General features: G+C 49.8%; 111 protein-coding genes, 2 pseudogenes and 1 other annotated feature (1 of these 114 running past the window's edge). Of the genes and pseudogenes, 57 read left to right on the top strand and 56 right to left on the bottom strand.

Annotated features, from left to right (window positions below; all coding sequences use genetic code 11):
• Positions 1-2550, bottom strand: a 2550-nt coding sequence (gene adhE / locus ABVN44_RS13235; RefSeq protein WP_393942354.1) for a bifunctional acetaldehyde-CoA/alcohol dehydrogenase, incomplete at its 3' end; no start/stop codon positions are given.
• A gap of 476 nt (positions 2551-3026) precedes the next feature.
• Between adhE and ABVN44_RS13230 the strand changes: the two genes are divergently transcribed.
• The 7 genes from ABVN44_RS13230 to ABVN44_RS13200 all read left to right on the top strand — a co-directional run bounded on the left by ABVN44_RS13230 (position 3027) and on the right by ABVN44_RS13200 (position 10939).
• Positions 3027-3674, top strand: a complete 648-nt coding sequence (locus ABVN44_RS13230; protein ID WP_000615840.1) for a YchE family NAAT transporter — start codon at positions 3027-3029, stop codon at positions 3672-3674.
• Between the two features lie 763 nt (positions 3675-4437).
• Positions 4438-6069 carry an oligopeptide ABC transporter substrate-binding protein OppA gene (oppA, locus tag ABVN44_RS13225; protein WP_001748232.1) on the top strand — a complete coding sequence of 544 codons (1632 nt, stop codon included), beginning with the start codon at positions 4438-4440 and terminating at the stop codon, positions 6067-6069.
• A gap of 122 nt (positions 6070-6191) precedes the next feature.
• On the top strand, positions 6192-7112 hold the full coding sequence (gene oppB / locus ABVN44_RS13220) for an oligopeptide ABC transporter permease OppB (protein ID WP_000911097.1): 921 nt from the start codon (positions 6192-6194) through the stop codon (positions 7110-7112).
• 14 nt (positions 7113-7126) lie between these two features.
• On the top strand, positions 7127-8035 hold the full coding sequence (gene oppC / locus ABVN44_RS13215) for an oligopeptide ABC transporter permease OppC (RefSeq protein WP_000979653.1): 909 nt from the start codon (positions 7127-7129) through the stop codon (positions 8033-8035).
• A gap of 11 nt (positions 8036-8046) precedes the next feature.
• On the top strand, positions 8047-9054 hold the full coding sequence (locus ABVN44_RS13210; protein WP_000058857.1) for an ABC transporter ATP-binding protein: 1008 nt from the start codon (positions 8047-8049) through the stop codon (positions 9052-9054).
• Positions 9051-10055 carry a murein tripeptide/oligopeptide ABC transporter ATP-binding protein OppF gene (gene oppF, locus ABVN44_RS13205; protein WP_000994698.1) on the top strand — a complete coding sequence of 335 codons (1005 nt, stop codon included), beginning with the start codon at positions 9051-9053 and terminating at the stop codon, positions 10053-10055. Before ABVN44_RS13210 ends, oppF begins: the two co-directional genes overlap by 4 nt.
• A 47-nt stretch (positions 10056-10102) precedes the next feature.
• A complete protein-coding gene (locus ABVN44_RS13200; RefSeq protein ID WP_000059074.1) occupies positions 10103-10939 on the top strand; it encodes an ion transporter in 837 nt (278 codons plus the stop codon).
• Positions 10940-10986: 47 nt separating this feature from the next.
• Here the strand turns inward: ABVN44_RS13200 and ABVN44_RS13195 are convergent, their stop codons facing one another.
• Positions 10987-11316 (bottom strand): HI1450 family dsDNA-mimic protein, encoded by a 330-nt coding sequence (locus ABVN44_RS13195; RefSeq protein WP_000425070.1) that lies wholly within the window; start codon positions 11314-11316, stop codon positions 10987-10989.
• A gap of 33 nt (positions 11317-11349) precedes the next feature.
• A complete protein-coding gene (gene cls / locus ABVN44_RS13190) occupies positions 11350-12810 on the bottom strand; it encodes a cardiolipin synthase (protein WP_000206886.1) in 1461 nt (486 codons plus the stop codon).
• A gap of 142 nt (positions 12811-12952) precedes the next feature.
• Here cls and ABVN44_RS13185 point away from each other — a divergent pair, with 142 nt between their 5' ends.
• On the top strand, positions 12953-13126 hold the full coding sequence (locus ABVN44_RS13185; RefSeq protein ID WP_001531561.1) for a YciY family protein: 174 nt from the start codon (positions 12953-12955) through the stop codon (positions 13124-13126).
• A 43-nt stretch (positions 13127-13169) separates the two neighbouring features.
• On the opposite strand, the gene ABVN44_RS13180 is transcribed toward ABVN44_RS13185, so the two are convergent.
• On the bottom strand, positions 13170-13466 hold the full coding sequence (locus ABVN44_RS13180; protein WP_000967605.1) for a YciI family protein: 297 nt from the start codon (positions 13464-13466) through the stop codon (positions 13170-13172).
• 223 nt (positions 13467-13689) lie between these two features.
• Here ABVN44_RS13180 and tonB point away from each other — a divergent pair, with 223 nt between their 5' ends.
• Positions 13690-14418: a TonB system transport protein TonB gene (gene tonB, locus ABVN44_RS13175; protein WP_023231906.1), complete on the top strand. Its 729-nt coding sequence runs from the start codon at positions 13690-13692 to the stop codon at positions 14416-14418.
• A gap of 59 nt (positions 14419-14477) precedes the next feature.
• Here the strand turns inward: tonB and yciA are convergent, their stop codons facing one another.
• The 4 genes from yciA to ABVN44_RS13155 form a co-directional block, all read right to left on the bottom strand.
• Positions 14478-14879 carry an acyl-CoA thioester hydrolase YciA gene (gene yciA, locus ABVN44_RS13170; protein ID WP_000210317.1) on the bottom strand — a complete coding sequence of 134 codons (402 nt, stop codon included), beginning with the start codon at positions 14877-14879 and terminating at the stop codon, positions 14478-14480.
• Positions 14880-15039: 160 nt separating this feature from the next.
• The gene (locus ABVN44_RS13165; RefSeq protein WP_000808682.1) at positions 15040-15579 is read right to left on the bottom strand and encodes a septation protein A; all 540 of its coding nucleotides are present in this window, start codon (positions 15577-15579) and stop codon (positions 15040-15042) included.
• A gap of 56 nt (positions 15580-15635) precedes the next feature.
• Positions 15636-16379: a YciC family protein gene (locus ABVN44_RS13160; protein WP_000028507.1), complete on the bottom strand. Its 744-nt coding sequence runs from the start codon at positions 16377-16379 to the stop codon at positions 15636-15638.
• Positions 16380-16404: 25 nt separating this feature from the next.
• Positions 16405-16809, bottom strand: a complete 405-nt coding sequence (locus ABVN44_RS13155) for a YkgJ family cysteine cluster protein (protein WP_000114955.1) — start codon at positions 16807-16809, stop codon at positions 16405-16407.
• A 337-nt stretch (positions 16810-17146) separates the two neighbouring features.
• Here ABVN44_RS13155 and ompW point away from each other — a divergent pair, with 337 nt between their 5' ends.
• A complete protein-coding gene (ompW, locus tag ABVN44_RS13150; protein WP_000714798.1) occupies positions 17147-17785 on the top strand; it encodes an outer membrane protein OmpW in 639 nt (212 codons plus the stop codon).
• Positions 17786-17866: 81 nt separating this feature from the next.
• Here the strand turns inward: ompW and ABVN44_RS13145 are convergent, their stop codons facing one another.
• From ABVN44_RS13145 to trpL, 10 genes are all read right to left on the bottom strand, one after another.
• Positions 17867-18745 (bottom strand): manganese catalase family protein, encoded by an 879-nt coding sequence (locus ABVN44_RS13145; protein WP_000488353.1) that lies wholly within the window; start codon positions 18743-18745, stop codon positions 17867-17869.
• 19 nt (positions 18746-18764) lie between these two features.
• Positions 18765-19271, bottom strand: a complete 507-nt coding sequence (locus tag ABVN44_RS13140) for a ferritin-like domain-containing protein (RefSeq protein WP_001109977.1) — start codon at positions 19269-19271, stop codon at positions 18765-18767.
• 73 nt (positions 19272-19344) lie between these two features.
• Positions 19345-19848: a ferritin-like domain-containing protein gene (locus ABVN44_RS13135; protein ID WP_052908364.1), complete on the bottom strand. Its 504-nt coding sequence runs from the start codon at positions 19846-19848 to the stop codon at positions 19345-19347.
• A gap of 89 nt (positions 19849-19937) precedes the next feature.
• Positions 19938-20120 carry a general stress protein gene (locus ABVN44_RS13130; RefSeq protein ID WP_000807657.1) on the bottom strand — a complete coding sequence of 61 codons (183 nt, stop codon included), beginning with the start codon at positions 20118-20120 and terminating at the stop codon, positions 19938-19940.
• Between the two features lie 479 nt (positions 20121-20599).
• Positions 20600-21406 (bottom strand): tryptophan synthase subunit alpha, encoded by an 807-nt coding sequence (gene trpA / locus ABVN44_RS13125; RefSeq protein ID WP_048348821.1) that lies wholly within the window; start codon positions 21404-21406, stop codon positions 20600-20602.
• A complete protein-coding gene (gene trpB, locus ABVN44_RS13120) occupies positions 21406-22599 on the bottom strand; it encodes a tryptophan synthase subunit beta (RefSeq protein ID WP_023232123.1) in 1194 nt (397 codons plus the stop codon). Before trpB ends, trpA begins: the two co-directional genes overlap by 1 nt.
• Before the next feature lie 9 nt (positions 22600-22608).
• Positions 22609-23967: a bifunctional indole-3-glycerol-phosphate synthase TrpC/phosphoribosylanthranilate isomerase TrpF gene (gene trpCF, locus ABVN44_RS13115; RefSeq protein ID WP_023232124.1), complete on the bottom strand. Its 1359-nt coding sequence runs from the start codon at positions 23965-23967 to the stop codon at positions 22609-22611.
• Between the two features lie 3 nt (positions 23968-23970).
• Complete coding sequence (trpD, locus tag ABVN44_RS13110; protein ID WP_039589657.1) at positions 23971-25566, bottom strand: bifunctional anthranilate synthase glutamate amidotransferase component TrpG/anthranilate phosphoribosyltransferase TrpD; 1596 nt, start codon at positions 25564-25566, stop codon at positions 23971-23973.
• Positions 25566-27128: an anthranilate synthase component I gene (trpE, locus tag ABVN44_RS13105; protein WP_048348822.1), complete on the bottom strand. Its 1563-nt coding sequence runs from the start codon at positions 27126-27128 to the stop codon at positions 25566-25568. Before trpE ends, trpD begins: the two co-directional genes overlap by 1 nt.
• Before the next feature lie 22 nt (positions 27129-27150).
• Positions 27151-27246: a sequence feature (Trp leader region), on the bottom strand.
• A complete protein-coding gene (gene trpL / locus ABVN44_RS13100) occupies positions 27223-27267 on the bottom strand; it encodes a trp operon leader peptide (RefSeq protein WP_010989026.1) in 45 nt (14 codons plus the stop codon). Its footprint overlaps the feature before it by 24 nt.
• Positions 27268-27388: 121 nt before the next feature.
• On the opposite strand from trpL, the gene rnm reads away from it, so the two are divergent.
• The 3 genes from rnm to rluB all read left to right on the top strand — a co-directional run bounded on the left by rnm (position 27389) and on the right by rluB (position 29874).
• The gene (rnm, locus tag ABVN44_RS13095; protein ID WP_000500450.1) at positions 27389-28270 is read left to right on the top strand and encodes an RNase AM; all 882 of its coding nucleotides are present in this window, start codon (positions 27389-27391) and stop codon (positions 28268-28270) included.
• Positions 28271-28277: 7 nt separating this feature from the next.
• The gene (locus ABVN44_RS13090; RefSeq protein WP_000077250.1) at positions 28278-28898 is read left to right on the top strand and encodes an L-threonylcarbamoyladenylate synthase; all 621 of its coding nucleotides are present in this window, start codon (positions 28278-28280) and stop codon (positions 28896-28898) included.
• A gap of 100 nt (positions 28899-28998) precedes the next feature.
• Entirely contained in the window at positions 28999-29874 is an 876-nt protein-coding gene (rluB, locus tag ABVN44_RS13085) for a 23S rRNA pseudouridine(2605) synthase RluB (protein WP_001291233.1), read from the top strand.
• A gap of 86 nt (positions 29875-29960) precedes the next feature.
• Here the strand turns inward: rluB and cobO are convergent, their stop codons facing one another.
• Both cobO and ABVN44_RS13075 read right to left on the bottom strand, forming a co-directional pair.
• On the bottom strand, positions 29961-30551 hold the full coding sequence (gene cobO, locus ABVN44_RS13080; RefSeq protein WP_001278865.1) for a cob(I)yrinic acid a,c-diamide adenosyltransferase: 591 nt from the start codon (positions 30549-30551) through the stop codon (positions 29961-29963).
• Positions 30548-31309, bottom strand: coding sequence for a YciK family oxidoreductase (locus tag ABVN44_RS13075; RefSeq protein WP_052908365.1), 762 nt, complete (start codon positions 31307-31309; stop codon positions 30548-30550). The genes cobO and ABVN44_RS13075 overlap by 4 nt, the downstream gene beginning before the upstream one ends.
• Positions 31310-31546: 237 nt before the next feature.
• Here ABVN44_RS13075 and sohB point away from each other — a divergent pair, with 237 nt between their 5' ends.
• Entirely contained in the window at positions 31547-32593 is a 1047-nt protein-coding gene (sohB, locus tag ABVN44_RS13070; RefSeq protein ID WP_000422082.1) for a protease SohB, read from the top strand.
• A gap of 41 nt (positions 32594-32634) precedes the next feature.
• On the opposite strand, the gene ABVN44_RS13065 is transcribed toward sohB, so the two are convergent.
• Positions 32635-32886: a YciN family protein gene (locus ABVN44_RS13065; protein WP_000548616.1), complete on the bottom strand. Its 252-nt coding sequence runs from the start codon at positions 32884-32886 to the stop codon at positions 32635-32637.
• A gap of 402 nt (positions 32887-33288) precedes the next feature.
• Between ABVN44_RS13065 and topA the strand changes: the two genes are divergently transcribed.
• From topA to acnA, 6 genes are all read left to right on the top strand, one after another.
• Positions 33289-35886 (top strand): type I DNA topoisomerase, encoded by a 2598-nt coding sequence (gene topA / locus ABVN44_RS13060; RefSeq protein ID WP_198870399.1) that lies wholly within the window; start codon positions 33289-33291, stop codon positions 35884-35886.
• Positions 35887-36297: 411 nt separating this feature from the next.
• Positions 36298-37272, top strand: coding sequence for an HTH-type transcriptional regulator CysB (gene cysB / locus ABVN44_RS13055; protein ID WP_023232099.1), 975 nt, complete (start codon positions 36298-36300; stop codon positions 37270-37272).
• A 280-nt stretch (positions 37273-37552) separates the two neighbouring features.
• A complete protein-coding gene (locus tag ABVN44_RS13050) occupies positions 37553-37693 on the top strand; it encodes a YmiA family putative membrane protein (RefSeq protein ID WP_213083417.1) in 141 nt (46 codons plus the stop codon).
• Entirely contained in the window at positions 37694-37864 is a 171-nt protein-coding gene (locus tag ABVN44_RS13045; RefSeq protein ID WP_000029025.1) for a hypothetical protein, read from the top strand.
• A gap of 109 nt (positions 37865-37973) precedes the next feature.
• Positions 37974-38066: a small membrane protein YmiC gene (ymiC, locus tag ABVN44_RS13040; protein ID WP_223156441.1), complete on the top strand. Its 93-nt coding sequence runs from the start codon at positions 37974-37976 to the stop codon at positions 38064-38066.
• Between the two features lie 182 nt (positions 38067-38248).
• Positions 38249-40924: an aconitate hydratase AcnA gene (acnA, locus tag ABVN44_RS13035; protein WP_047607604.1), complete on the top strand. Its 2676-nt coding sequence runs from the start codon at positions 38249-38251 to the stop codon at positions 40922-40924.
• Between the two features lie 55 nt (positions 40925-40979).
• On the opposite strand, the gene ribA is transcribed toward acnA, so the two are convergent.
• Positions 40980-41570 carry a GTP cyclohydrolase II gene (gene ribA, locus ABVN44_RS13030; RefSeq protein ID WP_001176284.1) on the bottom strand — a complete coding sequence of 197 codons (591 nt, stop codon included), beginning with the start codon at positions 41568-41570 and terminating at the stop codon, positions 40980-40982.
• 195 nt (positions 41571-41765) lie between these two features.
• On the opposite strand from ribA, the gene pgpB reads away from it, so the two are divergent.
• The 5 genes from pgpB (at position 41766) to yciH (ending at position 45418) form a co-directional block, all read left to right on the top strand.
• Positions 41766-42530, top strand: coding sequence for a phosphatidylglycerophosphatase B (pgpB, locus tag ABVN44_RS13025; protein WP_000948651.1), 765 nt, complete (start codon positions 41766-41768; stop codon positions 42528-42530).
• Positions 42531-42679: 149 nt separating this feature from the next.
• Complete coding sequence (locus tag ABVN44_RS13020) at positions 42680-42988, top strand: LapA family protein (RefSeq protein WP_000876301.1); 309 nt, start codon at positions 42680-42682, stop codon at positions 42986-42988.
• Positions 42989-42994: 6 nt separating this feature from the next.
• A complete protein-coding gene (lapB, locus tag ABVN44_RS13015) occupies positions 42995-44164 on the top strand; it encodes a lipopolysaccharide assembly protein LapB (RefSeq protein ID WP_000891378.1) in 1170 nt (389 codons plus the stop codon).
• 190 nt (positions 44165-44354) lie between these two features.
• Positions 44355-45092, top strand: coding sequence for an orotidine-5'-phosphate decarboxylase (gene pyrF / locus ABVN44_RS13010; protein WP_001542125.1), 738 nt, complete (start codon positions 44355-44357; stop codon positions 45090-45092).
• Positions 45092-45418 (top strand): stress response translation initiation inhibitor YciH, encoded by a 327-nt coding sequence (gene yciH, locus ABVN44_RS13005; protein ID WP_001285199.1) that lies wholly within the window; start codon positions 45092-45094, stop codon positions 45416-45418. Before pyrF ends, yciH begins: the two co-directional genes overlap by 1 nt.
• Positions 45419-45537: 119 nt before the next feature.
• Here yciH and osmB read toward each other — a convergent pair whose 3' ends face one another.
• The 9 genes and pseudogenes from osmB to ABVN44_RS12960 all read right to left on the bottom strand — a co-directional run bounded on the left by osmB (position 45538) and on the right by ABVN44_RS12960 (position 54114).
• On the bottom strand, positions 45538-45756 hold the full coding sequence (gene osmB, locus ABVN44_RS13000) for an osmotically-inducible lipoprotein OsmB (protein WP_000481166.1): 219 nt from the start codon (positions 45754-45756) through the stop codon (positions 45538-45540).
• Between the two features lie 258 nt (positions 45757-46014).
• Positions 46015-46767, bottom strand: coding sequence for a DNA-binding transcriptional regulator YciT (locus ABVN44_RS12995; RefSeq protein WP_001088593.1), 753 nt, complete (start codon positions 46765-46767; stop codon positions 46015-46017).
• Positions 46768-46853: 86 nt separating this feature from the next.
• On the bottom strand, positions 46854-47033 hold the full coding sequence (locus ABVN44_RS12990; protein WP_001279854.1) for a hypothetical protein: 180 nt from the start codon (positions 47031-47033) through the stop codon (positions 46854-46856).
• A 121-nt stretch (positions 47034-47154) separates the two neighbouring features.
• Positions 47155-49137: a cyclic di-GMP phosphodiesterase gene (gene pdeR / locus ABVN44_RS12985; protein ID WP_023231909.1), complete on the bottom strand. Its 1983-nt coding sequence runs from the start codon at positions 49135-49137 to the stop codon at positions 47155-47157.
• Between the two features lie 261 nt (positions 49138-49398).
• Positions 49399-51333: an exoribonuclease II gene (locus ABVN44_RS12980; protein WP_000485040.1), complete on the bottom strand. Its 1935-nt coding sequence runs from the start codon at positions 51331-51333 to the stop codon at positions 49399-49401.
• 244 nt (positions 51334-51577) lie between these two features.
• A pseudogene (locus ABVN44_RS12975) lies at positions 51578-52555 on the bottom strand (CMD domain-containing protein); the annotation flags it as partial.
• Between the two features lie 199 nt (positions 52556-52754).
• Positions 52755-53543: an enoyl-ACP reductase FabI gene (gene fabI, locus ABVN44_RS12970; protein ID WP_000506501.1), complete on the bottom strand. Its 789-nt coding sequence runs from the start codon at positions 53541-53543 to the stop codon at positions 52755-52757.
• Between the two features lie 117 nt (positions 53544-53660).
• A complete protein-coding gene (locus tag ABVN44_RS12965; RefSeq protein ID WP_031619405.1) occupies positions 53661-53960 on the bottom strand; it encodes a hypothetical protein in 300 nt (99 codons plus the stop codon).
• Positions 53935-54114: a hypothetical protein gene (locus ABVN44_RS12960; RefSeq protein WP_001532376.1), complete on the bottom strand. Its 180-nt coding sequence runs from the start codon at positions 54112-54114 to the stop codon at positions 53935-53937. The genes ABVN44_RS12965 and ABVN44_RS12960 overlap by 26 nt, the downstream gene beginning before the upstream one ends.
• A 34-nt stretch (positions 54115-54148) precedes the next feature.
• On the opposite strand from ABVN44_RS12960, the gene steC reads away from it, so the two are divergent.
• Together steC and ABVN44_RS12950 are read left to right on the top strand one after the other, a co-directional pair.
• Complete coding sequence (gene steC, locus ABVN44_RS12955; RefSeq protein WP_063047990.1) at positions 54149-55522, top strand: SPI-2 type III secretion system effector kinase SteC; 1374 nt, start codon at positions 54149-54151, stop codon at positions 55520-55522.
• Between the two features lie 464 nt (positions 55523-55986).
• On the top strand, positions 55987-56694 hold the full coding sequence (locus tag ABVN44_RS12950; protein ID WP_048348825.1) for a diguanylate phosphodiesterase: 708 nt from the start codon (positions 55987-55989) through the stop codon (positions 56692-56694).
• A 15-nt stretch (positions 56695-56709) separates the two neighbouring features.
• Here the strand turns inward: ABVN44_RS12950 and sapF are convergent, their stop codons facing one another.
• From sapF to pspF, 6 genes are all read right to left on the bottom strand, one after another.
• Positions 56710-57516, bottom strand: a complete 807-nt coding sequence (gene sapF, locus ABVN44_RS12945) for a peptide ABC transporter ATP-binding protein SapF (RefSeq protein ID WP_000230462.1) — start codon at positions 57514-57516, stop codon at positions 56710-56712.
• A gap of 1 nt (position 57517) precedes the next feature.
• A complete protein-coding gene (sapD, locus tag ABVN44_RS12940; protein WP_001128869.1) occupies positions 57518-58510 on the bottom strand; it encodes a peptide ABC transporter ATP-binding protein SapD in 993 nt (330 codons plus the stop codon).
• Positions 58510-59400: a peptide ABC transporter permease SapC gene (sapC, locus tag ABVN44_RS12935; RefSeq protein WP_001146150.1), complete on the bottom strand. Its 891-nt coding sequence runs from the start codon at positions 59398-59400 to the stop codon at positions 58510-58512. Before sapC ends, sapD begins: the two co-directional genes overlap by 1 nt.
• The gene (gene sapB, locus ABVN44_RS12930; protein WP_000583298.1) at positions 59387-60352 is read right to left on the bottom strand and encodes a peptide ABC transporter permease SapB; all 966 of its coding nucleotides are present in this window, start codon (positions 60350-60352) and stop codon (positions 59387-59389) included. The genes sapC and sapB overlap by 14 nt, the downstream gene beginning before the upstream one ends.
• Positions 60349-61998: a peptide ABC transporter substrate-binding protein SapA gene (gene sapA / locus ABVN44_RS12925; RefSeq protein ID WP_023231239.1), complete on the bottom strand. Its 1650-nt coding sequence runs from the start codon at positions 61996-61998 to the stop codon at positions 60349-60351. The genes sapB and sapA overlap by 4 nt, the downstream gene beginning before the upstream one ends.
• A gap of 111 nt (positions 61999-62109) precedes the next feature.
• Positions 62110-63090: a phage shock protein operon transcriptional activator gene (gene pspF / locus ABVN44_RS12920; RefSeq protein ID WP_023231240.1), complete on the bottom strand. Its 981-nt coding sequence runs from the start codon at positions 63088-63090 to the stop codon at positions 62110-62112.
• A 170-nt stretch (positions 63091-63260) separates the two neighbouring features.
• Here pspF and pspA point away from each other — a divergent pair, with 170 nt between their 5' ends.
• From pspA to tyrR, 8 genes are all read left to right on the top strand, one after another.
• Positions 63261-63929: a phage shock protein PspA gene (gene pspA, locus ABVN44_RS12915; RefSeq protein ID WP_000511006.1), complete on the top strand. Its 669-nt coding sequence runs from the start codon at positions 63261-63263 to the stop codon at positions 63927-63929.
• Positions 63930-63988: 59 nt separating this feature from the next.
• Positions 63989-64213: an envelope stress response membrane protein PspB gene (pspB, locus tag ABVN44_RS12910; protein WP_001274953.1), complete on the top strand. Its 225-nt coding sequence runs from the start codon at positions 63989-63991 to the stop codon at positions 64211-64213.
• Positions 64213-64572, top strand: a complete 360-nt coding sequence (gene pspC / locus ABVN44_RS12905; RefSeq protein WP_000508938.1) for an envelope stress response membrane protein PspC — start codon at positions 64213-64215, stop codon at positions 64570-64572. The genes pspB and pspC overlap by 1 nt, the downstream gene beginning before the upstream one ends.
• 22 nt (positions 64573-64594) lie before the next feature.
• Positions 64595-64813: a phage shock protein PspD gene (gene pspD / locus ABVN44_RS12900; protein ID WP_001097607.1), complete on the top strand. Its 219-nt coding sequence runs from the start codon at positions 64595-64597 to the stop codon at positions 64811-64813.
• 75 nt (positions 64814-64888) lie between these two features.
• Positions 64889-65203: a thiosulfate sulfurtransferase PspE gene (gene pspE / locus ABVN44_RS12895; protein WP_000913428.1), complete on the top strand. Its 315-nt coding sequence runs from the start codon at positions 64889-64891 to the stop codon at positions 65201-65203.
• Between the two features lie 147 nt (positions 65204-65350).
• Positions 65351-66748, top strand: coding sequence for a YcjX family protein (locus tag ABVN44_RS12890; RefSeq protein WP_000825858.1), 1398 nt, complete (start codon positions 65351-65353; stop codon positions 66746-66748).
• Entirely contained in the window at positions 66745-67806 is a 1062-nt protein-coding gene (locus tag ABVN44_RS12885; RefSeq protein ID WP_023231241.1) for a YcjF family protein, read from the top strand. The genes ABVN44_RS12890 and ABVN44_RS12885 overlap by 4 nt, the downstream gene beginning before the upstream one ends.
• A 147-nt stretch (positions 67807-67953) precedes the next feature.
• Positions 67954-69495 carry a transcriptional regulator TyrR gene (gene tyrR / locus ABVN44_RS12880; RefSeq protein WP_001235484.1) on the top strand — a complete coding sequence of 514 codons (1542 nt, stop codon included), beginning with the start codon at positions 67954-67956 and terminating at the stop codon, positions 69493-69495.
• A gap of 89 nt (positions 69496-69584) precedes the next feature.
• Here the strand turns inward: tyrR and tpx are convergent, their stop codons facing one another.
• Complete coding sequence (gene tpx, locus ABVN44_RS12875; RefSeq protein WP_023231242.1) at positions 69585-70091, bottom strand: thiol peroxidase; 507 nt, start codon at positions 70089-70091, stop codon at positions 69585-69587.
• A gap of 115 nt (positions 70092-70206) precedes the next feature.
• Between tpx and ycjG the strand changes: the two genes are divergently transcribed.
• Complete coding sequence (ycjG, locus tag ABVN44_RS12870) at positions 70207-71172, top strand: L-Ala-D/L-Glu epimerase (RefSeq protein ID WP_001258076.1); 966 nt, start codon at positions 70207-70209, stop codon at positions 71170-71172.
• Here the strand turns inward: ycjG and mpaA are convergent.
• Positions 71147-71875, bottom strand: a complete 729-nt coding sequence (mpaA, locus tag ABVN44_RS12865) for a murein tripeptide amidase MpaA (protein ID WP_000219107.1) — start codon at positions 71873-71875, stop codon at positions 71147-71149. The genes ycjG and mpaA overlap by 26 nt on opposite strands.
• Positions 71876-72064: 189 nt before the next feature.
• Here mpaA and ABVN44_RS12860 point away from each other — a divergent pair, with 189 nt between their 5' ends.
• Positions 72065-73678 carry an ABC transporter substrate-binding protein gene (locus ABVN44_RS12860; protein ID WP_001216563.1) on the top strand — a complete coding sequence of 538 codons (1614 nt, stop codon included), beginning with the start codon at positions 72065-72067 and terminating at the stop codon, positions 73676-73678.
• Positions 73679-73897: 219 nt separating this feature from the next.
• Here ABVN44_RS12860 and ABVN44_RS12855 read toward each other — a convergent pair whose 3' ends face one another.
• The 3 genes from ABVN44_RS12855 to ABVN44_RS12845 all read right to left on the bottom strand — a co-directional run bounded on the left by ABVN44_RS12855 (position 73898) and on the right by ABVN44_RS12845 (position 75834).
• On the bottom strand, positions 73898-74242 hold the full coding sequence (locus tag ABVN44_RS12855; RefSeq protein ID WP_000950635.1) for a carboxymuconolactone decarboxylase family protein: 345 nt from the start codon (positions 74240-74242) through the stop codon (positions 73898-73900).
• A 34-nt stretch (positions 74243-74276) separates the two neighbouring features.
• A complete protein-coding gene (locus ABVN44_RS12850) occupies positions 74277-74558 on the bottom strand; it encodes a hypothetical protein (protein WP_000323820.1) in 282 nt (93 codons plus the stop codon).
• A 352-nt stretch (positions 74559-74910) separates the two neighbouring features.
• On the bottom strand, positions 74911-75834 hold the full coding sequence (locus ABVN44_RS12845; RefSeq protein WP_001257182.1) for a LysR substrate-binding domain-containing protein: 924 nt from the start codon (positions 75832-75834) through the stop codon (positions 74911-74913).
• Positions 75835-76085: 251 nt separating this feature from the next.
• Between ABVN44_RS12845 and ABVN44_RS12840 the strand changes: the two genes are divergently transcribed.
• The 4 genes from ABVN44_RS12840 to metC all read left to right on the top strand — a co-directional run bounded on the left by ABVN44_RS12840 (position 76086) and on the right by metC (position 80298).
• On the top strand, positions 76086-77027 hold the full coding sequence (locus ABVN44_RS12840; protein WP_001537910.1) for a LysR family transcriptional regulator: 942 nt from the start codon (positions 76086-76088) through the stop codon (positions 77025-77027).
• Positions 77028-77344: 317 nt separating this feature from the next.
• Positions 77345-77731, top strand: a complete 387-nt coding sequence (locus ABVN44_RS12835; RefSeq protein WP_000864437.1) for a RidA family protein — start codon at positions 77345-77347, stop codon at positions 77729-77731.
• Between the two features lie 84 nt (positions 77732-77815).
• Positions 77816-79090: an amino acid permease gene (locus tag ABVN44_RS12830; RefSeq protein WP_001287671.1), complete on the top strand. Its 1275-nt coding sequence runs from the start codon at positions 77816-77818 to the stop codon at positions 79088-79090.
• A 26-nt stretch (positions 79091-79116) separates the two neighbouring features.
• Positions 79117-80298: a cystathionine beta-lyase gene (gene metC / locus ABVN44_RS12825; RefSeq protein ID WP_048348826.1), complete on the top strand. Its 1182-nt coding sequence runs from the start codon at positions 79117-79119 to the stop codon at positions 80296-80298.
• A 487-nt stretch (positions 80299-80785) separates the two neighbouring features.
• Here the strand turns inward: metC and ABVN44_RS12820 are convergent, their stop codons facing one another.
• The gene (locus ABVN44_RS12820; protein ID WP_023231243.1) at positions 80786-81715 is read right to left on the bottom strand and encodes an aromatic alcohol reductase; all 930 of its coding nucleotides are present in this window, start codon (positions 81713-81715) and stop codon (positions 80786-80788) included.
• 118 nt (positions 81716-81833) lie between these two features.
• Here ABVN44_RS12820 and ABVN44_RS12815 point away from each other — a divergent pair, with 118 nt between their 5' ends.
• Both ABVN44_RS12815 and ABVN44_RS12810 read left to right on the top strand, forming a co-directional pair.
• Positions 81834-82739: a LysR family transcriptional regulator gene (locus tag ABVN44_RS12815; RefSeq protein ID WP_023231244.1), complete on the top strand. Its 906-nt coding sequence runs from the start codon at positions 81834-81836 to the stop codon at positions 82737-82739.
• A 275-nt stretch (positions 82740-83014) separates the two neighbouring features.
• Positions 83015-83884: an aldo/keto reductase gene (locus ABVN44_RS12810; protein WP_023231245.1), complete on the top strand. Its 870-nt coding sequence runs from the start codon at positions 83015-83017 to the stop codon at positions 83882-83884.
• A 90-nt stretch (positions 83885-83974) separates the two neighbouring features.
• Here the strand turns inward: ABVN44_RS12810 and bdcA are convergent, their stop codons facing one another.
• Entirely contained in the window at positions 83975-84688 is a 714-nt protein-coding gene (gene bdcA / locus ABVN44_RS12805) for an SDR family oxidoreductase (protein WP_023231246.1), read from the bottom strand.
• A gap of 77 nt (positions 84689-84765) precedes the next feature.
• Here bdcA and ABVN44_RS12800 point away from each other — a divergent pair, with 77 nt between their 5' ends.
• Positions 84766-85356, top strand: a complete 591-nt coding sequence (locus ABVN44_RS12800) for a TetR/AcrR family transcriptional regulator (protein WP_000208474.1) — start codon at positions 84766-84768, stop codon at positions 85354-85356.
• A 128-nt stretch (positions 85357-85484) separates the two neighbouring features.
• Entirely contained in the window at positions 85485-85721 is a 237-nt protein-coding gene (locus tag ABVN44_RS12795) for a YgdI/YgdR family lipoprotein (protein WP_001168016.1), read from the top strand.
• Between the two features lie 213 nt (positions 85722-85934).
• On the opposite strand, the gene ABVN44_RS12790 is transcribed toward ABVN44_RS12795, so the two are convergent.
• Positions 85935-87044: a hypothetical protein gene (locus tag ABVN44_RS12790; RefSeq protein WP_023223624.1), complete on the bottom strand. Its 1110-nt coding sequence runs from the start codon at positions 87042-87044 to the stop codon at positions 85935-85937.
• Between the two features lie 391 nt (positions 87045-87435).
• A complete protein-coding gene (locus tag ABVN44_RS12785) occupies positions 87436-88293 on the bottom strand; it encodes a GyrI-like domain-containing protein (RefSeq protein WP_077248414.1) in 858 nt (285 codons plus the stop codon).
• Between the two features lie 292 nt (positions 88294-88585).
• Between ABVN44_RS12785 and zirU the strand changes: the two genes are divergently transcribed.
• From zirU to ABVN44_RS12765, 4 genes are all read left to right on the top strand, one after another.
• Complete coding sequence (zirU, locus tag ABVN44_RS12780) at positions 88586-89431, top strand: two-partner-like secretion system exoprotein ZirU (protein ID WP_023231247.1); 846 nt, start codon at positions 88586-88588, stop codon at positions 89429-89431.
• A gap of 74 nt (positions 89432-89505) precedes the next feature.
• On the top strand, positions 89506-91488 hold the full coding sequence (gene zirT / locus ABVN44_RS12775; protein WP_023231248.1) for a two-partner secretion translocator ZirT: 1983 nt from the start codon (positions 89506-89508) through the stop codon (positions 91486-91488).
• Positions 91489-91514: 26 nt separating this feature from the next.
• The gene (locus ABVN44_RS12770; protein WP_023231249.1) at positions 91515-92345 is read left to right on the top strand and encodes a ZirS family two-partner secretion-like system exoprotein; all 831 of its coding nucleotides are present in this window, start codon (positions 91515-91517) and stop codon (positions 92343-92345) included.
• A 2-nt stretch (positions 92346-92347) separates the two neighbouring features.
• Entirely contained in the window at positions 92348-92866 is a 519-nt protein-coding gene (locus ABVN44_RS12765; RefSeq protein ID WP_023231250.1) for a redoxin family protein, read from the top strand.
• Positions 92867-92972: 106 nt separating this feature from the next.
• Here the strand turns inward: ABVN44_RS12765 and ABVN44_RS12760 are convergent, their stop codons facing one another.
• Together ABVN44_RS12760 and ABVN44_RS12755 are read right to left on the bottom strand one after the other, a co-directional pair.
• Positions 92973-93311: an antibiotic biosynthesis monooxygenase gene (locus ABVN44_RS12760; protein ID WP_000051812.1), complete on the bottom strand. Its 339-nt coding sequence runs from the start codon at positions 93309-93311 to the stop codon at positions 92973-92975.
• Positions 93312-93338: 27 nt separating this feature from the next.
• Positions 93339-94025, bottom strand: coding sequence for a B3/4 domain-containing protein (locus ABVN44_RS12755; protein WP_023231251.1), 687 nt, complete (start codon positions 94023-94025; stop codon positions 93339-93341).
• A gap of 43 nt (positions 94026-94068) precedes the next feature.
• Here ABVN44_RS12755 and ABVN44_RS12750 point away from each other — a divergent pair, with 43 nt between their 5' ends.
• Positions 94069-94671: a helix-turn-helix domain-containing protein gene (locus tag ABVN44_RS12750; RefSeq protein ID WP_000163371.1), complete on the top strand. Its 603-nt coding sequence runs from the start codon at positions 94069-94071 to the stop codon at positions 94669-94671.
• A gap of 85 nt (positions 94672-94756) precedes the next feature.
• On the opposite strand, the gene ABVN44_RS12745 is transcribed toward ABVN44_RS12750, so the two are convergent.
• Positions 94757-95788: a mechanosensitive ion channel family protein gene (locus ABVN44_RS12745; RefSeq protein WP_000493670.1), complete on the bottom strand. Its 1032-nt coding sequence runs from the start codon at positions 95786-95788 to the stop codon at positions 94757-94759.
• Positions 95789-96026: 238 nt separating this feature from the next.
• On the opposite strand from ABVN44_RS12745, the gene ABVN44_RS12740 reads away from it, so the two are divergent.
• A complete protein-coding gene (locus tag ABVN44_RS12740; protein WP_000605645.1) occupies positions 96027-96281 on the top strand; it encodes a DUF2534 family protein in 255 nt (84 codons plus the stop codon).
• A 54-nt stretch (positions 96282-96335) separates the two neighbouring features.
• Here the strand turns inward: ABVN44_RS12740 and uspE are convergent, their stop codons facing one another.
• The 3 genes from uspE to ogt form a co-directional block, all read right to left on the bottom strand.
• Complete coding sequence (uspE, locus tag ABVN44_RS12735) at positions 96336-97283, bottom strand: universal stress protein UspE (RefSeq protein ID WP_001262138.1); 948 nt, start codon at positions 97281-97283, stop codon at positions 96336-96338.
• A 150-nt stretch (positions 97284-97433) separates the two neighbouring features.
• Positions 97434-98186, bottom strand: coding sequence for a fumarate/nitrate reduction transcriptional regulator Fnr (fnr, locus tag ABVN44_RS12730; protein WP_000611914.1), 753 nt, complete (start codon positions 98184-98186; stop codon positions 97434-97436).
• Positions 98187-98381: 195 nt separating this feature from the next.
• Complete coding sequence (gene ogt, locus ABVN44_RS12725; RefSeq protein ID WP_000945037.1) at positions 98382-98897, bottom strand: methylated-DNA--[protein]-cysteine S-methyltransferase; 516 nt, start codon at positions 98895-98897, stop codon at positions 98382-98384.
• 257 nt (positions 98898-99154) lie between these two features.
• Between ogt and smrA the strand changes: the two genes are divergently transcribed.
• From smrA to dbpA, 4 genes are all read left to right on the top strand, one after another.
• A complete protein-coding gene (smrA, locus tag ABVN44_RS12720) occupies positions 99155-99718 on the top strand; it encodes a DNA endonuclease SmrA (RefSeq protein WP_001046799.1) in 564 nt (187 codons plus the stop codon).
• Positions 99719-100129: 411 nt separating this feature from the next.
• On the top strand, positions 100130-101284 hold the full coding sequence (locus ABVN44_RS12715) for a methyl-accepting chemotaxis protein (RefSeq protein ID WP_023231252.1): 1155 nt from the start codon (positions 100130-100132) through the stop codon (positions 101282-101284).
• A gap of 145 nt (positions 101285-101429) precedes the next feature.
• Positions 101430-102413, top strand: a complete 984-nt coding sequence (gene zntB, locus ABVN44_RS12710) for a zinc transporter ZntB (protein ID WP_000387373.1) — start codon at positions 101430-101432, stop codon at positions 102411-102413.
• Between the two features lie 486 nt (positions 102414-102899).
• Positions 102900-104273 carry an ATP-dependent RNA helicase DbpA gene (gene dbpA / locus ABVN44_RS12705; RefSeq protein WP_000123688.1) on the top strand — a complete coding sequence of 458 codons (1374 nt, stop codon included), beginning with the start codon at positions 102900-102902 and terminating at the stop codon, positions 104271-104273.
• A 43-nt stretch (positions 104274-104316) separates the two neighbouring features.
• Here dbpA and ttcA read toward each other — a convergent pair whose 3' ends face one another.
• Positions 104317-105252, bottom strand: a complete 936-nt coding sequence (ttcA, locus tag ABVN44_RS12700) for a tRNA 2-thiocytidine(32) synthetase TtcA (RefSeq protein ID WP_001156215.1) — start codon at positions 105250-105252, stop codon at positions 104317-104319.
• A 105-nt stretch (positions 105253-105357) separates the two neighbouring features.
• Positions 105358-105510: pseudogene (locus tag ABVN44_RS12695) on the bottom strand (tyrosine-type recombinase/integrase); the annotation flags it as partial.
• A gap of 428 nt (positions 105511-105938) precedes the next feature.
• Between ABVN44_RS12695 and ABVN44_RS12690 the strand changes: the two are divergent.
• Positions 105939-109361, top strand: a complete 3423-nt coding sequence (locus ABVN44_RS12690) for a DUF4765 family protein (protein ID WP_023231253.1) — start codon at positions 105939-105941, stop codon at positions 109359-109361.
• Positions 109362-109635: 274 nt separating this feature from the next.
• Complete coding sequence (locus ABVN44_RS12685) at positions 109636-109974, top strand: SMR family transporter (RefSeq protein WP_000159242.1); 339 nt, start codon at positions 109636-109638, stop codon at positions 109972-109974.
• A gap of 52 nt (positions 109975-110026) precedes the next feature.
• Here ABVN44_RS12685 and uspF read toward each other — a convergent pair whose 3' ends face one another.
• The gene (uspF, locus tag ABVN44_RS12680) at positions 110027-110461 is read right to left on the bottom strand and encodes a universal stress protein UspF (protein ID WP_023231254.1); all 435 of its coding nucleotides are present in this window, start codon (positions 110459-110461) and stop codon (positions 110027-110029) included.
• A 481-nt stretch (positions 110462-110942) separates the two neighbouring features.
• A protein-coding gene (gene nifJ, locus ABVN44_RS12675; RefSeq protein WP_023231255.1) for a pyruvate:ferredoxin (flavodoxin) oxidoreductase crosses the window boundary here: on the bottom strand, positions 110943-111292 show its final stretch. The gene runs 3175 nt beyond the window's last position; 350 of the gene's 3525 nt are visible here — the last part of the coding sequence; its start codon lies beyond the right edge, outside the window — the gene reads right to left on this strand; it ends in the stop codon at positions 110943-110945.

The raw sequence follows: 111292 nt of genomic DNA, 5'->3' as shown, positions 1-111292 counted from the left end.
CAGCGGATAACGCGGGTTAGCGCCGGTGCACTGGTCATCGAAGGCATCTTCAGACAGTTTGTCAACGTGTGCCAGGAAGTCAGCTTCCTGTACGCCTGCTTCACGGATAGACTTAGGAATGCCCAGCTCAGCTTTAATGCTTTCCAGCCATGCCAGCAGTTTTTCAATCTTAGCGGCGGTACGGTCGCCCGGCGCGCTCAGGCCCAGGTGGTCAGCAATTTCAGCGTAACGACGGCGTGCCTGCGGACGATCGTACTGGCTGAAAGCGGTCTGCTTGGTCGGGTTGTCATTCGCGTTGTAGCGGATAACGTTACAAATCAGCAGGGCGTTCGCCAGACCGTGCGGAATGTGGAACTGAGAGCCCAGTTTGTGCGCCATGGAGTGACATACACCGAGGAAGGCGTTGGCAAACGCGATACCGGCGATAGTCGCTGCACTGTGAACACGTTCACGCGCAACCGGGTTTCTAGACCCTTCGTGGTAAGACGTCGGCAGGTTTTCTTTCAGCAGTTTCAGGGCCTGCAGAGCCTGACCGTCAGAGAACTCAGAAGCCAGTACGGAAACGTAAGCTTCCAGGGCGTGAGTTACCGCATCCAGACCACCGAACGCACACAGGGACTTCGGCATATCCATCACCAGGTTGGCATCGACAATCGCCATATCCGGGGTCAGGGCATAGTCAGCCAGCGGATATTTCTGACCGGTTGCATCGTCGGTCACAACCGCAAACGGTGTGACTTCAGAACCGGTACCGGAAGTGGTGGTGACGGCGATCATTTTCGCTTTCACGCCCATTTTCGGGAACTTGTAGATACGTTTACGGATGTCCATAAAGCGCAGCGCCAGTTCTTCGAAGTGAGTTTCCGGGTGTTCGTACATGACCCACATGATTTTCGCGGCGTCCATCGGGGAACCGCCGCCCAGCGCGATGATCACGTCTGGTTTGAAGGAGTTAGCCAGCTCAGCGCCTTTGCGAACAACGGAAAGCGTCGGGTCGGCTTCAACTTCGAAGAAGACTTCAGTTTCAACGCCAGCCGCTTTCAGCACAGAGGTGATCTGGTCTGCGTAGCCGTTGTTGAACAGGAAGCGGTCAGTCACGATGAGCGCACGTTTGTGGCCATCAGTAATCACTTCATCCAGCGCGATGGGCAGAGAGCCACGGCGGAAGTAGATAGATTTCGGAAGTTTGTGCCACAACATGTTTTCAGCTCGCTTAGCAACGGTTTTCTTGTTGATCAGGTGTTTCGGACCAACGTTTTCAGAGATGGAGTTACCACCCCAGGAACCACAACCCAACGTCAGGGAAGGTGCGAGTTTGAAGTTGTACAGGTCACCGATACCACCCTGAGAGGCCGGGGTGTTGATCAGGATACGCGCGGTTTTCATCATCTGACCGAAGTAAGCAACGCGTTCTGGCTGGTTATCCTGGTCAGTGTACAGGCAGGAGGTGTGACCGATACCGCCCATAGCGACCAGTTTTTCTGCTTTTTCTACCGCTTCTTCGAAATCTTTCGCACGATACATCGCCAGAGTCGGAGACAGTTTTTCGTGTGCGAACGGTTCGCTTTCGTCAACGACCGTAACTTCACCGATCAGAATCTTGGTGGTTTCTGGTACGGAGAAGCCTGCCAGTTCAGCAATTTTGTAGGCTGGCTGACCGACGATAGCTGCGTTCAGAGCGCCATTTTTCAGGATAACGTTTTGAACCGCTTTCAGCTCCTGGCCCTGCAGCATGTAGCCGCCGTGGCTGGCGAAACGTTCGCGAACGGCATCATAGACGGAATCAACAACGACAACAGACTGTTCAGAAGCACAGATTACGCCGTTATCAAAGGTTTTAGACATCAGAACAGACGCCACAGCGCGTTTGATATCAGCGGTTTCATCAATGACAACCGGGGTGTTACCTGCGCCTACGCCGATTGCCGGTTTACCGGAGCTGTATGCAGCTTTAACCATGCCTGGACCGCCAGTGGCGAGGATCAGGTTAATATCCGGGTGGTGCATCAGCGCATTAGACAGTTCTACGGAAGGTTGATCGATCCAGCCAATCAGATCTTTCGGCGCGCCGGCAGCGATAGCCGCTTGCAGAACGATGTCTGCCGCTTTGTTGGTTGCCTCTTTAGCGCGCGGATGCGGAGAAAAGATGATGGCGTTACGGGTCTTCAGGCTAATCAGCGATTTGAAGATCGCGGTAGAGGTCGGGTTAGTGGTTGGAACGATACCGCAAATAATGCCGATAGGTTCAGCAATGGTGATGGTCCCGAAGGTGTCGTCTTCAGACAGCACGCCGCAGGTTTTTTCATCTTTATAGGCATTGTAAATATATTCAGAAGCGAAGTGGTTTTTAATCACTTTGTCTTCCACGATACCCATACCGGATTCGGCGACGGCCATTTTGGCCAGCGGAATGCGGGCATCAGCGGCAGCCAGAGCGGCGGCGCGGAAGATTTTGTCGACCTGTTCTTGAGTGAAACTGGCATATTCACGCTGGGCTTTTTTTACACGCTCTACGAGTGCGTTAAGTTCAGCGACATTAGTAACAGCCATAATGCTCTCCTGATAATGTTAAACTTTTTTAGTAAATCATCTGCGCGATACGTGAGTATAGACAGATCGACGATACTTTGTATAAATGCCTGAAATTCAGGTGGTTACTTAACGTCCGTTTCGCTCTGATTTACTAAAAGAGCTTCTGCGTTAGTATCATTTAACTCTAACGCGTTACGTCCAGGTGGCGTAAGCAAGATTACTCACTTCTGAGTAGCGATTGTGTGATCTAAATCAAGATTACGCAAAGCTGACACCTTTCAGCAGGCCATTTTAGCCTTTTATGTAAATTGTTAAGAAATCGTTGTCATGAAGAGTAAGTGGATTAGCATAACGAGTACATATAAATAACAGCGATGAATGGATGAAATTAGGTGTAGATAAGAGGTGAACTATGCGAATAAAAGGCGTATCTTCTGCGCGTTTTGATCATTAACGAACATTGACTTCATCCGGCTAACGCTTCGGAGCTAACCGTGATTCAACCGCTTTTTGATTTTCCTGTTTACTTTAAGTTCTTTATCGGGCTCTTTGCGCTGGTTAACCCGGTGGGGATTATTCCCGTTTTCATCAGCATGACCAGCTACCAGACGGCCACGGCGCGTAATAAAACTAACCTCACCGCGAATCTGTCGGTCGCGATTATCTTGTGGAGTTCCTTATTCCTCGGCGATGGCATCCTGCAGCTGTTTGGTATTTCTATTGATTCGTTCAGAATTGCGGGCGGTATCCTGGTTGTCACCATTGCAATGTCGATGATCAGCGGGAAGCTGGGGGAAGATAAACAAAACAAGCAAGAAAAGTCAGAGACGGCCATACGCGAGAGCATTGGCGTTGTGCCGTTAGCGCTGCCGTTAATGGCGGGGCCAGGGGCGATCAGCTCCACTATCGTCTGGGGGACGCGTTATCACAGCATCGCGCATTTGCTTGGTTTTTCAGTTGCCATTGCGCTTTTTGCGCTTTGCTGCTGGGGCGTGTTCCGTATGGCGCCGTGGCTGGTTCGTTTGCTGGGGCAAACCGGTATCAACGTTATTACCCGAATCATGGGGTTGTTGTTAATGGCGCTCGGCATCGAATTTATTGTCACAGGAATAAAAGGCATTTTCCCCGGCTTGCTCAACTAAACTCCCACCTGCTGATTTACAGGCGGCGCCCTAAGGGGCCGCCTTGTGACATTCCCACGTAACACTTCTTACTTTGATAAGCATTCAGCGTTTAAATGATAAAAAATACTAATATAATCTAACGCTATTTATTTTTATTAATCAAACTATTATCAACATTACTGAGACCGTGAGAAGCGGTAGGTCTGTTATTTTATTCACACCATACTCTGGGGCTTGATGAAGGATTATTGAAATGTTATTAGTTGTTTCAGCTCCATCGTAGATGAATGTGCTAAATAATGAGCATTTGTTAAATTTGTGTGTGTTTTCTGGCGCAGGCATAACCTACGATGCGACAGAGAGATATTTTTCTTTCAACTTATTGATTATAAAGAATAAATCAAAGATTTTTAACATTGTTTAACTGTTTTTTTGGGCAGGGATTTTTCCATAAAAGAGAATTGGTTAACAAAATTGTAAAATGAATTGGCGGTTCAGAAACGCATTTGATACTTTTCGGCCAAACATTTTGCAGAAGATTTCACATTGTTGATAACTATTTTCATTTAGATGGTTGTCAGAAATAACATGCGACGTGGGTGGGTACGTCGTATACCGAATCGACGAAAGGCGATCGAACGAATCGTCAGAATAAATAAAGTCGGTGATAGCAAAAGCAGTGACAGACCTGGCAGTACACCACCAGTGCTGTACAGGAACCCTGACGGGATTAAACAGGCTGGTAAAAACCAGTAATTATAATGAGTGGAGTACAAACACAATGTCTAACATCACGAAAAAAAGTTTGATTGCAGCGGGAATACTCACTGCGCTCATCGCCGCCAGCGCCGCGACTGCGGCAGACGTGCCCGCCGGCGTTCAGTTAGCCGACAAGCAAACGTTGGTACGTAATAACGGATCAGAAGTGCAGTCTCTCGACCCGCATAAAATTGAAGGCGTGCCGGAATCGAACGTCAGCCGTGACCTCTTCGAAGGCTTATTAATTAGTGATGTCGAGGGGCATCCTTCACCGGGCGTCGCGGAAAAATGGGAAAATAAAGATTTTAAAGTCTGGACATTCCATCTACGTGAAAATGCGAAATGGTCAGATGGTACGCCCGTCACCGCCCATGATTTCGTTTATAGCTGGCAACGCCTGGCCGATCCTAATACGGCATCGCCGTACGCCAGCTATCTGCAATACGGTCATATCGCTAATATCGATGACATTATCGCCGGTAAAAAAACCGCCACCGATCTGGGGGTAAAAGCGCTTGATGATCACACCTTTGAAGTGACCTTAAGTGAGCCGGTGCCTTATTTCTACAAATTGTTGGTCCACCCTTCAGTGTCGCCTGTACCGAAATCGGCGGTCGAAAAATTTGGCGATAAATGGACGCAACCGGCCAATATTGTCACTAACGGCGCTTATAAGTTAAAAAACTGGGTGGTGAACGAACGTATCGTGCTGGAGCGTAACCCGCAATACTGGGATAACGCCAAAACCGTCATCAATCAGGTAACTTATTTGCCTATCTCTTCGGAGGTGACGGATGTGAACCGCTACCGCAGCGGCGAGATCGATATGACTTATAACAATATGCCGATCGAATTATTCCAGAAACTGAAGAAAGAGATCCCGAATGAAGTCCGCGTAGACCCTTATTTGTGTACCTATTATTACGAAATTAATAATCAAAAAGCGCCGTTTAACGATGTCCGCGTGCGTACCGCGCTGAAACTGGCGTTAGATCGCGACATTATTGTTAATAAGGTTAAAAATCAGGGCGATTTACCCGCTTATAGCTACACGCCGCCGTATACCGATGGCGCAAAACTGGTGGAGCCTGAGTGGTTCAAATGGTCCCAGCAAAAGCGTAATGAAGAAGCGAAGAAATTGTTGGCTGAAGCCGGCTTTACGGCGGATAAGCCCTTAACATTCGACCTGCTGTATAACACCTCCGATCTACATAAAAAACTGGCCATTGCCGTGGCGTCTATCTGGAAGAAAAATCTGGGCGTCAATGTGAATCTGGAGAATCAGGAATGGAAAACCTTCCTGGATACCCGTCATCAGGGCACCTTTGATGTCGCCAGAGCCGGGTGGTGCGCAGATTATAATGAACCGACCTCGTTCCTGAATACCATGTTGTCCGACAGTTCAAATAACACCGCGCATTATAAGAGCCCGGCGTTTGATAAGCTGATTGCCGACACGCTGAAAGTGGCGGACGATACGCAGCGCAGCGAACTCTATGCTAAAGCGGAGCAGCAGTTAGATAAAGACTCGGCTATTGTGCCGGTGTATTACTACGTTAACGCGCGCCTGGTGAAACCCTGGGTGGGCGGGTATACCGGTAAAGACCCGCTGGATAATATTTATGTGAAAAACTTATATATTATCAAACATTAATGGCAAGACATGGGACAACTGCGGTTGTCCCATGGTGTCTTTTTTCATCGCACTATAACTTTCCCTGGCGGATCTGTTTGTCATGTCCGGGAAGTAAAGGCACAGGCCAGAAGGTACGGGCAATGTTGAAATTTATTTTACGCCGCTGTCTGGAAGCGATTCCGACGCTGTTTATTCTTATTACCATCTCTTTCTTTATGATGCGCCTCGCGCCGGGTAGCCCTTTTACCGGCGAGCGCGCATTGCCGCCGGAAGTGCTGGCCAATATTGAAGCAAAATATCATCTGAACGATCCCATCATGACGCAATACTTCAGCTACCTGAAGCAGCTGGCGCATGGCGATTTTGGACCATCGTTTAAATACAAAGATTACACGGTCAACGATCTGGTTGCCGCCAGCTTCCCCGTTTCGGCGAAACTTGGCGCCGCCGCTTTTTTGCTGGCGGTCATTATTGGTGTCAGCGCTGGCGTGATTGCCGCGCTAAAGCAAAATACGCGATGGGATTATACGGTGATGGGATTTGCCATGACCGGCGTCGTTATCCCCAGTTTTGTGGTAGCGCCGCTACTGGTGATGGTCTTTGCGATAACCTTGCAATGGTTGCCTGGCGGCGGCTGGAACGGCGGGGCGTTAAAATTTATGATCCTGCCGATGGTCGCGCTTTCACTGGCCTATATTGCCAGCATCGCTCGTATTACGCGCGGCTCAATGATTGAAGTTCTGCATTCGAACTTTATTCGTACCGCGCGGGCAAAAGGATTACCGATGCGCAGAATCATCTTCCGCCATGCGTTAAAACCTGCGCTGCTGCCGGTTTTATCCTATATGGGGCCAGCCTTTGTCGGCATTATTACCGGCTCAATGGTGATTGAAACTATTTATGGCTTACCGGGCATTGGGCAGCTTTTCGTTAATGGCGCGCTCAACCGCGATTACTCGCTGGTGTTAAGTTTGACCATTTTAGTCGGGGCGCTGACCATATTGTTTAACGCCATTGTCGATGTGCTCTATGCCGTTATCGACCCGAAAATTCGCTATTGATACTGGAGCTCGCGATGATGTTAAGTAAGAAAAACAGCGAGACGCTGGAAAATTTCAGTGAAAAGCTGGAGGTGGAAGGTCGCAGCCTTTGGCAAGATGCCCGTCGGCGCTTTATGCATAACCGTGCGGCGGTGGCCAGTCTTATTGTCCTGTTTCTGATAGCCCTATTCGTGACAGTAGCGCCTATGCTGTCGCAATTTACCTATTTCGATACCGACTGGGGCATGATGTCCAGCGCGCCGGATATGGCGTCCGGCCACTATTTCGGCACTGACTCTTCCGGGCGCGATCTGTTGGTGCGCGTTGCCATCGGCGGGCGTATCTCATTAATGGTCGGGATTGCCGCCGCGCTGGTGGCGGTCATTGTCGGAACGCTGTATGGCTCGCTGTCCGGCTATCTGGGCGGCAAAATTGATTCTGTGATGATGCGGTTGTTGGAGATCCTCAACTCATTCCCGTTTATGTTCTTTGTGATTTTGCTGGTGACGTTTTTTGGGCAGAACATTCTGTTGATTTTCGTCGCCATCGGCATGGTCTCCTGGCTTGATATGGCGCGTATCGTGCGTGGCCAAACCCTAAGTCTTAAACGTAAAGAGTTCATCGAAGCCGCGCAGGTGGGAGGTGTGTCGACCGCCAGCATTGTGATCCGCCATATTGTGCCTAACGTCCTGGGCGTAGTGGTAGTGTATGCATCGTTGCTGGTGCCCAGCATGATTCTGTTTGAGTCTTTCCTCAGTTTCCTGGGGCTTGGGACGCAGGAACCGTTAAGCAGTTGGGGAGCGTTGTTGAGCGATGGCGCAAATTCAATGGAAGTCTCACCGTGGCTGCTGCTGTTTCCGGCTGGCTTTCTCGTGGTGACGTTATTCTGTTTTAACTTTATTGGCGATGGCCTGCGTGATGCCCTCGACCCGAAAGATCGTTAAGGAGTACAGCCATGAGCTTATCAGAAACCGCAACTCAGGCGCCGCAACCGGCGAATGTACTGCTGGAGGTAAACGATCTTCGTGTTACGTTCGCTACGCCTGATGGCGATGTGACGGCGGTCAACGATCTGAACTTTACGCTTCGCGCTGGAGAAACGTTAGGTATTGTTGGTGAGTCTGGATCGGGGAAATCGCAAACGGCGTTCGCATTAATGGGACTGCTGGCGACGAATGGTCGAATCGGCGGTTCTGCGACCTTCAACGGACGTGAAATTCTTAATCTACCTGAGCGCGAACTGAATACGCTGCGCGCAGAACAGATTTCGATGATTTTTCAGGACCCGATGACCTCGCTAAATCCTTATATGCGCGTTGGGGAGCAGTTAATGGAAGTCCTGATGCTGCATAAAGGGATGAGCAAAGCGGAAGCTTTTGAAGAGTCCGTCAGAATGCTGGATGCCGTAAAAATGCCGGAAGCGCGCAAACGGATGAAAATGTACCCGCACGAATTTTCCGGCGGAATGCGTCAACGTGTGATGATTGCGATGGCGCTGTTGTGCAGGCCGAAACTGCTTATTGCCGATGAGCCTACCACCGCGCTTGATGTTACCGTGCAGGCGCAGATTATGACCTTGCTTAATGAGCTAAAGCGCGAATTTAATACCGCCATTATCATGATTACCCACGATCTGGGCGTGGTCGCGGGTATTTGCGATAAGGTCCTGGTAATGTATGCCGGGCGTACCATGGAATACGGTAAGGCGCGCGATGTTTTTTATCAGCCCGTCCATCCGTATTCGATAGGCCTGCTTAATGCGGTGCCGCGTCTGGATAGCGAGGGGGCGGAAATGCTGACGATTCCGGGCAATCCTCCCAATTTATTGCGTTTGCCTAAAGGGTGTCCGTTCCAGCCGCGTTGTCCTCATGCGATGGAGATCTGCAATAATGCGCCGCCACTTGAAGCGTTCAGTCCTGGTCGCTTGCGCGCCTGTTTTAAACCGGTGGAGGAACTGCTATGAATGCTGTGATTGAACAACGTAAAGTTCTCCTCGAAATCGCCGATCTGAAAGTACATTTTGATATCAAAGAAGGGAAGCAGTGGTTCTGGCAACCGCCGAAAACTCTGAAAGCGGTGGACGGCGTTACGCTACGCCTGTATGAAGGCGAAACGCTGGGCGTGGTGGGCGAATCCGGCTGCGGCAAGTCGACGTTTGCGCGCGCCATTATTGGTCTGGTGAAGGCGACAGACGGTAAAGTCGCCTGGCTGGGAAAAGATCTGTTGGGCATGAAAGCGGATGAGTGGCGCGAGGTGCGCAGCGATATCCAGATGATTTTCCAGGACCCGCTGGCGTCACTCAACCCGCGAATGACGATTGGCGAAATTATCGCGGAACCGCTGCGCACTTATCATCCTAAACTTTCGCGCCAGGACGTGCGTGACCGCGTGAAAGCCATGATGCTGAAAGTGGGGCTGCTGCCGAATCTCATCAACCGTTATCCCCATGAATTTTCCGGGGGGCAGTGCCAGCGCATCGGTATCGCCCGGGCATTGATCCTGGAACCTAAGCTCATTATTTGCGATGAGCCGGTGTCGGCGCTGGACGTTTCTATTCAGGCGCAGGTGGTGAATTTGCTCCAGCAGTTACAGCGAGAGATGGGGCTGTCGTTGATTTTTATTGCGCACGACCTGGCGGTCGTAAAGCACATATCCGATCGTGTCCTGGTGATGTATCTCGGTCATGCAGTAGAATTGGGCACCTATGATGAGGTGTACCATAATCCACTGCATCCTTATACCAAAGCGCTGATGTCGGCGGTACCGATTCCCGATCCCGATCTGGAGCGAAATAAGAAGATACAATTGCTGGAGGGCGAATTACCTTCGCCCATTAACCCGCCTTCCGGCTGCGTGTTCCGTACACGCTGTCCGCTAGCCGGGCCAGAATGCGCGCAAACGCGACCGGTGCTGGAAGGAAGTTTTCGCCATGCCGTTTCCTGCCTTAAAGTAGACCCGTTATAATCGCAAGGGCTGACAATTCGTCAGCCCTTCTTTTAGGTGAGGTTACCGTGTCACTTTCTTTGTCGTCGGTTCGCCGTCGTCTTTATCATAATCTGTTCGATTTGACTACGCGCTCAGGTCGCCGTTTTGAAGGGTTATGCGCGCTGTTTGCGCTGCTTAGCGTACTGGTCATTTTTGTTGAATCAGGCGTAGGAACGGAATATCACCTGACATTTGATGAATGGCATATTTTTGTCTGGCTGGAGCTCTGCGTTACCCTGATATTTACCGGTGAATACTTGCTCAGACTGTTTAGCTGGCCCGAACCGGCAAAATACGTTTTTAGTTTCTGGGGATTTATTGATCTGGTGACGATTTTGCCGCTGTACGTCATGTGGCTGTGGCCGGAAATTAGCCTGAACTATATGTTTGCCTGGCGTGCTATGCGAGCGATTCGCGTGCTGCGTATTCTTAAACTGCTACGCTTTATGCCATCCCTGCGCGTATTCTGGAGCGCCATTATTAGCGCGCGTCATCAGCTTATTCTGTTCTATTCATTTATTGCGATCGTGATGATTATTTTCGGTGCCCTGATGTATCTTATTGAAGGACCGAAATATGGCTTCACGACGCTTAATGCCTCGGTGTATTGGGCGATAGTGACAGTCACAACCGTGGGGTACGGTGATATTACGCCGCATACGCCGCTGGGACGTATTGTCGCGTCGGTGCTTATTTTGATTGGCTATTCGGTGATTGCGATTCCTACAGGACTGATTACCACGCACATGAGCAGCGCGTTTCAAAAACGTCACTGGCAGCGAAAATGTCCGCAGTGCCAGCAAAGCCAGCATGAACATAGCGCGCAATATTGTAACCGATGCGGCAGTAAGCTACCGGATTAAACAGGCTTGCCGGAGGGCGCAATCAGACGCCATCCGGCCTGAACCGCTTATTCGCGCCAGAGAATATGGCACAGCTTGTGGTCCTTTTCCCGGCACAGCAGAACGCGGGCGAAAATGTCGTTAATTTCGCCGTCTTCGGTATCCGCCAGGCCAATTACCACCTCGGCAAAAAAGTCTGGATTCAGGTCAAAATCGACGTGCTCTTGCCAGTCTTCAGCGGGATCAAACAACTCCGCGCCGCCGCGCTCCTCGAATTGCAAATTGAACAGAATGATATCAGCCGGATCAAGATTATCCGCCGCCAGCTCAAGAAAAATATCGTAAGCCTGCTCAAGCGTTTCGTCTTCAGTCAGGCGATTGTTCAGATCCATTTCCATAGTGACTACCTGTTTACTCATGTTGGTCACGTTTTACAGCAATGGACTAAAGAAGTAAAACAATCGCTCGGTAATACGCTGCCATAACGGACGTTTTACCCACAAACGCGCATCTAACAGGCGGGAGCGCGAAATATAATCGTCCTGTACCGCAGCCAGATCGGCGCCGAAACCCGTATCATCAATGACCAGCGTAATCTCGAAATTAAGCCACAGGCTACGCATGTCGAGATTCACGGTACCGACCAGGCTCAGTTCGCCATCGACCAGCACGCTTTTGGTATGTAACAGCCCGCCTTCGAACTGATAGATTTTCACGCCCGCCGCCAGTAACTCGCTGAAAAAGGCGCGACTGGCCCAGCCGACGAGCAGTGAATCATTTTTACGGGGCAGGATAATACTGACATCCACGCCGCGCTGCGCAGCGGTACAAATGGCGTGCAGCAGATCGTCGCTGGGGACGAAATATGGCGTGGTCATAATTAAATATTCGCGCGCAGCATAGGTGGCGGTTAATAGTGCCTGGTGAATGAGATCTTCCGGAAAACCAGGACCGGAAGCAATGGTATGAATGGTATGCCCGCTGGCCTGCTCAAACGGCATAATATTCACGTCCGGCGGGGGAGGCAGAATGCGTTTACCCGTCTCGATTTCCCAATCGCAGGAGTAAACAATCCCCATTGCTGTCGCCACGGGGCCCTCCATCCGCGCCATCAAATCGACCCATTGCCCAACGCCGGCATCCTGTTTGAAAAAACGCGGGTCCACCATATTCATACTGCCGGTATAGGCAATGTAATTGTCAATCATCACCATTTTACGGTGCTGGCGAAGATCCATACGGCGTAAAAAGACGCGCATCAGATTCACCTTCAGCGCCTCTACGACTTCAATGCCAGCGTTACGCATCATGGCCGCCCAGGGGCTGCGGAAGAAAGCGACGCTACCCGCGGAGTCCAGCATAAGCCGGCAATGGATGCCGCGGCGGGCGGCGGCCATTAGCGATTCAGCGACCTGATCCGCCATGCCGCCTGGCTGCCAGATGTAAAACACCATTTCGATATTATGCCGCGCCAGTTGGATATCGCGAATAAGCGCCTGCATGACATCATCGGAGTCGGTAAGCAATTGCAACTGGTTGCCTTTGACGCCCGCAATCCCCTGACGTCGTTCGCACAGCTTAAACAAGGACGATGCGACGCTACTGTTTTCTTGCGCGAAAATGTGTTTGCAGGCTTTGAGGTCATTCAACCATTTGGCGGTAGACGGCCACATGGCGCGGGCACGCTCGGCGCGACGTTTGCCTAAATGCAATTCGCCCACGGACAAATAGGCGATGATCCCGACCAGCGGAAGGATATAGATGATTAACAACCAGGCCATTGCGGAGGGAACTGCGCGCCGTTTCATTAGAATACGTAATGTGACGCCGGCAATGAGAACCCAGTATCCCAAAATGACCAGCCAACTCACCACGGTGTAGAAGGTTGTCATAACTTTAAAAATCCTTTAGAAAGCGTGTTGTTAAGAGTTTACGCGTCAGGATTCACATGGCAAATAAAAACACGGGAAAAGCGCTGGTCTGCATCCGGCGAGGGGGTATAATGGCGCTTCTGTTACAGTGAGAGTCGTAAACATGAAGCGTAGTAGAACGGAAGTGGGGCGCTGGCGAATGCTACGTCAGGCGAGCCGCCGTAAAGCGCGTTGGCTTGAAGGGCAATCACGCCGTAATATGCGTATCCATACCATCAGGAAATGCATCTTTAATCGTCAGCGTAATTCATTACTCTTTGCGATTCACGGTGTGTGAGCCAGAAAGGGCACCGTATGCGGTGCCCAACAGGCTATACTTTTCAAAAGATCTTCTTATACGGTTTGACCGAAACCTGCGCATAGACGCCCGCTGCGACGTAGGGATCCGCATCAGCCCAGGATTGCGCTGCTTCTAAAGATTCAAATTCAGCAATCACCGTTGACCCGGTAAATCCGGCTACCCCAGGATCGTTACTGTCCACTGCGGGCATCGGCCCGGCAGTTAATAATCGCCCTTCATCATGCAGAAGTTGCAGGCGCGCCAGATGCGCGGGCCGTACCGAGAGGCGTTTTTCAAGCGAGTTGGCATTATCCTGAGCGTAAATAACATACAGCACGGGTAGAGCTCCTTAATCGGTAAAAGTTGCTGATTACGTTATTGGAAAGGGCATTTAACTGCAATGTAAAGATACCGACTTTGTTAAACATGCACATTTTGTGTGGTGTTTTTGTGCGATATCATCTTTTAAATGCCGCTATCGGCAATGCCTTATTGAATATGATTGCTATTTGCATTTAAAATTCAGCTCTGGTTTTTCAACTGAAACGATTATGACTTCAATGACCCTTGATTTACCTCGTCGCTTTCCCTGGCCGACACTCCTTTCCGTAGGCATTCATGGTGCTGTAGTGGCAGGTTTGCTCTATACCTCGGTACATCAGGTTATTGAATTGCCTGCGCCAGCGCAGCCTATCACGGTGACAATGGTTTCACCCGCCGACCTGGAGCCGCCCCAGGCGGTTCAGCCGCCGCCGGAGCCGGTGGTTGAACCCGAACCGGAGCCAGAGCCGATCCCTGAACCGCCTAAAGAAGCGCCCGTGGTGATTGAAAAACCCAAACCTAAGCCAAAACCCAAGCCAAAACCGAAACCGGAACCGGTGAAAAAGGTTGAAGAGCAGCCGAAGCGCGAAGTCAAACCGGCCGCGCCGCGTCCTGCCTCACCGTTTGAAAATAGCGCCCCGGCGCGGCCAACAAGCAGCACCGCGTCAGCGACCAGCAAGCTGGCGGTGAGCGTGCCCACTGGACCTCGCGCTCTGAGCCGTAACCAGCCGCAGTATCCGGCGCGAGCACAGGCGTTACGTATTGAAGGCCGCGTAAAGGTGAAGTTTGACGTGACCTCTGCTGGGCGAGTGGAAAATGTACAGATTCTATCCGCGCAGCCAGCCAATATGTTTGAGCGTGAAGTTAAGAATGCGATGCGAAAATGGCGCTATGAAGCAGGCAAGCCGGGTTCCGGGCTGGTGGTCAATATTATCTTCCGTCTGAACGGTACGGCGCAGATTGAGTAATCTCTGGCGCCGCCAGCCAGGAATATACCATCACCTGCTGGCGGCGTAAGCGGGTATACTTAACCCTGAACCGGGAGCGGGCGAGGTTTACCGTCCGGATCGACGGCAACATAAATAAACAGCGCCTCGGTGGCCTTGTAGCGCTGTCCAATCGGTTCTGACGCGACTTTTTTCACCCAGACTTCAATATTGATGCTAATAGACGTCGTACCGCGTTTAACGCAGCGCGCGTAGCAGCATACGACATCGCCAACCGCGACGGGGCGCAGAAATGTCATTCCTTCCACGCGTACGGTTACAACCCGACCGTGCGCGATCTCTTTGGCCAGTATCGCGCCGCCAATATCCATTTGTGACATCAGCCAGCCGCCAAAAATATCGCCGTTCGCATTGGTATCGGCAGGCATGGCCAATGTACGTAAAACCAGCTCGCCCTGAGGAGTATTATCCATTGTTGTCATTGTAAAACCGACTATCAGAAAAAATTACAGCCGCGATGCTACTATGAATTTTGTGTGGAGAATAGTGGGAATAAAGGTACTGACGGGAAAGCGCAGGGCGTAAAGGCGAAGAAAATATCGCCAGGCGTTCGCAGTCTGGCGATGATAAGTCACGGGAGGGTTATGATTTATCTTCCTGTGGCAGATGCCGGTAGATATAGACGCCGCTCAGCAGGGTAAAAATGAGCGTCAGCGCCGTGAGTCCAAAGACCTTAAAGTTGACCCAGATATTTTGCGGCAACCAGAAGGCGATATAAATGTTAGCCAGACCGCACGCAATAAAAAACAGCGCCCACGCCAGGTTCAGCTTTGACCAGACCTGCTGCGGCAACGCCAGTTCTTTACCTAACATACGTTGGATTAACGGTTTTTTCATCACCCACTGGCTTATTAACAGCGCGCCGGCGAACAGCGCATAAATAACCGTCACCTTCCATTTAATAAATTCATCGTTATGGAAGAAGAGCGTCAGACCGCCGAAGACGGCAACCAGAACAAAGGTAATCAGCGCCATCTTCTCTATTTTCCGATAGCGCACCCAGCTATAAATCAGCACGATTGCCGTCGCGACAATCAGTGCGGAGGTCGCCGCATAGATGTCATAAAGTTTATAAAACGCAAAAAAGACAACCAGCGGTAAAAAATCCAGAAACTGCTTCATTCTTCGATTCCATCATCAACGAGCGTCGAATGCGCCGCGTAACGGCGCATTGCGGATTATTGGCGAATCAACATATACAGGCGGAATAAGTAGATAAGCAATACTGCGGAAATCAGATTGCTCAACGTATTCGCCAGTACAGCGCCTACATTTGGGGTCAGTACAGCGAAGCTGGGCGCGAACAGCAATAGCAATGTTTTAGCCAGTAACCAGCCTATCACCGCAGGCGCGACCAGTCTCATGTTAGCCCAGGCTAAACGCATACTGCTGCGCATTGCGGCAAACACGCCCATTTTCTCTTCAACCAACATCACTGGCGCAAGCGCCAGCACAATGGCCATAATAATCCCCGGAACGACAATCAGCATTATACCGATTTGCACTAACAGGGTAGTCAGAAAAATAAGAATAAACAGTTTAGGCAATGCAGGGGCGCTGGCGCCGATAGCGCGCAGCGCGCTAACCCGATGTCCCGCTGAAACTAACTGAATCATCAGGATGATACCGCCGGCCAGAATAGCGTTGCCGATAAGCCCGGAAAACGTCGAGGCGGCAGAGGCGCGCAACAGGATCTGTTGCTGCTCCGGCGTCATATTTTGTACCAGCTCAAACAGGCCAGCGCTGCCTGCCAGATGTTCTCCTTCACTGAGTTGCGCGATTTGCGCATCGCTGGGTGAAAAGGCATGACCTAAGACCACCGTGATAAATGCGCACAGCAACGAAACCAGCAAGATAGTAATAAATTGATTTCGGAAAAAATTTCCGGCGTCACGGTAAACGGACTTCGCCGTGATAGACATGCACTCTCCTTGAGTTTTGCAGGTGTTAATTTGCGGGCAATTGTACCCTGGATAACTCTACAGTGGCAGCATCAGCAGTTGTATGGAAAAGCATATCTTTGTAAAGCGGCGGTAATCCGTATCGCGCGCGGGCGCGATTACACGCCTCATTCACTTCGCCTCCTTCGCCCGATATCGAAAATTCGCGACAGGTTGAAGGGCGGTTTTCATAAATAGCGCAACTGACGTTTTCACCCGGCGTGCCAATTAGCGCTTTACAGTGCGGCTGTTTTTGGTTGGTACCGGCCATACAACGTAAAAAAGGGGTAACAGGCTCGGTTAATGACGCCGGAACGCGTCCGCTGGCATCGTCGCCTTCAGCCCAATAAAAGGAGACACGAAAATAGGCACAACAGGCACCGCATGTCATGCATGGGTTAAGAACGCTCATGATTCACCTGCAAAAAACTCACGTATCAATAGATTACAACGGAAATTAATCTGTCCCGCAGTGTTCGCGAATCTTACCGCCACGCGCCATTGCGGGACATTGATTACCTTAGCCAGCCTTTATCGCCAGGGCAACAGGAGCAGACAAATATTTGCATAGCGTGAATATGTCAAAATTGATCTGAATTCCTATAACCAGGATTTTCAATACAAGTTCTAAATTAATCTGGATCAATAAATGTTAAATTATAAGAACAAATGTGATCTGTGTTAGATCACTTATTACTTCATTGTGGGTATATTCATCACGCTTTTATAACCATAACGATGGAGCGGGTATGAAAAAATTTACAGTGGCGGCACTGGCGTTAACAACTCTTCTCTCAGGCAGCGCGTTCGCGCACGAAGCCGGAGAATTCTTTATGCGTGCAGGTCCGGCAACCGTCAGACCTACAGAAGGGGCGGGTGGTACGCTGGGGCATTTAAACGGGTTTGATGTGAGTAATAACACGCAACTCGGCCTGACATTCACTTACATGGCGACGGACAATATCGGGGTTGAATTGCTGGCGGCTACGCCGTTCCGCCATAAGGTGGGTACGGGCGCGACGGGCGATATCGCCACGGTCCACCTGTTACCTCCAACGTTAATGGCGCAGTGGTACTTCGGCGATTCCAGCAGCAAAGTGCGTCCTTATGTCGGCGTGGGGGTGAACTACACCACCTTCTTCGATAACGACTTTAACGATAATGGTAAAAAGACCGGGCTGTCCGATCTGAGCTTTAAGGATTCCTGGGGCGCGGCAGGGCAAGTTGGGGTAGATTACCTGATTAACCGCGACTGGTTAATTGGCGCCTCTGTCTGGTACATGGATATTGATACTACCGCCAATTATAAAATGGGCGGCGTGCAGCAGCATGACAGCGTGCGTCTGGACCCATGGGTATTTATGTTCTCGGCAGGCTATCGTTTCTAATCGCGTGATGTTGTGACGAAAAAAGACCCCGCCAGGCGGGGTCAAAAAAGGACATGACACACGGATTTTACTTGTCGGAACTCACTTGTCTTCTTTCGGTTCGCCGCAGCCTAGTTCTGCGCCAGTGAGAGGATCAACGGTGGGGTCCGATTTCGTTCTTTCTGCCATCGCTTTGAGCAGCGCCAACTGCTCGCGCGGCAATTTCACTGTCGCCAGGCCATCGCCGCCATCAACAGCAGGCATCGGTTCTGCGACATAGTTGAAGTTCTCATCGCTATTCCAGCTACCTCGCGGATCGTCGCCTTGCGACATGTTGTAGTACACGTCGGTATACTGTTCTACCGGCGGTAATTTACCCGGCGGGAAGTTGTTACGAATCGAATACAGCGCCTTTTCAAAAGAGAGCTGGTGCGCGACTTCACGGGTCATTAAGAAACTGAGCGTGTCTTTTACGCCAGGATCGTCGGTCAGATTAATCAGGCGTTCATAAATGATCTTCGCTCGCGCCTCTGCCGCGATGTTTGAGCGTAGATCGGCTGTGACTTCGCCGATAGTATCAATATAAGCCGCGGTCCACGGTACGCCGCCGGAGTTCGTCAACGCCGGGCCGCCGCCATACAGCAGAGAGGTGATATGGCTGTCATTACCATTCTGCGTCAGCGAGCGATAAAGTTCCGCTTCGCTTTCGGTACCTTCCGCCAGCTCGCCTTTAGCGCCTTTATTAAGCATTCCTACCAGTGAGCCGATAATTTCCAGATGACTCAGCTCCTCGGTGGCGATGTCCATTAACATCTCTCTACGACCGGCATCATCATCGCTTAAACCTTGCGTGAAGTAGCGGCAGGCGGCCGCCAGTTCGCCCTGCGGGCCGCCAAACTGTTCCAGCAGCAGGTTCGCTAATCCAGGATTAGGTTCGCTCACTCGCACAGTATATTGAAGTTGTTTTACGTGTCGAAACATATTGCCTCCTGCTTATTATTTATTTTTTGGCTTCAACGCCATCTGCTTCAGATCGCAGTAAAAATTGTTCCGTTGTCTGCGGAATATGTTTGATAAGCCAGTCAGCCATTTGCATTTCTTCTTTCAGAATGGCTTCAATCGTTGGAATTGAGGCAGTGTCACCAGCTTTTTTTGCCGCCGCCAGCAGGGAGGTATAACAAGCAATTTCGAACTGCTCGAAAACATAACCGCTAATTGAGCCTTTGACAATTTCATCGGAAGGGAACATGCCACCGATAGATTGCCCCATTGCTGCCATTTTACTCATGGAGTCTTTCAACACCGAACGGGAAATGCCATTACGGTCCAACACTTCTTCGAGCATGGTAATTTGATGTTTGGTTTCACTAATATGTTGTTCAATTCTGGCTTTTATATCAGGATAATTTTCAATACGGCTGGCCATAGATTCAAGCATCGATTCTGCCTGTTTTTCCATGGCATGGGCGTCACGAAGCCAGTCATGATAATGTTCAGTATAATTCATTTTACATTCCTCAATGCGTGATAATCTGCTCCGATAATAAAATCGGAATCATGCAAGCTGATAATTAAAAATATTATTTCGATTTGCGTTCAGCACTTTTATTAACATTGCTGACTGCTAAATCGGTAAGTTTTAAATCAGTTTGTTTTTCCTCGTCGAGGGTTTCTTTGAGCAGTTTTAATGCCTTGCTATAGCTGAGCTGCTCGGCCAGGGTGGCTAGCGTGCCGTAGCTGGCGATTTCGTAATGCTCGACTTTTTGCGCCGCGGCGATAAGCGCTGCATCGCGTACTTCGTTTTTCTCCGTACTTTCGATGACTTCATTGGCTTCTTCAATCAGCCCTTCCATAGCGACGCATTTCATTCTTTTCAGTTTAATGCCAGATTCAGATTCGACGATCTGATCAATACGTTCAATCTGACCCTGGGTTTCTTCAAGATGAGATTGAAAGGCCTGGCTTAATTTTTCATTGGACGTGGCTCTGGCAAGTTTAGGAAGAGCCTTGGTTAATTGTTTTTCTGCACTATAGGTATCTGAAAGTAGATGGATAAAAAGGTCTTCAACGGTTTTGATATTCATAAATCTAATTCTCCTGGGCAAAATACTGCGAGCCAGAAGACTCGCAGATTGCTTGATAAAAGCATGTGTTATATTTACATTACAGTAAATCAGGAATTATCGGATTTACGTCCGCCGTGACTATTCTGACCACCTTTTTTACCGGCTTCAGAAGCTCGTTGCGGATCGTTTTTGAAATTCCCGCCGCTATGCTGACCGCCTTTGCGGCCCGCTTCAGATGCTTTTTCACGATTCTCGGCGAAATTTCCTGAACCACCACGATGTTCGGCCATATTATTTCTCCTGTCTCGTTGCTTGCTGAAAAAATCGGTTTTAACCGTGTCGACACCCTATTAAAATTAGTTGGTTAAACCGATTAGTCAAATTGACGGAAATAGTTGTGATTTACCGCGTAAATAACGCACAAAAAATGGTTTAGAGATAATATATTCTATATTTTCTTTTAGAATAAGCGATTTAACAGAAAATGCTTTGCATTGCTATTAATAACAAGCGTCACTATCTGCGGCCATAGAAACGTTAATGCATTGTTTATTGACATTTCTTTACATAAAGGCGGGGGAAATTGACGTGAAAACGCTAAATTTTTCGGCGTGATTAGGAGTTTTCTTAGCAAAAATTGACTTCAGACTTTTTGAAAGCTGGACGGGGAATAACACCAAAAAGATTGATGATGTACGCCTGAATCGTGATTCTGGTTTGGCGCCAACCTCTCATTAAGCCGCCAGCGTTATGCTGACGGCTTAACCCGTTATGCGCGGCTGGCGGCTTTCATCGCTGAGACAAAGGACCTGAGCTCCGCCAACATCTGTTCGGGAGACGCGTGGTTTTTCTCGATAATCTTGACAATGGCTGAGCCGGAGATAGCGCCAGCCGCCCCGGCACGCACGGCCGCAGACACCTGTTCCGGAGAGGAGATACCGAAGCCCTGTAACGCAGGCGCGGCATGGTACTCTTTAAGCTTCTCAATGAGATGATGCAACGGCAATGCGCCACGGTTTTCCGCGCCGGTGACGCCCGAACGCGAAAGCAGGTAGGTATAACCGCGGCCGTAAGATGCGACCTGGCGCAGAAGATCGTCATCCGCATTTGGCGGGCAGATGAAGATCGGCGCGATATTATGCCGTAACGCCGCCTGGCGGAAGGGGGCCGATTCTTCAACCGGGACATCTGCGACCAGTACGGAATCTACGCCAACCTGTTCACAACGGGCATAGAACGCATCTATGCCGTTATTGAACACCAGATTCGCGTACATTAGCAGGCCAATCGGAATGGTCGGGTGTTTTTCACGAATCAGCGCCAGCATTTCAAAACACTGAGCCGGCGTGACGCCAGCGGCGAAGGCGCGTAAGTTCGCATTCTGGATGGTAGGGCCATCGGCCAGCGGATCGGAGAAGGGAACCCCCAGTTCCAGAGCGTCGGCGCCAGCGTCAATCAGTGTGTCGATAATTTTCAGTGACTGTTCAATGCCAGGGTCGCCCAGAGTTACGAAGGGGACAAAAGCGCCTTCCCGGCGATCGTTGAGCTGTGCAAATAAATTTTCGTAGCGTTCCATCAGATTTCCCCTCGCGCTTTCAGGATATCGTGTACGGTAAAGATGTCTTTATCTCCGCGGCCAGAGAGATTGACCACCAGCAGTTGCTCTTTTTCCGGCTGCTCGCGCATCATTTTCAGAGCGTGCGCCAACGCGTGGGAGGATTCCAGCGCCGGGATAATTCCCTCATGGAGGCACAACGTTTTGAAGGCTTCCAGCGCCTCATCATCGGTAATGGAGACATAATCCGCGCGTCCGATGCTGTTCAGGTACGCATGTTGCGGCCCAACGGATGGGAAATCGAGCCCGGCGGAAATGGAATAGGACTCTTCAATTTGCCCGTCTGCTGTTTGCATCATCGGCGCTTTCATCCCGAAATAGATGCCAACGCGACCATGTTTAAGCGGCGCGCCATGCTCGCCGGTTTCAATACCATGACCACCAGGTTCAACGCCTATTAGCCCGACGCTGGTATCATTAATAAAATCGGCAAACATCCCGATAGCGTTTGAGCCGCCACCGACGCAAGCGATAACGGCATCTGGCAGACGGCCCTCTTTGTCGAGGATTTGCGCTTTCGTCTCTTCGCCAATCATGCGCTGGAACTCGCGAACGATGGTGGGATAGGGATGCGGTCCTGCCGCCGTGCCGAGCATATAGTGCGCGGTTTCGTAACTACCGGACCAGTCGCGCAGCGCCTCGTTACAGGCATCTTTTAGCGTAGCGGAGCCGCTATGAACCGGGATAACCTCAGCGCCCATCAGACGCATACGGAAGACGTTCGGCGACTGGCGCTCAACGTCTTTGGCGCCCATATAGATACGGCATTTCAGACCCAGCAGGGCGCTGGCGAGCGCAGAGGCGACGCCGTGCTGGCCGGCGCCGGTTTCAGCGATAATCTCGCTTTTCCCCATCCGTTTGGCCAGCAGCGCCTGACCCAGTACCTGATTGGTTTTGTGCGCGCCGCCGTGCAGTAAATCTTCGCGCTTTAAATACAACGTGGTACGCGTACCGGCGGTAATGTTCTGGCATTTCGTCAGTGCGGTGGGGCGTCCCGCGTAGTTTTTTAGCAGATCGGCGAATTGCGCCTGAAATTCAGGATCTTTTTGCGCGCTGACGAAGGCCTCTTCAAGCTGGTTCAGCGCAGGCATCAGGATCTGCGGCACATACATGCCGCCGAATTCACCAAAGTAGGGATTGAGAAGTGTTGTCATGTTTTTTCCTTAATATGCGCGCAGTGTCTGAAAAACCGAGGCCAGAAGACGAGCATCTTTGATGCCCGGCTGTGACTCCACACCTGAATTAAAATCGAGACCGGCACAGCCGACTTGCGCCGCCTGGACGCAGTTATCGGCCGCCAGCCCGCCCGCCAGTAACACATCATCCAGCGGTTGCCCCTGTAGCAGTGACCAGTCGAAGCGCTGCCCGCTGCCGCCTTGCCCATTGTCGAAAATGTATTTATCGACATGGTGATAATCGCGTGCGGGAAGGGCATTGCTAACGCTCAGCGCCTTCCAGATTTGCACATTGCGCGGCAACGCCTCGCGCAGCGCGTTGACATACGCCTGGTCTTCGCTGCCATGTAGCTGTACGGCAGAAAGCGACAGGACGGCGGCTTTCTGGCAAACATCGGCGATATCAGCGTTCTGGAAAACGCCGACGTACTGTAATGGCGCGCCGCTTATCACTTCTCGCGCCTGCTCAACGCTAACCGCGCGCGGAGATGAGGGCACAAAAATCAACCCGCCATATATTGCGCCAGCGTCACAGGCCGCTTTAGCGTCCTGGGCGCGGGTCAGGCCGCAGACTTTATTTTCGCCAAGCAGCACGCGACGGACGGCGGCGTTAAGATCGTCATGCGCCATTAACGCGGAGCCAATTAAAAAACCGTTGGCGAAGTGGCTCAGTTCGCGTACCTGACCATAGGTGTTAATCCCGGACTCGCTGATGACAGTCACGCCGTGGCCCAGTTTTGGCGCCAGCTGGCGGGTGCGATTCAAATCAATCGACAGATCGCGCAGATCGCGATTGTTGATACCTACCACTTTTGCGCCTAACGCTATCGCGCGCTCCCGTTCTTCGTCATTACTGACCTCCGTGAGCACGCCCATTTTCAGACTGTGCGCGACGGCGGAGAGTTGGCGATACTGTTCGTCATCCAGAACCGAGAGCATCAGTAAACAGGCATCGGCCTGATAGTAACGGGCAAGGTAGATCTGATAGGGATCGATAATAAAATCCTTACACAGAATCGGCTGCGGCGCGCTTTGGCTAACGACCGGCAGAAAATCGAAGCTCCCCTGAAAATATTTTTCGTCGGTGAGCACCGAGATCGCCGAGGCGTAATGTTGATAAATACTGGCAATACGCGCCGGATCGAAATCATCGCGAATCACGCCTTTTGATGGCGATGCTTTCTTACACTCCAGAATAAAGGCGGTACGCGCGCCCTGGAGCGCATCATAAAAATGGCGTGTACTTGGCTGGATCTCATTTTGAAAGCTGGCCAGCGGCTGTTGCTGTTTGCGGGCTTCTACCCAAATCGCCTTGTCTGCGACGATTTTCGCTAAAACGGTTTGCATTATTTACCCTCTTGCCGCCAGTGCGGTGACTCTGTCATATGCGGTGCCGTTGCGCAGAACATCAAGCACGGTTTGCGCGTTGGCCTTGAGATCTTCCTGACCATGCAGACGCATCAGCATCGCCACGTTGGCGGCGACGGCGGCCTCATGCGCGGCATCGCCTTTACCTTGTAATAACCGCGTCAGAATGTCACGGTTTTCTTCCGGCGTGCCGCCAGCCAACTGATCCTGATGGTAAGGCGTCAGGCCAAAATCCTCCGCCGTCAGTTGATAGCTTTTAATTTCGCCGTCATGCAGCTCCGCGACAATCGTCGGCGCATGGAGCGAAACCTCATCCATGCCGCCGCTATGTACCACCGCCGCGCGCTGATAGCCCAGTACCCGTAAGGTTTCCGCAATCGGCAGCACCAGTTCCGGGCTATAGACGCCAATCAATGCCAGCGGCGGATGCGCCGGGTTGATCAGCGGGCCGAGTACGTTGAACAGGGTTCGCGTTTTTAACTGTTGGCGAACCGGCATCGCGTGACGGAATCCGGTGTGATATTTCGGCGCGAACAGGAAACAGACGCCCAGTTCATCTAACGCCTGACGTGATTTATCGGCGTTCATATCCAGATTAATACCGAACGCCGCCAGCAGATCGGATGACCCCGATTTGCTGGACACGCTACGGTTGCCGTGTTTCGCCACTTTCAGTCCACAGGCCGCCGCGACAAAGGCGCTGGCGGTAGAGATATTGATACTGTTACTGCCATCGCCGCCGGTACCAACGATATCCGCAAACAGATACTCCGGGCGCGGGAACGGGGCGGCATTTTCCAGCAACGCAGTGGCGGCGCCGGCAATTTCATTGGGATGCTCGCCGCGAATTTTCATGCTCACCAGCGCGGCGGCGAGCTGTTCAGGCTTAAGTTCGCCGCGAACGACCGCCGAAAACAACTGATGGCTCTCTTGTTGCGTCAGAGTTTGCGCCTGATAGAGTTTCTCCAGAATTGGCTGTAGGGTGTTGGTCGGTTCCAGCTTTTGCTGCGCCCAGGCTAATGTTTGCTCCAGCAGGCGCGCGCCCTGTGTCGTCAGGATGGACTCAGGATGAAATTGAAAACCGCAAACGCGATCCGCATCATGACGTACCGCCATCACCATGCCGTTGAAATGGGCGTTAATGGTTAGCCCGGCAGGAACATTACTGCCGACCAGCGAATGATAACGCGCGACCGGTAGCGGATTCGCCAGCCCGGCGAACATCGCCTGACCGTCATGCTCAATGCTGGAGGCTTTGCCATGCAGGATTTCTCCCGCCTGACCGACATAACCGCCGTAAGCTTCGACAATCGCCTGATGCCCCAGACAAATGCCGATGATCGGCAACTTGCCGCGTAGTCGGGTCAGCAGCTCCGGCATACAGCCTGCCTCGCTGGGAACGCCCGGACCGGGGGAGAGCATTAGCACCGGATTTTCCATTGTCGCCAGGCGATCGATAAGCGTCTGCGCCGGAATATGGTTACGGTAAATCACCACGTTATGACCGTTGGTCCGTAGCTGATCTGCCAGGTTCCAGGTAAACGAGTCAATGTTATCGAGCAGCAGAATATCAGCCATCAGAAGGTCTCCTGTGCATGATGCGCGGTGGCGATAGCACGCAATACGGCGCGCGCTTTATTACGGGTTTCATCGGCTTCAGACTGCGGAACCGAGTCCAGCACAATTCCGGCGCCCGCCTGTACGGTGGCGATACCGTTCTCCACCAGCGCGGAGCGGATAACAATACAGGTGTCCAGATCGCCGTGGGCGGTGAAGTAACCGACCGCGCCGCCATAGCTGCCACGGCGCTGTCCTTCCGCATCGGCAATCAACTGCATGGCGCGTACTTTTGGCGCGCCGCTCAGGGTGCCCATGTTCATGCAGGCGCGATAGGCGTGCAGCGCGTCGAGATCGTGACGCAGTTCGCCCACTACCCGGGAAACCAGATGCATCACGTACGAATAGCGGTCAACTTTTGTCAGATCGGCAACGTAGCGACTGCCCGGCGTACAGATGCGCGCCAGGTCATTGCGCGCCAGATCGACCAGCATCAGATGTTCGGAAAGCTCTTTATGGTCGGTACGCATATCCAGCTCAATACGGCTGTCGAGATCTCTGTCCAGCGTACCATCGGCACGGCGACCGCGTGGACGGGTACCCGCGATGGGGTAAATCTCAATCTGACGGCTGGCGGCGTCATATTTCAGCGAGCTTTCCGGCGACGCGCCGAAAAGCGTGAAATCATTATCCTGCATAAAGAACATATACGGGCTGGGGTTGCTCTTTTTCAGCACGTAGTAGGCAGCCAACGGCGACGGGCAGGGCAGTGAAAAGCGACGCGACGGCACCACCTGAAATATCTCGCCCGCGCGGATGGCTTTTTGCAACTGGCGTACCACCGCGCTGAACGCGTCATCGCTCTGATTGCATTCGCAGCGCATGTCCGGCACCGGCGTCACCGGCAACGGCGGCGCAGGCTGGGTTAACTGTTGGCTAAGGTACGCCAGGCGGGAGTTCAGACGCTGTTTTTCCCGGTCGCTGGCGGTGAACAGACTGGCCTGAATACGGGTGCTTTTTTTCTGATGATCTATCACCATCAGCGTTTCCGCTAAATAAAAGCAGTAGTCCGGGCAGTTATTGCCAGCCTCAAGGTGTGGCAGCGCTTCAAAGCCAGCGACCAGGTCGTAGGCAAACAGACCGCCGAAAAACATAGCCTCCCGCTCGTGCGTCGGTATGTTCACCACCCCCTGTAACAGGCGGAACGCATCAAATACCGATAGAGAGCATAAACGGGCGTCTTCATCTAATAATGGGCTGACGGGCGGAAAGCGTAGAACGCGACCGGCAGGCAGGACTTCGTTCTCCACGCCAGCGGGCAGGGCGGTATCCAGTAGCGGCAATAACGAGGCGCCATTACCAGATAACGCCTGAATAGTGACAGTGTCACCTAAAGCGGTAATGCGCAGCGCGCTATCTACCAGCAGCAGGCTTTTTAAATCATCTTTACTGTCGATATCCGCGGATTCCAGCAGCAGCGTTGCCGGGCGATCGCCGCAGACCTGGTGAAAAAGCGCCGTTGGGTTTTCCCGATAGGCGGCATCGCAGGTCAACAGTTCGAGCGTGGGTTTTGGTGTTTGCATGGTTATTCTCATTATTTTGTTCAAAAAAAAGCCCGCTTAACAGGCGGGCCGGGTATCGTTTGGCTGATTACAGCTGTTCATACACCGCCCGCTATCAGGAAGTGCGCCACCAACCGTGTAATGCAAATGTCGCTGCCATTTTAGATACCCTCTTCATGTGAACTTTCGTACTAGTTAACTAGTTCGATGGAATAATGTCAACACCTATTTCAGTATATTTGCCGGAACCGTTATGATGTACATGACATAACTTTATCTCTATGGGAGCCGCCTTGAGCGACACGAATTACGCAGTGATTTACGATCTGCACAGTCATACCACGGCGTCCGATGGACTGTTGACGCCAGAAACATTAGTACACCGTGCGGTAGAGATGCGAGTCGGCACGCTGGCGATTACCGATCATGACACCACAGCCGCGATTCCTGCGGCAAGAGAAGAAATTTCACGTTCCGGGCTGGCCCTGAATCTTATTCCCGGCGTGGAGATTTCAACGGTCTGGGAGAATCATGAGATTCACATTGTGGGTCTGAATATTGATATTGCGCATCCGGCAATGCGCGATTTTCTGGCGCAGCAGACACAGCGGCGTCAGGCGCGTGGTCGGCTCATTGCGGAGCGTCTGGAAAAAGCCCATATTCCCGGCGCGTGGGAAGGGGCATTGAGACTGGCCAATGGCGGCGCGGTGACGCGCGGCCACTTCGCCCGCTTTCTGGTGGAGTGCGGCAAAGCCGCGACCATGGCGGATGTTTTTAAAAAATATCTCGCGCGTGGGAAAACCGGTTACGTTCCGCCGCAGTGGTGTACAATAGAACAAGCTATTGATGTCATTCATCATTCTGGCGGTAAGGCGGTGTTGGCCCATCCGGGACGCTACGACCTTAGCGCTAAGTGGCTGAAAAGATTAGTGGCATATTTTGCCGACCATCACGGCGACGCGATGGAAGTGGCGCAGTGCCAACAATCGCCCAATGAACGCACCCAACTGGCGACGCTTGCGCGTCAGCATCATTTATGGGCATCGCTTGGATCTGATTTCCATCAGCCCTGCCCGTGGATTGAGTTGGGGCGTAAACTCTGGCTGCCCGCTGGCGTTGAAGGCGTATGGCAGACATGGGAACAGCCGCAAATATCACAGTGAGGGAAGTATGAGCCAGTTTTTTTATATCCATCCGGATAACCCACAGCAACGGCTGATTAATCAGGCCGTCGACATTGTGCGTAAAGGCGGTGTTATTGTTTATCCAACCGATTCCGGCTATGCCCTGGGTTGTAAAATTGAAGACAAAGGCGCAATGGAGCGCATTTGCCGCATCCGTCATCTGCCGGACGGCCACAACTTCACGCTGATGTGCCGCGATTTGTCCGAGTTGTCGACCTACTCCTACGTCGACAACGTGGCGTTTCGTCTGATGAAAAACAATACGCCGGGTAATTACACCTTTATCCTGAAGGGGACAAAAGAGGTGCCGCGCCGTCTGTTGCAGGAAAAGCGTAAAACTATCGGCCTGCGCGTACCGTCAAACCCGATTGCGCTGGCGTTATTGGATACGCTGGGCGAACCGATGCTCTCGACGTCGTTGATGCTGCCTGGCAGCGATTTTACCGAGTCGGACCCGGAGGAGATTAAAGATCGGCTGGAGAAGCAGGTGGATCTGATCATCCACGGTGGTTACCTCGGTCAACAGCCTACCACGGTAATCGATTTGACCAATGACTCCCCGGTGGTGCTGCGCGAAGGCGTCGGCGACGTTACACCTTTCTTATAAGGGCGTAAGCCTGTATACTACGCGGCCTTAAAATGGCGCGGCAACGCGCCGTTCATTCTCCTGTTCGACGCCTGTGAAGGCGACACCTGAAGGAAGCTCTATGAGCGAAAAGTTACAAAAAGTGCTGGCGCGCGCTGGCCACGGCTCTCGCCGTGAAATCGAATCCATTATTGAAGCGGGACGTGTCAGCGTTGACGGTAAAATCGCCACGCTTGGCGATCGTGTTGAAGTCACTCCCGGTTTGAAAATCCGTATCGACGGTCACCTGATTTCGGTGAAAGAGTCGGCGGAACAAATTTGCCGCGTTCTGGCCTATTACAAACCAGAAGGTGAACTGTGTACCCGCAATGACCCTGAAGGGCGGCCAACCGTTTTTGATCGCTTACCGAAACTGCGCGGCGCGCGGTGGATTGCGGTAGGACGTCTGGATGTCAACACCTGCGGGCTATTGTTGTTTACCACCGACGGTGAACTGGCGAACCGCCTGATGCATCCTAGTCGCGAAGTTGAACGTGAATATGCCGTGCGCGTGTTCGGTCAGGTGGATGAATCGAAACTGCGTGATTTAAGCCGTGGCGTACAGTTGGAAGATGGTCCGGCGGCATTTAAGACCATTAAATTCAGCGGCGGCGAAGGCATTAACCAGTGGTATAACGTGACGCTGACGGAAGGGCGCAACCGCGAAGTTCGCCGACTGTGGGAAGCGGTAGGCGTTCAGGTCAGCCGTTTGATCCGCGTTCGTTACGGCGATATCCCGCTGCCGAAAGGCCTGCCGCGCGGCGGCTGGACTGAGCTCGACCTCGCGCAAACGAACTATCTGCGTGGTCTGGTAGAGCTCCCGCCGGAAACCTCGTCGAAGGTTGCCGTCGAAAAAGACCGTCGTCGTATGAAAGCGAACCAGATCCGTCGGGCGGTAAAACGCCACAGCCAGATAGCTGGCGGACGCCGCTCCGGTGGGCGTAATAACAACGGGTAATCTCTACCGTGGTTTATAGGCCGAGAGTCATCAGACAAGAGGGTTTGTGCCGGATGGCGGCGCAAACGCCTTAATCCGGCCTACGGTTAATAATCAATTCCCATCTGGGCTTTTACGCCCGCGTCGAAAGCATGTTTAACCGGACGCAGTTCGCTGACGGTATCCGCAAGATCAAGAATATCCCGGTGACAGCCGCGACCTGTAATAATCACCGTCTGGTGACCAGGGCGCGCGTTTAGCGCGCTTATGACCTCTTCCAGCGGTAAATAGTCATACGCCACCATATAGGTCAGCTCATCCAGTACTACCATATCAAGCAGCGGATCGGCCAGCATCCGTTTCCCATGCTGCCAAACGGCCATACATGCTGCGGTGTCTGCCTCGCGATTTTGCGTCTCCCAGGTAAATCCTGTTGCCATCACCTGAAATTCGACGCCATGCGGTTCCAGCAGATTACGCTCGCCGTTGGGCCAGGTGCCCTTAATAAATTGCACCACGCCTACGCTTTTACCGTGTCCTACGGCGCGGGCGGCAGTTCCGAAAGCCGCCGTGGTTTTGCCCTTACCATTGCCAGTAAACACGATAATAATACCGCGCTCTTCCTGTGCCTGGGCGACACGGGCGTCAACCCGATCTTTTACCTTCTGCTGGCGCTGCTGATAACGTTCATCACTCATTGGGCGATTCCTGGTTTACGGCCCGGTTGGGCGTCAAAGGTCATACCGGTTTTACGGCGACTGTCGTCGCCCATAAGCCACAGGTAAAGCGGCATAATATCGGCAGGCGTTTTTAATTTCTGTGGATCTTCCGTCGGAAAGGCGCTGGCGCGCATACTGGTGCGCGTGCCGCCCGGGTTAATGCAGTTAACACGCAGAGAACGGTTCTGGTATTCGTCCGCCAGCACCTGCATCATTCCTTCAGTAGCAAATTTCGAGGTGGCATTGGCGCCCCAGTTGGCGCGTCCCTGACGGCCAACGCTTGATGACGTAAAGACCAGCGAGCCGGCATCGGACTTCAGTAATAACGGTAACAGCGCCTGGGTGAGCATAAAGGTGGCATTAACGTTTACCTGCATGACATCCTGCCAGATCTGCGGATCTTGTTCGCTCATTGGACCGATTTCCCCCAGTAACCCGGCATTGTGCAGGACGCCATCCAGGCGGGGATAGTGCGCGGCGATGCGGTCGGCCACTTGCCGGCACTCTTCAGCGGTGCAGGTCAGCAGATCGAGCGTAAACCACTGTGGTTGAACATGTTGCTCGTCAGCAATGTGCTGCGCGACCCGACGCAGTTTCTCTTCGTTGCGTCCCAGCAGAATCACCGTTGCGCCGTAACGCGCATACGTGAGCGCGGCTTCCCGCCCAATGCCATCGCTGGCGCCAGTGACCAGAATAATGCGGTTTTGCAATAGATCTTGTTTCGGTTGGTAATGCATGGCTACTCCTCAACGGCGTGGTGCACCGTCCTGCCAGGTTGTCTTATCTTCGCGTTAACTTTTCGGGTTTATGCCTGAAAGCGCCTTTTTTTTCAATCAGACAGGGGCGATAACGCCGTAAAATGAACGTCTTGTCATACTTTTTCTTCCTCAACAGGCATACGGATGAAGAGAGACTGACTTCGATGCCTGTTGTACACTGAGCGCAAGTCGCGTTATTTAATCAAGGTGGGAGTCGTGGAATTGTTGTCTGAATATGGCTTATTTTTGGCAAAAATCGTCACCGTTGTGGTGGCCATTGCCGTCATTGTGCTGCTGATCGTGAATGCTACGCAACGCAAACGTCAGCGCGGCGAGCTGCGCGTGACCAATTTGAGCGAGCAGTATCAGGAGATGAAGGATGACCTTGCTGCGGCGTTGATGGATGGCCATCAGCAAAAACTGTGGCATAAAGCGCAGAAAAAAAAGCATAAGCAGGAGGCGAAAGCCGCCAAAGCGAAAGCGAAGCTGGGGGACATTGCGACATCGGACAAACCGCGTGTATGGGTGATAGATTTCAAAGGCAGTATGGATGCTCACGAAGTTAATGCGTTACGCGAAGAGGTCACGGCGGTGCTGGCAGTGGCGAAACCCGGCGATCGGGCGGTTGTGCGTCTGGAAAGCCCCGGTGGCGTTGTGCATGGCTATGGCCTGGCGGCATCGCAATTGCAGCGCCTGCGCGATAAAAATATTCCGCTGACCGTGACGGTGGATAAAGTCGCGGCAAGCGGAGGCTACATGATGGCCTGCGTGGCGGAAAAAATTATCGCGGCGCCGTTCGCTATTGTGGGGTCAATTGGTGTTGTCGCGCAAATCCCGAACTTTAACCGCTTTCTCAAAAGTAAAGACATTGATATTGAACTGCATACCGCAGGGCAGTACAAACGTACCCTGACTTTGTTAGGCGAGAATACGGAAGAAGGGCGGCAGAAGTTTCGTGAAGATCTCAACGAAACGCACCATCTGTTCAAAGAGTTTGTGCAGCGGATGCGTCCGGCTCTGGACATTGAACAGGTCGCCACGGGCGAACACTGGTACGGTCAGCAGGCGCTGGAGAAGGGACTGGTTGATGAGATTAACACCAGCGATGAGGTTATCCTCGGCCTGATGGAAGGGCGCGAGGTGCTGAATGTGCGCTATATGCAGCGTAAAAAACTGATCGATCGTGTTACCGGCAGCGCGGCGGAAAGCGCGGATCGGCTGCTGCTGCGCTGGTGGCAGCGTGGACAAAAGCCGTTGATGTAAACCGCTATTGCCGGATGGCATTCAGCGCCATCCGGCATGGATTAATCAACCAGGTGATACTTCTCAGACAGCACATGCGCCAGGTGTTTAAACATGTTAAACACCGCGGTGCTTTTAGGGGTCGGTAACCCTTGCTCGTCTAAAAAGTAATCGCCGCTGAAAACCAGCACGCCATTTCTCTGCGTTACGCCGGTGGCGACAATACCTGCCATCGTGTCTTCATGTTCCCGAATAATTTTGTTGGCTTCAAGCAACAGTGTTTCGCGATCGATAGGTTGCGTCTCTTTATGCATTTTTTACTCCTTAAACAAGGAGATTAGTCTACGCTGAGCACTTCTGATGGGCAAATATTCTCACAGGAAATTGATGGATTTGTCATGTTGCGTTCACTGGCAAGATTTGTTTTTGCATGCTAATAAAGTTGCGTATCGAATTTTATCAGGTACAGTGTGACGCTTTCGTCAATCTGGCAACAGAATTGCTTGACATTCGACCAAAATTCCGTCGTGCTATAGCGCGTGTGTGCAAAAAAGCCTGTTAACTCAGTCACCTGAGGGTTACATTTCGTACACAAAGCCAGTACAAGGGGTTGATATCCGCAGACGCAGAGACCATATATCGTTGTCTCGTCGCCAGTGGAAGGTGAATCAACGTGCGACGCATTCCTGGAAGAATCAACTTAGGTAAAGGTGAATATGGGTAAAGCTCTTGTCATCGTTGAGTCCCCGGCAAAAGCCAAAACGATCAACAAGTATCTGGGTAATGACTACGTGGTGAAATCCAGCGTGGGTCATATCCGTGATTTGCCGACCAGTGGCTCAGCAGCTAAAAAGAGCGCCGACTCTACCTCCACCAAAACGGCTAAAAAGCCCAAAAAGGATGAACGTGGCGCTCTCGTCAACCGTATGGGGGTTGACCCGTGGCACAACTGGGATGCGCACTATGAAGTGCTGCCCGGTAAAGAGAAGGTCGTCTCTGAACTGAAACAGTTGGCGGAAAAAGCCGACCACATCTATCTCGCAACCGACCTTGACCGCGAAGGGGAAGCCATTGCATGGCACCTGCGGGAAGTGATCGGCGGCGATGACGCGCGCTACAGTCGCGTAGTCTTTAACGAAATAACCAAAAATGCCATTCGCCAGGCGTTTGAACAGCCGGGCGAGCTGAATATTAACAGGGTCAACGCCCAGCAAGCGCGCCGCTTTATGGACCGCGTGGTAGGCTATATGGTCTCGCCGCTGCTGTGGAAAAAGATCGCCCGTGGTTTGTCGGCAGGTCGCGTTCAGTCTGTCGCGGTCCGTCTGGTCGTTGAGCGCGAGCGCGAGATTAAAGCGTTTGTTCCGGAAGAGTTCTGGGAAATTGACGCTAATACGACGACGCCGTCTGGCGAGGCGCTACCGCTACAGGTGACGCATCAGAACGACAAGCCATTCCGGCCGGTAAATCGCGAGCAGACGCTTGCCGCCGTCAGCTTGCTGGAAAAAGCGCGCTATAGCGTACTGGAGCGTGAAGACAAACCGACCAGCAGCAAACCTGGCGCGCCGTTTATCACCTCCACGCTACAACAGGCGGCCAGCACCCGGCTGGGCTTTGGCGTGAAGAAAACCATGATGATGGCGCAGCGTCTGTATGAGGCGGGCTACATCACCTATATGCGTACCGACTCCACCAACCTGAGTCAGGATGCGGTCAACATGGTGCGCGGTTATATTGGCGATAATTTCGGCAAGAAATACCTGCCGGATAACCCGAACCAGTACGCCAGCAAAGAAAACTCTCAGGAAGCGCACGAAGCGATCCGTCCTTCCGACGTTGCTGTCATGGCGGAGTCGCTGAAAGACATGGAGGCTGACGCGCAGAAGTTGTATCAGCTAATTTGGCGTCAGTTTGTCGCCTGTCAGATGACGCCAGCACAATATGACTCTACTACGCTTACCGTTGGCGCAGGCGAATTCCGTCTGAAAGCGCGTGGGCGTATTTTGCGCTTTGACGGCTGGACAAAAGTGATGCCGGCGCTGCGTAAAGGCGATGAAGATCGTACATTGCCTGCCGTGAATAAGGGCGATGCGCTGACGCTACTTGAATTGACGCCTGCTCAGCACTTTACTAAACCGCCAGCCCGTTTCAGCGAGGCTTCTCTGGTTAAAGAACTTGAGAAGCGCGGTATTGGTCGTCCGTCTACCTATGCGTCGATTATCTCGACCATTCAGGATCGCGGCTATGTTCGCGTTGAAAACCGTCGCTTCTATGCGGAAAAAATGGGTGAAATCGTCACCGATCGGCTGGAAGAAAACTTCCGCGAATTGATGAACTACGATTTTACCGCGCAGATGGAAGATAGTCTGGATCAGGTTGCAAATCACCAGGCCGAGTGGAAAGCGGTACTGGATAACTTCTTCAGCGATTTTACTCAGCAGCTCGATAAAGCCGAGAAAGATCCGGAAGAAGGGGGGATGCGTCCTAACCAGATGGTGCTGACCAGCATCGACTGTCCAACCTGTGGCCGTAAAATGGGAATTCGTACTGCCAGTACGGGGGTTTTCCTTGGATGTTCAGGTTATGCGCTTTCGCCGAAAGAGCGTTGTAAAACGACCATTAACCTGGTGCCGGAAAATGAAGTTCTGAACGTGCTGGAAGGCGACGACGCCGAAACCAACGCCCTGCGCGCCAAGCGTCGCTGTCAGAAGTGCGGTACGGCGATGGACAGCTATCTGATCGATCCGAAGCGTAAATTGCATGTGTGTGGTAATAACCCGACCTGTGACGGCTACGAGATTGAAGAAGGCGAGTTCCGCATCAAAGGGTATGACGGCCCGATCGTTGAGTGTGAGAAATGTGGTTCCGAAATGCACCTGAAAATGGGGCGTTTTGGTAAGTACATGGCCTGTACTAACGACGAATGTAAAAATACCCGTAAGATCTTGTGTAACGGCGAAGTTGCGCCGCCGAAGGAAGATCCTGTTCCATTGCCGGAACTGCCGTGTGAAAAATCGGACGCGTATTTTGTGCTGCGCGATGGCGCCGCAGGGATATTCCTGGCGGCCAATACGTTCCCGAAATCACGTGAAACGCGCGCGCCATTAGTCGAGGAGCTTTACCGGTTCCGCGATCGCCTGCCGGAAAAGCTGCGGTATCTGGCGGATGCGCCGCAGCAGGATCCAGAAGGCAATAAAACCGTTGTTCGCTTTAGCCGCAAAACAAAACAGCAGTACGTTGCGGCGGAAAAAGACGGGAAGGCGACGGGATGGTCAGCGTTCTTCGTCGACGGCAAGTGGGTTGAAGGCAAGAAATAACCCCTGCCTGTCGTCACTATAGCCAAGCGGGCCGCGTAAGCGGCCCTTTTTTATATCCCCTTCATATTTCAAGTGGCTTATGTGTTGGCTACGGATTACTCGGCCCATCCATGGGCCTCGCCATGACGGGCCGTCGCACGCGACGTTCAAATCTGCTCCCGGCAGATTTGTCGCTCACCCCAGTCACCTGGTTATCTATGCTCCTGGGAACTCACTCCCTTGTCGCCTTTAAGCAACTCGAATTATTTTGAGTATAGCGGTCTTATTATTTTATCGCGCTGGCTATACAGTTCAGATATAAATGATATAGTGGTTATAGTTAACACCTTTTTTATTATTAAATCGTATTAACAGCCCAATGATGTCTGCAGATAAACGATGGCCTGATGGCGCTAATCTGGATGATGTATTATGAAATTGCAGCAGCTTCGTTACATTGTTGAAGTGGTTAATCATAACCTTAACGTCTCCTCTACCGCTGAGGGGTTGTATACTTCCCAGCCGGGGATCAGCAAGCAGGTTAGGATGCTGGAAGATGAGCTTGGCATCCAGATTTTCGCCCGCAGCGGTAAGCATCTGACTCAGGTGACGCCCGCAGGTCAGGAGATTATTCGTATTGCGCGTGAGGTGCTTTCCAAAGTCGATGCCATTAAGTCGGTCGCCGGCGAGCATACCTGGCCGGATAAAGGCTCGCTCTATATTGCCACTACCCATACTCAGGCGCGTTACGCCTTGCCAGGCGTGATTAAAGGCTTCATCGAGCGTTATCCGCGCGTTTCGCTGCATATGCACCAGGGGTCGCCAACGCAGATTGCGGAAGCGGTATCGAAAGGGAACGCCGATTTCGCGATTGCCACGGAAGCGCTGCATTTATATGACGATCTGGTGATGTTGCCATGCTATCACTGGAACCGTTCGATAGTGGTGACGCCGGATCATCCATTGGCGGCAATGTCTTCCGTAACGATTGAAGCGCTGGCGCAGTATCCGCTGGTGACGTATACCTTCGGCTTTACCGGGCGTTCCGAACTGGATACCGCTTTTAATCGCGCAGGATTAACGCCGCGGATCGTCTTTACTGCAACCGATGCGGATGTGATTAAAACCTATGTCAGGTTGGGGCTGGGCGTTGGCGTCATTGCCAGCATGGCGGTCGATCCGCTTGCCGATCCTGATTTAGTGCGGATTGACGCGCACGATATTTTTAGCCACAGCACCACAAAAATTGGTTTTCGTCGTAGTACTTTTTTACGCAGCTATATGTATGATTTTATCCAGCGTTTTGCGCCGCATCTGACGCGTGATGTGGTGGATACGGCGGTGGCGTTGCGTTCTAATGAAGAAATTGAAGCGATGTTTCAGGATATAAAGCTGCCTGAAAAGTAATATCACCGTCGGTTTGTGTCGTAGTGGCATGGCAGACAAAGCCGCCTTTTGCAATATCCCTCGAAGTATTACGGGTAATGATCAGCAAAATAGTGTTGAATTACCCGTCCCGCCAGTTTCTTTTTCCAAATAGTTATCTTGAGTCAAAAGATTGATTTATTCACTGGCAACGATTCGTAAATTGACTGGATTTTTGACTAAAGTTTATTTAGGATTTGTCTCATCTGATGATTAATTGTACCGATTGTTTGGTGCTGAAATGATAAGTGATACCGATAGCATGAGGTTAGTAATGCCTTCTGAAAACCAGGAACCGCGCCGCGACCCTGAGCTCAAACGTAAAGCATGGTTGGCGGTTTTTGTGGGTTCTGCGTTGTTCTGGGTAGTGGTAGCGCTTGTTATCTGGCATTGGTGGGGCTAAGTGAGCATTACGTCGGAACGCGAGCGCGTGGTCGCGCCCCCGATTCAATCTTGTGACGATGATAACACCCCGGATACGACCGTTTTTCGGTCTGTTCCGCAACACTGGACGCTCACACCGCAGCAGCGGGCATTTATTGATGCTTTTGCTGATGAGGTGTCACAAAAATAATATCCGTCTTTTTATTGGCGTTATTGTTTTATTAACGCTGTCTTATTACACCGCAGCAACCGTGTGCTGAGCGCTTCTCAGTATTGATTAAACACAGTTGGTGTCGCCTATGTTAACGTCAAATATAAAGTATTGGTCATGGACTGGCGCGTTTATATTATCGCTACTGTTCTGGGTCGAGTTAATCTGGATTGCCGTCTAATCTCGTCAAAGCCCGATAATGCGTTATTTATCGGGCTTTTTCATCTTCGTTCCTCGCCTGTTAGGTTTCTCCTCTTTTAGCAATTTGGGTTGTTATCAAAACGTTACATTTTGTTTGTGTTATCTTTAATACAACCCTGTGGAGAATCAGGGTAACGCAACCCTGTCATTTAAGGAGGAGCTATGTCGTCAACCCTACGAGAAGCCAGTAAGGATACATTGCAGGCCAAAGATAAAACGTATCATTACTACAGTCTGCCGCTGGCTGCCAAATCCCTGGGCGATATCGCCCGTTTGCCCAAATCACTTAAAGTGTTACTGGAAAACCTGTTGCGCTGGCAGGACGGCGAGTCTGTGACTGATGAAGATATTCAGGCGCTGGCCGGTTGGCTTAAAAATGCCCATGCCGATCGTGAAATTGCCTGGCGGCCCGCCCGTGTCCTGATGCAGGACTTTACCGGCGTGCCTGCCGTTGTCGACCTGGCAGCGATGCGTGAAGCCGTTAAACGCCTCGGCGGCGATACGTCGAAAGTGAACCCGTTATCGCCGGTTGATCTGGTTATTGACCACTCTGTGACGGTCGATCATTTCGGCGATGATGATGCGTTTGAAGAAAACGTGCGGCTGGAAATGGAACGTAACCATGAGCGTTATATGTTCCTGAAATGGGGAAAGCAGGCATTCAGCCGTTTCAGCGTGGTGCCGCCCGGCACCGGCATTTGCCATCAGGTTAACCTGGAATACCTGGGTAAAGCCGTCTGGAGCGAATTACAGGACGGGGAGTGGATTGCTTACCCGGACTCGCTGGTGGGGACTGACTCCCATACGACCATGATTAATGGTCTGGGCGTATTGGGGTGGGGTGTGGGTGGTATTGAAGCGGAAGCGGCGATGCTTGGTCAGCCCGTGTCGATGCTTATCCCGGATGTCGTCGGCTTTAAGTTAACCGGTAAGCTTCGGGAGGGGATCACCGCCACTGACCTGGTGCTCACCGTCACGCAAATGCTGCGTAAGCATGGCGTCGTGGGTAAATTTGTTGAATTTTATGGTGACGGTCTGGATTCGCTGCCGTTGGCGGATCGCGCGACTATCGCTAATATGTCGCCGGAATATGGCGCCACCTGTGGTTTCTTCCCCATTGACGCCATCACCCTGGAATATATGCGATTAAGCGGACGTAGCGACGATCTGGTCGAGCTGGTTGAAACCTACGCGAAGGCGCAGGGAATGTGGCGTAATCCCGGTGACGAACCGGTATTTACCAGTACGCTGGAACTGGATATGGGCGATGTCGAAGCCAGTCTGGCCGGGCCGAAACGCCCGCAGGATCGCGTGGCGTTAGGCGATGTGCCGAAAGCCTTTGCCGCCAGCGCCGAGCTGGAGCTGAATACCGCGCAAAAAGATCGCCAGCCGATTGACTATACGATGAACGGACAGCCATATCAGCTTCCGGATGGCGCTGTCGTCATTGCCGCCATCACCTCCTGCACGAATACCTCGAATCCCAGCGTGCTGATGGCGGCGGGATTACTGGCGAAAAAAGCAGTAACGCTGGGGTTGAAGCGTCAACCGTGGGTCAAGGCTTCTCTGGCTCCGGGGTCAAAAGTGGTATCTGACTATCTGGCGCAGGCCAAACTTACGCCTTATCTGGATGAACTCGGTTTTAACCTGGTCGGTTATGGCTGTACGACCTGTATCGGGAACTCCGGTCCGTTGCCGGAGCCTATTGAGACCGCGATTAAAAAAGGCGATCTGACGGTAGGGGCCGTGCTTTCCGGTAACCGAAATTTTGAAGGGCGTATCCATCCGCTGGTGAAAACGAACTGGCTGGCGTCGCCGCCGCTGGTGGTCGCGTATGCGCTGGCCGGAAACATGAATATTAACCTCGCGACAGACCCGCTGGGGTACGATCGTAAAGGCGATCCGGTATACCTGAAGGATATCTGGCCTTCGGCGCAGGAAATTGCCCGCGCCGTTGAACTGGTATCATCGGATATGTTCCGTAAAGAGTATGCGGAAGTGTTTGAGGGCACGGAAGAATGGAAATCGATTCAGGTTGAATCGTCCGATACCTACGGCTGGCAGTCGGATTCAACCTATATCCGCCTGTCGCCTTTCTTTGATGAAATGCAGGCCCAGCCTGCGCCAGTCAAAGATATCCACGGCGCGCGTATCCTGGCGATGCTGGGCGATTCGGTGACGACCGACCATATTTCCCCGGCCGGCAGTATCAAGCCGGACAGTCCCGCCGGACGCTATCTGCAAAACCACGGCGTTGAGCGGAAGGATTTTAACTCCTATGGATCACGGCGCGGCAACCATGAAGTGATGATGCGCGGTACGTTCGCCAATATTCGTATTCGCAACGAAATGCTGCCCGGCGTCGAAGGTGGGATGACGCGGCATTTACCGGGTACGGAAGCGATGTCGATTTATGATGCCGCGATGCTTTACCAGCAGGAAAAAACGCCGCTGGCGGTGATTGCCGGGAAAGAGTATGGGTCGGGATCGAGCCGTGACTGGGCGGCAAAAGGTCCGCGGCTGTTAGGTATTCGCGTGGTGATCGCCGAGTCGTTCGAACGTATCCATCGCTCAAACCTGATTGGGATGGGGATCCTGCCGCTGGAGTTTCCACAGGGCGTAACGCGTAAAACGCTGGGACTGACCGGGGAAGAGGTGATTGATATCGCGGATCTGCAAAATCTGCGCCCTGGCGCGACCATTCCGGTGACGTTAACGAGATCGGACGGCAGCAAAGAAACGGTGCCTTGCCGCTGTCGTATTGATACCGCCACCGAGCTGACTTACTACCAGAATGACGGCATATTGCACTATGTCATTAGAAATATGCTGAACTAAAGCCGTTTATCGGGCCTGCCGTAAACAGGCAGGCCCGCGCTTTAATACTGGTGGCTTACTTGCTTAGCAGGTGGCCCATTTTGGCCGCTTTAGTATCGAGATAATGCTCATTATTTGGATTACGACCCACAATGAGCGGAACGCGTTCGACGATATTAATTCCCGCCTCGGTCAGTATTTCGACTTTCTTCGGATTATTGGTCAGCAGGCGAACTTCATCCACGCCGAGTAATTTGAACATATCCGCGCACAGGGTGAAATCACGCTCATCGGCGGCAAAGCCGAGCTGATGATTGGCCTCCACCGTGTCATAGCCTTGATCCTGTAACGCATAAGCGCGAATTTTATTAAGCAGGCCGATATTGCGGCCTTCCTGACGGTGGTAAATCAGAATACCGCGTCCTTCTTCCGCAATATGCGTCAGCGCGGCTTCCAGTTGAAAACCACAATCACAGCGCAGACTAAAAAGCGCGTCCCCGGTAAGACATTCGGAATGAACGCGAGCCAGTACCGGCGTTTTACCTGAAATATCGCCAAAAACCAGCGCGGCATGGTCGTGTCCGGTTGCCAGTTCTTCAAATCCCACCATCAGAAAGTCACCCAATGGGGTTGGCAGTTTGGCTTCTGCCACACGTTTAAGCTGCATGTATTTCTCCAGATTATGCTGACGCCTGCGGTGTCGTCGCCTGTTGGCTTGTATCCCGCTATTTTGCCATAAGGCGGCGGTCATCACCTAATCACTACCACGTAATTGCTCAGGAATGGCACAAATTTGTCAATTTTCCAGTCCGGCGAGAATTTTCAGTTATGATTGTGATACTTACTTATAAAAGGAGCATCCATGCTTTCAATTGCGAGGCGCACCGCGGCAGGAGCCGCCCTGTTGCTTATCATGCCGCTTGCCGTATGGGTATCAGGCTGGCAGTGGCAGCCAGGACATCAGGTCTGGTGGCTAAAAACGCTATTCTGGATAACGGAAACCGTGACCAAACCCTGGGGCGTTATCACGCATGTGATTCTTTGTGGATGGTTCTTATGGTGCCTGCGATTTCGCCTGCGCGCCGCCATTATGCTGTTTGCGATTCTCGGCGGGGCGATTATCGTCGGGCAGGGCGTGAAGTCATGGGTAAAGGAGCGCGTACAGGAGCCGCGGCCATTTGTGGTCTGGCTTGAAAAAACGCACCATATTCCCGTCGATGAGTTCTACACTTTAAAGCGTACAGAACGCGGACATTTAGTGAAAGAGCAGTTGGCCGGGCAACAGAACATCCCCGTTTTCCTGCGTCAGCACTGGCAAAAAGAGACGGGCTTTGCGTTTCCCTCCGGACACACCATGTTTGCAGCGAGCTGGGCGCTTTTGGCCGTGGGTCTGTTATGGCCGCGCAGACGGACTTTCACCATCGCGTTTTTGTTAGTCTGGGCGACCGGCGTAATGGGCAGCCGTTTGCTTCTGGGAATGCACTGGCCGCGAGATTTAGTGGTCGCCACGCTTATCTCCTGGCTATTAGTTACCCTGGCGACCTGGCTGGCGCAGCGAATTTGCGGGCCGCTTATGCCGCCTCGTGAAGAAGCGCAAGAAATTGCTGAACGCGAGCAGGAAAGCTGACAACGGTTGATTTTCTGACTATTGCCCTTAAATCATCTGATGGCGGGCGCATTTCCATTTCGCGCGAGGCGGGAAAATGGTAATTTAGAAGGCTGGATGCGGTAAGTTGGACACGATTTATTCGCGCAAACCACATAACGGGAAGTAATGTGAAATATTTACTCATTTTCTTACTGGTATTGGCGATTTTTGTTATTTCGGTGACGCTGGGCGCGCAGAATGATCAACAGGTGACGTTTAACTACCTGCTGGCGCAAGGGGAGTATCGTATCTCCACGTTGCTTGCTGTGTTGTTCGCCGTCGGTTTTGCGATTGGCTGGCTGATTTGCGGCCTGTTCTGGCTGCGGGTCCGCGTTTCCCTTGCCCGCGCTGAACGTAAAATTAAACGACTGGAAAACAAGCTCTCGCCAGCAACCGACGTTGCGGTCCCTGCCGATTCGTCGGTTGTAAAGGAATAATCATTTATGTTGGAGTTGTTATTTCTGCTGTTGCCTGTAGCCGCTGCCTATGGGTGGTATATGGGTCGCAGAAGTGCGCAACAAACAAAACAGGATGAAGCTAACCGCCTGTCGCGCGATTATGTCGCAGGGGTTAACTTCCTGCTGAGTAACCAACAAGATAAAGCGGTGGATCTGTTCCTCGATATGCTTAAAGAGGATACGGGCACCGTTGAGGCTCATCTCACTCTCGGTAATCTGTTTCGCTCACGCGGCGAAGTCGATCGCGCTATTCGTATTCATCAAACGCTCATGGAAAGCGCTTCATTGACCTATGAACAGCGTTTACTGGCTGTTCAGCAACTGGGGCGCGACTATATGGCCGCCGGTTTATATGACCGCGCGGAAGATATGTTTAACCAACTTACCGACGAAACGGAATTTCGCGTAGGCGCGTTACAGCAGCTCTTGCAAATCTATCAGCTAACCAGCGACTGGCAAAAGGCGATCGAAGTAGCAGAACGGCTGGTGAAACTGGGCAAAGATAAACAGCGTATCGAAATCGCCCATTTTTACTGTGAGTTAGCTTTACAGCAGATGGGCAACGACGACATGGATCGCGCGATGGCGTTGCTGAAAAAAGGTGCCGCCGCAGATAAAAATAGCGCCCGGGTGTCTATCATGATGGGGCGCGTTTATATGGCGAGAGGGGATTACGCCAAAGCGGTCGAAAGCCTGCAACGTGTGATCGTTCAGGATAAAGAGCTGGTCAGCGAAACGCTGGAGATGCTGCAAACCTGTTATCAACAGCTCGGTAAAAATGCCGAGTGGGCGGAGTTTTTACGTCGCGCCGTTGAGGAGAATACCGGTGCTGGCGCTGAGTTAATGCTTGCCGATATTCTGGAAGCTCGTGAAGGTAGTGACGCAGCTCAAGTCTATATCACGCGTCAGCTACAGCGACATCCTACCATGCGGGTGTTCCATAAGCTGATGGATTACCATCTCAACGAGGCGGAAGAAGGGCGAGCGAAAGAAAGCCTGATGGTACTGCGTGATATGGTTGGCGAGCAGGTGCGCAGTAAACCGCGGTATCGTTGTCAGAAATGCGGTTTTACCGCCTATACCTTGTACTGGCACTGTCCGTCCTGCCGGGCATGGTCGACCATTAAACCTATTCGCGGACTTGATGGGCAGTAGTATATAAAAAAAGCCTCGCTTTAGTTACAACATACTTAATGACATAAGACAAGAAACGACGCTGGCATCGGCGGCCAGGGCTTATCAGGTTGTCAATCGAACCTGTTAATTTCCCTGCGCCGCAGGTAGAATGCACGCCGTTTATCCAATTTGCGCCACTTCCGGTGCCCATCATCAAGAAGGTCTGGTCATGACGTTTACTGCTTCATCTTCTTCCTGCGCTATTACTGAATCGCCTGTCGTTGTGGCGTTGGATTACCATGAACGCGATAAAGCCCTGGCGTTTGTCGATAAAATCGATCCTCGCGATTGTCGCTTAAAAGTGGGCAAAGAGATGTTCACGCTGTTTGGTCCACAACTCGTTCGGGATCTCCAGCAACGTGGGTTTGATGTCTTTCTTGATCTAAAATTTCATGATATTCCCAACACCACGGCCCGGGCAGTCGCCGCAGCGGCAGACCTGGGCGTCTGGATGGTAAACGTTCACGCGTCTGGTGGGGCGAGAATGATGGCCGCAGCGCGCGACGCGCTGGCGCCATTCAGTAAAGATGCGCCGTTGCTCATTGCCGTGACCGTGTTGACCAGTATGGAAACCAGCGATCTACACGATCTGGGCGTGACGTTGTCACCGGCGGAACATGCGGAGCGGCTGGCGCGCCTGACGCAGCAATGCGGGCTGGATGGCGTGGTCTGTTCCGCTCAGGAAGCTGTCAGATTTAAACAGGCCTTTGGCGCTGCATTTAAGCTGGTGACGCCGGGCATTCGGCCCGCAGGCAGCGAGGCAGGCGACCAGCGACGCATTATGACGCCCGAACAGGCATTATCCGCTGGCGTCGACTATATGGTGATTGGCCGCCCGGTTACGCAATCGGTAGATCCGGCGCAAACGCTGAAGGATATTAACGCGTCACTGAAACGGGAGGCATAATGAGCGATTCCAATAGTCGTCTGGTTTATTCAACACAGACGGGGCGCATTGAAGAACCTAAAACGGCGCCGGTTCGTCCCAAAGGGGATGGTATCGTTCGCATTCAGCGTCAAACCAGTGGCCGTAAGGGTAAAGGCGTATGTTTGATTACCGGTATCGAGATGAATGATGCGGAATTAACCAAACTGGCGGCTGAACTGAAGAAAAAATGCGGCTGTGGCGGGGCAGTAAAAGAAGGGATTATTGAAATTCAGGGTGATAAACGCGACTTGATAAAATCATTGCTGGAAGCTAAAGGAATGAAAGTAAAATTAGCTGGCGGCTAATGAAAACGCCACGGTTGTAAATTACCGTGGCGTAAAAGTCAACTTTGTCTATTTTTGTAATCCAGACCTGAAAAGAATAAACGTATTATTTTGAGCCGTTCAATATTTAAACGTCTGGATTATTTTCCAACCTGGTGACCAATCACGCCGCCGACCGCCGCGCCGCCCAGGGTGCCTAATGTACTGCCGTCCGTTAACACTGCGCCGCCTAACGCCCCCGCACCTGCGCCAATAGCCGTGTTGCGATCGCGCTTGGACCAGTTTGAGCAGGCGCTCAGAGACATTGCTACGGTGATTGCCAGCACAGCAGCGGCCATTTTTTTGCTCGTCATAAACATAATACTTTCTCCTGAATTAACGATTCACGGAATTAAGCTCACTATAACTATAGTTAAAATAAAACCTGTTAAGAGATTTTCCGTAAAACCTGATTGCGCAGGGGTATATCACGCAGGTGATAGTCACTTCCTGTTATTTCGCTAATATTAATTTTACGACGTTACGCTCGTTACAACAGGTAAATAGTCTTAATTGGGATGTCAGAAAAGTCTTAGAGAGAGGATGATTTGCCATAGAGCAAACCATCGGGAAATATTTTAAACGGATGAGCCAATAACATTGACTAGCAGCCCTGCATGCTCTAACTGCATTTGATCGCTGGCGGAAATTTTGGAATCCGTAATGACACGATGGAAGCGAGAGAGCGGGCCCAGGGGATAGGGATGCACACAGCCAAATTTGGAGCTGTCGGTGAGGACAATCGCTTCTGAACCTTTTTCCAGAACAGCGTTAACCACATCCGATCGCATCATATCGCGTCCGGTAAAGCCGGTATCAGCCTGCCAGCCATCAATACCGATAAATGCTTTGCTGAAATGCACTTGATGGATAAACTGTCGCGTCAACGGCCCTACCATGCTTTCACTTTTTTTCTGATAGATTCCACCGAGGAGAATGACTTCGCAAGGGGTCTCTTTGAGCAGGTGCGCGATATAACTGCTCACGGTGATGATCGTGACATCTTTTTGTTCCGCCAGCGTCCGGGCCAATAGCGCATTGCTACTGCCATTTTCAATAAAAACGGATTCCCCTGGACTGACCAGCGAGGCGGCGAACTCCGCCAGTCGGCGTTTTAGCGTGTAGTTCGTCATCATGCGAGTCTCTACGTCATCGCTCTCAAGCGAAACGGCGAAACCGTGCGCACGGCGTAAATAGCTCTGTTTTTCCAGGGTATTCAGATCCTGACGAATCGTGACTTCAGATACGCCGGTAATTTTCGCCAGTTCAGCAACGCTCATCTGGCCTTTATCAACCACCATTTGCAAAATTGATTGTTGTCGGGAGTTCATAGTATTAATTTTATACGTTAAGAGGAGTCAACAGACAGTCAGAGAGCCGGGAAGGGCTAACGGCCATCCCGGACAAATAATCGCTATCAGATTTCCCAGGGCGACCCGGGAGCCTGGGATGGCGAGATACCGTCTTTAACCTGATCTAACAGCTCTGCTCTCAATATTTCAAGGTTATTGATGGCCGAGTGGTAATCGCCAGCAACAAGGATATCCAGCACGGTATCAATGCGTGCGGCAATTCGTTGTGCTTCGATATCAGACATGTTTGTCATCCTTAATGTCAGAAAAGGTTTCAATTCATGATGCAGAAATTAATCTGAAAAGAGAAGGGAAAAATAGGGCTATGCCTGTCTGCACAGGCTGTTCTCCCTATTATCGCCGCCATTAACGCATTTTTTTCGTCTGATAACGTTTGTACCAGCGTTCAAAAGAAACGGCGGGCATAGGTTTAGCGAATAAAAAGCCCTGTCGTTCATTGACACCGTTTTTTGTCAGGAAGGCATCTTCTTTAGCATTTTCTACGCCTTCGGCAATCACTTGTAAATTTAGCGCCTGAGCCACCGCGACAATCGCCCGAACCAGAGATTGCGACAGCGGTTGCTTATGGATATCTCTGACGAAAGCCTGATCCAGTTTAACGGCATCAATAGGGAACCGGGCGAGTTGAGAAAGCGAAGAATACCCGGTGCCAAAATCATCCAGATGAATCTGGGCGCCGAGCTGACTAAATTGCTGGATAACCGATAGCGCCAGCGTGTCGTTTTCAATCAGGCAGCTTTCCGTTAGCTCGACATCGATCGGGCAATACTCAAAATTCAGATCGTACAAAGCCTGTTTAAGCGCAGTAAAAAGCGTCTGGTCGGCCAGTTGTCGCGCCGAAAAGTTAACGGCTACGCGCAAGTTAATCCCCTTATCGCGCCATTTCGCAATCTGGCGAACTACATCCAGAATCACCCAGCGGCCCAGCGGGACGATGAGTCCTGACTCTTCGGCATATGAGATGAACTCCAGCGGCGGAATTAATCCGCGTTCCGGCGATTGCCAGCGTACCAGCGCTTCCAGGCTACGTACTTCGCCGCGCCAGGTAATTTTAGGCTGATAGTGAATAAGTAACTGGTCGTTTTCCAGCGCTTTTCGCAGGTTTGTATCCAGCCAGTGATAGTCAAATACGCGCTGATTCATTTCCGGCGAAAAAACGCAGAACTGACCGCGGCCGCCTTCTTTGGCGTTATACATTGCGGTATCGGCAGTGCGAATGAGACTTTCGCTGTCCTGTCCGTGCCGGGGGGCCAACGAAATGCCAATGGCGCATCCCGTGTAAACTTCAATGAGTCCAATACGAAACGGTTGCCGCAGACGGGTAAGGATTCGTGAGGCTACTGCTTCCAGCGCGGCCTGAGACGTATGGGCAGCGAGGACAATGAATTCATCTCCCCCCAGTCTGGCCAGCAATTGATCTTCCTCCAGACAACTCAACAGCGCCAGCGAAACGGCCTGTAAGAGCTGATCGCCAAACATATGCCCATAGGCGTCATTAATTTTCTTGAAGTTATCCAGATCGAGATAAACGATACCCACCTGCGACTCGCCAGCCGAGGCAATAGCATGATTAATAAATTCATGGATAGCATTGCGATTGGGCAGGCCGGTGACGGTGTCTGTATTCGCCAGTATGCGTAAACGCTCCTGAGCCCGCCTCTCTTCGGTGATATCCGTGCCTGCGCAGATCAGGAAAATTTCGTTTTTTCCGCTACCGTTATGGACAAATTTATTACGAAATAAGAACAGGCGTTGGCCTTTACGAGTCTTTATCCAGCGTTCGATTTCATAGGTATTGCCATTGCGAAAAAAATTCTCAATGTAGTGCCGGGAGGCAACCGCCTCCCGGCGACTCATAAATAATTTAAAGACGCTTTGACCAATTACATCTCGCTCTTTTAAGCCCGTGTACTCTTCGCATAACCGATTAAATCGACAGATTTTTCCCCGACTATCCAGTATCGCAATGACTGAGTTGGCTTCTGATACGATTTGCTCGGCAAAAGAGAGTTCCTGCGCCTGCGTTGGCGCGACGGCAGGCGTATCAGGCCAGGTTGCCAGGCTGCCAGCCCATTCACGGTTATTAATCTTACGGCCTACCAGGTGCACAGCGGTAACCTGTTTTTCTATCAACAACGTTATCAGCAGACTGGACGTAATCGCCGTTATTTCCCGGATACGCCCGGCTTGCTCCGGCGATAGCTCAACCGTTTTTTCTGCATCCGTTTCACCTGTCGGGGAGAGATACAGCACGTTGCGGTCATCAGCCAGACGCCAGTGAGAGTGAAGGGGATTTAGCGCCGTTTGTTCCTGAATCTGTTTCATCATGCGTACCATCCCATTTAAGCGCCAGGTGCCCGAAAAGAAAGGTTAGCCATGTTATAAATAAGGGTAATTATGGCTGAACGTATTGTTTTATCTATGTATTCATATGTAATCCAGATTCTGGAAAAAGCATAGTCGCCAGCTAAAAATAACAAGAAATGGGGCGCTTGAATAAGATTAAACTTAGAGCATGACGGAAGGGAGAAGAAGAAAAGAAACGGCCTTTGCCTTCTCAGCAAAGGCCGTTGAGCGAGCTAAGCGTGGTTACGCTGCCGGTCGGGCAATAATGCTGCGGGTTTCCATGCGAACTTCCGCAATAGTGACATCAATGACATCCGTCACTTTATAAACCGTCTCACCTTTAATCTGTACCGTACCGTTTTCCTGGCTGCATACCAGTTCATCGCGAACGGCGTGCAGGAACGGAGCTGGGATAAAGGCGATAGCGCCGTTATCGACCAGTCGCACACGCATACCACCGCGGCTGACGTCAATAATTTCTGCCGCGAAACGGGTATTTGTCCCCGCCTTATCGTTAAGGAAGCGTGCATATAACCAGTCGCCGACATCGCGCTCCGCCATGCGGTTCAGGCGACGGCGTTCCGCCATTTGCTGGGTGATATCTTCCTGCGGACGCGCAATAGCTTCCCCCTTGATGACCGCTTTCAGCAGGCGATGGTTAATCATATCGCCATACTTACGGATGGGAGAGGTCCAGGTGGCATAAGCCTCAAGACCAAGACCGAAATGCGGCCCCGGCTCGGTGCTGATTTCCGCAAAAGACTGGAAGCGACGAATGCGGCTGTCAAGGAAACCGGAGGGCTGCGCATCCAGTTCGCGACGCAGTTTACAGAAGCCTTCCAGCGTCAGCACCTCTTCGGCATCGACATGCAGACCATGCGTTTTCAGCAGCGCGGCCAGCGCGTCGGCATTCGCGGGATCGAAGCCCGTATGTACGTTGTAAATACCGAAACCGAGCTTATCGCGCAGTACGCGCGCGGCGCAAAGGTTAGCGGCGATCATCGACTCTTCTACGATACGGTTAGCGATACGGCGCGGTTCCGCCACAATATCCAGTACTTCGCCTTTTTCGCCAAGCACAAAGCGGTAATCCGGGCGGTCTTTAAAGACTAACGCATGATGATGACGCCACTCACTGCGGTTTAGACAAATACGGTGCAACAGACGAATCTGCTGGGCAATGCCTTCGTTATCCGGCTGCCAGGTGCCGTTATTTTCCAGCCAGTCGGAGACATTGTCGTACGCCAGCTTGGCCTTCGATTCGATCGTGGCCGCAAAAAAGGCGATATCATCGTCAATGGTGCCGTCCGCGGCGATTATCATGCGACAGGCGAGCGCCGGACGCACTTCGTTGGCGCGCAGTGAGCACAGATCGTCAGACAGCTCACGCGGCAGCATAGGAATATTAAAGCCCGGCAGGTAGTTGGTGAAGGCGCGAATTTTCGCGGCGTTATCCAGCTTACTGCCTTCGGCAATCCAGGCGGTAGGATCGGCGATAGCCACCGTAAGCTGGAGTCTGCCGTCCGCTAATTCCTCAGCATAAAGCGCGTCATCCATATCTTCAGTGCTGGCGCTATCGATAGTGACGAAATTCAGCGCGGTCAGATCCTGGCGCTCCAGCCCTTCGTCCAGCATCTCCGTCGCTACGCCGTTCGGCGCTTCTTTTTCCAGGTTGTGGCGGGCAAGCGTAACCCACCAGGGAACAAAGTGATCGTCGGCAAAGGTGATGTACTGCGTTAAATCGGCGTAAAACGAACGGTCGCCTTTAAGCGGATGGCGGCGCATTTCGGCAACCGCCCAGTCACCTTCTTTGAACTCATGCTGAACGCCGCGCGCGGCGCGGCAGGGAATCGCGTCTTTCAGCAACGGATGATCCGGCACGATGGACAGGCGGTCATTTTTACCCTGAACTTTTCCCACAAAACGCGTCAGGAACGGTTCGATCAGTTCTTCCGGCTCGGCAGACTCCCGTTCTTTTTCCGTGTGGATGACCGCGACGATACGATCGCCATGCATCACTTTTTTCATCTGCGGCGGAGGAATGAAATAGCTTTTTTGCGCGTCAACCTCAAGGAAGCCAAAGCCTTTTTCCGTGGCTTTTACGACCCCTTCAGCGCGCGGCGTCTGGGAATGCAGTTGCTGTTTAAGCTGCGCTAGCAGCGGGTTGTCCTGAAACATATTCGTCTATTTTCGTAGCCAAAAGAGCGGCTGACAGTTTTACGCGATTCTGCCTGGCGCAGCAAGCGCTCTTTCAGTAATGGATGAGTTAATAGGTTTCGCCCAACGCGATTTTTAAACGATTTAACCATCCGCACACGCCGCACCAGCCTAACATATTAATGGCCTGCTCCGATGAAACTCCCCTGGTGAGTAGCGGGAAAAAATGCGCGGCGCTAAAGCGATCGGGCGCTCTGGTGAGCCATTGTATCGCCTGTGTCAGCGCAGGCTCAAGCTCCCAACGAGCGATATCGTCGTCTTCCTGGCGTAACGTGATAACAGCGCGGCGCCACGCGCCAGGTTGGGTTGCCTGTTCGTTAAAGCAGGCGGCGCTGCCGTTGATACGTGATGTGAGGAGCGTGATAAGTGGAAGTAAAGAAGGGAGCGACGCAGTGTGTAATGTGCTGGTCAGTATGCGTTCGAGTAACGCGAATGAAGACGGATCGCGCATGAGTACCGGCGCCATTATTTGGCATTGTGAAGACGAATATTGCCGCCGAACTTTGGTATGGGCGGGAGAATATTCTACCAGACTGGCGGCGGGCCGCCATGTTGTCTGGGGGTTTTGAAACCGCGCGGCCCTGGCAAAGCGCTGCATCTCCTGGCCGGGCAGTTCGCGCACGGGCAGACGGCAAAACGCCTGAAATATCGCCGCTACCCGCGCCTGAAAACCGATAAACCCAATGATCTGATTGATGAGTACGGTATCCCGGGCGGTTAATCCCACCTCTGCAAGCTGTTCGCGGGCCCGCGTATTGATAACGGAGGGGGAGCCGGCAAGCTGACGAGCGTATTGCGTAATTTGCGCCAGCCGTTGATTGCTCTCTCTTGAGGCGTCAGGGCCAGGTAGCGGCGCCAGACGCGCGGCATAATAGCGGCACAAACGCTGAACCCCAAATACCTGAGCGGCGGTCAGCGCGGTGCTCATACGTTCATAGGTGCTAAACGTATGAAGCCGGTCGTTGAGAACCGTGCGGGGAAATAAGACATCCGCCAACTGGCGAGCGGGCTTTAACCATGACTCAAAAGGCGTCAACACGGTTTCTGCTACCGTTAAATCCAGTAAAAAACGATCGTTAACATACGCGGCTTCCGGCATCAGCGAAAGCGGGGTTTGTGACGACATAGTGGATTGTGTTTCATGATACCAGTGGCTTTTACCCGCTTTTCGGCATTGTTCCATAGGGTTTCCCGAGGATGAAATGGCGATCGATAATGATTCGGCGTCGGATCGTTTATGCTGGATTATCCTGGCGTATGCGGGAAAGGGATGAAAGATTGTTAGGTGATAACAAATATCAGAACGCTATATAACGAGATGAGCGGTGAGTGAGGGGAATGGGGCAGCACAGCCGTGCCGCCCGCTAATAAACTTAATGCGCTTACTTCAGTTCCAGTTCATTCATTGCCGCAATGCTGAACCCGCCGTCAACATGGACGACTTCGCCAGAAATGCCTGCCGAGAGATCGGAACACAGAAACGCCGCCGAGTTACCCACATCTTCAATGGTCACGGTGCGACGAATTGGCGTAACGGCTTCACAATGCGCCAGCATTTTACGGAAATCTTTAATACCGGACGCCGCCAGCGTGCGAATTGGACCCGCAGAGATGGCGTTGACGCGAACGCCTTCCGGCCCCATTGCATTTGCCATATAACGCACGTTGGCTTCCAGAGAGGCTTTCGCCAGACCCATGACATTGTAGTTCGGGATGGCGCGCTCCGCTCCCAGATAAGACAAGGTCAACAGCGCAGAACCCGGATTCAGCATGGTGCGGCAGGCTTTCGCCATGGCAACAAAGCTGTAAGAGCTAATATCGTGAGCGATTTTAAAGCCTTCGCGGGTAACCGCATTAACATAATCGCCGTCCAGCTGATCGCCAGGCGCGAAACCGATCGAGTGTACGAAACCGTCAAATTTCGGCCAAACGTTACCCAGCTCTGCAAACATAGCGTCAATGCTGGCATCTTCAGCGACATCACACGGTAAAACGATGCTGGAACCCAGCTGGGCAGCAAATTCTTCTACACGGCCTTTCAGTTTGTCGTTCTGGTAGGTGAACGCCAGTTCAGCTCCTTCGCGGTGCATCGCCTGTGCGATACCGTAGGCGATGGACAGTTTACTGGCCACGCCAGTGACCAGAATGCGCTTACCGGAAAGAAAACCCATAGCTTTAATCCTTATAGTCATTGCTTATTTTTTGCTTTTACGAACAATGGTTAACAGCAACTTTTCAACATTATTCGAAATTAGTCTGAAATTATATCCCACTCCTGGCCCCGTGTGTCACGCTATTTTTCCGCCGCTATCTCCGGCAGGTGACGTTCTAAAACCACACGGTAACGAAGTCCCTGAGGATTTTGAGCACTCCCCAGGGCCAAACTGGCAAATCAAAGAGTCTAATGGGACAGGCCCTACGGTGCAGTATACCAGCTGGTGTAAGGTTCGCCTCATCCAACCAGAGATACCGGGACGGATAGCAAGTACGATAGCGATGCGCCTTCCACCAGACAAATAAAGGTTCTGTAGGAAGCCTGAATATTCATCCGAATGGTTTACCTCACCTATTAGCGATGTTATGGACATGTAATTTTAACCAGCAAATGCTTAACAAAAATAATTTCTTTTTTAAGCGCTGAAGGTTTTCTCTATTTATTGATGCAGAGTAATACTGAATATGAAAAATTTTGGAAATCAGGTGATTACAGTAGTTACAAATCAGGTTTTTATATGTTTGCATGTATATTATAATAAATTTTCAGAGGATGAGACATATGCCGTTTACATTTCATATCGGAAATCATAGTTGTCAGATATCAGAAAAGCATTTAAGAGATATCATCGATAATAAAAGAGAGCATGTTTTTTCAACGTATGAGAAATTCATAGATTTTTTCAGGAATATATTTACCAGGCGAAGTTTAATTTCTGATTATAAAGAGATATATAATCTACTGTGCCAAAAAAACGAGCGTCCCGATATTACGAAGCCTTTCTCGCTACGACCATTTTCGAGGCGAGATGAAGACTGTACACGATGGCGCCCCCTTCTTGGATATATTAAACTTATTGATGCCTCCAGACCTGAAACAAGAGATAAATACACTGTAGAAGTATTAGCGTATCAAGAAAATATGTTACTACTACAGATGTTTTACGATGGAGTATTAGTGACCGAGACGGAGTGTTCTGAACATTGCGTCGATTTTTTAAAAGAAACGATGTTTAATTATAATAACGGGGAAATTACGCTGGCCGCTTTGGATAATGATCATCTGACGCCGAGCGAAGCAGGTAGTAATGGAATCTATGAGGCTTTTGAGCAACGTTTGATAGACTTCCTGACCACGCCCGCCACTGCGTCTGGTGATGAGAGCTGCGCTACTGATCAGACGGATGCATCACAACCAGCGGCAATAGAGGCGTTTATTAACTCGCCGGAGTTTCAGAAAAATATTCGCATGCGTGATATTGAAAAAAATAAAATAGGTAGCGGAAGTTATGGGACAGTCTATCGGTTACATGAAGACTTTGTTGTTAAAATTCCAATTAATGAGCGGGGAATAAAAGTGGATGTTAACTCTCAGGAACATCGTAATTGTCATCCTGATCGTGTCAGTAAGTATTTGAATATGGCCAATGACGACAAGAATTTTTCTCGTTCGGCCTCCATGAATATTAATGGTAAAGACGTTACGGTTTTAGTTTCAAAATATATTCAAGGTCAGGAGTTAGATGTTGACGATGAAGATAACTATCGAATGGCGGAGGCGCTTCTTAAATCCCGGGGGGTTTATATGCATGATATAAATATCTTAGGTAATATTCTGATTAAAGAAGGGGGTCTTTTCTTTGTGGATGGCGATCAAATGGTACTGTCACAAGAATCCCGGCAACAGCGAAGCGTTTCTCTTGCAACAAGGCAACTGGAAGAGCAAATTAAGGCCCATCACCTGATAAAATTAAAGCGGGCCGAGACCGAAGAAAATACTGAAGATATTGAATATTATAAGTCACTTATTGCGGATCTTGATGCGTTAATCGGAGAGGAAGAACAGACACCTGCGCCAGGAAGACGTTTTAAACTAGCCGCGCCTGAGGAAGGGACTCTTGTGGCTAAGGTATTAAAGAATGAATTAAAAAAATAGCATTTAGTTCGTTCTTTTCTGCGAATCGCCGGGGCTCATTCGCTACAGATTTACCGATCAATTATTGAGAGTTGCTATTCGTTTAAAGGTCGTTCGGGGGATCTGGACAGCCTGCAACGGAGATGCAACTCGCCATTAGGGTTGGCGATGCCGCGCTGCCATAGTGGGTGAAATGCCTCGCAATGGTGCAACACCATTAACTCGCCTTGATTTTTCCCCGCTGCCTGACAAGAAAAACCTGGCTTTACGGATGGTCTCATGCCGTCGTATTAGCGTTGTTCGGCGTAGTATGTAAATTTCCTTATAGCAATAGAAGAACATTCTCAAAACATAAAATTAGCAAGTTATCATGAAGTTAACATATATTGTTTTTTTCGATCATTTTTTATATATTGATCGTTTTTATTGATTGATTTGCGTTAAAAGCGCATTATCAGGGAGTTAAGATCAAGTGGAGTGGTCACATGCGCTATTTTTTTATGGCAGAGCCGATAAGGGCAATGGAGGGGGATTTACTGGGCGTCGAAATTATTACCCATTTTGCATCGTCGCCCGCTCGTCCGCTACACCCTGAGTTTGTTATCTCGTCATGGGACAATTCGCAGAAGCGCCGTTTTCTGCTTGATCTGTTGCGGACAATCGCGGCCAAACATGGCTGGTTTCTACGCCACGGCCTGTTCTGTATCGTAAATATTGATCGGGGTATGGCGCAGCTTGTCCTTCAGGATAAAGATATTCGCGCATTACTACACGCCATGCTATTTGTGGAGCTGCAGGTCGCTGAACATTTTTCATGCCAAGATAACGCCTTAATCGATCCTTTAATACACGCGCTTTATAAGCAACCTAATCCATTATGGCTGGGCGACCTGGGCGTAGGGAACGCAACCGCTGCGCCATTAGTTTGCGGGTGTTTTAGCGGCGTAAAACTTGATCGCAGCTTTTTTGTCTCACAAATTGAAAAAATGACGTTTCCGCTGCTTGTCAAACATATTCGGCATTATTGTGACAAGATCGTGGTGGGGGGCCAGGAAAACACACGCTATTTGCCGGTGTTAAAAACGGCAGGCATTTGGGCAACCCAGGGCTCGTTATTTCCTTCCGTTGCGTTAGAAGAGGTTGAAACATTGCTGTTGGGCAGTCGCATGAACACCCTCAGAGAATCGAACTGAGGGTATTTGTTTCGCTTAGCGATCCTTTCGCCATGCGTCAGCGGTCAGCGCCTCGCCAAAATGGCCTGCGATTAAACGGCGGGTAAGCTCATGTAGCGGAGAGGCGAGCACATCGGCGGTGCTGCCGCGTTCAACCACTTCCCCCTGATGCATCACTAATACCTGATCGCTAATATGTTTCATCATGCCGATATGCTGCGTGACATAGATATAGGAGATGCCTTGTTTTTCCTGCAATTCAAGCATCAGATTGATGAGCTGCGAGCGCATGGACATATCAAGCGAAGCCAGCGCTTCGTCCGCGATAATGACTTTAGGGCGTAAAATCAGCGCGCGGGCCAGGCCCAGACGCTGTTTCTGCCCCGGCGCCAGCATATGCGGGTAGTAGCTCACGTGATCGGGCAATAGCCCCACCATACGCATCGTCTCGACAATCTGTTTGCGCCGCTGTTCCGGCTCCAGATCGGTATTAAGGCGCAGGGGGAAGTCAAGAATCTGTGAAATACGTTGACGTGGATTCAGTGACGTTGAGGGGTCCTGAAAAATCATTCGAATACGTTGGCTTCGAAACGAATAGTCGCCGTAATGCAGGGGATGATCGTCAATAAGAAGCTCGCCGCTGGTAGGTTCAATCATGCCGGCCAGCATCTTTGCCAGCGTGGATTTGCCGGAACCGTTTTCGCCGATAATGGCCAGAGTCTGACGCTCACGAAGCGTAAAGCTTAATGGTTTCACGGCGTCGACGGTCTGGCGGCGAAACCATCCTGTCCGGTAGCGAAAGGTTTTACTCAGGTTGCGCACTTCAAGCAGAGTTTCCACCATATCACTCTCTCTCCATATTCAGCGGAAAATGACAGGCATAGAGATGATTTTTCGCGCCGGTTAAGCGTGGCGTGATAATGCATTCTCGTTGCGCGTAAGGGCAGCGCGGCCCCAGACGACAACCTATCGGTAACTGCTCCAGTAGCGGGATCGCGCCCGGCAGCGTATTGAGACGGCTTTTATGCGGCATCGCGCTGCCAAAATCCGGAATCGCGCGGATAAGCGCCTGCGTATAAGGATGATGTGGCGTCGTCACCAGATCTTTACTTGGCGCGGTTTCTACCGTCTGGCCGCAGTATAAGACGTTGATTTTGTCAGCCCACTGACTCAGCATTTGCAGGTCGTGGCTAATCAACAGAATGGTGGTATTACTGTTTTGATTCAGTCGGGTCAACAGGCGAAAAATTTGCGCCTGCGTCGTTGGTTCCATTGAGTTGGTGGGTTCATCAGCGATCAGGAGTCGCGGTTGATTCGCCAGCGCGATAGCGATCATAACTTTCTGACACTCGCCATCGGTCAGTTCATAGGGAAAACTGCGCATCGCGTCTTTATGATCTTTAATTCCCACCCGGTGCAGTAATTCAATTGCACGCCGTTTACGCCAGCCTAAACGCTGCCACCAGCGGCCTTTATAGGTCCAGGCGGGAATATTTTGCATTAACTGGCGGCCGACGCGTTCGGAAGGATCAAGGCACGACTGCGGCTCCTGGAAGATCATCGACACATTATGTCCGACCAGCTTACGCCGTTCACGTGAGGAGAGGCGCAGCAGATCGATATCATCAAAACGCATACGGTCGGCAGTGACTCGCCAGTTGTCTTTCGCGACGCCGCAAATAGCTTTAGCAATCAAGCTCTTTCCGGAACCCGATTCACCTACCAGGCCGCGAATTTCACCTTCGCTTAATGTCATACTGACGCGATCGACCGCTTTTACCCAACCTTCGCTGGTTTTAAATTCAATGGTGAGATTGCGGATATCCAGTAACGGCATTATTCCACCCCCGCAATAATCGCACGACGAATCCCATCTCCGAGCAGGTTTACCAGTAAAACACTGAGCGTTATCGCCGCGCCGGGTAGCATAACGGTCCACGGCGCGACATAGATTAGCTCCAGCGCATCCCCCAACATGGCGCCCCATTCAGGAGAGGGAAGCTGCGCGCCGAGATCTAAAAATCCCAGCGCGGCGATGTCCAGAATCGCCATCGACAGCGCCCGGGTAATTTCGGTGACCAGACCGGCGGTAATATTCGGTAAAATGGCGAACCACAGAATATTCAGCGTTGTCGCGCCATCCAGACGGGCGGCAATGACGTACTCTTTTTCCAGTTCATCATGCACCATGCTATAGACGGAACGTACCATTCGCGGCAACAGGGCCAGCCAGACGGCAAACATCGCGTGTGACAGATGTGGGCCGGCAAATGCCACGACGATAATCGCCAGCAAGAGCGAAGGGATGGAAAGCAGCGTGTCCAGAATATGGTTCAGTACGGCAGAGCGTAAACCGTGCGTCGCGCCTGCCACTACGCCGAGGACTAATCCACATAGCGTAGCCGCCAGCGTTACGATAAACGCGCCGCCGACCGTGGGCGCCGCGCCGCTTAACAGGCGGCTCAGCACATCGCGCCCCAGATCGTCAGTCCCCAGAAAAAAGGAGACTTCGCCATAGCGTGACCAGGAGGGTGGCAGTAGCTGATAGCCCAGAAATTGCTGATCGATACCATAGGGCGCGATCCAGCCGCCAAAAATACACAGCAACGCCAGACCGGCGCATCCATACAGACCCACCATCGCAGGCGCGTCGCTATAAAATTTACGCCAGGCAGTGCGCAGGGTGCCTGGCGGGCGCTTTTCGCTGTATACGCTATCGTAAGGCATACCATTCCTTATGTTTCAGAGGGTTAGCCATAGCACCCAAAATATCGGAAATCACATTGACCACAATAACTAGCGACCCAATGACCATCACGCCAGCGGAAATAGCGGCATAGTCCTGCTGACGAATGGCGTGAATTAACCATCGTCCCAGTCCTGGCCAGCTGAAAACCATTTCGGTAATCATCGCCAGCGTTAACATGGTTGAAAACTGCAGACCAAGACGGGGAATGACCGGCGGCAGCGCATTATGCAACACGTGACGACGTAAAATCGTAAAGCGCGACAAGCCGCGCGTGGCCGCCGCTTTAACGTAGTTCTGATCGTAGACCTCAATAGTGCTGATTCGCATCAGGCGGATCACTTCTGTGGTCGGCGCGACGGAGAGCGTGAGCACCGGTAAAACCATATGCCGTATGGCGCTCATCACCATTTCATCACGCCACGGCGAATCTGAAATCCAGGCATCAATGATGGCGAAACCGGTAACCGGTTTAACTTCATAAAGCAGGTCAAATCGCCCGGATACCGGCAGCCACCCCAGCGTGAGCGAAAAGAACAGTGTGAGCAGAAGGGCCAGCCAGAAAACCGGAATTGAGAAACCTAATAGCGCCAGCGCGCTGATAAAACGATCCGGCCATTTGCTACGCGTCACGCCAGCCAGCATCCCGACCGGGATGCCGACCATCAGCGCAAAACCAAAGGCGAGAATGCACAGCTCCATCGTGGCGGGAAACACCTCTTTAAGCTGTTCGGAGATCAGCTGGCCGTTAATGCTGGACACGCCAAAGTCCCAGTGCAGCAGACCGTTGAACCAGAAAACCCAGGCATTCCATAATGATGCGCCTTGTAGCGGCGCGTGCGGCGTAAAATAGCTCAGGCTAAAGCCGATAAAGGTCAGGAAGAATAGCGTCACCAGCAACAGCAATAACCGACGCAGGGTGAAGATAATCATGGTTTTTTCACCTCTTCGTGTTTTTCGCGGGAGACGCCGGCAAAAGACGCATTGCCGAACGGGCTTAACACCAGTCCTTTAATATCGTAGCGGTAAGCCTGTAAGCGTAGTGATGATGCCAGCGGCAGTATCGGCAGCTCTTTCTCCAGGATATTCTGCGCTTCGTCATACGCTTCTATGCGCGAAGCCAACTGCTGCGACGACAGTGCCTTACGCAGCACGCTGTCAAATTCAGGGTTACACCAGTGGGCGAAATTGGTTTGCGAATTGATGGCCGCGCAGCTTAACAGCGGTCTGAAAAAGCTATCCGGATCGTTGCTGTCCGTGGCCCAGCCGGATAAGGTCAGATCGTGATTCATATCCATCAGGCGCGCCTCCTGAAAACGACCTTCAACCGGCACAATGACCACTTTTACGCCAACCTGCGCCATATCCGCCTGAATAAGCTCCGCCGTTTTGAGCGGACTTGGGTTCCAGGCCTGAGAACTGGTCGGCACCCAGAGATGCAGCGTAAGATTCTCAATGCCCAGCGCTTTTAGCTGTTCGCGCGATTTTTCCGGATTGTACTCCGTAATTTTGGCATCGTTATCGTAAGCCCATGAGGCTCTCGGTAAAATGGAGGCTGCGGTTTCCGCCGTGCCGTAATAAATCGACTGCATCAGACGCTGGTTGTTGATCGATAAGGCCAGCGCATGGCGCACTGCGGGATTATTCAACGGCGGCTTATCGGTGTTAAAGGCCAGATAGGCGATATTCATCCCCGGGCGCAACGTCAGGCGCAAACGCGGATCGTCGCGTAAAATAGTTAGCTGGCTGGCGGCGGGCCAGGCCAGAACATCGCATTCACCGGTCAGTAATTTCGATAAACGCCCGGTACCGCCGGAGCCTAAATCCACTACCACTTGCGGCATCAGCGGTTTGCCGCGCCAAAACCCATCGTGGCGCTGGAGACGAATAAACTGCCCGGCACGGTACTCCGAAAGCTGGAAAGGCCCGGTGCCGACCGGTTGGCGGTCTAGCAGTTCCTGACGATCTTTTCGGCTAAGCTGCGCGGCGTACTCAGCGGACATGACGGAAGCGTAGTGTGTGGCCAGATGCCATAAAAAGGAGGCGTCTGGCTGCGTCAGGCGAAACTCAACGGTGTTATTGTCCAGCTTACGCACGCTTTTTACATTGTCGGCGAACTGTAGGCTATCAAAGTAGGGGAAGCTACTGCCGTTGATGTTATGCCACGGATGCCGACGATCGAAAATCCGCTGAAAGGTAAAGACGACATCATCAGCATTGAGTTTTCGGGTCGGCGTAAACCAGGCTGTTTTTTGAAAGGAAACGTCGCGGCGCAGGTGAAAACGGTACGTTGCCCCGTTATCCAGCACTTCCCAGCTTTCTGCCAGCTCTGGGACTAAACGATAAGTATAGGGATCGACATCCAACAGGCGGTCATATAACTGGGCTGCCAGGGTATCGACGATGAGGCCGCTGCTCGCTTTTTGCGGATTAAAGGTGTTGACCTGCCCGCTAACACAATACACAAAGCCGCTATCGCGAATATCTGCACTCGCAGTTTGTTCGGGCGCAGCCGCAGCCGTAGCCTGACTACTCAGTAGACCCGCTATCACGATCAGAGACGATAAAACCAGGCGCATAATAGTTAAGTTTTTGAAGTTCAATTTGCAAAGTGTATCGCACTTCGGCCCGCCACGTAAAAATGTCGGTGGATAACTGGCGTAAATGTCGTCAATTAGCCGGAGAAATAGCTAAAGCTGATGCTTTTTAAGCAAGGCGCGAAACTGGTGGTAGGTGAGCGCCAGCAAATCGGCGGCTCGTTTCTGGTTAAATTTCGCCTGCTGTAAGCTACGTTGCAGCAGCGCTTTTTCCTGTTGCAGTTGAAACTCACGTAATTTGAGCGGCAGGTCAGGCGTGACGGATGCCGCTGGCAGGGCGGGCGTGGGCGGTTCGGCGGGATGGCGTTGAAAAGGATCGATAACAATTTCATCCAAAGGTTGTTCACTACTGCCGTGGCGATACACTGAACGTTCGACTACGTTTTTCAGCTCGCGGACATTACCTGGCCAGGCGTAATGCAACAACGTTTCTTTTGCCCGATCGGTAAAACCGGGAAATAAGGGCAGACGTAGCTCACGACACATCTGAATAGCAAAGTGCTCGGCCATCAGCATGATATCGCTCTGGCGTTCGCGCAGCGGCGGCAGTTGTACAACATCAAAAGCCAGCCTGTCGAGCAGATCGGCACGAAATGTCCCTTCCTTCACCATGGCGGGTAAATCGGCATTAGTGGCGCATACTAATCGCACATTAACCTGTAACGGCTGGCTGCCGCCGACGCGCTCTAGCTCGCCATATTCAATCACCCGCAGCAGCTTTTCCTGTACCAGCATCGGCGCTGTCGCCAGTTCATCCAAAAACAGCGTGCCGCCATCGGCGCGTTCAAAGCGACCGGGATGGCGTTTTTGCGCCCCGGTAAAAGCACCCGCTTCATGACCAAACAGTTCGGAGTCCAGCAGATTTTCGTTAAGCGCTGCGCAGTTAAGCGAGATAAGCGGCCCCTGCCAGCGTGAAGAGAGATAGTGCAGGCGATTGGCGATAAGTTCTTTACCCGTCCCGCGTTCGCCAATAATCAGCACTGGCTTATCCAGCGGCGCGAGCCGGGAGACTTGTTCCAGTACTTCAAGAAAACGGTTTGCCTCGCCGAGCAGGTTATCTTTAAATTCAGCCATGATGAAAATCGCCACTTGTTAGTGTTTTTCACCACTTTATCCTTTTTTGCTGGCGAGGTAAAACGAAATAATTCCTTTACTATCAGTGATATGAAAAGTTGGCACGCAAATTGTATTAATCATGTAGCAGGGCATCGCCCGTTATCAGAACATTATGTGAGGATTGAATTATGGGTATTTTTTCTCGTTTTGCCGACATCGTGAACGCCAATATCAATGCGTTGTTGGAAAAAGCGGAAGATCCGCAGAAGCTGGTGCGCCTGATGATTCAGGAGATGGAAGATACGCTGGTGGAGGTTCGCTCGAACTCCGCGCGTGCTTTAGCGGAAAAGAAACAGTTATCCCGTCGTATTGAACAGGCCACGACTCAGCAGACCGAGTGGCAGGAAAAAGCGGAACTGGCTCTGCGCAAAGATAAAGACGATCTGGCGCGCGCCGCATTGATTGAAAAACAAAAGCTGACCGATTTAATTGCTACGCTTGAACAGGAAGTCACGCTGGTGGATGACACGCTGGCGCGCATGAAGAAAGAGATTGGCGAGCTGGAAAACAAACTCAGCGAAACACGCGCTCGCCAGCAGGCGCTGATGCTGCGCCATCAGGCGGCAAGTTCTTCCCGCGATGTCCGTCGTCAGCTTGACAGCGGTAAACTGGATGAAGCCATGGCGCGGTTTGAATCCTTTGAACGTCGTATCGATCAAATGGAAGCGGAAGCGGAAAGCCATCGTTTTGGTAAGCAGCAATCGCTGGACCAACAGTTTGCCAACCTGAAAGCCGATGATGAAATCAGCGAGCAGCTGGCGCAGTTGAAAGCCAAAATGAAGCAAGATAATCAATAATGACAATGGCGGCGCCGGTACGCGCCGTCGCTCATCAGCTTTAGGTGTAAGGAGAACGCATGAGCGCGCTATTTCTGGCCATCCCGTTAACCATTTTTGTGTTGTTTGTGTTACCGATTTGGCTGTGGCTGCATTACAGCAACCGCGCCGGTCGGGGAGAACTGTCGCAAAGCGAGCAGCAACGCTTACTGCAACTCACAGACGACGCGCAACGTATGCGCGAGCGCATTCAGGCGCTGGAAGACATTCTTGATGCAGAGCATCCGAACTGGAGAGAGCGCTAATGGGTGGAATCAATCTGAATAAAAAACTATGGCGTATGCCGCAAAAGGGCATGGTGCGTGGCGTTTGCGCCGGGATCGCCGACTACCTTGATGTACCGGTAAAACTGGTGCGTATTCTGGTCGTGCTGTCGATTTTCTTTGGGCTGGCGTTTTTTACCGTAGTGGCCTATATCGTTCTGTCTTTTGTACTGGACCCTATGCCGGATAATCTGGCCGCAGGCAAACCGCAGCCGACCAGCGGCGAACTGCTGGATACCGTAGACAGAGAGCTTGCCGCAGGCGAAAAGCGTTTGCGAGAAATGGAACGCTACGTCACGTCAGATACGTTCACACTGCGTAGTCGTTTCCGTCAACTTTAAGTGTTATATCGGGAAGGTGAAGATGAATACTCGCTGGCAACGCGCCGGGCAGAAGGTGAAGCCCGGCTTCAAAATAGCAGGTAAGCTGGTTCTGTTGACCGCGTTACGCTACGGGCCTGCCGGCGTGGCGGGATGGGCGGTAAAATCCGTCGCCCGTCGTCCGCTAAAAATGTTGCTGGCGTTTGCGCTGGAGCCAGTACTTCGTAAGGCGGCGAATAAAATTTCGCAGCGTTACAAATAGCGAGTCTGGTCATAATATTTCGTTAAGCTCTGGCGTATAGTGTGTGCGAAATACATTACGTGTCAGGACGGAAGTATGTTGAAAAAAGGAATATTTGCGTTAGCGTTATTCATAGCCATGCCGCTTTATGCCGCAGAATACTGGATAGATGTCCGCATTCCGGAACAATATCAACGAGAGCATATTCAGGGCGCGATTAATATCCCATTGAAGGAGATTAAATCTCATATCGAAACGGTAGTTCCAGACAGGAACGATACGGTAAAGTTATATTGCAACTCCGGACGACAGTCGGGCATGGCAAAACAAATGTTGCTTGATATGGGGTATACGCACGCGATGAATATGGGCGGCATCAGTCGTCTTGATATGCCGAAAGTAAAAAAATAGATAATCTATTGCTCAATACTCATACTAACCGCGGCGCTTAATGCGCCGTTGTTGATCTCTCCGGGTAGTTGATAATAACGTTTTTGCACATATCTATAACGCAGGCTCGTTATTATTTTTCTTCTCTTCAGGCTCAACAGGATGTCAATGAAGCGACTTAAAACTGAACTCAACGCGCTGGTCAATCGTGGGGTAGACAGGCATTTGCGTCTTGCCGTAACCGGGTTGAGCCGCAGCGGTAAAACAGCGTTTATCACGGCGATGGTTAACCAGTTGCTTAATGTCCACGCGGGCGCGCGCTTACCGTTGCTCAGCGCGGTACGCGAAGAACGCCTGCTTGGCGTAAAGCGCGTGCCTCAACGTGATTTTGGTATTCCCCGTTTTACCTACGATGAGGGGATACTTCAGCTTTATGGCAATCCTCCCGCATGGCCCACACCGACGCGCGGCGTCAGTGAGATTCGGCTGGCGTTGCGCTATCGCTCCAACGACTCGCTGCTGCGCCATTTTAAAGATACCTCGACATTGTATCTGGAGATTGTGGACTATCCAGGGGAATGGTTACTCGATCTGCCCATGCTGGCTCAGGATTATTTAAGCTGGTCCCGTCAGATGAACGGCTTGTTACAAGGGCAACGCGCTGAGTGGGCCGCAAAATGGCGGCAACTTTGCGACGGGCTCGATCCGCTGGCGCCCGCCGATGAAAATCGGCTGGCGGAGATTGCCGCCGCCTGGACGGATTATTTGCATCAGTGTAAATCGCAGGGATTGCACTTTATTCAGCCTGGACGGTTTGTTTTGCCGGGCGATATGGCGGGTGCGCCAGCGTTGCAGTTTTTCCCGTGGCCGGATGTGGACGCCTTCGGCGAGTCAAAACTGGCGCAGGCGGATAAGCAGACCAACGCTGGAATGCTGCGCGAACGCTTTAACTACTATTGCGAAAAAGTGGTCAAAGGGTTCTATAAAAATCATTTTCTACGCTTTGATCGCCAGATTGTACTGGTCGACTGTCTGCAACCGCTTAATAGCGGGCCGCAGGCGTTTAATGATATGCGTCTCGCCTTAACGCAGTTGATGCAAAGTTTTCACTATGGCCAGCGGACTCTGTTTCGCCGCTTGTTTTCGCCGGTGATTGATAAATTGCTGTTCGCCGCGACGAAAGCCGACCATGTCACCCTCGACCAACATGCCAATATGGTGGCCTTGCTCCAGCAGCTTATTCAGGATGCCTGGCAAAATGCCGCGTTTGAAGGCATTAGTATGGATTGCCTGGGGCTGGCGTCGGTACAGGCGACCACCAGCGGCGTGATTGAGGTCAACGGTGAAAAAATCCCGGCTTTACGTGGAAACCGTTTGAGTGACGGCGCGCCGTTAACCGTGTACCCCGGCGAAGTGCCTTCGCGTTTGCCGGGACAAGCGTTTTGGGATAAGCAGGGCTTTCAGTTCGAAGCCTTTCGTCCGCAGGTGATGGATGTTGATAAACCATTACCACACATTCGTCTGGACGCTGCGCTGGAGTTTTTAATAGGAGATAAGCTGCGATGAGCGAACCGTTAAAACCGCGTATTGATTTTGCAGAACCGCTAAAGGAGGAGTCTACGTCGGCCTTCAAAGCGCAGCAAACTTTCAGCGAAGCGGAGTCGCGTACATTTGCGCCTGCGGCTATCGATGAGCGCCCGGAAGACGAAGGCGCGGCAGAAGCGGCAGTCGATGCCGCGCTGCGCCCCAAACGCAGCCTGTGGCGTAAAATGGTGATGGGAGGACTGGCGCTGTTTGGCGCGAGCGTGGTCGGGCAAGGCGTACAGTGGACAATGAATGCCTGGCAAACTCAGGACTGGGTCGCTTTAGGCGGCTGTGCCGCAGGCGCGCTGATCGTTGGCGCTGGCGTGGGATCGGTGGTCACGGAGTGGCGGCGATTATGGCGCTTGCGCCAGCGGGCGCATGAACGCGATGAAGCGCGTGAACTGTTACATAGCCATAGCGTCGGGAAAGGTCGCGCATTTTGCGAAAAACTGGCGCAGCAGGCGGGGATTGATCAATCACATCCGGCATTACAACGTTGGTATGCCGCTATTCACGAAACGCAAAACGACAGGGAAATCGTCGGCTTGTATGCGCATCTGGTACAGCCGGTACTTGACGCGCAGGCGCGACGTGAGATTAGCCGTTTCGCCGCGGAATCGACTCTGATGATCGCCGTCAGTCCGTTAGCGTTGGTGGATATGGCGTTTATTGCCTGGCGTAATTTACGCCTGATTAACCGTATCGCAACGCTGTATGGCATTGAACTTGGTTATTACAGCCGCCTTCGTCTGTTCCGTCTGGTGTTGCTAAATATCGCGTTCGCGGGGGCCAGTGAGCTGGTGCGTGAAGTCGGTATGGACTGGATGTCTCAGGATCTGGCCGCACGCCTGTCTACGCGCGCGGCGCAGGGGATTGGCGCAGGCCTCCTTACCGCTCGACTGGGAATAAAAGCGATGGAGCTATGTCGGCCATTGCCGTGGATCGACAACGATAAACCACGTCTCGGTGATTTTCGTCGTCAGCTTATCGGTCAGCTAAAAGAGACGCTGCAAAAGAGTAAGTCGTCGCCTGAGAAATGACCTTCCACAGGGCGCTGATTGCCTGGCTTTACGCCTCAGCGCCCGTTTTTCCGCCATGCTGTCAATATTTGTTGACAGAATCCTTCCTGCCAGCCGAATAGTGGCTTATCATCTATTTAATGGTTCATTATTCAGGTGAAGGTTCCCATGCGTCTGGAAGTCTTTTGTGAAGACCGACTTGGTCTGACCCGCGAATTACTTGATTTACTGGTGTTACGTAGCATTGATTTACGCGGAATCGAGATTGATCCCATTGGGCGAATTTATCTTAATTTTGCTGAGCTGGAATTCACCGACTTTAGCAGCCTGATGGCCGAAATCCGCCGTATTTCTGGCGTAACGGATGTCCGTACCGTTCCCTGGATGCCGTCCGAACGTGAACATCTGGCCCTGAGCGCGCTGCTTGAGGCGTTGCCGGAGCCGGTGCTCTCATTGGATATGAAGAGTAAAGTGGAGATGGCGAACCCGGCGAGTTGTCAGCTTTTTGCCCAGAACCAGGAGCGAATGCGGCATCATACCGCCGCACAATTAATCAATGGCTTCAATTTTCAGCGCTGGCTGGACGGTAACCCGCAAAGCTCCCATAACGAACATGTCGTAATCAACGGGCAAAACTTCCTGATGGAGATTACGCCGGTACATTTACAAAACGAAAATGACGAATACGTGTTGACCGGGGCGGTCGTGATGTTGCGTTCCACGATTCGTATGGGGCAGCAGCTACAGAATTTGTCCACGCAGGATCTGAGCGCGTTTAGTCAGATTATTGCCGTGAGCGCAAAGATGAAGCACGTCGTTGAGCAGGCGCGCAAACTGGCGATGCTCAGCGCGCCGCTGCTGATTACCGGCGATACGGGAACCGGCAAAGATCTTTTCGCCTATGCCTGTCACCAGGCAAGCCCTCGTTCAGCGAAGCCGTATCTGGCGCTCAACTGCGCTTCAATCCCGGAAGATGCGGTAGAAAGCGAACTATTTGGCCATGCGCCGGAAGGTAAAAAAGGCTTTTTTGAACAGGCGAATGGCGGCTCGGTGCTGCTGGATGAAATTGGCGAAATGTCGCCGCGTATGCAGGCGAAGCTGCTGCGTTTTCTCAACGATGGTACGTTCCGTCGCGTCGGCGAAGATCACGAAATTCATGTTGATGTCCGCGTTATCTGCGCCACGCAGAAAAATCTGGTGGAGCTGGTGCAAAAAGGACTGTTCCGCGAAGATCTCTATTATCGACTTAACGTTCTGACGCTTAATTTGCCGCCGTTGCGCGATTGCCCGCAGGATATTATGCCGTTGACCGAACTGTTCGTGGCGCGTTTTGCCGACGAACAGGGCGTTCCGCGACCGAAACTGTCTGCCGATCTGAGTACGGTCCTCACTCGTTACGGCTGGCCGGGTAACGTTCGCCAGCTTAAAAATGCAATTTACCGGGCGCTGACGCAGCTGGAAGGGTATGAGCTGCGTCCGCAGGATATCCTGCTGCCTGACTACGATGCCGCGACGGTGGCAGTCGGCGAGGATGCGATGGAAGGCTCGCTGGATGACATTACCAGTCGTTTTGAACGTTCTGTCCTGACCCAGCTTTATCGTAGCTATCCGAGTACGCGTAAACTGGCGAAACGGTTGGGGGTATCGCACACCGCGATTGCTAATAAGCTGCGTGAATATGGTCTGAGCCAGAAGAAGGGTGAAGAGTAGAAAAAAAGAAGGTCTCCGGATAGAGGCCTTCTTGTGACAAAAGAGCACCGCCTGTAGCACTGACAAACGTAGCGCCAGCAGGCGCTGGCTTATGCCTTCAGGACATTAAGCGCGGCGTCGTAATCCGGCTCGTGGGTGATTTCATCCACCAACTGGCTGAAAATAACGTTGTCGTTTTCGTCAAGCACGATGACTGTGCGCGCCGCCAAACCTTTCAGCGGGCCGTCAACGATTTCGACGCCGTAGTTTTTCAGAAACTCGTTATTACGCAGAGTGGAAAGCGTAATAACGTTGCTCAGGCCTTCCGCGCCGCAAAAACGCGACTGTGCAAAAGGCAGGTCAGCAGAAACGCACAATACGACGGTATTCTCCACTTCTGTGGCCAGTTGATTAAACTTACGAACTGATGCGGCGCATACGCCAGTATCAATGCTTGGGAAAATATTCAGCACTTTGCGTTTGCCTGCATATTGGCTGAGGGAAACGTCAGACAAATCTTTTGCGACAAGAGTAAAAGCCTGTGCTTTGCTACCAGCCTGCGGAATAACGTTGGCAACGGTGACCGGGTTACCCTGGAAATGTACAGTCTGTGACATAATTATGTTCCTATTTACTTATAGTTAACGTCGAAATCCAGTTTAAGTCATTATTCATTAACACGGCAAATACTATTTGTAGCAAGCCGCGTCCGGCGCTATCAGAGGGGAAGAGATGAGATCTGTTAAGGTATATGAGGAAACCTGGCCGTTACATACGCCTTTTGTTATTGCGCGTGGTAGCCGAAGCGAAGCGCATGTTGTCGTTGTCGAACTGGAAGAAGAGGGCGTAAAAGGCATCGGGGAATGTACGCCATATCCACGTTATGGTGAAAGTGATGCCTCGGTCATGGCGCAAATCATGAGTATTGTGCCTCAGTTGGAAAACGGGCTGACTCGCGAAGCATTGCAGAAACTGTTGCCGGCAGGCGCGGCGCGCAACGCGGTGGATAGCGCCTTATGGGATTTGCAGGCCCGCCAGCGGCAGCAAAGCCTTGCCGGGCTGCTCGGCGTGACGCTGTCCCCGGTTTTTACTACCGCGCAAACGGTAGTGATAGGCACGCCGGAACAGATGGCTGCCAGTGCGGCGGCACTATGGGAAAAAGGGGCGACGTTACTGAAAATCAAACTTGATGCTCGTCTGATTAGCGAACGTATGGTGGCGATCCGCTCGGCGGTGCCGGAGGCGACGCTCATTGTGGACGCCAATGAATCGTGGCGTCCGGAGGGGCTGGCGGCGCGTTGCCAGTTACTGGCGGATCTGAATGTCGCGATGCTGGAGCAACCGCTGCCCGCGCAGGATGACGCCGCCCTGGAAAATTTTATTCATCCGTTGCCCATCTGTGCAGATGAGAGCTGCCATACTCGCAGTAGTCTGAAAGCCCTGACGGGGCGCTACGATATGATCAACATTAAGCTGGATAAAACCGGCGGTCTGACCGAGGCGCTGGCGCTGGCAACGGAGGCGCGGGAGCAAGGATTCGGCCTGATGCTGGGCTGTATGCTCTGTACATCAAGAGCGATTAGCGCCGCGCTGCCGCTTATGCCGCAGGTGAGCTTCGCCGATCTTGATGGCCCAACATGGCTGGCGGTTGATGTTGAGCCTGCGCTACGCTTTACGACGGGTCAACTCCATCTTTAGGATGCCAGCGGAGCAGATTCGACATAGCCAGCAAGTATTTTTCGCTGGCTTCATCGGCGGAAACAGGGGGAAACTCGGCGGTAATGCAGTGCAGGTTGAGGTCGGCGCACCAGCTGCCAAACGAACCGGGCGTTTCGTAACCTACGCTGGTCACCAGCGGCAACGCAAACGCATCGGCCAGCCACTCGCCTAGCTCGCTGCGACGTGGATCTTCAATGCAGGCTAGCGGATCGTGAAAAGAGACGACCCAGGCGGGTTGGAGTCGATGAATTAACTGGCAAAGCGCCTGGGTTTCCGGTTCTGAGCCGGGATGGTCGCCGGTTAGCAGCACGACATCACGCTCTTGCGCGCGGCTATTCCAGCGATAAACTGTCTCACCCGCTTTCCAGTTGGCGGCGGGAAAGTTACGGTTTAGATCAATGCCATTCGCATTTGCCCTTAACCCCAGTTGACAGCCATCAGGATTAACGGCAAGTACGACATGATGACGGCGAAGGGACGGATTTAAGGTGCGTAACGCACAGGAGAGCGTCACCACGGATGAGGTTTCATCCCCGTGGGTGCCAGCCAGTATCAGACCGCTTTCGCGATTGGCGGCAGGCGCCGGAAACCAGATTAGCGGCGCGCCTAGTAGCGAACGTCCATAATGTTCAGTGCCTGGCGGAAATGCGCCGCGCTCGGCACGGGGGCGGGTGACAGTCATACACGTTTCCCGAAGCTGAGACCAGTAGGGTAATCATCGTAGTGTTGTGTAAAACCCGCCGATTATCAAATGGTTTCTATTTACCCTCTTGTATGGCGCGATATCAACTTTCTGGCGGAAGATAATTGCATTTCTTTCTGCTGAAACAAATAATTACGTTGTCATTTAACTCATCTTTGAGGAACTTCTATGAGGCATTCTGTTTCAGTAACCTGTTGTGCGCTGTTGGTTAGCAGCTTTTCCCTGGCATATGCTGCGGATGTTCCCGGCGGAACGGTACTGGCAGAAAAACAAGAACTGGTGCGTCATATCAAAGATGAGCCCGCTTCGTTAGATCCAGCGAAAGCCGTTGGGCTGCCTGAAATTCAGGTGATCCGCGATCTGTTTGAAGGGCTGGTTAACCAGAACGAAAAGGGTGAAATTATCCCTGGCGTCGCCAGCCAGTGGAAGAGCAATGATAATCGTATCTGGACGTTTACGTTGCGGGATAATGCGCAATGGGCCGATGGAACGCCGGTGACCGCCCAGGATTTTGTCTATAGCTGGCAACGCCTTGTTGATCCCAAAACGCTTTCCCCCTTCGCCTGGTTTGCCGCTCTGGCTGGCATCACTAATGCGCAAGCCATTATCGACGGTAAAGTCACGCCGGATCAGCTTGGCGTCAGTGCCGTGGACGCGCACACTTTGCGTGTTCAGCTTGACAAGCCGTTGCCCTGGTTTGCCAGTCTGACCGCCAGTTTTGCCTTTTATCCGGTCCAAAAAGCGAATGTTGAAAGCGGCAAAGACTGGATGAAGCCGGGAAAACTGATTGGCAATGGCGCGTATGTTCTTAAAGAGCGCGTGGTAAATGAAAAACTGGTGGTCGTGCCTAATACGCATTACTGGGATAACGCGAAAACGGTACTGCAAAAAGTGACATTTTTACCCATTAACCAGGAGTCGGCTGCGACGAAACGTTATCTTGCCGGTGATATTGATATCACCGAATCTTTCCCTAAAAATATGTACCAGAAATTATTGAAGGATATTCCAGGGCAAGTTTATACGCCGCCGCAATTAGGGACTTATTATTATGCGTTTAATACGCAGAAAGGGCCGACGGCGGATTCCCGCGTTCGTCTGGCGCTAAGTATGACCATTGATCGCCGTTTGATGGCGGAAAAAGTCTTAGGTACCGGTGAAAAACCGGCCTGGCATTTTACACCGGATGTTACGGCAGGATTTAAGCCCGATCCTTCACCGTTTGAACAAATGAGCCAGGAAGAACTTAACGCCCAGGCGAAAACATTGCTGCGTGCAGCAGGCTACGGATCGCAGAAGCCGCTTAAATTAACTCTGCTTTACAATACCTCAGAAAACCATCAGAAAATCGCGATTGCGGTGGCGTCAATGTGGAAGAAAAATCTGGGGGTGGATGTGAAATTGCAAAACCAGGAGTGGAAAACGTATATCGACAGCCGTAATACCGGTAATTTTGATGTTATTCGCGCCTCCTGGGTGGGTGATTACAACGAACCGTCGACTTTCTTATCCTTATTAACGTCCACGCATACGGGGAATATTTCACGCTTTACTAATCCGACTTATGACAAAATCCTGACGCAAGCGACGATGGAAAATACCGCCGAAGCACGTAACGCGGATTACAATGCAGCGGAGAAAATTTTAACGGAACAAGCGCCTATAGCGCCTATTTATCAGTATACCAATGGCCGGTTAATTAAACCGTGGGTAAAGGGATACCCCATTACTAACCCGGAAGATGTGGCCTATAGCCGTACAATGTATATCGTGAAGCACTGATGCGTACTGGTTACCTTTTGATGAAAGGTAACCACTGCCAAACTCAGAACTGGCGCGGCTTGCAGCGCCAGTTTCTTCTTCTGACCATCTCCTGCTAAAGTTGAAACTGTACTTTCCTGACAGTATTACTGGCGTATTCAAGGAAAAACGGTTGCACTAAATTACGGATAGTACCATCCATTTCCCCTAAAATGGCGGTAGCTTAGAGCAGCGATACCGTTATTTATTCGGCAGGTTGTCGTACACATCCAGTGCGTGTGCTGTGTAGGTGAGGGCGGCCCCAGTGTTCATTTTTATAGCCACGGACAATGCTTCAGAAATCTCTTCCCGGGTTGCGCCATGTTTCACGGCCGCATCGACGTGCACTGCCAGACAACCATCGCAACGGGTAGTAACCGCCACGGCCAGCGCAATCAATTCCTGTGTTTTGGGATCCAGATGCCCATTTTCTAAAGTCCCCTTGTCCATTTGCTGAAAGCCTTTCATGAACTCCGGCTGCAATGTGGCAAATTTACCAATGGCAGCCAGCAGGCCACTACGATACTCATTCCAGTTTGAAAGCATATCTGTTCCTGTTTTATATTAGAGGATTGTGTATTCAGATCACATAATAAATGCGAATATCTGGTGCCTGGTTCAGAAAAGGCTTCAATTCTTCCACAACGTCTTTTGTAAATAATTCACTGGTAAGATACGCCTGCGCTTGAGCAGTAGTTTCAAAGCCATGTAAAACTTGCACGTCTTCATCCCGAATAAGCAATTCTTTTGAGGTCGCTCCGGCAATGGTATTTAAAAATGGCGCTTTATATTTTTGATAAACATTTGCTGCGGCAGGGCGGTTGTGGTTGCTGATATTCAGGGTGATTTGTAAGTAAGCCATAGTATTCTCCTTCAAAAGGGACCGAGATAAGCAAAGTATTCACAGTCATTGACGAATGACAGTAGGGGAATTATCAACATGACCGTCTGATCTAACAAATCACATATTCTTGTGTGGCGGAGAAGATTTTCTATGTTGTGTATTGTCCTGACGAGGACTTAATTCATCTGGGTGAGTCTGGAATATGGAGGCCTCATTAGAATATTTGTTTTGAATAAAGCCCCCTGTATAGGCAATATTAGCGGTGGAGAGGTAGGTTTTTAGTATTGATTGATAACATGGTTTGCCACTTTGCCAGTGTTAAACTCGCCAGTTTTCCCAAAGCCAGATAAAAAGGATGACCTCCTGAAATTCAGGAGGTTGGGCTATTTTTAATCAAAATATCATTAATTAACCAGTCATGAAAAACTTTTACTTCAGGACGCATCACTGCTTTTTGTGGTGTAACAATGTAATAGGACCATGTTAGCGGCCAGCGTATATTTGGATGAAGTTGTATCAGTTGTCCTGTGGCAATTAACTGTTCAACCAACGCACGGCGGACAATTGCCACTCCCTGGCCGCTAAGCGTAGCCATAATAACCGCTGAGGTAGAGTTAATATGCAATCCTGTATAACGCGTAGCTGGAGCTTGCGTTGCGGCTAAGACTTCTTCCCATGAAGGAAAATTTGCACCAGGGTGCAGGGTATCATCATGGATGAGTTTTTGTTCTGCCAGCCATTCGCCGCACGTAATTTTCTCAGGCGGTACAATGCGTGGGCTGCATACCAGAACAGCTTCCTCATCCATTAACCATGTCTTATTTACCCCCGACCAGTCTCCTTTGCCACAACGAACACCAATATCTGCCTCTCCGTGAGCCACATCCATGAGTTTTTCCGTCACATTCAGGCGTAGCTCGATATTTTGATGCGTTTCGGAAAAACGATTTAATTTTTCCATTAACCAGTTCATCACCAGAACTTGTGAGGCCGTGAGAATGACGACGGATCGAGCCTGACGACCGCGCAGTTTATTAAGTCCTGACTCAAGGCTATCGAGCCCTTGAGTGATCTCTTTTAGCGCATCCTGAGCCTCAGTCACGAGCGTGAGCCTTTCTTTACCAGAACGTGTCCGGTGTAAAAGGGGGTGGCCTACCCAGTCTTCAAGTGCCCGAACCAGTTGTCCTACGGCTGCCGGGGTGACGCCTAGCTCTTTGGCTGCACCTGTGAAGCTACCATGACGCGCAGTTGCTTCAAAAGCGTGCAGCCATTTCAAGCGATTAAGCGAACGCATTTTATTCTCCATCTCATACGATGGAACTAGTATACGTGATCGAGATAGAATTTCTTCCTCAAATTAATAAAGCATATTCTTGCACATTTACTGCATAAAGCAGATTGTGTGTTTTCAGCAAGGTACAAAAACTATCATGCCGATAAATTTTTTCTACTTTGTATGCGATTAAGTAAAAAATTATTATTTAGAATAGCTTTATGCTGTTATATAAAACTATTTAACGTTTATTAGTTACAGGGATAAAAATGATGACAATTCCTTTGACAATCAAGCAAATAGAAATGCTGGTTAAAGCAAGTGAAAGCAAAGGTCTCTCAGAAGCTGCTCGGTTACTTAACCTTTCGCCATCTGCTATCAGTAAAGGACTTGCTGCCTTAGAAGAAAACTTAGGTGTTGCTCTTATTAAGCGAACAACCAGAAATTTTCAGCTTACTGAAGCAGGAGAATTTTTTGTTGCGAGAGCATCAAAATTATTAGAAGAATTTGATGATGTTATAAATAGCACATGTGAATATATAAATTATCCCCATGGTCTATTGAAAGTCACAAGTTCTGTTGCTTTTGGCTACGCACATCTGGTTGAGATTTTTGATAAATACAGGGAACTGAATAAAGATGTCGAACTCATTCTTGAACTTGATGATCACATTGTTAATCTCAACGAAAATGATGTTGACATTGCCCTAAGGATCACATCAACACCGCCACAAAATTACGCAACGCGCAAGCTGGCGGAGGTAAGTTGGATGTATTGTGCTTCACCTGCATACCTTGAGAAAATGGGGGCCCCTAAAAAATTAGACGACCTCATTAACCATCAATGTTTGGTCTATCAGGGGATTACACCTTCTCTGCGTTTTTCTGCACCTGGCTCAAGTAGTAACAGTTGTAACCATAGGCCTAAAATTCCGTTATCAGTCAATAGCAGTTTACTTTTACTAAAAGCCGCTCTTGCAAGTCAGGGGATTGCCTGGCTACCTTCATATCTTGTCAGTTCTCATATTGAAGATGGCGAGTTGATTCCTTTAACCATGGATGGAAAGTGTGTTTATCCGACTCACAGTCTTTATGCACTGTACTTTCCAAGCAAGTATAAAAATCCAAAAGTAAGATCGTTTATTGATTTTCTCCTTGAAGATCACCAGCCATGGAAAAAATGGGAAGAAACAATAAATAAATTGAAGTTTTAATTATATTAAAATTTGTACTCAATCACATAATATGATGTATTTATGTGATATGGCATTTGAGATTGTTACTCCACAATGTTGGTATGTGGTTCTTAATCACCAAAGATTGTGAAAAAAAATAAAAACTGATTTTTCTAATATTCACTGGCATCGTGAATCGCACTATGGAATGCTTATTCTTATAAATTTAGTCATCGAGAATAGGCTTCTACTAAAAGAGTTAATAAAGCTCGGTGGGTAATTTTTTATATTTTAAAGATATACCCCCTTAAAAAACGCAGAAAGATTATTGCTTCATTTATATAATGGAAATAAAAATGAAAGTTATTATTAACACTGACAAAGCACCATCTGCCATAGGACCTTACTCGCAAGGTTTCATATTTAATGGTCTCGTGTTCACTTCAGGACAATTGCCGTTATATCCTAAAACAATGAATTTAACAGAAGGAGGAATTAAAGAACAAACATGGCAAGCATTGCTTAACTTAAAGTTTGTTCTTGAAATGGGGGGAGCTTCGCTTGAAACCGTTCTTAAAACAACTTGTTTCCTTAAGAATATGGATGATTTCAACGCGTTCAATGAAGTATACGAAACCTTTTTTGGTAAAATTAACGGACCAGCTCGTTCATGCATACAGGTTGAAAAAATTCCTAAAGATGCTTTGGTAGAGATTGAAGCTATTGCTTTTGAAAATAAATAATTATCACAACATTCTTTTCTATTTATAATTTAATTGTTCGATAACGTAGTGAAAGTACTTTATAAGAATTATAGGAGATGAATTATGTCTGAATGTACCTTAACTAAAGATGATATAAAAAGAATACCATTCACGTTATATGATGCTGGGTGGGTCATTTTATGTATTGGAATGGCAATAGGTGCTGGTATTGTTTTTTTACCTATCCAGATTGGAATAAAAGGCATCTGGGTTTTTATAGTGTCTATCATAATCGTTTATCCTGGTATTTATCTCCTTCAGGATATTTATTTGAAAACTTTGTCGAGGACAGAAGATGCAAAGGACTATACAAGCATTATTTCTCAATATTTAGGCCCTAACTGGGCTATTTTCATGAGTATCATATATTTTTTGATGTTATTTAAGGGAATATTTAACTATTCACTTGCTGTAACATTTGATAGCGCTTCATTTCTACAAACATTTGGTATTACCGACGGACTCATGTCAGACCATTTTTGGTGGGGATTGCTTGTTATATCAGTTCTGGTTGCCCTTGCGTCACAGGGTGAAAAATTAATTTTTAAAATTTCAACTCCTATGGTTCTGGTGAAGTTAGGTATTGTCCTGTTAATTGGTATTGCAATGATACCGCACTGGAATTTTTCAAATATATCTGCTTTACCAAATATGGGGTCCTTTATTCGCGATCTTTTTCTAACAATGCCATTTACGTTATTCTCAATCCTTTTTATGCAAATACTAAGCCCGGTGAATATTGCTTATCGTAAGATTGAGTCAAATCGACGCATTGCAACATATCGTGCTATACGAGTCAACCGTATAGCTTATGCAATTTTGGCTATAAGTATTCTCTTCTTTGCTTTTTCATTTACTTTCACCTTAAACCATGAGCAGGCAATGCTGGCTTATAAGCAAAACATTACTGCGTTGGCATTGGCAGCAAAAGTTTTACCTGGTTCACTTATCAAAATCATGACTGTCCTGCTCAACATTTTTGCTATATTGACTGCCTTTTTAGGGATTTATCTTGGTTTTCAGGATGCTTTGAAAGGGATAGTTAGAAATATTGTTTCTCGGTTTATTCCAGTAGAGAAAATAAATGAACGTTTTCTTTCTGTTTTTGTTTGTGCCTTTTCAGTTATAAGTTTATGGTGTCTGGTCATGACCCGGATGTCAATTATACTTCTTAATCAACTTAGTGCTCCTCTCTATGGTATTGTTGGGTGTTTAATTCCAGGGTATTTGATATATAAAGTTTCCTTACTGCATGACCTTAAAGGAATGGCTGTATACTATATTATTGGTATTGGATTGATGCTATGTTTCTCACCATTATTTATATTATTTGATTAATTTCTGATATCAACAAGGAAAAATAAATGAACAACTCTGTGAAAAAATTTAAACCTAGTACGGAAATACTCCAGTTTGGCCGCGACCCAAACAAACAGTATGGTTTTGTAAATGGTCCAATCTACCGTGGTTCTACTATTATATATAATTCCGTAAGCGATATAGAAAACAGAAATGCACGTTATGATTATGGAACAGCGGGCTCGCCAACTATTGAGAACCTTGAATCTGCATGGACGCATTTAACTGGAGCAGCAGGCACAGTTTTATCTCCATCCGGTTTAGGCGCCATCGCACTTGCGCTCTTAACGACAACGAAGAGTGGTGACCATTTATTAATGCCAGATAGTGCCTATCGGCCATCGCGTAATTTTTGTCTGAACACCTTGGCTAAATTTGGTGTTGAAACAACATATTATAATCCTCTCATAGGTTCGGATATAGAGGGGCTAATTAAATCAAACACCTCTACTATATTTCTTGAAGCGCCAGGTTCACAGACTTTCGAAGTTCAGGATATTCCGGCAATTGTATCAGTTGCCAAAAAACATAATATCAAGACTATTTTAGATAATACTTGGGCAACGCCAATATTTTTTCAGGCACATAAGCATGGTATAGATTTATCACTTGAAGCTGGTACTAAATATCTAAGTGGCCATTCAGACCTCTTGATGGGACTGATCTCAGCAAACCAGGAGACATGGCCTGATCTCAGGAAAATGTACAGCAGTATGGCAATGCTTCCTGGACCAGAAGATTGTTTCCTGGCGCTTCGTGGATTACGTACCATGCATTTACGCCTGAAAGAAGCTGAGAGGAAAGGTATTGAAATAGCAAAATGGCTCAAAAATAGGCCGGAAGTCCTCAGAGTGTTACATCCTGCATTTCCTGAATGTCCTGGACATGAATATTGGAAACGAGATTTTACCGGTTCATCTGGATTATTTTCCATTGTTTTAGACCCTAAATTTAATAAAAGTAATTTAGCTAATATGCTGGATCATATGTCACTTTTCTCTATGGGATTTTCTTGGGGAGGTTATGAAAGTTTGATCATACCATTTGATTGTACAGAATATCGTACTGCAACAGAATGGAATCCTGGTGGGTTAACGTTAAGACTACAAATTGGTCTGGAAGATATCGAAGACCTTAAGTGTGATCTAATAGAAGGCTTTGAGCGTTTAAATCAGGTTATATGCTAATTTAAATTCATGGAGGAGATATCCACATTACTCTCCTCCGTTCTGCTTGCTTTCCGGCTGAGTCATCTATTTGTCAAAATGATTAGTCTGGGAATGATAGGTTAACTTTGACACTCCGAAAATCGTCCCTGTCAATAAAACGCTACGAGATAGATTTTCTTTAGCGGCCAGCAAAATCTTCTGATTCGTCAGTCCTCGTCGTTGAAGCCATCATTAGTTCACATAAAAGCAGTAATCAATTATTTAAGAGGTTAACGATGAGCGCATTAGTTAGATCACAAAACGGAAAACTATTTTCCCTACGGTAAAAATGTCGGCATCAGTTTTTGCAGATAAGAAAAAAGCATTATCAGACATGGTGTTACAGCAGGAGCACATAACCAGGCACTGATGCGTACTGGTTTCTTGTTAACTCAAGGTAGCCACGCCCGCCGCCTGATGCTGGCAGAAGGCATGGGGATTAAGCGAGCGCCTGATGCCGCCGTTCTCATTGCTGTGTTTTCAGCCAGGCGGCAATATCCTGTGTCGGCAGATGATGTTGTGCATTCCAGGTGTCACTCATCGGCCACCACATACCGTCACCACGCGCGAAGGCAACGCGATAGCGCAGCATTGGATCATGCGGATGTAAACGGAGTTGCTCCTGTAAGTCAGGTAGCGTCAATACGCCTCGGGTAAAAGTTTGCTGCGTCACGCGTTCGACCGTTTCCGCCAGTTTTGCATAAGAGGTCGTTTCCCCCGCGACAAAGACGACTTCGTTAGTGATACGCGGCTGATGCAGATAAATTTCAGTGGTCAGGCGACCAATATCCGCAGGCGACGTGACGGTGACCTGCCTTTCCCATCCGCCGAGGGCATTGATGGTTTTTTGGTCTAAGTTGACCACATCAAAGGCCGGTTCGAAGAGAAAAGAGGTAAATAAACCGGTTGAAACAATCACCCACTCTGTGACGTTTTGCTCGCGCAAAAGCGTCCTGACGTCATACTGTTCGTCCCACATCGGCTGGCCGCTGCCTTTGCCGACCACATCGTAATTCACGCCAAACTGCCAGGGGAAATAGCGCTTAACGCCCGCCTCCAGTACCGCGCGGGTGATTTTTATCTGGGTACCCGCACCGGCGACAAACCCCATACAATTGATGATCGTATCAAAACCGTGGAATTGATCTTTTAACGCTGCAACCGAACTGTCTGCGATGTCGACCGGGATAAACCGCGCACCGGCATCCGCCAGTTGTTGATGAATGCTGGAACGTCGTTTGCTCTGTTTATCCCTGGATCGCCCTGACACAATAACGCAAACGGAACCATTACGCTGTGTGACCGCCGGAACCAACGACGCCAGCACTGACGCCCCCAGTTGTCCCGCGCCCAGCACCAATACTTTTTCACCCACCTGATTATTGGATTGTTTCATTTGCACCTCTCTGTGTTGATTCACCTGTAGATAGAGATTACGTCAGGGATCTGCGTTCGATAAGACGCCGAAGACGGGTTAGACTGTTCTGATAAATGGGATAATTGGCGGGGGGAAAATGGACAAGCTGGAAGCGATGCAGGTCTATGTTTGCGTAGTGGATACCCATAGTTTTATCAGAGCCGCCGAAGTGCTTGGCGTGCCGCGCTCAACGGTATCGCGAGTGGTTAAAGAACTGGAATCCTGGCTTAAGATTCAACTTTTGCAACGTACAACTCGCAAACTTAGTGTGACCGCAGAGGGGCGGCGTTACTACGAAGAGTGCAAAAGAGTGCTGGCAGATATCGCGGCCATGGAGTCGTCATTTCCCGGCCGGGCGGCACAACCCAAAGGGCGTTTTAAAGTGGGGATGCCGCAATCTCTCGCCCGACATTGCATTATTCCCACGCTCCCGGCCTTTTTGCGCCAGTATCCGGAGCTGGAGCTGATACTTTGTTCCAGCGATAGCGTGGAGGATATTATCCTGCAAGGGTATGACTGCGTGATTCGGGCCGGCAGGATCGATGATTCCACCACGCTGGTTTCCCGCCCACTTGCCAGCTTTAACTGGGTGATAGCAGCATCGCCCACTTACATTGAGCGTTACGGTAGCCCTGAAAATTTAGATGATCTGCAAAAGCACCATGCGGTCGGCTACCTGAACCACCGCACCGGGCGTACCACCGACTGGTTTTTTACGCGTGAGGGGGAGGATTACGCGATGCGGGTGCAGGAGACGCTGGTTGTCGATGATACGGACGCTTATATTCAGGCCGGAATACAGGGACTGGGGTTAATTCGCGTCGCCAGCTATCTGGTTGCGCCGTATCTGCACAGCGGGGCGCTGGTGACCTGCATGGACAACCATTCTTACGATTTGCCGCTTGCGCTGGTCTATCCGCAAAACAGGTTTCTGCCGCCTGCGGTACGCGCTTTTTATGACTGGTGCAAAACGGCGCTGAGCCAGCCGGCGCCTCTTCGCTAAAAATATTATTCCGGATATCGCATTGCCTGTTCAGAAAACTTTTTCACAGACGGTCAAAATGACGGTACTGGTTTTTGACGCATAAGTAAAAGGCATTATCAAACAGGTGCTACACGGCGAGGATATAGCAAGCACTGAACGTTTGGATGCAATAAAAAATCTGTACAACTGTTATTAATGAACTTTTTGTATAAATATAATCGGATTTAACAATACTCATTGTACCTGTATTTTGCTCTTATCATGGCGTCTTTACGACGAAAGGGTGCTTTAGCGTGGAATATTCAATATTAAGTAACAACCTTAAAATGCCTATGGTGGGTTTTGGCGTTTTTAAGGTAACCGACAAAGAAGAATGTCAGCAGTCAGTGTTAAGCGCTATTCGCAGCGGTTATCGTCTTATCGATACCGCTGCGGTATACGGCAATGAAGATGCCGTTGGTGACGCTGTTCGTGAAGCCATCGCGACAGGTCTGTGTACCCGTGAGGAGTTATTTATTACTTCTAAACTGTGGGTGCAAGATATGGCTAACTACGATCTGGCCAAAGCAGGTATTGAAGCGTCGCTGAAAAAATCCGGGTTAGATTATTTTGATCTCTATTTATTGCATCAGGCAATGGGCGATTATTTTAGTGCGTGGCGCGCGCTGGAAGACGCTTATGAAGCCGGTAAACTAAAAGCCATTGGCGTGTCCAACTTCTATGCGCATGTGTTAGCCAACTTCTGTGAAACCGTCAGAATTACGCCAATGGTAAACCAGGTCGAATTGCATCCATACTTTGCACAACCCGCCGCGCTGGAAACCATGAAGCATTATAACGTTCAGCCTGAAGCGTGGGCGCCGTTAGGCGGCGGGAGACATAAACCGTATGAAAATGTCATGCTTCAAAGGATTGCCGATGGCCATCAAAAAACCATCGCGCAGGTTGTCCTGCGTTGGAACGTGCAGCGTGGCGTCACGGTTATTCCTAAATCCACTCGACAGGAACGCATTGAAGAGAACTTTGCCATCTGGGATTTCTCACTAACGGATAATGAAATGGCTCAAATCAACGCCCTTGATTTAGGCTACGTTGGCGAAGCGGTGAAGCATTTTAATCCTGAATTTGTTCGCGGTTGTCTTGGCGTTAAAATCCACGATTGATCCCGGCGCTTGCGGATGTTTTCTCGCATGAACAGCTTCTAACACGGTTGCCGGAGCGTAGACGGCAACCGTGTGATATTCGCCTGGCCGTCAGGAGCCGAAGGCACCATCGATGGTGTGCATCGCGCCGGTGACGAAAGAGGCTTCCGGGCCGGCAAGCCATGCCACCATTCCAGCCACTTCTTCAGGTCTTCCGTGTCGTTTGATTGCCATGAAACTGTGCATCAGCTCTTTCATGGGGCCATCTTCCGGATTGATGTCGGTATCAATGGGGCCTGGCTGCACCACATTTATCGTAATCCCGCGGGGGCCAAAATCACGGGCCAGGCCGCGCGCCAGCCCTTGCAGGGCTGATTTACTGGCGGCGTACGCGGCCATTCCCGGTACGGGCATCCGATCGCCATTCACGGAACCGATAATAATAATGCGTCCACCTTCCGGCATGTTGCGGGCTGCTTCGACTGACGCATGGTAAGGCGCATGGATATTAATGCGGAACAAACGATCTATCGCATCGCTATCTTGTTCCAGCGCATCGCCGAAGAGAGCGACGCCCGCATTGACGACCAGAATATCCAGCGGTCCGTACTCACGCACGAGGCTGATGACGGCATCACGATCGGCGCTATCCGTCTGGATGGCGATGCTTCCGGTTTCCGTTGCCAGTTTTTCGGCGGCTTCACGCGATCCGGCGTAGCTGAAAACGACCGATGCGCCGTCAGCGCTAAAGCGTCGTACAATAGCCGCGCCGATACCACGACTTCCCCCTAAAACCAGTACAGATTTGTTGCGAAATAGCGTCATCAGGATGTCCTTTATGATATTGTAGTAGCCACTACAATATGCGTAATGAAATCATGCCGTCAAGGAGTTATGTAGTAATGACTACAAAACATAGCCGAACGCCGGGTCGCCCTCGCCAGTTCGATCCGGAGCAAGCCATTGAAACCGCTCAACATTTATTTCATTCGCGCGGCTACGACGCGGTGAGCGTAGCGGATCTGACAAAAGCGTTCGGGATCAATCCTCCCAGTTTCTATGCGGCGTTTGGTAGCAAGTTGGGGCTGTATACTCGCGTATTAAAGCGTTACAGGATGACCGACGCGATTCCGCTCGGGGCGCTTCTGCGTCACGATCGCCCGACCGCGAAGTGCCTTATCGATGTGCTGATGGAAGCGGCAAGACGTTACGCTGCCGATCCTGATGCTACCGGATGTCTGGTTCTGGAGGGCGCTCATTGTAACGATAAACCGGCACGAGAGGCCGCCTGCGAGTTTTACATCGCTGCTGAAAACCTGATTCGCACTTATGTCGCCATGCGGTATCCGCAAGAGGCTGACCGGACGACGGACTTTATGGGGACGCTAATGGCGGGACTTTCCGCCAAGGCGCGGGCGGGGTATAGCCTGGAGCGTCTTCAGGAGAGCGTGCTTCTGGCTGGGGATGTGCTGGAGCGATTACTGCCGGATTAACGCAGCGCATCAAAAAACCTGAGCCAATCAGATACGGGCAAACAGAGAGCAATAGCCCTAATCATCCATCTTGCCGTTGCGGTATTCGGTAAAGTACATCAAAAATAGAGGTGTCAGGGAAACGAGAAATGCAAAAATGTAGTCTTATTACGGTACTTAGCTTATCAGTGTTGATGCTAGCCGGATGTACAACGACCTATACCATGACGACCCGGACGGGAGAGATTATTGAAACGCAGGGTAAGCCGGAGGTTGACACCGCAACCGGAATGACGAAATACGCTGATGCTTATGGTTATCATCGCGTTATTAAAACCAGTGAAATAGTGCAGACGACAGAAGGCGCATCGAAGCTGGACTGGTAATGCGCTAAAGCAGTTGGGAGGCCGTGTCCAGTATGGGTACCGGACGGTTTCTGGGCCTGAATTGAATAGAGCGCCTGTATAGCCGAATTCCGGGTATCGGCTTGATTTGTGTTGTCAGTTATTTGGTTGTTCCCTGTATAGTGAAGATAAACAGTACTCATGGCTAACGGTCTGTTTTGGATTGCTAACTATCCCGGATTCTGCGCGTTTTATTTAGTCACAACCGTGGTTAAGAATATTTTGGGTCAGACTTACACGCCGGGTATTAAGATAATCCGTCGCATAGAGAGCTTGATCGGCATCATTCGGTTCAAGAAGAAACGGCGTGACTTTAGGTATGAGATCAGCAAAGAGGTTATATTGATCCACAGAGGCAAAATGCCGGGTAGCGCTGGCCCAGGGCATTCGCATCAGCTCTGCGTAAGAAGGGGATAGTTGAACAGGTAAATCAAATTCTTTCAGATTAGCAAGCATCTCCTTATTCATATAAAATGTGACCCTGTTTCGCGAAAAGGTGTTAAGCACTGCCTTCAGTCGTTTAACTTTTGCTTCTTTACTCATGCTATTATCAAAAAAACGTGGTGAAAGCATAATAGCAATCGATGCATTTGATGAAATAACATTATGTAGTGGTTTCAGGGCTACAACAATCTGATCGTTTGTGAAGATACGCTGCGTACCAGAAGAGGTAGTATAGTTTCCACCCAGCCAGATCACATAATCCGTTGTTTTGAGGGGAAGCGCTTTTTCCGGTATATTACCCCTGTCAGGTGCCACTGTTTCAATTGCTAGTGAGTCTTGTCCCCAGACATTATTTACTTTAGAACTCAAAAAATTATATTCTGAAATGTTCCTTAGTTTTAGTAGAGTTATCTGCGAGCGGGTAAAAAAGAGATTGAATCTCACTTTGTTCTGCAATTGCCGAAGTAATCTGAGCGTGTTCTGATCGATCAGATGAGTATAAAGACCAACAGTTTTTCCGGAAAGTATTGCTGAGGCATTGTTCGCAAGAAGCATCTCTTTTATAGCTCCTTGCCCAATAATCAGTACACAACGGTATTTTTCTGGTCTGATTTTATCTATGGGGATATCGGTAAGATTGACCAGGTCAGGAGTGCCATGCCGCCAATTATCATGAATGACTGCGGCTCCGGAGGCGTCTCCTCCGGCTCCCCTGGTGATAATAAGAGGAGGGTGGGTACTGGCATGTGCGATATACGAAAAACACGCTACCATTGCTAGCGTTGTGTTTCTGATGGTTGTATACATATCGTCTGCCCTGATTTCGAAAATATGAATAATGTCTCCTCTTATAATGTACATCAAAAAGAGAGCATTTTAATTAAACGTTATCTCAACGAGATAAAAGGTTAGCACAGTAAAGTATAGAGAGAATGTAATCATACCAACATTGTAAATGTGGGAGCATGAAGGCCCCGCAAGCCGCCCGGCCAGCATACTCCCATTAATAGTTAAAGTATGGACTTTGCTTTTACCGTAAACTGTAGCCAATATTACCTGATCACTACACCGTACAGTACTGTCAGTAATCTGTCTCCGGTGTCGCGTGCACGCAATTTATTTTTTTTCAATTCTTTCAAAACGTTAACTATATTAATGGTCACTTATTTTACCAGAATCAATACTGAGAGTTTTATTACCGTTCTGAAAAGAGAAGACTTTTCAGATGAAATGCGTGGATGGTACGAAGTCATTACAGTACAGGGATGTAATAATAAAGATCGACAATGGATTCATTATTCTGTTGCTTTTGGACGGATGCCAAATGGAAGTATTCAATATCTTCTCCTTCTCTCCTGATAAGATTCAGTTTTGGCAATATACACATATATATTGTATTGGAAAATTGTTGATATTGTTCCTTATGACCAACGAAATGGAATTTTGCATATTTACCACATTTTATTACCCTCGACATGGGTATTTTGCCTCCATCGACGGAATTATGTTCCATACCAAAAAAACTGCTTACGGCGATGACCTGGTCTTTGGTATTATCCGGCTTAAAAGACGAGAGACAATACACATTTTCGCCCCACGTTCTGAGCGTCTCATGAATGATTTTCCATTTTATAGGTGACGCTTTTTTAGGAAGGTCATTTGTTGCGATCTGATGAGATGTTTGAAATCCGAAAATTTCTTTTGACGTAAGCTGACAAATTTCGAACTGATAATGCTCATCACAGTCAAGCCAGTAGGGAGGCCGTAGGTTTCTGAGATCCCAGAAATCAGCCTTGCGATAGTTATTGGGATTGACGCCAAATGTTTTTTTGAACTCTCGACTATAGGACTGCACTGAATCAAACCCCATTCTGAACGCGATATCTGTGACCGACTGAGAGGTCAGCTTTAGCAGAGTGGCGCTTCTGCTCAACTTGCGTTGTCTGATATATTTTCCGATAGAGACGCCACACTTTTCTTTAAAAAAATCCTGCAAACTCCTTCGCGAATAACCTGTTATAACAACCAGCTTTTCAATATCAATCCTCTCTTCAAGATTTTTTTCTATTTGCTCTAATACTGAGACTATTATGGCTCTTTTCATCATCATTCCTCTTTATTGAAGCCGAAAATATAAACATTTAAGATGTTTGACATACTGTGTTATTAAACTGGTGGGGGTTGTTAGCTTTTCTGGCAAAACAAGAAAGATTTAAATTGCTTGACGTTTCTGGATAAACTTTACACTTGAAGATCGGCTTTTGCCAGTAAAGCTAAGTAATTAGCATGGCGAAGGGCATAATTTCACAGGCGGTTAAAATGATTGAATAACCCTGAATTTTTAGCCCGTGAGATTATAAATCTCGTAATTATTTCTAATGATTTAATAAAAGGGAATTGTTTTGTACTTCAAAAGATCTTTATTAGCGTTAGCGATTTGTGCATCCGTGGTCTCAGTAGAGGCGGTGGCGAATACCAGAGCCAATGATATGGCTTCTTCTGCTACGCCTGCTTCTGTTGGTCACCGTCCTGTGGCAACGACTAATGCAAAAAAGATAGAAGTGTCTGGGGAACTGACGACCGGTTCAACCCTCCAGATAGCGGATGTTTTTATTAGGGATGAGGATGGGGATCCCTTATCGCTGGATAAAATGAATAATGCCGACGATATTAAATGGTATCTGGTGGATAATGAGGCCGCCGATCCTTCTGGAACCCCGGCGGCAACCGGGACGGCTTTTACCATTCCTGCTGATGCAGGCGGTAAAAAAATTAAAATCGTTTACCGAATTAAGACGGCAACGGGGACGCCGGATAGTGCATTCTTGCCTGCCACTGTCTTATTAACTTCTGCATCTTCTGGGGTGGGCGGCGACTCCGCCGCAGACGGTACGATTTCTAATAAGCTACGTTCTGTCACTATCAATGTGGTGAATGAAAGTGGTAAACCGACTGATGAACTCAACGGTACCAATGACGCCAACACTCCAGTGGTAGGCGGCACCCTTGAAGCGGTACTGGAATGTGCCGCCACAGCGGCGGCTGAGTGTGAGGTCAGTAATTATAACTTTACCTGGCAGATGGCGGATGCCGGGACACCAGATAAGTTCACCGATCTGAATAATAACAACGCTGAAAAACATAAATATATTATTAAGGGAACCGAGCAGAATAAACTGTTCCGTGTCCACGTTACGCCTAAAACGACGAAAGCCACGCCGGAGAATAAACGCGCTATCCGTCGCTGATGGTTATCGCTAAATAAACATCTTATTTAAATACTCCCCCTGCCAGGCAGGTGGGTATAGCAGGAGGCAATAAAGTGGTTTTTTCTAAAAAACCTATTACTAAATATATAACCTGGGCCATTGTTAGCAGTCAGCTTTCACTGCCGGTTATCGCTGATAGCGATAATGAAATTCAGTCGTGGATTGCGGGGACGGCATCGTCTATTTCTCCGCACCTGCAGGAGGGGACGCTGGAGGATTATGCCAAAGGAAAAATAAAGGCATTACCAGGGCAAGCCGCTAATCATCTGGTGAACGAGGGGATGAAGAGCGCTTTTCCGGAGATTATTTTCCGTGGTGGCGTCAATCTTGAAGATGGCGCGAAATATCGCTCATCAGAGTTCGATATGTTTATTCCCGTCCAGGAAACAACATCGTCTTTACTCTTTGGTCAGCTTGGCTTTCGCGACCACGACAACAGCAGTTTCGATGGCCGCACCTATGTTAACGTTGGTATGGGTTACCGCCAGGAGGTCAATGGATGGCTGTTCGGCGTCAATACGTTTCTGGATGCCGACATCCGTTATTCCCACTTACGTGGCGGCATTGGCGGGGAAGTCTATAAAGACAGTCTGGCCTTTTCCGGCAACTATTATTTCCCTCTCACCGGCTGGAAAACGTCAGCAGTTCATGAATTACATGATGAGCGTCCGGCATATGGCTTTGATCTGCGAACAAAAGGCACGCTTCCCGATTTTCCCTGGTTCAGTGGCGAGCTGACATATGAACAGTATTACGGGGATAAAGTTGATCTATTGGGTAGCGGTACATTAAGCCGGAATCCCCGCGCCGCAGGTGCGGCTCTGGTCTGGAATCCTGTCCCCTTGCTTGAGGTCAGAGCAGGATATCGGGACGCCGGTAACGGCGGCTCGCAGGCAGAGGGCGGTCTGAGAGTCAATTATTCCTTCGGTACGCCGTTACATGAACAGCTTGATTACCGCAACGTTGGGGCGCCGTCGAATACGACTAACCGGCGTGCCTTTGTTGATCGTAATTACGATATCGTCATGGCGTATCGGGAGCAGGCCAGTAAAATCCGCATTACGGCAATGCCGGTGTCAGGCCTGTCCGGGACGCTGGTGACATTAATGGCGACGGTAGATAGCCGTTACCCGATTGAGAAAGTTGAGTGGTCGGGTGATGCGGAGCTTCTCGCCGGACTTCAGCTTCAGGGGAGTTTGGGCAGTGGCCTTATCCTTCCACAACTTCCGCTGACGGTGACCGACGGTCAGGAGTATAGCCTTTATTTAACGGTGACTGACAGCCGGGGTACTCGCGTGACCTCCGAGCGTATCCCGGTAAGGGTGACACAGGATGAGACCAGTTTCCGTTCCTGGATAAATGTTATCAATGACGATGTTCAGGTTGAGGACGGCAACTTTGTTATCAGTACGCCGCTTCCTGCCGGAGAAGAGGGGAAGGTTATTGAGTGGCACTACGTGCGCGAGCGTTCTGAAGAGGAGTGGGCGTCGCTCAAACCACGTCATATTAAGTATCAATCAGATACGCCGGGTCTGGCATTTAAAGCGCTCGGTGGTACAGAGCGTGACGGCCATTGGGTTGAACGGGTTCTGGTGACCCATATCGGCGATGATGCCCGCTCGCTCAAATTACATATTGAAGCAAGCGGACCAGACGATAAACATCCGGTGAAGGGTACCGTACTGCTGCAAGCGCAGCCAGACAGTATTGCGCAGAAGGTCACTTCTGTGGAGGTGCTTTTTACGCCGGGTACTGAAGAAGCCAACGGAAGCGTTACTGCGCCAGTCGTCGGAACAGAAATGCGAGCCAGAACGCTTTGTGTAAATAACACGGACTGTACTGATGCGTTTAATTATCAGTGGGAAATCTCGGATGAAATGAAATCCTGGCAATCCGTACCGGGGGCGACAAAGGCCACCTGGCTTATCCCTTATAGCCTTAATGGGGAACCGCTTCAGAATAAATATATCCGCGTCAGAATTATTTCTGATAAGGAAAATGCTAAGGGTAATACCGCAACCTCTGATGCGAATTAATGTTTTAAAAAGGATCAACAGTGCGTATGTCGAAACATAATCTTATTATCTATAGCCTGCTTCTGGCGGCTGTGCCGATAAGCGTCTTGGCGGATTCGTCGACAACGTCCGCGGCAACCGTCGGGATGTTTTCTCCACCTACGGCGCCGAGCGTTGGGCACAGGCCTGGGCAACCGAGGGCTGTCTTCCATTTCCTAAATGAGAAGGGGCAGCCTCTAACGTATGACGATTATTATGCGCCTTTTCCGGGTATGACACTAAAAAGATATTTAAGGTGGCGGGTCAGTGATCCTGATACACAGTATTATCAGGCTAGTGAAACGTTTACTGAGGCATGTACATATTATCTGGTTAATCGAGATGGTTCTCAGCATAAAATTAAACGTGAAAAACCATGTGAATATAGATTTGACTTCAGGGAGGAACATGTTGGTTCAAAACTAAAGTTGGAACTTTATAACGAAACGGATATGGCTTCAGCATCAGGCTACACGTCGGTGCCTACGGTCTCTGTACCCTTCTACTTTGAGTCAAAGGTCATAGTTAATATGCCTCCAGACTTAGCTATCGTGGATATAGATAAACCTGTTCTTTTGCCAGGAGAAAGCGCTATCGTAAAACTTATTTTCAAGGACAAAGATAACAACCCTATAAACGATCTTGAGGTAAGTTATTACTTTGGTCATAATGGGGAATGGGATATTTCCTCGGTCAAGAAAGGTTCTAATCCAGGCGAGTATATACAAACGGTAACCTATAAAGGTGCTAATGGCAGTAGAAACCCAATGGTATTCATCAAATATGATTATCTAGGCAAATCTCTTTTGTCTAAAGAAATTCGGATTACAGGGAAATAATTATGACACCAACAACAACACAGGATTATATCTCATTGGGTCAGGAACACGCTGTCACCTTTGGCAAAACGCAGCTGACCCTCAAACCCGGTATACTGGCTGAAGGCGAACCATTACCCTGCACAAAGGGGCTGGTGAGCCATAATTTATTACCGGGTTACTGTATCCCGGGGATAAAAAAGCGGATTATTGTCGTCCCGTCACTGGATACGCCGGTTTGTGAATGGCAGGTAAAAGACTGTAGTGACCGCCTTAAATCAGCGGGTAGCCACTCAAACCGGGCGGTATATGTGCTGAGTATGGATACGCCATTTGCTCAGGCCCGTTTTATTCGGGAACATGATATTCATCCCGGCATAACCTTTGTTTCTGACTACGCTTGCCGCCAGTTTTTGGATAATTCCGGGCTGAAAATTAATGAGCTCAGTATTTTTGCCAGAGCGTTGATAGAGTGCGATGAAAATAATGTGGTTACGCGTGTTAGTGTACCACGAGATATCACTCATCTTCCTGTTTACTAATCACTTATATCAGCACCGTCCCTGCACAGAGAACCGAATAACCGGCAATGCAGGGGCGCAGGCATCCTCCTGTAGTGCCCCCACATTTAACACATATACTATTGCATCACGCATAAGGAACTGAAAATGATGCCAGCGGATGGGGCAGGTTAACGTTATGGCACCCCTGAATTTCTGCAATAATCGTCTGGTAACCGGAAAGCCACTTATGACTTTGTGATTTGGCCTGCTGGTGCTGTAAATTATTTATCAATAGCTCCATTGATTCGCGGGTCTGCCAGTAATAATTATTAACCATTCTTCCGCTGGCGGCATCGGTATAGCTTTCCATCCCAATATAGCCATCAATAGACTGCGTATAGCGCTCAATCCAGCCATCCAGTTGATAAAACTCTTCGTCGTACTCTTTTTTTTCGAAAATAAAACTTGTCAGAAACAGCGACATGGTATTTCTCCTGTTACGCAATATCAATCAAACACCTATCAACGTGGATTCAAAACGTAAACCTGGCATCATTTTTTCAAGGCCGTCAGTCAGCATGTTTCCTGCCGCGTACAATTCATCAACCGGCATTTCCGGCAAGCTTTCAAGGATAAACCACATCGCTTTATCTGAAGCGCTTAGTCGGGTACGTACTCCCTGACGCCAGTTCCAGCGCCGACAGGTGACGCCTCTGTCATCGCGCCAGATAACTTCGCCCGGTTCTGGCGACTCGGTGGCGGGTTGTCCTTCTTTCAGAGTATCAAATGTTTCACTACCGTCTGCGAAAACCAGCCGCGGCGATCCACAATAAGCCGCGCTATTTTCGCCGCCTACCGGTACGGCATAGCGCAGGCTCACCGCGTTATAAAGATCAACGACCGGGTCCAGCGCCGCCATTGTTCCATCCTTCAACACGCGTTTTCGTAGCGCTTCAGCCGAGCAGGGGGTGCGCTTTGGTTTTGCGCCGAATGCTTTAAACACCGCATTCCAGGCGTCTATATGCGCCTGTGCCCACGTCGGTTGGCCGTTAATTACGGCCTGACAGGCCTCTTTTAGCGCGATTTCTCCGACCTGCGCATCGCGAACCGGAGCGGCAATAACATTAATACTTAATGCACGAAAGCCGGGAGCGATACGGGCCAGTTCCGGGCTGATTGACGGTAACATAGAAGACATCGCATAATCCTGTAATGACTATTTTCTTCTATGATATCGACCAATGACCAAAAAAGTCAACTTATCGACCACGGCGGGCGCCGACGTCAGCACAATAAATGAAGCTGTTTCCCAACGTATCAAACAATTTCGTAGCCAAAAAAAGATGTCGCTGGATGAGCTTGCGCGGCGTTCCGGCGTCAGTAAAGGAATGCTGGTGGAAATTGAAGGCTGTAAAGCCAATCCAAGCATTGCGCTGTTATGTAAGATCGCAGCGGCAATGGGAGTGTCCGTGGCGGATGTTGTCAACGTCGCCAGCGAGCCGATGGTCCATCTTATCGACCGGGATGCTATTCCGGTGTTGTGGCGCGGCGAGAAAGGCGGCAGCGCAAAACTAATGGCGGGAACCAGCGGGCCGGATATGCTGGAACTCTGGCAATGGATAATGCATCCTGGTGAACAGTTTGAATCGGCAGGGCATCCGGCAGACACCTGTGAATTACTGTTTGTTAATCAGGGAACACTGACATTAACAGTCGACGGTAGACGCTTTATTATTCGGGAGGGCTGCTCCGCTGTAGCCAGAACCGACATGCCTCATGCCTACGTTAACGACACGAATGAGGTGCTTGAATTTACCATGACGGTGAATGAAAAGAGCCGTTGATCACCGTAAGGAAGGCGCTAACAACCCGTCATTCGGACAGGGAAGCCTCGGTGCCCGATAAGCGTTATCGGGCACCGGCTATCTTTTATTTTATCGCAGGCGCGGCCTCCGGGTCATCGATATAGAGCGTCTGGCTTGGGAAGGCGAAGTCAGCGCCGTTTTCCTGGACAATCGCAATAATTTTCAGGTAAACATCCTGCTGTACGGCAAGCCATTCCTGCCATACTGTTGTTTTGGTAAAGCAATACACCATAATATTCAGCGAAGAGTCGGCAAATTCATTAAAATAGACCAACAGCGTCTGTTTCTGATCGATATCGCTGTGCGCCTGCAGCATGTTTCTAATAGCGTCAACAATGAGGCCAATTTTGTCGGCATCTTCGTAACGTAATCCAATAACCGTTTTTATTCGACGGTTGGTCATCCGTCCCGGATTCTCAACGCTAATGGATGAAAAGACGGAATTAGGCACGTACAACGGGCGGTGGTCGAATGTGTTAATTCGTGTAATTCGCCAGCCGATTTCGGCGACCGTACCTTCGATATTTCTGTCAGGAGAACGAATCCAGTCTCCGATACTGAAGGGGCGATCGAAATAGAGCATAATACCGGAGAAAAAATTGCTCAGGACATCTTTGCCCGCCATACCAACAGCGATACCGCCGATACCGCCAAAGGTCAGCAGACCGGACAGACTCATGCCAAAATGTTCGCCATACAGTAAGACAATCGCGACAATAATGGTTATTTTTATGACCCGTGCCAGAATACGTGTACTGGTGACATCTCTACCTTTATTGACCTGTGCTTTTTCAAATTGGTTAATAATCAGGAAAAGTTTTATCGTCAGAATAAGCGCAATGAGCGAGGTGCAGATAAAATCAATGACCCCAGAAGAGATAAAACGCAAATTATAATCTTCAATAGCATTATTCAGGATGCTCCCGATGGTCCCAATAATAATCGCGTAAATAAAAAACTGTGCCGCATGGAACGTGAATCCTTTCTTCCACTGTACGTTACGGCTGAGCCAAAATCTCACGACCAGCAACGCCATACCGCAACTGAAAAGTATCGCCAGATTAAATGCGTTTTTGAGAAAAAATTCAGTGAACATTATTGTTTTCCGCTCCTTCCTACGATAACAGCTCAGAATGACCTGATTAACAGGTATTTTACCCAGAATAAACGCGTAGATCATCGATAAGTAAAAAGAAGAAATAGTGCTATCAGCTTTAATCTCAGCGGTTTACTTTTTATGTAAATACAATGTCACGTTTTATAGAGCAGACATCGCGTGATTGTCATGGTATTGTTGCTATCAGGTAACAAAGTCATCTGTAAAGGACAATACTATGATCATGATGAAGCTGAAATCGGCGAAGGGGAAAAAATTTCTGTTATGCCTGCTGGCAGTGTTTATCGTTGCGGCATCGGTGGTAACGCGCGCGACTATCGGCGGTGTGATTGAGCAGTATCATATTCCACTGTCCGAGTGGACAAGCTCTATGTATGCCATTCAGTCGGCAATGATTTTCGTTTACAGTCTGGTGTTCACTATTCTGCTGGCGATTCCTTTGGGGATCTATTTCCTCGGCGGAGATGAGTAACAGGAATAGGGTGTTGGCCGGATGGCAGCGCCATCCGGCAGGACGGAAGAGGGATTAATCGTCCTCGTCGTCCAGTTCAACCGGTGTTTGATACTCATCAGGCTTAATGACTAACAGGTCGCAGCGCAGATGGTCAATGACCTGTTCGGCCGTGTTCCCCAGAAACGCGGCCGAGAGTCCGGTACGTCCAACGGTGCCAAGCACAACGATCCCCGCCTGGAGATGTTCGGCAAGATCCGGGATAACTTCTTCCGGCAAACCTTTTTCTACATGCGTAACTTTTTCATCGATGCTGAATTTCTGGCGCAGCGCTTTCATCGCCAGTAAATGCTGGCCTCTGATGGCGTCGTTATACACGCTGGGATCAAATTCCGGCAGCTCAATGGCGATATTGATTGGCGTAACGGGGTAGGCGCCGACCAGGTGCACTTCGGTATGATTAACCTGCTCCGCCAATTGTAAGGTCTCTTTTACCAGCTTTTCGTTGAGAGCATTGTGATAGGGCTCTTCGCTTGCCAGGTTCACGGCGACCAGTGCTTTGCCGCCCTCTGGCCACGGCTGATCCTTGACCATCCACACGGGGCTTGGGCATTTACGCAGCAAATGCCAGTCGGTAGGGGTAAAAATGACCGCTTCCAGTCGATCGTGCTGATGCGCCATTTTCAACACCAGATCGTGACTGCCGGCGATAACCTCCTGGATGATGGCCTCAAAGGGACGATTGTGCCAGACCACTTTAATTTCAATGGGGACACCGGCTTCAAGATAATATTTCGCCTGCTCACGTATCCAGGCTGTGCGTTGACTTATTACGCCCTGACGCATTGCGGTGCGTTCGTCAGGAGAAAGCAGGGTGGTCATCTCATACGAGAAATCGTAAATAGGCAGGAAAGCTTTAATTTTGCCGCCAATCCGTTGATGCAAATAAACTGCTCGCCGTAATGCGGGTTGGTCGTCCTGATTGGGATCGATGACCACCAGCATATTTTGATACATAGCCATACAGGGTCTCCTTACAACTGTCATCGCAGTTTGTAACTAAAGAGTAACTCAAATATGGTGAATGAAACAGAGGAAGTGCTTCTGCCAGATCAATAAATGAGAAAAATTTAACGATATGGCAGAAGATAACATCAATGGTTTAGCTGACGTTTAAGCGACGTTGCGGGTATGACCGGCGAGGGCCGCCAGCGCATCGCTGTTTTCAATAGTAATATACTTACCTTTCACCGCCAGCATGCCGCTTTTCTGGAAACGCCCCAGCAGACGGCTAATGGTTTCGACCGTTAAGCCCAGATAGTTGCCGATATCGCCACGGGTCATCGTCAGGCGGAATTCACGCGGTGAAAAACCACGCTGCGCAAAGCGGCGGGACAGGTTGTAAATAAACGCAGCCAGACGTTCTTCGGCGTTTTTCTTCGACAATAGCAGGATCATATCCTGATCGCCTTTAATTTCACCGCTCATCAGACGCATCATTTGCTGACGCAGGTTAGGCATTTTGCCGGACAGGTCATCCAGCGTCTCAAAGGGAATTTCACATACCATTGAGGTTTCCAGCGCCTGTGCAAAGCTCGGATGATGACCGCTGCCAATGGCGTCAAAACCCACCAGGTCGCCTGCTAAATGGAATCCAGTAATCTGCTCATCGCCTTGCTCGGTAATGGTGTAGCTCTTAATCGTTCCGGAGCGGATAGCATAGAGCGATTTCAATTCATCACCTGCTTTAAACAGAGTTTGCCCTTTCTGAATGGGCTTTTTGCGCTCGATGATATTATCAAGCTGATCAAGCTCATGCTCGTTAAGTGTGAACGGGATGCAAAGCTGGCTGATACTGCAATCCTGGCAATGGATAGCACAACCGCCAGACTGAATGCGCCGTATAATTCGCTTTTCCGGGATCATAGGTCTGCTCAAGCCGTAATTGATATTTGTCAATTTTAACATCTTTTTGGTGAGCGCGTAAGTCTGAGCTATCCCGGAGAAGGAATAATTCAAGTATAAGTTTGATGAATACTTTTATCTATTTGAAAACACGTAATTTATTTGTTGTTGCTTTACATAAAAGTGTGACCGATAAGGCACTTTTTGCCTGTATTTTCATAATAAAAGATAGCCTTCATGGCGTAATAGCCACTCTTTTCGCTGCACGCCGCCAGCGTATCCGGTCAGAGTGCCGTTACGCCCGATGACGCGATGGCAGGGAACAACAATACTGATGGGGTTAGCGCCATTCGCAGCACCGACTGCGCGTGCGGCGCCCGGTCGTCCCAGTTGCGCCGCCAGTTGACCATAGTGCATCACCTGCCCGCAGGGGATAGTGCGCAAAGCCTGCCATACTTCCCGTTGAAAAGGTGTGCCCCCCGTGGCGGTTTCCAGGGTATCAATTACGGCGAGATTGCCTGCAAAATAATCTGCAAGCTTATCGCTGAGTCCACCGGGGTTAGTCGCAGAAACGCGTTCATAGCCTTCGTGACGGTAGTGGATATTTAGCAGTTGCTCCATACGATCGCGGTACTGTTCCCACTCAATGGCCCGCAGTCGAAACTGCTCATCGCAAACCACCCATAACGGACCTAATGGCGTGGCTATCTTCTCTTCAAGTAATCTCAGCATCCGTTCTCTCACATCGTCTTAGCCTAACGTAAGAGACAAGATATCATGCCAGGAATACCCGCAACCATACTCCTTAAAAGATAGTCAGGGATAACACATTTAGCGCCAGTAATATCGTTGGCGGAGAAAAAGGGAGCCTGGCGAGACGGTTAATTGCCTGACATTGTCGCTGTTATTGGAAATAACTGTAAACCGTTGTCGGTATAACAGGGCACGGTTATGATAACGGCAGTCGCAAAAACGCTGGAGGATGAACCATGAACCTTGACGATAAAGCGCTGTTTCTTGACGCCATGGAGGATGTCCAGCCGCTGAAACGTCATACTGATGTACACTGGCAGCCAACGCGTAATCTTAAAACGCCCCAGCGTATCGACACGCTTCAGCTTGATAATTTCCTGACGACGGGCTTTCTGGATATTCTGCCGCTGAATGAACCGCTTGAATTTCGTCGGGAAGGATTGCAGCAGGGTGTCATCGACAAGTTACGCAGTGGGAAATACCCTCAGCAGGCCAGCCTCAATTTGTTACGCCAGCCGGTCGAAACGTGCCGAAAAATGCTATTTCGTTTTATCCTGGAGGCGCAGAAAGAGGGGTTGCGTAATGTCCTGATCATTCATGGTAAAGGGCGAGAGGCGAAGTCGCATGCCAATATCGTCCGAAGCTATGTGGCCCGTTGGTTGACAGAGTTTGAGGATGTACAGGCTTATTGTTCGGCGCTGCCGCACCATGGCGGTGGTGGGGCATGTTATGTCGCGTTACGTAAAACGGTGCAGGCTAAACAGGATAACTGGGAGCGCCATGCGAAGCGTAGTCGGTAAATCGTTGCCGCTGGCGGACAGGACCGCCAGCGCAAGCTCGCGCGAACCCGATTTTATGCCTGATATAACGCCTCATCCAAACACTCAGGATTCTGCAAGAGAACGGGCGATTACGCTGTCCACGGTAATAATACGAAGAAACAGTCATTCGCTTATTTAAGCGTCTATTAAAATATCTTGGCTTTCGACTTAACTATTAAGCAGAAAATGGTGATAAGTACATCACTTGTCAATATGGATGGATGAATATCCTGGCATAGCGAATATAGGTGATTTTATCTGTTGCACTAAGGGAAATGGCGATGGTCTGGTATTGAATATGGAGAATGTCAAAGAAACGAATGGCAATAGCTATCTGAAATGCTATAAAAATAAAACCTGTCTCCTATCCTGGTTGTAGGCCGTACAAAAATGTTGAGAAATATCAGCGTCAGGACATGCATTATTCTATTCATGGTATGTACGTTTCTTTTGGTGGATACTTTACAAATAGCTTTTCTGCACGATCTCACTATTTTAATTACGTGTAATATCATTTATCTGATCTCGGCATTACTGCTTTGGTGGTATATGACCTGCTATCTGGTAGTGCCGATTAATACCGTGAAGAAAAGTATTGAAGAGGTCGCAGCAGGAAACTTGTCTATTCATATCTCCGAATTTGGCAATAATTGCGCCGGGCGACTCATCCCCGGGATTAATAGCCTGTCGGAGAATATTTCCGCGCTGGTACGTGAAATCAGATCCTCTTCGCAAACGGCAATGACCCTTTCCGAACAACTGGCGGCGCGCAGTATGTCGCTATCCGTAAAGACGGAACAGCAGTCGGCCTCGTTAATCCAAACTGCCGCCAGTATGGATGAAATGGCGGCGAGTACCAAAAACAATGCGGATAATACCCGAATGGCGAGCATACAGGCGGATTGTGCAACCCAATGCGCCCGTAAAGGCGGTGAATTAATGGTGCGGGTTACAGAAAATATGCGTTCTATTACCGACTGTGCCTCGCAGATGACGGAGATTATTTCATTGATTGACGGTATCGCATTCCAGACTAATATTCTGGCGCTTAACGCGGCGGTAGAGGCTGCGCGGGCGGGCGATCATGGAAAAGGTTTCTCCGTGGTGGCCGGGGAAGTGCGTAATCTGGCGCATCGTAGCGCTGAGGCGGCAAAAAATATCAAGGCGCTGATCGACGTTACGCATGACAATGTGCGGCAGGGGGCCGCCATAGTGCAGGAGGCTGAAAAAAATATGCAGGAGATTGTTGGCGGTTCCGGGCAATTAAACGTGCTGATGAGTGAAATTTCCACCACCACGCGGGAGCAGGAAAAAGGCATTAACCAGATAACACTGGCGTTGAGCGATCTGGAAAGAGCAACCCATAGCAATGTCTTAATGGTTGAAGCGCTATCTGCTTCTTCGGATGTTTTAAAGGCGCAGGTGATCGAGTTACAGACTAAAACCGACAAATTTCGTTTAAGCCAGCCGGGTTACAGTGAACATGCGCTGTCGCGCTCTCATGTATCACCTCTTTCGACCATCACCAGGCGCGGCCAGGCCTGATAATACATGTTTGGTAAGCGCCTGTTGCTAAGGCGCTTTTTTCGCACGTTCCCGTCATTCTTTTTGCGCAATGAGAAAATGAGAGATTGCTTAACCTTTCCCGAAAGCTAGACTAACGGCATAAGAGTTGTAACGAGGAGGCGCTGTGGAAGCCATTAAGGGATCGGATGTGAACGTGCCGGATGCCGTTTTCGCATGGCTACTGGATGGTCGTGGTGGAGTAAAACCGCTCGAAGATAATGATGTGATCGATAGTCAGCATCCCTGTTGGCTACATCTTAATTATACCCACCCGGACAGCGCCCGCTGGTTAGCTTCAACGCCTTTACTCCCCAATAACGTGCGTGATGCGCTGGCTGGTGAAAGCTCGCGCCCGCGCGTAAGTCGTATGGGGGAAGGGACGCTCATTACGCTGCGCTGTATTAATGGCAGTACTGACGAACGCCCGGATCAATTAGTGGCAATGCGTTTATATATGGACGAGCGATTCATTGTGTCTACCCGTCAGCGAAAGGTTCTGGCGCTGGACGATGTGGTCAGTGATTTGCAGGAGGGCACCGGGCCCGTAGATTGCGGCGGCTGGTTAGTGGATGTGTGCGATGCGTTAACCGATCACGCCAGTGAATTTATTGAAGAGCTACACGATAAAATTATCGATCTGGAAGATAATCTTCTCGACCAGCAAATCCCACCGCGCGGTTTCCTCGCATTGCTACGTAAACAGCTAATTGTTATGCGCCGCTATATGGCGCCGCAGCGCGACGTCTATGCCCGGCTTGCGAGTGAACGGCTGCCGTGGATGAGCGACGATCACCGGCGCAGAATGCAGGATATCGCCGACAGGCTGGGAAGGGGGTTGGATGAAATTGACGCTTGTATCGCGCGTACTGGCATCATGGCGGATGAAATTGCCCAGGTGATGCAGGAGTCTCTGGCGCGCAGAACTTATACCATGTCGCTTATGGCGATGGTTTTTCTGCCCAGCACTTTTTTAACAGGGTTATTTGGCGTTAACCTGGGCGGTATTCCCGGCGGCGGATGGCGGTTCGGCTTTTCTCTGTTTTGTATTCTGTTAGTTGTCCTGATCGGTGGTGTTACTTTATGGTTGCATCGCAGTAAATGGTTGTAACAAAAGCGCTTTTCAGACCATTTCGGGTGAAAAAACGCCGAGAAATTTGAGCGAAGTCAATAAACCATCTACCTATTCGGGGCAATATCTCTCTCGCAGGTGAATGCAACGTCAAGCGATGGGCGTTGCGCTCCATATTGTCTTACTTCCTTTTTTGAATTACTGCATAGCACAATTGATTCGTACGACGCCGACTTAGATTAGTCGGCTTTTTTTTGCCTGTAGACTATCTGCGTCTACCCTTTAAGAGTCTGAATGACATTCTGGAGGGTAATATGAGCTGTCTTTTGACCTTATTATATCTACACTCGTCCTTGTCGGACCCGATTCCCACTGACCCTGTTCCCATTCCTGAGCCGCTTCCCCGTCCTCAGCCGATGCCCGACCCGCCGCCGGACGAAGAACCGATTAAAATGTCGCATCAAACGCCCGGATCTGCGAGGATACGCGCCTGCTGACTATGAGTCGTTACCGCGAGAGTAAATTGTGACCGCTTTTTCAACCCTGAATGTTTTGCCCGCCGCCCAGCTCAATAACCTTACTGAGCTGGGCTATCTTGAGATGACGCCTGTTCAGGCCGCAGCATTACCCGTCATTCTGGCGGGAAATGATGTGCGTGTGCAGGCCAGGACCGGTAGCGGCAAAACGGCGGCGTTTGGTCTTGGGCTCTTGCATCGAATTGACGTCACTCTGTTCCAGACACAGGCGTTAGTGCTGTGTCCGACGCGGGAGCTGGCGGATCAGGTAGCCGGGGAGTTACGTCGCCTGGCCCGTTTTCTGCCAAATACCAAAATTCTGACCTTGTGTGGCGGGCAACCCTTTGGCGCACAGCGCGACTCGCTTCAGCACGCTCCGCATATCATTGTCGCGACGCCGGGGCGCCTGCTGGATCATTTACAAAAAGAAACCGTATCGCTGGATGCGCTGCATATTCTGGTAATGGATGAAGCAGACCGAATGCTGGACATGGGATTCAGTGACGCCATTGATGAGGTGATCCGCTTTGCGCCTGCGACGCGCCAGACGTTGTTGTTTTCAGCAACCTGGCCTGAGGCCATCGCGGCGATTAGCGGTCGTGTACAGCAGCAGCCAATACGTATTGAAATCGATACGGTAGATGCGCTACCGGCTATCGAACAACAGTTCTTCGAAACGTCTGCGCATGAAAAAATTTCGCTGCTACAAACGTTGCTTAGCCAGCATCAGCCAGCGTCCTGCGTGGTGTTTTGCAATACCAAAAAAGATTGTCAGGCCGTTTGTGATGCGCTTAATGCGGTAGGACAAAGCGCGTTGGCGCTCCACGGCGATCTGGAACAACGCGACCGCGACCAGACGTTGGTGCGTTTTGCAAATGGCAGCGCGCGCATTCTGGTTGCCACCGACGTTGCCGCGCGAGGGTTAGACATTAAATCGCTCGAACTGGTGGTTAACTATGAACTGGCCTGGGACCCGGAGGTGCATGTCCACCGTATTGGCCGTACGGCGCGCGCGGGAAGTAGCGGTCTGGCGATCAGTTTCTGCGCGCCGGAAGAGGCGCAGCGGGCAAATATTCTTTCAGAAATGCTGCAACTCAAACTGAACTGGCTGAATGCGCCCGCCCGGCAGTCGTTGCTCCCTCTGGCCGCAGAGATGGCTACCCTATGTATTGACGGCGGCAAAAAAGCGAAAATGCGTCCGGGAGATATTTTAGGCGCGCTGACCGGCGATATTGGATTAGACGGGGCGGATATCGGCAAAATTAATGTGCATCCAATGCACGTTTACGTCGCCGTACGTCAAGCAGTAGCGCAAAAAGCCTGGAAGCAGTTGCAAAACGGGAAGATCAAAGGCAAGTCATGCCGGGTACGGCTATTAAAATGATTGATAGCATGGCGTCTCAGCGGAGTGCTGAGACGCCTGCAGATTATTTCACTTCGATAACATCAAGCCGCAACGCCTCTAAGGCGGTGTCATCTTCTTCCGGCTGCCAGCCAGCGGGCTGCAAGGGAATCTCTTCACGATCGAACGCTAAATCACCGCCGTCGATGACCTCGGAACCGTGAGTTATCCCTTTGAAATCGAACAGGTTAGTGTCACAAAGGTGAGACGGCACGACATTCTGCATGGCGCTAAACATCGTCTCGATCCGTCCAGGATAGCGCTTATCCCAGTCGCGTAGCATGTCGGCAATCACCTGGCGTTGCAGGTTGGGTTGCGAACCGCACAGATTACAAGGAATGATAGGAAAGGCTTTGGCCTCAGCAAAACGGACAATATCTTTCTCGCGGCAGTAAGCCAGCGGGCGGATCACGATATGTTTGCCGTCATCGCTCATCAGCTTCGGCGGCATCCCTTTCATTTTTCCGCCATAGAACATATTCAGAAACAGGGTTTGCAGAATATCGTCGCGATGGTGGCCCAAGGCGATTTTGGTCGCGCCCAGTTCAGTCGCAGTACGATACAGGATACCCCGACGCAAACGCGAGCACAGCGAGCAGGTGGTTTTTCCTTCCGGAATCTTCTCTTTCACAATGCCGTAGGTGTTTTCTTCGACGATTTTATATTCTACGCCCAGCTGCTCAAGGTAGGCTGGCAGGATATGCTCCGGAAAACCTGGCTGCTTTTGATCGAGGTTGACGGCGACCAGTGAAAAATTGATCGGGGCGCTTTGCTGCAAATTACGTAAAATTTCCAGCATCGTATAGCTATCTTTGCCGCCAGAAAGGCAAACCATAATGCGATCGCCTTCTTCAATCATATTAAAATCGGCAATCGCTTCGCCAACGTTACGGCGCAGGCGCTTTTGCAACTTGTTGAGGTTGTATTGCTCTTTCTTTGTATTCTTTTGAATTTCTTGCATTATTTCAGTTCTCTGGTACTAAATGGGGCAAATTGGGGGCAAACCTTGCCACTACGATAACCGCGCATTCAACATCGCTACTTGTTCGTCGTTCATGTCATCAATCTACATACCGTAAATTTCATACACCATCTGCGCAGTTTCATGCCCCATTTGGCTGGCGATAAATGCCGGGTTCGCTCCTGCCGTCAACAGCCAGCAGGCAAAAGTATGTCGCGTATGGTACGGATTACGGCGACGAATGCCAGCACGTTTTAATAGAGATAGTACCTTCGGATATTGTCAACTGTATACATCATGCAGCCAGGCCCGTTAAGAAGTGACGGGCTCAACTGAAATTCAGGCGCTGCTGCGTCCTGATGATGGTACGTTTCAAGTAGTTCCGTGCGGTGAACCGGGACAGGTATAAAATGATATTCGGCACACCCTTTTTGCTTTTTATTGGCGATATAAAATAACGTATCAGTATTTTATTATCTAATAAGATAGTGCAGAGTGTTTAATTATCGTTGGGTAAGATCGGTTTACCGTATACTATTTAAAATTTTCTTACCTATTCTGATGGTCGTATTGAATTAAAAATAGCCTGTATCATATGTACAGTTCAGACAAATTATTTGCGATGAGAATTGCTACCTGATATCTACATCTTATGATGTATACCATAATTCTGGCTGGAGAACGTAATGCGTATAACAGTAAGTGATATATCAACCAGAGAATCACAGCAGACGGTACAGATACAAGCTATCAGAAGTTGGGATACCATACCGTACCTTTCAATGTTGGATGGACTTTATCAGGACGATATCTTTCATGAGCAAATATCTAATTTACCAGAAGAATATATTAAGCTGGATGAGATGGCCAAAGATGAAGAAAAGAACAGCTTAAATATTTATGACTTCTTCTTTGAGTCAACACATGAAATTATATGTGAAGATATTAAATCAACATTGGATTTTTATTATTCAAATAGTGCAACCTTCCGTAGGTTGGTTAATTATAAAGTAGAGCGCAGTATCAATGACGATGTAGATACCAATAAATGCGAGGTAAAGATATCTCTAAATTACAGTTACGAAAATATTGATGGGGGGCGAGGATGTTTATCGCTTCCATTTGATCAAAACGGCTATCCAATTCCCCCTGACTTTCACAACTGTGTAAATGGAATTACATCAAAAAAATTGTTGTTAGATCTATTTCTAAAACATATTTTGCACGATCATTTAAATGCAAGCGGTGAAGTTGCAAACGTTTACGCCAATGTTATTTATAAAGAGATTGATCCCGCTGCAATTGCACATACATCGTCGTGTTTTTCTCAGATAACGATGAGTGGGGAACATGAGCTATTTAATGTAGATAGCGTAACTGTTCCACCTAAAAGTACTGAGCAAATTATATCTGAGGGAAAGGAAATTCAAAAGCAAATTTTCTTATCTTCTCATAGCCGCAATCATCTTCAGCCAGTAACCATTCATAAAATGGACAGGAGTATTAAAAACATTGCAGTAACTGGTTTGTTATTATCATCAAGATTAGCAGTAACATCTGGTGATTATAGGATAAAAAATGGTAATTCAGAAGGTGAGAATGATTTTTTACCCGTTAAAGAATTACAGAGATATGAAAGGGCTCTCCCGGAGGATCATCCTGCCCCAACTACGGAGTCTAACCTGGCAGGTAAGGTGTTAGATGGCCTATTTGAACACTTTACATCTATGGCAGGGGGACGCCTTATCTCAATACTCAAACTACTGGTAAAAGAACAAGAGGCAAATAGTTATAAAAGAGGCTATCATGAATTACTTGCGTTTTCTCAAACTGGGCAGTGGACGCATGATGGAAGAGCTATTGCTGCTGAATATATGCTCAAAGGTCTTTTAGTTCATTTACGTGATCGTCTCATCGTTCTCGGTGAGGGAAGTTTCGTTTCTTTTCTATCTTTTGTAAGAGAAAATATTCAACATCAATATAAAATATATGAACTAATGGCGCGTGATATGCTGGTTCATCCTATGCATTTCAGTACTGAGCCTGAACCACCCATGATAGACAGGCCTTTATGGACAAGGGAAAGCCATTATGCGAAAGTCCTGTATGAAAAGTTTCCTGCTATTTCTGGTTCAAGCTTTGACGTTTTCTATGGTAAGGATGCTATTATTACAGCATTAGAAATAGTATCTTTCAATAGACAAGAAAAAGGAAAGAGCGCTTTTAATAAAAAAAGGATGAATCATCTTTTTAAGCTGGTTCAATTAGTGATACACCATTTATCCAGCAATGGTGGTGATAGAGTATTGCTTAGCGCTGAAGGCATAAAAAATAATTTTATTATTATGCGTAATATTATTTTTTGGTGTGCAAAGATAACGGGGCCAGTTAATGATAAAAAAATAGACACAATAGCAAGAAAAATTGTGGTTAATAATAAATTTACCAAAGGTGTTAGATCAACACTTCCCAAAAGTAACGAGCCTTTAAGATTGTTAATGAAAGCCGCGATCAATAAGCAGCTAAACTGGGCGGAGAAATATTATCGAGCAGAGACTCATATGAAGGAACATATGCAGGAGTGTGATATCTTAGGACTAATGGACATCAACAAAATGGTGCAAGAGGCCGTTGTTGGGCTTATTCACGAGATCAGTGATATTGCGCAAAGCAGTTGGCTGACATTAGAAGAACAACATGAGAGACAGGCTCAGGCTCTCGAATCGTTCAAGGAGAAACTTTCCTCCATGAATGGCGGGCAAGAATTCGTTTATGCATTTAATAAGATTATTCAGGAGGGGTTGGGAGGCTTAATTGAGCTGAGTTTTGATCTTGATGATACTATACATCATCGCACAACTTCCTCATTAAGTCCGGCTGCAAGAGCAGGACTTCACCTCTTAGGAACGGTCTGGAATATTGTAATGGGGCTTATCCCTGGTTTTAACGCTCTGGCTGGTACCAGCAGTATTCTTAACCGGGCTGTTGTGGAAAACTCTGCGGATGTATGCGGTTACGTACAGGATATTATTCGTATCGGTATGGAGGCTGTTCCTGTTGCTGGAGCGAAGTTCACAGAAAGAGCGGCAAATGCAAAGTATACGGGCCTCCGATTTGTTGAAAATAAAATACAAAGAGGTGTAGTACGAGCGCCGATTCAAAAGGGGAGTAATTATAAAACTATAGAGTCAATAGAAAATACAGATTTTATTTATCAAAAAAGTAATCAGAAAGTTCTTGAGTTAGGTCCAGCGGGAAACGATGGGCTCTATCGCGCTACCGGTTTTGATAAACAAACGTATGGTTACTACAAACCGTCAGGAGAAGGCTTTTACAGAAAACAAGCCTCATATCCACCGCTGTCATCGGAAGCGCCTAATACGATAAAATATGGCGACAGAGAGCTCATTTTAACTAAAGAACCCGGTTCAGAAACGTATCAGGCAATCTATTCGGATAGCGGAAAAAATTCAGCCATGACATTTTACCGCTCTTCTGATGGAAGATTTTATCAAGCGTCAGGGCTGAAAGGTGGGGGGCTTATTCGCCATATTGATAAGCCTTATTCAGAGTTAAGAGAAGGAGACGCGGGTTATGATGAAGAACTTCTGGATATAACGGATGATTCCCCCTTACTGGAAGATATACTGGCCTCTCTGTCAGAAGATTTATACCCTACATCAGAAGAAAATGTACAAAGTATTTATAAGAAATACCGGAGTGGGGATGCAGCAGCAGGGGAGACCGAAGTTGTATTATGCCGAGGTACAATAGGCCCGCAGGCTGAAAATATTGTTAGTTTTAAAACAGCAGGCGGTATTGAGGGGGGCGATGTAGAGGTATTGCCTGTCTCTGCTGAAATAGCCAAAGAGCAGGTTCGAAGTGGAAGAATCGTACCTGAATATACCACCGATCTTAGTGTTGCCGACAGGTTCAGCAGGGAACATTATCTTATTATCGTTAGGGTAAAAGTCAAATATCTTACACGAGGTAGTGTCAGTGAAAGTGGCTGGGTTATGCCAAAAAACACACCAGTGGACCCTGTTGGTATAATTGACAGGACATATGGTAAAGCAGAAAATACGGGGCAGGCAAACGCTTCTAAGTAATCATAAATCCTGAACAGGTTTATTGTTGTTATCTCTCGTGTATGAAACATTGCTTTTATACTTTAAATAATTCGAGTTGCAGGAAGGCGGCAAGCGAGCGAATCCCCAGGAGCTTACTCAAGTAAGTGACTGGGGTAAGGGAACGCAGCCGCAGCACATGCAACTTGAAGTAGGTTATGGCGAGATACGCAACGGGTCAAAAGCGTCTTTATTCTGTCATCCGTATTAATTAAGATGTCACCACGACCAGAAAAATATCGGAACGAAGAGATGTATGACTAAAGAAGCTGTAATCTTTCTATTTATCGCCATCGTGGTAGAAGTTATCGCCACGATCTCATTAAAATTATCGGATAGTTTTACGCGTCTGGTACCGAGCCTCGTTACCATCATCGGATATTGTATCGCGTTCTGGTGCCTTACCATCCCTATGCGAACCATCCCTGCGGGTATCATTTATGCCATTTGGTCTGGGGTAGGGATTGTTCTTATTGGATTGATAGGATGGCTGTTTCTTGGCCAAAAATTGGATGTGCCGGCTATTATTGGCATGTTGCTTATCATCTGCGGTGTAATCGTAATCAATCTGTTTTCAAAAAGCGTCAGTCACTAGGCGATGATGATGGTTGATTTGAGCCCGCACTCTCTTATGCGGGCTCGGGTATTTAGCGCACCACCAGTACGGAGCATTCCGCATGACGCACAACGGCTGCGGCGTTGGAACCCAACAGATAGGTAGTAATATCCGGACGATGCGAGGCGATAATCACCATATCGGCCGGTAATTTTTTTGCCATTTCCAGAATCTTATCTTTAGGAGAGCCTTCTGCCACGTGCGCCTGCACGCGGTCCGCGGGAAGGTTGAATTTCCTGATAATCGCTTCCAGTTGAGATTTGGCTTCGGCTTTCAAATCGTCCATTGCGGGGAGCTCTGCTGAATAAGCCAGTCCCAGTGAAGCGTAATAGGGCAAAGACGGGATTACAGTCAAAAAGTGCACTTTAGCGTCGTCAATCTTTGCTTCGGCTTCAACATGTGAAATCACGCGTTGAGTTAATTCTGAATCTGAAATATCGATGGGTACAAGAATCGTTCTGTTCATAAAACCTCCTGTTTAAGTATCCACTGAAATTCTACTCCCTAAAGGCACTTTATGTACAATGACATACGTCACATTTTAGGTGCTGCTCCACGATACTCTGCGGGGACTACCAACAGGGGAGGACGGCGTAATATTAAGCGCATTCCCCGTAAATAATCAGCGAGTTGACGTTAAAACGTTATTTCTGCCTTGTCAGGAAAGACCTAAAAAGAGATGTTACCGTTTAATTCAATAATTAATGAAATAATTCGCAGTGAAATAGATATAATTTATACGAATGCTTTTGGGAGTATTATACGAAATAAAAATTATACAATATCATTCGGTTACGATATTCTACGCCTGTTATATGCCTTTATTGTCACATATTCATTTTGTCGCTGGGCCATTGCGTTAACCTTTGCTTTCCAGCGTATAAATTGACAAGCCCGAACGGATGTTCGGGCTTTTTTTGTTTCCAGGCTAATCCTTAGAATATTTTTTAATCTGCGCCGGATTTTTCCGCTTTTCCTGCCAGCAAGGCAAGAAAGTCATAGCGTTTTTGCAAATCCAATGCGGCATCTCGCCATAATTGTTCAGCTACTTCAGGCTGTTGCGCATTCAGGCGACGGAAACGCTGTTCATTAAGCAACGTTTCCGCCAGGGCATCAGACGGTGGCCGAGAGTCCAGAGCCAGCGGCGGCTTGCCTTCATCCGCACGGCGGGGATCAAAGCGGTATAACGGCCAGAAACCGGTCGCCGTTAACTGGCGCATCTGGTCATGGCTTAGCGCCAGATCGTAGCCATGTTCTTCACAGGGGCTATAGGCAATGATCAGCGACGGTCCTGGCC

It is taken from the genome of Salmonella sp. SJTUF15570 (assembly GCF_043357055.1).
Lineage (GTDB): Bacteria > Pseudomonadota > Gammaproteobacteria > Enterobacterales > Enterobacteriaceae > Salmonella > Salmonella enterica.
This window is presented reverse-complemented; position numbering and strand designations above follow the sequence as displayed.

Coding starts and splice junctions, on each gene's coding strand:
- oppA (WP_001748232.1), top strand. CDS start 4,438: ATGTCTAACATCACGAAAAAAAGTTTGATTGCAGCGGGAATACTCACT.
- oppB (WP_000911097.1), top strand. CDS start 6,192: ATGTTGAAATTTATTTTACGCCGCTGTCTGGAAGCGATTCCGACGCTG.
- oppC (WP_000979653.1), top strand. CDS start 7,127: ATGATGTTAAGTAAGAAAAACAGCGAGACGCTGGAAAATTTCAGTGAA.
- ABVN44_RS13210 (WP_000058857.1), top strand. CDS start 8,047: ATGAGCTTATCAGAAACCGCAACTCAGGCGCCGCAACCGGCGAATGTA.
- oppF (WP_000994698.1), top strand. CDS start 9,051: ATGAATGCTGTGATTGAACAACGTAAAGTTCTCCTCGAAATCGCCGAT.
- ABVN44_RS13195 (WP_000425070.1), bottom strand. CDS start 11,316: ATGGAAATGGATCTGAACAATCGCCTGACTGAAGACGAAACGCTTGAG.
- cls (WP_000206886.1), bottom strand. CDS start 12,810: ATGACAACCTTCTACACCGTGGTGAGTTGGCTGGTCATTTTGGGATAC.
- ABVN44_RS13185 (WP_001531561.1), top strand. CDS start 12,953: ATGAAGCGTAGTAGAACGGAAGTGGGGCGCTGGCGAATGCTACGTCAG.
- tonB (WP_023231906.1), top strand. CDS start 13,690: ATGACCCTTGATTTACCTCGTCGCTTTCCCTGGCCGACACTCCTTTCC.
- yciA (WP_000210317.1), bottom strand. CDS start 14,879: ATGACAACAATGGATAATACTCCTCAGGGCGAGCTGGTTTTACGTACA.
- ABVN44_RS13165 (WP_000808682.1), bottom strand. CDS start 15,579: ATGAAGCAGTTTCTGGATTTTTTACCGCTGGTTGTCTTTTTTGCGTTT.
- ABVN44_RS13160 (WP_000028507.1), bottom strand. CDS start 16,379: ATGTCTATCACGGCGAAGTCCGTTTACCGTGACGCCGGAAATTTTTTC.
- ABVN44_RS13155 (WP_000114955.1), bottom strand. CDS start 16,809: ATGAGCGTTCTTAACCCATGCATGACATGCGGTGCCTGTTGTGCCTAT.
- ompW (WP_000714798.1), top strand. CDS start 17,147: ATGAAAAAATTTACAGTGGCGGCACTGGCGTTAACAACTCTTCTCTCA.
- ABVN44_RS13145 (WP_000488353.1), bottom strand. CDS start 18,745: ATGTTTCGACACGTAAAACAACTTCAATATACTGTGCGAGTGAGCGAA.
- ABVN44_RS13140 (WP_001109977.1), bottom strand. CDS start 19,271: ATGAATTATACTGAACATTATCATGACTGGCTTCGTGACGCCCATGCC.
- ABVN44_RS13135 (WP_052908364.1), bottom strand. CDS start 19,848: ATGAATATCAAAACCGTTGAAGACCTTTTTATCCATCTACTTTCAGAT.
- ABVN44_RS13130 (WP_000807657.1), bottom strand. CDS start 20,120: ATGGCCGAACATCGTGGTGGTTCAGGAAATTTCGCCGAGAATCGTGAA.
- trpA (WP_048348821.1), bottom strand. CDS start 21,406: ATGGAACGCTACGAAAATTTATTTGCACAGCTCAACGATCGCCGGGAA.
- trpB (WP_023232123.1), bottom strand. CDS start 22,599: ATGACAACACTTCTCAATCCCTACTTTGGTGAATTCGGCGGCATGTAT.
- trpCF (WP_023232124.1), bottom strand. CDS start 23,967: ATGCAAACCGTTTTAGCGAAAATCGTCGCAGACAAGGCGATTTGGGTA.
- trpD (WP_039589657.1), bottom strand. CDS start 25,566: ATGGCTGATATTCTGCTGCTCGATAACATTGACTCGTTTACCTGGAAC.
- trpE (WP_048348822.1), bottom strand. CDS start 27,128: ATGCAAACACCAAAACCCACGCTCGAACTGTTGACCTGCGATGCCGCC.
- rnm (WP_000500450.1), top strand. CDS start 27,389: ATGGGAGCCGCCTTGAGCGACACGAATTACGCAGTGATTTACGATCTG.
- ABVN44_RS13090 (WP_000077250.1), top strand. CDS start 28,278: ATGAGCCAGTTTTTTTATATCCATCCGGATAACCCACAGCAACGGCTG.
- rluB (WP_001291233.1), top strand. CDS start 28,999: ATGAGCGAAAAGTTACAAAAAGTGCTGGCGCGCGCTGGCCACGGCTCT.
- cobO (WP_001278865.1), bottom strand. CDS start 30,551: ATGAGTGATGAACGTTATCAGCAGCGCCAGCAGAAGGTAAAAGATCGG.
- ABVN44_RS13075 (WP_052908365.1), bottom strand. CDS start 31,309: ATGCATTACCAACCGAAACAAGATCTATTGCAAAACCGCATTATTCTG.
- ABVN44_RS13065 (WP_000548616.1), bottom strand. CDS start 32,886: ATGCATAAAGAGACGCAACCTATCGATCGCGAAACACTGTTGCTTGAA.
- topA (WP_198870399.1), top strand. CDS start 33,289: ATGGGTAAAGCTCTTGTCATCGTTGAGTCCCCGGCAAAAGCCAAAACG.
- cysB (WP_023232099.1), top strand. CDS start 36,298: ATGAAATTGCAGCAGCTTCGTTACATTGTTGAAGTGGTTAATCATAAC.
- ABVN44_RS13050 (WP_213083417.1), top strand. CDS start 37,553: ATGAGGTTAGTAATGCCTTCTGAAAACCAGGAACCGCGCCGCGACCCT.
- ymiC (WP_223156441.1), top strand. CDS start 37,974: ATGTTAACGTCAAATATAAAGTATTGGTCATGGACTGGCGCGTTTATA.
- acnA (WP_047607604.1), top strand. CDS start 38,249: ATGTCGTCAACCCTACGAGAAGCCAGTAAGGATACATTGCAGGCCAAA.
- ribA (WP_001176284.1), bottom strand. CDS start 41,570: ATGCAGCTTAAACGTGTGGCAGAAGCCAAACTGCCAACCCCATTGGGT.
- pgpB (WP_000948651.1), top strand. CDS start 41,766: ATGCTTTCAATTGCGAGGCGCACCGCGGCAGGAGCCGCCCTGTTGCTT.
- lapB (WP_000891378.1), top strand. CDS start 42,995: ATGTTGGAGTTGTTATTTCTGCTGTTGCCTGTAGCCGCTGCCTATGGG.
- pyrF (WP_001542125.1), top strand. CDS start 44,355: ATGACGTTTACTGCTTCATCTTCTTCCTGCGCTATTACTGAATCGCCT.
- yciH (WP_001285199.1), top strand. CDS start 45,092: ATGAGCGATTCCAATAGTCGTCTGGTTTATTCAACACAGACGGGGCGC.
- osmB (WP_000481166.1), bottom strand. CDS start 45,756: ATGTTTATGACGAGCAAAAAAATGGCCGCTGCTGTGCTGGCAATCACC.
- ABVN44_RS12995 (WP_001088593.1), bottom strand. CDS start 46,767: ATGAACTCCCGACAACAATCAATTTTGCAAATGGTGGTTGATAAAGGC.
- ABVN44_RS12990 (WP_001279854.1), bottom strand. CDS start 47,033: ATGTCTGATATCGAAGCACAACGAATTGCCGCACGCATTGATACCGTG.
- pdeR (WP_023231909.1), bottom strand. CDS start 49,137: ATGATGAAACAGATTCAGGAACAAACGGCGCTAAATCCCCTTCACTCT.
- ABVN44_RS12980 (WP_000485040.1), bottom strand. CDS start 51,333: ATGTTTCAGGACAACCCGCTGCTAGCGCAGCTTAAACAGCAACTGCAT.
- fabI (WP_000506501.1), bottom strand. CDS start 53,543: ATGGGTTTTCTTTCCGGTAAGCGCATTCTGGTCACTGGCGTGGCCAGT.
- ABVN44_RS12965 (WP_031619405.1), bottom strand. CDS start 53,960: ATGTCCATAACATCGCTAATAGGTGAGGTAAACCATTCGGATGAATAT.
- ABVN44_RS12960 (WP_001532376.1), bottom strand. CDS start 54,114: ATGCAAACATATAAAAACCTGATTTGTAACTACTGTAATCACCTGATT.
- steC (WP_063047990.1), top strand. CDS start 54,149: ATGCCGTTTACATTTCATATCGGAAATCATAGTTGTCAGATATCAGAA.
- ABVN44_RS12950 (WP_048348825.1), top strand. CDS start 55,987: ATGCGCTATTTTTTTATGGCAGAGCCGATAAGGGCAATGGAGGGGGAT.
- sapF (WP_000230462.1), bottom strand. CDS start 57,516: ATGGTGGAAACTCTGCTTGAAGTGCGCAACCTGAGTAAAACCTTTCGC.
- sapD (WP_001128869.1), bottom strand. CDS start 58,510: ATGCCGTTACTGGATATCCGCAATCTCACCATTGAATTTAAAACCAGC.
- sapC (WP_001146150.1), bottom strand. CDS start 59,400: ATGCCTTACGATAGCGTATACAGCGAAAAGCGCCCGCCAGGCACCCTG.
- sapB (WP_000583298.1), bottom strand. CDS start 60,352: ATGATTATCTTCACCCTGCGTCGGTTATTGCTGTTGCTGGTGACGCTA.
- sapA (WP_023231239.1), bottom strand. CDS start 61,998: ATGCGCCTGGTTTTATCGTCTCTGATCGTGATAGCGGGTCTACTGAGT.
- pspF (WP_023231240.1), bottom strand. CDS start 63,090: ATGGCTGAATTTAAAGATAACCTGCTCGGCGAGGCAAACCGTTTTCTT.
- pspA (WP_000511006.1), top strand. CDS start 63,261: ATGGGTATTTTTTCTCGTTTTGCCGACATCGTGAACGCCAATATCAAT.
- pspB (WP_001274953.1), top strand. CDS start 63,989: ATGAGCGCGCTATTTCTGGCCATCCCGTTAACCATTTTTGTGTTGTTT.
- pspC (WP_000508938.1), top strand. CDS start 64,213: ATGGGTGGAATCAATCTGAATAAAAAACTATGGCGTATGCCGCAAAAG.
- pspD (WP_001097607.1), top strand. CDS start 64,595: ATGAATACTCGCTGGCAACGCGCCGGGCAGAAGGTGAAGCCCGGCTTC.
- pspE (WP_000913428.1), top strand. CDS start 64,889: ATGTTGAAAAAAGGAATATTTGCGTTAGCGTTATTCATAGCCATGCCG.
- ABVN44_RS12890 (WP_000825858.1), top strand. CDS start 65,351: ATGAAGCGACTTAAAACTGAACTCAACGCGCTGGTCAATCGTGGGGTA.
- ABVN44_RS12885 (WP_023231241.1), top strand. CDS start 66,745: ATGAGCGAACCGTTAAAACCGCGTATTGATTTTGCAGAACCGCTAAAG.
- tyrR (WP_001235484.1), top strand. CDS start 67,954: ATGCGTCTGGAAGTCTTTTGTGAAGACCGACTTGGTCTGACCCGCGAA.
- tpx (WP_023231242.1), bottom strand. CDS start 70,091: ATGTCACAGACTGTACATTTCCAGGGTAACCCGGTCACCGTTGCCAAC.
- ycjG (WP_001258076.1), top strand. CDS start 70,207: ATGAGATCTGTTAAGGTATATGAGGAAACCTGGCCGTTACATACGCCT.
- mpaA (WP_000219107.1), bottom strand. CDS start 71,875: ATGACTGTCACCCGCCCCCGTGCCGAGCGCGGCGCATTTCCGCCAGGC.
- ABVN44_RS12860 (WP_001216563.1), top strand. CDS start 72,065: ATGAGGCATTCTGTTTCAGTAACCTGTTGTGCGCTGTTGGTTAGCAGC.
- ABVN44_RS12855 (WP_000950635.1), bottom strand. CDS start 74,242: ATGCTTTCAAACTGGAATGAGTATCGTAGTGGCCTGCTGGCTGCCATT.
- ABVN44_RS12850 (WP_000323820.1), bottom strand. CDS start 74,558: ATGGCTTACTTACAAATCACCCTGAATATCAGCAACCACAACCGCCCT.
- ABVN44_RS12845 (WP_001257182.1), bottom strand. CDS start 75,834: ATGCGTTCGCTTAATCGCTTGAAATGGCTGCACGCTTTTGAAGCAACT.
- ABVN44_RS12840 (WP_001537910.1), top strand. CDS start 76,086: ATGACAATTCCTTTGACAATCAAGCAAATAGAAATGCTGGTTAAAGCA.
- ABVN44_RS12835 (WP_000864437.1), top strand. CDS start 77,345: ATGAAAGTTATTATTAACACTGACAAAGCACCATCTGCCATAGGACCT.
- ABVN44_RS12830 (WP_001287671.1), top strand. CDS start 77,816: ATGTCTGAATGTACCTTAACTAAAGATGATATAAAAAGAATACCATTC.
- metC (WP_048348826.1), top strand. CDS start 79,117: ATGAACAACTCTGTGAAAAAATTTAAACCTAGTACGGAAATACTCCAG.
- ABVN44_RS12820 (WP_023231243.1), bottom strand. CDS start 81,715: ATGAAACAATCCAATAATCAGGTGGGTGAAAAAGTATTGGTGCTGGGC.
- ABVN44_RS12815 (WP_023231244.1), top strand. CDS start 81,834: ATGGACAAGCTGGAAGCGATGCAGGTCTATGTTTGCGTAGTGGATACC.
- bdcA (WP_023231246.1), bottom strand. CDS start 84,688: ATGACGCTATTTCGCAACAAATCTGTACTGGTTTTAGGGGGAAGTCGT.
- ABVN44_RS12800 (WP_000208474.1), top strand. CDS start 84,766: ATGACTACAAAACATAGCCGAACGCCGGGTCGCCCTCGCCAGTTCGAT.
- ABVN44_RS12795 (WP_001168016.1), top strand. CDS start 85,485: ATGCAAAAATGTAGTCTTATTACGGTACTTAGCTTATCAGTGTTGATG.
- ABVN44_RS12790 (WP_023223624.1), bottom strand. CDS start 87,044: ATGTACATTATAAGAGGAGACATTATTCATATTTTCGAAATCAGGGCA.
- ABVN44_RS12785 (WP_077248414.1), bottom strand. CDS start 88,293: ATGATGATGAAAAGAGCCATAATAGTCTCAGTATTAGAGCAAATAGAA.
- ABVN44_RS12770 (WP_023231249.1), top strand. CDS start 91,515: ATGTCGAAACATAATCTTATTATCTATAGCCTGCTTCTGGCGGCTGTG.
- ABVN44_RS12765 (WP_023231250.1), top strand. CDS start 92,348: ATGACACCAACAACAACACAGGATTATATCTCATTGGGTCAGGAACAC.
- ABVN44_RS12760 (WP_000051812.1), bottom strand. CDS start 93,311: ATGTCGCTGTTTCTGACAAGTTTTATTTTCGAAAAAAAAGAGTACGAC.
- ABVN44_RS12755 (WP_023231251.1), bottom strand. CDS start 94,025: ATGTCTTCTATGTTACCGTCAATCAGCCCGGAACTGGCCCGTATCGCT.
- ABVN44_RS12750 (WP_000163371.1), top strand. CDS start 94,069: ATGACCAAAAAAGTCAACTTATCGACCACGGCGGGCGCCGACGTCAGC.
- ABVN44_RS12745 (WP_000493670.1), bottom strand. CDS start 95,788: ATGTTCACTGAATTTTTTCTCAAAAACGCATTTAATCTGGCGATACTT.
- ABVN44_RS12740 (WP_000605645.1), top strand. CDS start 96,027: ATGATCATGATGAAGCTGAAATCGGCGAAGGGGAAAAAATTTCTGTTA.
- uspE (WP_001262138.1), bottom strand. CDS start 97,283: ATGGCTATGTATCAAAATATGCTGGTGGTCATCGATCCCAATCAGGAC.
- fnr (WP_000611914.1), bottom strand. CDS start 98,186: ATGATCCCGGAAAAGCGAATTATACGGCGCATTCAGTCTGGCGGTTGT.
- ogt (WP_000945037.1), bottom strand. CDS start 98,897: ATGCTGAGATTACTTGAAGAGAAGATAGCCACGCCATTAGGTCCGTTA.
- smrA (WP_001046799.1), top strand. CDS start 99,155: ATGAACCTTGACGATAAAGCGCTGTTTCTTGACGCCATGGAGGATGTC.
- ABVN44_RS12715 (WP_023231252.1), top strand. CDS start 100,130: ATGTTGAGAAATATCAGCGTCAGGACATGCATTATTCTATTCATGGTA.
- ttcA (WP_001156215.1), bottom strand. CDS start 105,252: ATGCAAGAAATTCAAAAGAATACAAAGAAAGAGCAATACAACCTCAAC.
- ABVN44_RS12690 (WP_023231253.1), top strand. CDS start 105,939: ATGCGTATAACAGTAAGTGATATATCAACCAGAGAATCACAGCAGACG.
- ABVN44_RS12685 (WP_000159242.1), top strand. CDS start 109,636: ATGACTAAAGAAGCTGTAATCTTTCTATTTATCGCCATCGTGGTAGAA.
- uspF (WP_023231254.1), bottom strand. CDS start 110,461: ATGAACAGAACGATTCTTGTACCCATCGATATTTCAGATTCAGAATTA.